Origin of the sequence: Pedobacter ginsengisoli, assembly GCF_002736205.1 — a bacterium.
Classification (GTDB): Bacteria; Bacteroidota; Bacteroidia; order Sphingobacteriales; family Sphingobacteriaceae; genus Pedobacter; species Pedobacter ginsengisoli_A.
In genome coordinates this window covers 4,152,345-4,267,687 of record NZ_CP024091.1, presented here as the reverse complement: position 1 = coordinate 4,267,687, position 115,343 = coordinate 4,152,345, and the positions used below count along the sequence as shown (strand labels likewise).

Genomic DNA, 115,343 nt, shown 5'->3' with positions numbered 1-115,343 from the left:
TTTCAATAGGGATTTTTGCACTGCTATTCTTCTGCCTGGCCTTAATATCTTCCGTTAAATATTTGAGATTTATTGATGAGAAAGAACATGTAAATAGATTTGCAATGGCACAGAGGCTGATAGCTTCTGATGATTTTACTGTTGTAAGCACTATTGAAAATCTGGAACGAACTATCCTGGCAAATAAAGTTGTATTAAGCTATTTTAAAGATCCTGGTGTTAACAGCCCTTTAGAACTTAAGAAAAGTATTGAAAGTGATTATATTGAACGTTACCTGCCAAGATTTGAATATAACCTATATGTCTATAATCATTTAGATTCCTCAGCTGCCGGTATACAGACCATACCGCTTAGCTATTTTAAAAATCTGGTAAAAGCAGGGTCCGTGAAAGTTCCGGAATCAAATTATTTTTATCGTTTAAATGATACGTTTGGATATCAGAATTATTTTGGAATTATCCCGATTTATGAAGAGAACCAGATATTGGGAACATTAGTGATAGAGCTAAAATCCCAGTTGTATAATTATAAAGGCCAGCTTCCCGATATATTAATGGACCGTTCTATTAAGAACGAAGATAATTATAGCAAATATTCCATTGCACTTTATAAAGATGGTAGGTTAGAAGGCCAGTCAGGCAACTATACCTACAGGCTTTCAAGTGATGGGTTTGCTACACGCAATAATAGTGTGAGCTTTTTTAAAGATAGCCTTAATTATTCGCACCTCATTTATTATCCTACGCCTTCAAAGCTCATTGTGATTAGTAAAGAAGATGTGTCATTTATAATACAGCTAGCAACATTGTCTTTTTTCTTTCTGGTTTTCATCTTGTTCTCAATAACATTGTACACACTGATCTGGTTGCTCAAGAATATTGATGAGAGCTGGAGTGGTTGGTTTAACATTAACCGTTCATTGATGATTAATGCCAACAAGATTCTTTACAAAACCAGGATACAGTTTTCTATTGTGCTATCAGTTGTAGCTACTTTGCTCATTGTAGGCTGGATTACTTATTTCTATATCCGTAATGAGTATAGAAGACAGCAACAAGATTTCATTAAGGAGAAGGTTAGGAAAGTACAACAATCTTATGAGAAACTAATTTTAACGACTGGTTTGCCTGCTCCAACAGATAAAGCCATAAATGACTTTAATCAGTTTGCTGATATCAATGCAGCTTATTTAAATCTTTTTGATACAGATGGAGTGCTCTTATTTACTTCTACTCCAAAAATGTATGATCTGGGTATTATAAGCAGACGAATGGCTTCAAAGGCATTTCTTTACTTAAATAAATTACAAGGATCAGATTATATTGACCCCTCAGAACGAATAAATAATTTTACCTACTCTTCGGCATACGCACCTATTAGAAATGCCCAGAATCAAACTATAGCCTACATTGGTATGCCTTATTATTCGAATGAGGCAGATTATCAAAGCAGAATAGGTGTGTTTATCAATACTCTGATTAATATATATGCCTTGGTTTTTGTGGCTATTGGAATACTGGCGGTATTTCTGGCCAACCAGATTACCAGTCCGCTAACATTTATTCAGGATAGCATCAAAAAAACAAAATGGGGGCAAAAGAACCAGCCTATTGTATGGTCACGGCATGATGAAATCGGGTCACTTATAAAGGAGTATAACAAGATGATCGCTGCACTGGAAGAAAGTGCAGTTAAACTAGCCCGTTCTGAAAGAGAAAGTGCCTGGCGTGAAATGGCCAAACAGGTTGCTCATGAAATTAAGAACCCGCTAACGCCCTTAAAGCTTGGGGTACAGCTACTCGAAAAATCCTGGAAAGAAAATGATCCTAATTTTCAAAAGAAATTCGAAAGGTTCAGTAAATCATTTATTGAGCAGATCGATAGCTTATCAACTATCGCGTCTGAGTTCTCTAATTTTGCTAAAATGCCTGATACAAAATTGGAGAAACTCCAGTTATTACCTATAATTGGACAGGCGAGAGATGTTTTTAGAAATACTGAAGATGCAGAAATTTATATCCTAAACAACACGGACACAGATGTTGTTGTACTTGGCGATAAGGATCAGGTGCTGCGCACCTTTAATAATCTTTTTAAAAATGCAATCGAAGCGGCACATGTTGATACGATGTGTATTATAAAAGTAAGCATTTCGAATAATCTGGAACGCGTATTTATTGAAGTGGAAGATAATGGAAAAGGGATTGACGCTTCTTTGCAGGATAAAATCTTTGTACCTAATTTCACAACAAAATCATCAGGAACAGGCTTAGGCTTAGCTTTTGTTAAACAGGCAGTAGAGAATGCGGGAGGGACTGTAGAGTTTAAATCGCTTGGCGAGGTAGGGACTACTTTTTATTTGAGTTTCCCTTTATCTTAAAACAATTTCGGCCCTGCCCATAGTATAGCCGTCGGCGTATAGAATGATTGAATATTCTCCTTTTATAAATTCTTTAGGATTAATCCAGTCCATATTAAAGCTCGTGTTGTCGTCATTATAGGAAATAGATGTGGATGAACTGAACTGCATTTCCTGTCCGTCCGCTTCAAACATATTGTTCTCATTGGCTATGAGGTTACCTGCCGGATCAAATACTCTTAGATAGATTTTGTGATAATCTTTTTGAGCCAGCTGATTAGGCACAATATCAAATTTTACGCTTAATTTTTTTGCAGAACTGGCACGTGTTACTTCAATATTTTTGCCACTATTTTTTACTCTGTATGCAATAATGTGCACGTTTGATGCTTTTAGGGCCGCACCGGTTTTTACTTTTGCATTTAACTCCTCGTTCCTTTTTTCAAGTTCACTTGCCCTCTCGCTTGCAGAGTTGGCAGAAGCCTTCAAGCTATCTCTCTCATTTTTAAGTAAGGAATTTTCTTTCTTTAGACGAAGGATGTCCTCATTATAAACTTTTACAAATTCCCGAAGTTCACGTACTTCTTTTTGTGCAGTCTCTAGCTGTTCCTGGGTAAGGGCACCATTTTGAAGGGCTGCTTTTAGTTCTGCAATTTTACCACGTGCAAGTTCCTGTTCCTTGATCAATTTATCACTTAAGGTAAGGTTCAGGGCATTTACCTTGTCAAGCTCAACTTCAATTTTTTCAACCTCCAGTTTTAAACGATCTTTCTCTGTGCTAATCGTAACAAATCGCTCATTCTCCTTTTTATCTTTAATAAAAAGATAGGCATTGGTACCTAGTAGTGCAACAATAACGACAACTAAAAAATAGATTTTATTGCGGTCGCCTTTATTTACTGGATCACTCTTATCTGACATTACTTCGATTCTTAACTAAATTAGGTTGAGGCGCGAACATAAATAAAAATATAACAAATGGTAAAAAAAACATTCTATTTGTATGAGACTTTGAAAAAAATCGTTTACTTGCTAAGATTAGGGGACTGAACTGTATTCTGAACACAACAAATGAAACTAAATTTTATATTACCACAAATTAGAAAGGATGTTTAAACTCACTTTTTATGCACTATTATTAACCATAGTACAATCATTATCTCTTTTTGCGCAAGACACATCAAAAATTGCTCCAAAAAGAGAGTTTAGAGGGGTTTGGGTGGCAACCGTTGCCAATATAGACTGGCCGTCTAAGCCTGGACTCAGTGTAGACCAACAAAAACAGGAGCTTATTGGTATCCTGGAGAAACATAAAGAGAACGGTATTAATGCCATAATGCTACAGGTTAGACCTGCCGCTGATGCTTTTTATGCACATTCACGGGAACCCTGGAGCCAATGGTTAATGGGAAAGCAAGGGATTGCTCCCAGTCCGGGGTATGATCCATTAGCTTTTGCTATTAAAGAAGCTCATTCAAGAGGAATAGAGCTTCATGCATGGTTTAATCCTTACAGAGCAACCATGAGTCCAAATACGGTGGTACACGAAAGCCATATGACCAGAAAGCGCCCAGACTTGTTTTTTACCTATGCCGGTAAAAAACAATTTGATCCAGGAATACCTGAGGTTAGAGAGTATATCGTTCAGGTTATTCTGGATGTTGTAAAAGGATATGATGTTGATGGAATTCATTTTGATGATTATTTTTATCCATATAAAGTTGAAGGTCAACGAATAAATGATGCTGCAACTTTCAGTAAATATGCCAATGGATTTACAGACATAAACGATTGGAGAAGAAACAATGTTGATGTACTTATAAAGCAGTTAAATGATAGCATTCATTATTATAAAAAGTATGTTAAGTTTGGAGTTAGCCCTTTTGGGATTTGGAGGAACAAATATGAAGACTCATTAGGTTCCGCAACCAGTGGGTTGTCTAATTATGCAGAACTTTTTGCTGATTCCAGAAAGTGGGTTAAAGAAGGTTGGGTGGACTACATTAACCCCCAGATATACTTTAGCTTTACACGAAGGGTGGCGCCATTTGCTACATTAGTGGATTGGTGGAGCAACAACGCTTTTGGCAGACATCTTTATATTGGGCAAGCCGCTTATCTGGTGAACCAAAGGATGGAAGCTGCCTGGCGATTACCAAAGCAGATGCCAGATCAGATCAGGTATATCAGGAAAAATAATAGGGTACAAGGTAGTGTGTACTTTAGTTCCAAATCTTTTTCAACCGTAGCCCGTGCATTCGGCGATTCCTTAAAAAATGATTTTTATAAATACCCGGCACTTCCACCCCAAATGCCATGGCTTGATGATGTAATGCCGAATCAGCCACAACAGCTTGTTGCAGATGCACTGAATGATGGAGTGCATTTAAAATGGGAAAAACCTCATCCGGCAGAGGATGGAGAAACAGCCTCAGGATATGTAATTTATCGTTTTGAAGAAGGAGAGAAAATTGGGATACTAAATGCCAGGAATATTTTAAAGATAAGTTTTGAGGAATTTACATCTTATATAGATACTGACGTAGATAGCGGCAAAAGATACAATTACCTGGTTACGGCACTGGATAGACTAAAGAATGAAAGTGAACCTAGTGGACCAGTAGGAATACAAGCGAAAGAAACGCTGGCACCAAATTAAGGAAATCTTCAAAATAGAAAAAGGGTGTTTTAAAATATGATCATATTTTAAAACACCCTTTTTTTGTTAATGAGCAAATCTATTTTTGCTGAGGCAACAAAACTAATCTGATGTAGTTTTCGTCATTTAAGTATTTCTGAGCAGAAGCTTTAGTGCTTTCAATAGTAACGTTGTTTAACCTCTGTTTTTCACTCAGGACCTGATCTAAATCTTCTCCATTTTTTAAACGGCTGCTAAGGTAGCCTAACCAATAATTGTTGTTTCGCAAATTGAGTTCTAACTGACGTTGCTCTTCAGATTTGAATTTCGTGATGTCATCTGAAGAAGCACCATTTGTTTTAATCTTGCTTACTTCGTCCAATGCTGCGGCAATAAGCTTTTCTACATTTGCAGGTGCGCAACTAAATGAAATGTTGAAGTAGTAATGTCCGGCAGGGTATTTTTCCAGGCTAAGGCCAACCTGTGGACTATAAACACCACTTTCTTTTTCACGTAAGCGTTCCAGAATTTTTATTTCTAAGGCCCCTTTTAGTGCGTCTAGCTGTATGTTGTTGTCGGCATTAAAGGTGTAGTCGCCATGGAGGTATAATTCCACAGCAGCTTTATCTTCCAGGCCTTTATAAACAGTTTTACTGATCTTTCCTTTAGGCGCTCTGATTCCGCGATCTATAAAATCTTGTTTTTTATTTAGTGCAGGTAAGCTGGCAATGTACGTTTCAATAAAAGGCTTAATGGTATTAATGTCAAATGCGCCCACAATTACGAAAGTCTGCTCACTGGCATCCGCAAAACGGTCCTTGTAAAAGTTAAAAGCTTTTTCAAGAGAAACTTTGTCCAGGTCTTCAAGGTTAGTAGGCATAGCACGCTTGTTGTACGAAGATAATACTGCCTGAACGGTGTCGCTAAATACACTGTTTGGATTAGCATTTTTATTTCCAAGCACAACCTTATAGTCAGAGATGTTTTTGTTAAATATCTCAGCATCCTTTCTAGGGTTGGTCGCATAGGCATAAATCATTTGAAAAGCGGTCTCCACATCTTTTGGAGAGGAGCTTCCGCTAAAACCCTGATAAAGATCATCTATGTATGCACCTGCTCTGCCTGTATTACCTGCTAGTAATTTTGATAGTTGTGTTGGATTAAATTCGCCAACACCACTTTGTGCAATCAGACTTGCCATTTGTGCTGATTCAAGATCTTCATCATTAGCTGTAGAAATTCCTCCTTTAGAAAATGAGCTAAAGATAATCTGATCATTTTTGAAATCTGTTGGCTTGAGAAGTACTTTAATTCCATTGCTAAGGGTTAATTCAGTAACGCCTACAGCATCAATCTTTCTTTCAGTAATAACTTTGCCTGCCGTAGGTTTTTTCTCTAACAGGGGCTTATTTAATGAATTATCTACATAGGCGGTAATTCCTGTACCCGCATTTTTTACAGCTGCAATTAGTTGTGTTTCTGTAGGAAGGCTTGCTTTATCTTTTTCAGGAGCTTGCACAATGATTATCTGGTTCTCCTTTGGAGTAAGTGTTTTTACCAGAGAATTTATCTCACTAAGTGTAATGTCCGCAACAGCTTTTTGGGTTTCTGTATAGGTATAGTCAATAGATGGAATAACGCTTCCCTTTAGGAAGTTATTCAGGTATTGCTGCACAAAATTTGAAGAAGCAGTTTTATCTTTTTCTTTATATTGTTTTTCATTGCCGGCAAGAATGTTTTTCTTGGCGACATCCAGTTCTGATTGAACAAAACCAAATCTACTCATCCTTTCATTTTCTGCAATAGCACCTGCAAACGCCTTCTCCAACTGATCGCCGGATTTTGCTGCCACTACAGTTTGAAAAGCATTCATCCCAGAAACCAAGCCTCCCTGATATGCCCCAAATGAACTTTGTGCGAATATAAAAGGAGCATTTTCTTTCTGCAAAATCTCAGTAAATCTAGCGCCTAGCATACTGTTTATCATACCATACATGAGTCTCTTTTTAAAACCTGCTGTGGTTTTTGTTACTTGTCCACGTAATTTATACATGATCATAGCTACATCATATGGTTGTTCAGGATCAGTAATTACCTTAACAAGTGGTTCTTTGTTATCGGGTAAGTCGTAATTTAAACGAGGTCTTGGATTTGCGGGATTGGTAAGACCAGAGAAATTCGTTTTAATTAACTGTTCAACTTCATTTACATCAAAATCGCCCACTGCTATTACAGCTTGTAAATTAGGTCTGTACCAATCCGAATAAAAGCTTCTGATTCTGTCGTGAGTGAATGATTTTAAGATGTCTATTTTTCCAATAGGAAGTCGGTTCTCATATCGTGAGCCTTTTAATAATAGTGGAAGTAGTTGTTTGCTCATGCGTTCCTGAGCATTTTTTCCGCGCTGACGATCTTCCTCTATAATAACGCCGCGTTCCTTGTCAATTTCTTCGCCTTCCATAACTACTTTTCCTGCCCAGTTGGCTAATATTTTAAATCCGGTTTTAAATACCTGAGCGCTATCAGTTGGGATGGGTAATTGATATACTGTTTGTTCAAATCCTGTATAAGCATTTAGATCGGCACCAAAACGTACACCCGCTTTCTGAAGGTAATTAATGATATCATTTTTAGGAAAATCTTTAGTGCCATTAAAAGCCATATGCTCAGTAAAATGTGCAAGGCCTTGCTGGTCATCCTCTTCCATTAAGGAACCTATTCTGGTTGCTAAATATAATTCAGCCCTGTTTTTAGGTTCTCCATTTTTTCTGATGTAGTAAGTTAAACCATTCGCCAGCTTTCCAATTTTCACATTTGGATCATTGGGAATCAAAGCATCATTGTTTTTTTTTACTGTAGTTGCTGCAGTTTTTTTAACAGCAGAGTTTTTTTTCTGTGCAAGTGCGGGAACATTACATACCGTAAACACGGCTAGTCCACAAATGAGAGTGTTGAGTATTCTTTTCATGAAAAATAGTTAATGGGCTAATTTAAACTTTTATTATAATTTTCTTACTATGCATTACCCAAAGAATTATTAGCCAGAATAATACGAAGGTAACTGCCCAGGCCAGTGATGCATTAATTGGCGAGAAGTAGGACCAAAAAGGTAAGTAAAGCCACGATTGTAAGGTTATCTCAGATCCTGTACTATTTTTTACATGAATCATAGCAAATATACGAGGGATTAATCCCGAAAGGAAAAATACAGTAATTGCATTTACCCCGTATACAACAAAGGGCTTGGTAAAACGATTATACTGGTTTACATCAATTATCCAATAACACAACGAAAGTATTATGGTTGCCAGGCCGCCTGTATACAAAACAAAAGAACTGGTCCATAACGACTTATTGATTGGAAATTGTAAGTCCCATAACAGGCCTAAAACTACAGCTCCACAACCTGCGCTAAATAGCCATGCTATTTTGGTAGCAGCATCAATATCCTTGCGCTTCAGGTAAACTCCTACAAGAACTCCAAATAAGCCGGTTGCAATTGCGGGAATAGTACTGAAAATGCCTTCAGGATCCCATGTTTTTGCTGATTTCCATAGATGAGCTTCAGTAAGTACACCCCTGTCTATCCATGCGCCAAGATTGGTCTCCTTTTCAAGATTAGCATACCCTACACCCGGTACCGGTACAAACGTCATTAAGGCCCAATAAACAGCCAAAAGAATAATCAAAATTCTGAAAATATTTCTTTCAGAATTTTTAAGAAATAGGATAGAAGATATAAAAAATACGACCGCAATACGTTGTAATACCCCTGGAATGCGCACATGCTGAAATGCACCTGCAGGATCAGTAAATACTTTAGGGAACAGTGATAAAAACAGACCCAGGCTAAACAGAATGAGGGCTCTTTTAAGTGCTTTTAAGATGGTTTGATTATGTGCTGAGGGGTCTGTTTTTTTACTCCCCATTGCATAAGCAATTGAAACGCCAACAATAAATAAAAAGAATGGGAAGATTAAATCGGTAGGAGTGCAGCCGTTCCATTCGGCATGTTCAAGAGGAGCGTAAATATTGCCCCAGTCTCCAGGGTTATTTACAAGTATCATGGCGGCCACAGTAGCACCTCTAAAAAAATCAAGAGATAGTAATCTTGTTGATGTGTTATCGGGAGATGAAATAGGGACCATGAATTGGGAGTTAATTATATTTATAATCGCTATTGCGTAAACACAATAGCGATTATAAATATAATTAAAATTTGTAGCGTACAAAGGCTTCCATAGCCTCGTAGTCTGCTAATCCCAGATTGTCGTAAGCCTGAGCAGTTTCTCTGTTTCTGTCTTCAGCTCTTTTCCAGAATTCTCTGGCATCATCACCAGGGAAAACCGCCCTGTCTTTTTGCGACTGATGTTTGAAAATAGCAAATTTCTTTCTTTCCACCTCTTGTGGACTAAGTGGAACAGCCATTTCAATTTCATGGGTTTCAAATTCCTGCCATGCACCACGGTACATCCATAACCAGCAATCTTTAACCCAGCTTTCAGTTTTTGCCAAACGCTTTAATGCTTCTAAAATAATATTGAAACAAACAATGTGTGTTCCGTGCGGGTCTTCAAAATCTCCGGCAGCAAATACTTGTTCTGGCTTAACCTTCTGTAAAAGTTCCATCGTTAATTGAATATCAAGATCAGTTACAGGGTTTTTATTGCTTTTTCCACTTTCATAAAATGGAAGAGCCATGAAGTGGATATGATCATCCTCAAGTCCGCAATAACGTGCACCTGCAATAGCTTCTCCTTTTCTGATTAGGCCTTTTACAGTTTGAATTTCTGGAGTATCAACCTGATTTGGTTGTTTTTTCTCCATAAATGCACGCATATCATTGTAAAGGTTTTTTAGTTCTCCTTTACCAAGACCCATTTTCTCAGAAAAATCGATGCTAAATTCTACAAAACGAAGTGCATCGTCATCCCATACTGCCGTATTACCAGAAGTTTGGTAAGCTACGTGTACATCGTGTTTTTGATCAACTAAACGAATAAAGGTACCACCCATTGAAATTACGTCATCATCAGGGTGTGGCGAGAAAATGATAGAACGCTTTTTAGCAGGTTCTGCTCTTTCTGGTCTTTCCGAATCATCAGCATTAGGTTTACCACCTGGCCATCCGGTAATTGTATGTTGTAATTTATTAAAGATGTCGATGTTTATATTATAAACAGGACCCCTATCAATAGCCAGCTGAGCCATGCCATTGTTATTGTAGTCATCTTCAGTAAGTTTAAGAACAGGCTTACCTAAGTGATTTGCCAGCCAGATTACTGCTTTTCTGGTAATTTTTTCATCCCAAACGCAGTCCTTTACTAGCCATGGAGTGTCAAAACGTGTTAGTAAAGATGCAGCATCCTGATCCAAAATGAATTCTACATGTTCTGATAGCTGCAGGTAAGTAGCAGGAACATCACCTGAAATTTCACCTTCAACGGCTTTTTTAATGATAGAGGCTTTTTTCTTGTTCCATGCCATCAAAATAATTTCACGTGCTTTGAAAATTGTTCCAATACCCATGGTAATTGCTTTTGTAGGCACAAAAGATTTACCACCAAAATCTCTTGCAGCATCACGTCTTGTCAGGTCATCAAGTGTAACCAAACGTGTACCTGAGTTTGGAGCAGAACCAGGCTCATTGAAACCGATGTGGCCGGTACGACCGATACCTAATATCTGGATATCTAATCCCCCTACATCTCCAATCTTTTTTTCATAGGCAAGGCAAAAAGCAGGAATCTCTTCTAAACTCAAGGTTCCATCAGGGATGTTAACATTATTTTTGTCGATGTCGATGTGATCAAACAAATGCTCGTTCATGAACGAAACGTAGCTTTGAGCAGCATCCGGCTGCATTGGATAATATTCATCCAGGTTAAACGTGATTACGTTTTTAAAGCTTAAACCCTCTTCTTTATGCATTCTTACTAATTCTGCATACACTGCAATAGGTGTAGCTCCTGTAGCTAAACCTAAAACAGCCTGAGTGTTATTCTTTTGTTTTTCTTTAATCAGATCCCCGATACGTTTGGCCACACTAAGTGATGCGGCTTTTGGGTTTTCAAAGACAGAAACGGGTAATTTTTCAAAACGCGTTTCCTCCAGAAGATTTAATCTTGCCATTTATTTTTGTTCTTAAAGTTTGTACGGAGCAGTAAATATAGCGACTCTATTGAGTATAACAAGAATTTTAATTGGGTAAAAGAGGTAAATAAAGTTAGCTAACTAATTGTTTTTATGTATTGTATTTTACTCAATCGATTGATCTATTAAGCAAACGGGGTTTTTGAAAAACGGCCTGCATGGAATATTTTTTTAATTATATTACCTTGCATGGATAAAATTTTAATTATGAATGCTAACTGGGGTAAATTTTTCCATACAATTGAAAAAAAAGAGCGGTTAATAATTGGATTAATGTCCGGAACTTCGCTTGACGGATTGGATATTGCTCTTTGCAGTGTTAGTGGAAGCAGCTCAGCTACTAAAGTTAGGGTTAAGAATTTCAAAACAGTTCCATATTCCAATGTCTTTAAAGCAGAAGTTAAAGCTATATTTTCCAGAAAAGATGCAAATCTGGAGAAGGTTTGCCTTATGAATGAAAAAATTGGGTCAATCCATGCAGAAATGATTTTGGAGGCTATTAAATTATGGGGAATAAAACCAGAGGACGTGGATGTGATTGCAAGCCATGGGCAAACTATTTTCCACGCTCCGGCCACTTTGCATCAACTGCCTGATTATCCTAATGGCACCCTGCAAATAGGAGATGGAGATCATATTGCAGTAAAAACAGGTATTGTTACTATTTGTGATTTCAGACAAAAACATATTGCGGCCGGAGGCGAAGGTGCTCCACTTGCTGTGTATGGCGATTTTCTGCTATTCTCAGAAAAAGGAGAAGACAGGGTAATGTTAAATATAGGAGGGATAGCTAATTTTACTTATTTGCCGGCAGACAATGATGCCCAAAAGGTATTCTCTACCGATGTTGGTCCCGGAAATACATTGATGGATCAATTTGTTCAGAGTCGCTATCAAGGGATATATTTTGATGAAAATGCTGCAATAGCAAAGGAAGGTGTGGTCAGTATGGAATTATTAAATGAGTTAATGCATTCAGAATTCTTAGATGCTGAACTCCCTAAAACAACCGGACCGGAATTGTTTAATTTAAATTATTTAATAGCAGCTCAGGATCGGTCAAAAACTAATAACCTCAGCAATGAGGATGTAATGGCAACTTTATGCAGCTTTACATCTAAGGTTATTGTTAATGCAATTAGTAAATGTTTTTCTGATGATCAGAAACTATCAATTTATATGAGTGGAGGCGGAATGCATAATCCATTGCTGGTAAAACTACTTAAAAATGGACTGCCTGATGCCAGCTTTTATACCACAAACGATTTACATATAAACCCTGATGCCAAAGAGGCGGTTCTTTTTGCAGTTCTGGCCAATGAAACATTAAATGGCTCAACCGTTAATTTTGGTAACAGGGGCGCAGTTCCATCCATATGCATGGGTAAAATCTGCCTGCCTTTTTAAAGAATTTGAAGGTTTTTACGCTGGTAAGCGTTTAATGTGCTGTCATTAGCTGGAAGCTCCGTAATTAAATAATCAATAGTTTCAAGCGGGGCTACTTTTAATCTTAAAGAGATATCTAATTTTTCGGAGATGCAAAGTACCGCTGTTCTTTTTGAAAAATTAAGCATTGTTTTTTTTAGCTGATTAATTTCCCAGTCCGTATCTGTTAATCCATCTGTTGGATGAAGCGCACTGGTTCCTAGTAAACAAAGATCTGCACTTATCTCCGATAGTTGATTTATCACATGCCCGCCGTAGGTTACCTGAGAGTTCTTGGAAAACAAGCCTCCAATTAAAATAACTTCAATTTTTGAATACTTAGCCAGCTCAATAGCTACAAAAGGACTGATGGTAAAAAATGTAGCATGTAAATTCTCTGGCAAAAGCTTGGCTACCTCAATTATAGTAGTTCCTCCGCCGGTTAAAACAACCATGCCATCCTTTATAAGCGAAATGGCTTTTTTAGCAATGCTAATCTTAGCATCCTTGGCATATACAGCGCTATCATCAAAAGAAGATTGATAAGATTTTGATAGCGCACCACCGTGAACCTTGAAAAGCTTATTGTTGTCAGACAATTCCTGAAGATCGCGCCTTATGGTGTCTTCCGAAACATTAAGCAATTGAACAAGGTCAGAGGTAAGAACCCGATTGTGCAAGTTTATTTGCCTCATCACAAAATCATGTCTTTCTTTTTTAAGCATTCAATTTAAATTTTAGCTAAAGTAAATAAAAATCAAGTAATAATTTAATGCGGGTTTATGCGGGTTTGTGCAATATTGGTTTGTGTAACAAGAATGAAATACTCGTTTATTTTGTAAATAAGTGAAAAACATTTATGATATTTACTATAGGTTTGATTTTTTGCGTGTAATTGCGTGTTTTGAAAACCCGTACTTTCCCGCGATTAGCAAACGAGAACTTAAATTTATTAACCAAACTATCGTTCATGAAAAAAAAAACTACTTCTGTTTATTACAGTTGGTTTTTTGCTAATTTCCCAAACATTTGCCCAGCAAAAAACGATTACAGGTAAAGTCACCTCAACTGAAGATGGATCTCCCATCCCTGGTGTTTCCGTAAAAATTAAAGGAACGTCCAGTGTTGTTCAAACTGCTACAAATGGGATGTACAGTATTAAAGCCAATGAAAATGACGTGTTAATTTTCTCTTATGTTAGTATGCTCACCCAAGAGAAAACGGTAGGTAGCACAACAACGTTGGATGTTGCAATGGCACCAGACTCAAAGGTGCTAACCGAAGTTGTTGTTACCGCCCTGGGTATTAAACAACAAAAGAGGTCATTAGGCTATGCAACTCAAGATATTAAGGCTGCAGATATTACCAATACCAATCAATCGAATGTGTTAAATGCTTTAAAGGGTAAAGCTTCTGGGGTTCAAATTACAAGTGCCGGTGGCGCTGCAGGTTCAGGTTCAAGAATCCAGATCAGAGGAATTAACTCTTTAAACCCTTCGGCCGACAACCAGCCATTGTTTGTTGTCGATGGAATTCCCATCTCTAACAGTACCGATTTAATAGGTATAAACAGTGACAACTTTCAGAATCCAAACCGTGCTGCCGATATAAATCCGGAGGACATTGAAACAATGACTATTCTTAAAGGACCGGCAGCTTCTGTATTGTATGGTTTAAGGGCTGCTAACGGAGCTATTATTATTACCACTAAATCGGGTAAGGCGGGTAAGCCTAACTTTAATTTTAAAAGTTCAGTTAGTTTTGACGATGTAACTAAAACACCTCCAATACAAACAACCTATGGTAATGGTAATGGTGGTGCATATGTGCCTAGTGTAAATAGCTGGGGGCCTAAAATTGAAAGCGGTATACCAGTATATAATCCTTACGATGTGTTCTTTAAAACGGGACACCAAACTCAGAACTCATTTACTTTTAGCGGGGGAAATGACAATGCTACTTATTTTACTTCGATATCAAATTCAGAGCAAAATGGTGTTGTTCCTAATTCTGATTATGGCAAAACCTCTATAAGATTGTCAGGAACCTTAAAAGCATCAGAGAAGTTCAAGTTTGAGGGCTCTGCCAATTACATTAATTCAGGCGGAAAAAACCCTCGTACCGGCATCACCTCTGGTACAATATTTTATTTAATGCGCCATACAAATACGGTTAATCCTGCCGATTATCTGAATCCGGATGGAACTGAAAAAACATATAATGGATCAATTCAAAACCCATTTTATTTTACTGAAAACGCCTTTTTAAAAGATAATGTAAACAGGGTAATTGGAAACTTAGGCGTAGAGTTTAAGGCCAATGACTGGTTAACTTTTAACTATAAAGCAGGTGTTGATAACTATACCGATTTTAGACAGATTTATAATGAAAAAGGATTGCTGATTAGCACATTAGGGTCTATGACTGAGCAAAGGATTAGTTATGGCGAGGTCAACTCAAACTTCTATGCCAGGGCTAGCAAGCAATTTGGCCAGAAATGGTTTGTTAACTTCTTGCTGGGGCATTCGTTCACCCATATCAACAGAACTAACCTATCCCTTAATGGAACGCAGGCCGTTGTTGCTAATGTAGAGAGTATAAATAATTACAACGTATATACTACTTTAACTTATCCGGGTAAAAAGAACATAATAGGTGTTTTTGGTGATTTAAATGTAAGTTACGACAATACAGTTTTCTTAGGGGTAACCGGAAGAAATGACTGGTCATCAACCTTGCCTCAAAGTAACCGATCTTTCTTCTACCCATCTACCAGCTTATCATATGTGTTTACTGAAACCTTAGGTTTGCAGCAAAATGACATATTTAATTTTGGTAAATTAAGACTTTCCTACGCAGAGGTTGGTAAAGATGCCGATCCTTATCAAATAGGAGAGTATTACTCAACACTGGCCGCATTTGATGGTGTAAGCGGGGTAAGAAGAGATATTAGAATTGGCTCTGAGTCTTTGCGCCCTGAAAGGACAAAAGGACTGGAGTTTGGAGGTGAATTTCATTTCTTTAAAAGCAGGTTAACCCTGGATGCAAACTATGCTATTTTGAATAGTATTGACCAAATTGTGCCAGTGCCAATTAGTTATGCTTCGGGCTATGATATTTTTGTAACCAATGCCGGAAAGATTAGAAATAAATCGCTGGAATTTCTGTTAAGCGCAACAATTGTTAGCAACGATAACCTTAAGTGGGATATAAATGCGAATTGGTCGCGCACGAAAGGAAGGGTGCTTTCTATGCCTCCCGGAGTAAACGAGATTCAGTTTAATCCTGAGAGTCCGTGGGTAAAACAAATTATAAAAACCGGTGGCAGGCCGGGCGATTGGTACGGTTGGCCTTACACACGTGTTACAGACCAGAACAGTGAGTATAACGGACAGCTGGTTATTGGTGCTGATGGATATCCGGTAATTCCTCAGCCACTTTCTAATAATTACTTAATAGGAAATGCTTATCCTGACTGGACCGGAGGATTAGGAAGTACTTTGGCTTATAAAGGTATAACCTTCTCATTTATGTTTAACTTTAGAAGGGGTGGAGATGTTTTTGATATTCCTAAAACACAAAGGTTTTCAACTGGTATAGGTGCCGAAACACAAATACGAGATACACAGGTAATATTTAAAGGTGTAAAAAACATAGGAACCGCCGAAGCGCCTATTTATGCTCCAAATGATAAGCAAGTACTTGTTGATCAGGCTTTTTATGCAAATAGTTTCCCTTATAAACTGGCTCCGGAAAATAACGGATTTCAGGATGCTTCATGGATAAGGTTACAAAATGTATCCTTATCGTACGAATTGCCAAAAAAATGGCTGAACAAGAGCTTTATTAAAGCAGCATCAATTTCGGCAACGGCAAATAACCTTTGGTTAAGCACCCCTTTTATCGGGTTTGATCCTGAGGCAAGTGCTTATGGCGCAGGTTCAAATTCTGTGGGATATGTAGGTACTGGTGTTCCGACCACCAGAAGCATATTTCTTGGTTTAAATGTTAATTTCTAAGATTCAGTTATGAAAAATATAAATTTTAAAGTTTTTCTCGCACTAATTGCTACTTCAGTAATTTTTGGGGCGTGCAAGAAACAGTTGAACATAAATGATGATCCATCAAGGTTGACGCCTGATCAGGCAACCATTTCGGGGTTATTGGCTTCAACAATCCAATTTACTGCGACCTCATTTTTTAATGCAGGGCAATATGGCAATTCGTACCCTCAGTATCTGGCTGGCTTTAATTCATACGAGGCAAATATAGATTCCTATAATCCGTATGGTTTTGATAATATATGGGAATCTGCCTATCGGGATGCAATGCCCAATCTAAAAGATATGATCAAAAGGTCAGAAGCATTAGGCGCACCCCAGTATTCGGGTATAGGTAAGTTATTACTTGCTTTAAATTTAATGCAGAGTACGGATTTATGGGGCGATTTGCCTTACAAAGAGGCCTTCCAGGGCCCTTCAGTCCCTAGTCCTAAGTACGATAGTCAGCAGGATATTTACACCGTATCATTAAAAGAGCTGTTAGATGGCGCAATAACCGATTTGAATAAGCCAGTTCCAACAAATACGGCATTACAAGTAGGGGCCACTGATTTAGCTTTTAAAGGTGTAATTGCCAGCTGGAAAAAGGCAGCATATGGCGCAAGAGCCAGATATTATATCAACTTATCGACTAAGGATCCTGCTAACGCTCTTAAAGCTGCAGAGGATGCTGCACTAGCTATTGATGATATTACAGGAGCTGCAGATTTGCAGGTAAAGTACACACAGGATAAACCAAGTCCATGGTATACTAACCTTGGTCAGCCTGCACTTACTTCAAAGCAACACCGTCCTTCTTATTTTATGGTCAATTTAATGAATGGGACAGGTTATTTCAATGCACTTATAGATCCAAGAATGCCAAAATTGTTCGACAATGCCGGTGCAGCCACCTACATAGGTCGGCCTGTTGGTGCGTTAAGTACACAGCAAGGAGCTAATCTGGCCAATAGTGATATCACTGACAAAACCTTTTATGGAGCAAGAACATCTCCTGTTCCTATACTTACCTATGCCGAGGTTCAGTTTATAAAGGCCGAAGGACTATTTGCTACAGATAAAGAAGGAGCTTATACCGCCTATTTAAATGGGATTAAGGGAAATATGCAAAAGTTAGGGGTAGCGATAGGTGATATCAATAACTATGTTAATAGCCCTCTGATTAGTAAAGGATCTGCTAACTTAACGCTTACTGATGTAATGCTTCAAAAGTACATCGCATTGTTCCTGCAAATGGAAACCTGGACCGATATGAGAAGATATCAATATAACAATACCATATATCCGGGCTTAGTTCCACCGTTTAAAAATTTATTAGGAACAGGATATGTTCAGCGCGCAAAATATGCAGATAATGAGCCGGGAAGAAATCCGAACGTTCCTCAGGTGGCCAATCAGGCTGTGAAATTATGGTTGTTTAATTAACATTAAAGGATATGAAAAATAAAATATCAAAACTCTTTATAGCTGTTTTTGCCACTGTGGTTCTGTTTTCGTCATGTAAAAAGAATGATCCGGATCATTGGTTAAAAGATAATATTACAATTGTTGGAAAGGTACCTGTTGTTGCCGGGTTTACAGTTAAGCCTCCGCAAACCACTAATGTGGCAGCAGGAGCAAGTGTACAGCTAGACCTCAGATATTGGTCTGACGAGCAAATTGATAAGATCAATTTAAGATCAACAGTAGGAGCCAATGCCCAGGCATTGGTATCCACAACTCCTTATCAAAAGGCCTACTCTACTGTTAGTCGCACAGACTCCTTATTACTTGGTTATCAGGTTCCTGGTGATTTAGCAAAAGGAACTTCTATTGTTATGGAAGTAGAGGTGGTTAATAAGAATACGCTTACTAAAAAGCAAACACTAACGTTAAAAATTCAATAATGTAATGTCTCGTTAATCCCCGGTTATACAGCCGGGGATTTTTTATTGTATAGATATCCCTTATTTTCATACTTTTGCGCTAAAGTATTTATTTATGGCAAGTTTTACTCTTACTCCTGAGACCTGGCAAAAGGTTAAAATTAAATTTTTAAGAAAATATCGTGAATTGGCTCAGGTAAATCTTTCTTTTACTCCCGGACAAGAAGATCAACTTGTGCAACAACTTATGGATTTGGTAAAAAGAGACAGGGATTATGTTGAGTTTACTATTAAAAAGGCTCTCGCCGATCCTGACGGGAACAGACTTTAGGTTTCTTTGTATTTAAAAGCTGCTGTTCATTTTTTTGAAGTGTTTTTATTTGTAAGTTTACCTTTAAACAGATTGGTGAACGATGAAACAATATAAACTAGCCGCAGTTTTTGCCCTTATAGCTTTCGCTTCTTTAACCTGGTCTTTTAAGGAAGACTTGTTTCAGGTATCTAAAAATCTGGACATTTTTGCCTCTTTATATAAAGAGATTAACATTAACTATGTTGAAGAAACAGATCCATCTCATTTGATGCGAAACAGCATCGATGCTATGCTGGATAATCTTGATCCTTACACAGAGTATATCCCGGAATCTGAAATTGAAGATTATAAATTAAAGTACGTTAGTACACAATACGGTGGTATTGGTGCCAGTACAATCTCAATTGAGGGGAAATTGTTTGTAAACGAGCTGGTAGAAGGGTATCCGGCAGATAAGCAGGATGTAAAACCGGGCGACCAATTGGTGAAGATAAATGGCAATGAGGTAAAGGGGAAAGACCGAAATCAGATAAGCCAACTATTACGCGGTCCAAAAGGATCAGCCGTTGATCTATTAATTATACGTGATGGTTCAGTAATTACCAAGAAACTGGTACGCGATGAGATAAAACAACCAAATGTGCCTTATTCCGGAATGACTGATGACAACATTGCTTATATCCGGCTGGATAAGTTTTTGGAGAACTCTGCACAGGAGGTAAAGGATGCTGCAGTTGCACTGAATAAACACCAGCCTAAAGGGATGATCCTTGATTTAAGGTATAATGGCGGTGGCATTTTGCAGGAAGCCGTTAAAATAGTTAACCTATTTGTGAACAGAGATGTATTGATAGTAACACAAAAGGGAAGGAACCCGCAAAAAACTATTGCATATAAAACATTAAGTGAACCTTTGTTGCCACAAATGCCATTAGTAATTCTTGTAGGGGGCTCTTCTGCATCTGCTTCAGAAATTGTTGCAGGATCATTGCAAGACCTAGACAGAGCAATTATTGTTGGTCAGCGAAGCTTTGGTAAAGGCTTGGTACAACAAACATTTAATTTGCCTTATAATAGTCTGGTTAAGGTTACTGTTGCCAAGTATTACACCCCATCGGGCAGGTGTATCCAGGCACTTGATTATGCTCATAAAGATGCAAACGGGAAAACACTAAAGTTTGCAGATTCTTTAGCTCATAAGTTTAGCACCCCAGCCGGTAGAAGTGTTTATGATGGGAACGGAGTTTATCCTGATGTGGTGGTTAGCTCAAGTAAGCCAAGCCCTATCACTGTGTCTATTGTGAGCAAAAATTTGTTTTTTGATTACGCCAATGATTATAAGAAGAAAAATAAAACTATTGTTCCAGCAGCCGATTTTCGTTTAACAGATAACGATTATAACCAATTTGTAGCTTCATTAGATGGTAAAGATTATTCGTATACCTCTCGTACTGAACGTTTATTGTCTGATTTGCGGGGAGAAGCAGAAAAAGAGAACAAGCTTGCGGTGGTTAAAGTTGATCTGGACGACCTAAAAGCTAAGATGCTAGGAGCCAAGAAGACCGATCTGCAAACCTATAAGGCCGAAATAAAACGTGTTTTAGAAACGCAGATAGTTAGCCGCTATTATTATGAAAAAGGCAAAGTTATCCAGTCGTTTCAGTACGATAAGGAATTTCAGGAAGCTAAATTATTATTAAACAATTCTGGTAAAATGCTTGCCGTTTTAAAAGGTGAGGGTGAATATAAAACTATAGGCAGCCCCACCAAAACAATTGCAGCACTAACAACAACAGAAAACTAAGTTTTTTTATTCTGCATGGTGCAGCTTAACCACTAAACCATCCATAGCGGGGTTTAGCTGAAGCTGGCAAGCAAGTCTGGAGTTTGGAAGCACATCAGGTAAAGTATCAAGCATTGCATACTCATCGTCTGTCATTTCATTCAGCTTATCTTCGCCCTCAAGTACATCTACACAGCAGGTGGCACATAATGCCATACCACCACAGGTTGCGAGAATGTCATATTCGCAGGCTTTAAGGTATTCCATTAAACTTAATCCCATATCTACGGGAGCTTCAAGGGTAGTTAAGCTCCCATCAGGGTTTTGTACGTGTAGGGTAATGTTATTGTCTTCCATGTTTAAAATTCTGATACGCCGTTTACAGTGGTGTATTTCATGGTGTATTTAACACCTGGGTTCATGTATTGGTATGCACTGTGGCTCATTAAAGCTGCCTCGTGAAAACCACAAAGAATTAGCTTTAATTTGTTAGTGTAGGTATTGATATCACCAATAGCATAAATGCCGGGTATGTTTGTAGAATAATCGTCGGTATTAACCTCTATTGCGCTTTTATTGATGTTTAAGTTCCATTGCTCAATAGGACCTAATTTAGGACTTAAACCAAACAGCGGGATCAAGTGATCGGCAGCTACCGAGGTAGTTTCTAAACTCTTATTGTGAATTAGTTCAACGCTTTCAAGTTTTCCGTTTCCAGATACTGAATTAAGGTTGCTGTTTAAAACAAGGTTTATACGTCCGCTTTCGGCTAAGGCCATCACTTTGTTTACCGAATCTGGTGCACCACGGAAGCTTTCGCTGCGGTGTACTAATGTTAATTCATCAACAACATCAGCCAGGAATATAGTCCAGTCAAGGGCTGAATCTCCACCACCAGCAATAACCATTTTCTGACCACGGTATTGCTCAGGATCAAGGATCATATAATTAACACCTCTTCCGTTTTCGAACTGCTCTAAACCTGATACAGCTGGCTTACGTGGCTCAAAACAACCCAAACCACCTGCAATAACTACAACTTTAGCTTCTATAATAGTCCCCATGTTGGTAGTCAGTACAAAGTCAGCTTCTCCACGTTTTTCTAAGCCTTCAATACGTTCACCTAAAGTAAAACCAGGGTGGAAAGGTTTTCCTTGCTCCATTAGGTTATCTATAAGTTCCTGAGCTAGTACTGTTGGATAGCCCGGGATGTCGTATATAGGTTTTTTTGGATATATTTCAGATAACTGACCACCCACCTGAGGCAAATAATCAATTAAATGGCAGCGCATTTTTAATAGCCCTGCTTCAAAAATTGCAAATAAACCTACGGGGCCGGCGCCAATTATAGCTATATCAGTAGAAATCATGTGTTTAAAATTTGTGCGAATTTACAAACTTTTGTTATAATATCGATGCTATTTATAAATAATCTATATACTCCCTAGAACTTATGACAACAAACTGAGCTAATATTTTACTTATCTTTGTTTTATTGATGAATAAGAACATATATTTTGCCTCTGATTTTCATTTAGGTTCTCCGGATTTTTTTGAAAGCCGTAAGCGAGAAGACCGTATTCTTCGTTGGTTAAATGCCATCGAACCCACATGCAGTGAACTTTTCCTGATGGGCGATGTTTTTGATTTCTGGTTTGAATATCGCTTTGTTATACCTAAAGGGTATATTCGATTGCAAGGAAAGCTTGCTGCTATGACAGATGCCGGAATCAAGGTGTATTTTTTTAAAGGTAACCATGATATGTGGGTTGACAACTATTTTACGAAGGAAATGGGGATCGAAATTATAAGCGATGAACTTATAATTGATAGGAATGGGAGGCGGTTCTTTTTACATCATGGTGACGGATTAGGTCCGGGCGATAGAAAGTATAAAATGCTTAGGCGAATTTTCAGAAATCCTGTATGTCGCTGGCTGTTTTCAGTGCTTCCACCCAGAATTGGTATGGGCATAGCAAACGGCTGGTCAAGAAGTAGTAGGGCTGCCAGTAGTAAGGAAGAAGTTTTTGAGGGAATTGAAAACGAATGGCTGGCCATTTATGCTAAAGAGTTGTTAATGAAACAACATTATGATTTTTTCGTTTTTGGTCACAGGCATTTGCCTCTGGATTTGGATTTGGGTAAAGGAGCCAGATATGTGAACCTGGGCGAATGGTTTAACTATAATTCATACGCCGTTTTTGATGGAGAGGTTCTGAGCCTTAAATATTTTGAAAAAGAATAAAGCATTTTTCTGTAACGCGCTGATCCTAATAAATTTTATAGTGGCATTAACTGAAAAAGCCGTATTTTTGCTGCCCGAATAAAAAAACCTTTATTACAATAAATTGTACTGTTAACAAACAGATTGTGTTATTGTTGCGAAGGTATAAGTATAGAGTTCCTGAAATAAAAGAATATGTTAGAGAAATTAGAAGCAATTAAACTGCGTTGGGAAGATGTTGAGGAGCAGTTGAGTAATCCTGATACCGTTCAGGATATGAAGCGTTTTGCAGCTTTAAATAAAGAGTATAAAGATCTGGGTAAAATTGTAGAAGAATATAAAGTCTACAAAAATGTAATGAGCAATATTGAGGCGAACAAGGAGATTTTAAGTACAGAGAAAGATCCAGAAATGCGTGATATGGCTAAAGAAGAATTGGATTTGTTACTGGTACAACAGGAAGAACTTGAAGAAAAAGTTCGCCTGATGCTTATTCCCGTTGACCCTGAGGATGCAAAGAATGCAGTGTTTGAGATTAGAGGTGGTACAGGTGGAGATGAGGCAGCCTTATTTGCGGGAGACTTATATAGAATGTATAGCCGTTTCTTTGAGCAAAAAGGATGGAAAGTAGAAACAGTAGATGTTACCGAAGGTACCGCAGGTGGTTACAAAGAGGTTATCCTGAAGGTAAGTGGAGAAGATGTTTATGGCCAATTAAAATATGAGTCGGGAGTACACAGGGTTCAGCGAGTACCTGATACAGAAACCCAGGGTCGTGTTCATACTTCTGCCGCATCAATAGCTGTTTTACCGGAAGCAGAAGAAATTGATCTTTATATTAATCCTGCGGACATTGAATTGCAAACCTCCAGATCTGGTGGTGCAGGTGGACAGAACGTAAATAAAGTAGAAACAAAGGTTCAGTTAACACATAAACCTTCGGGCATCGTTGTGGTTTGTCAGCAGGAGCGTTCTCAATTGGGGAATAGAATTATTGCAATGGAGATGCTTCGTAGTAAGTTATATGATATTGAACTCCAGAAAAAAAATGGTGACATAGCTGCTAAACGTAAAACGATGGTTTCGACTGGTGACCGTTCAGCCAAGATCAGAACTTACAATTATCCTCAGGGAAGAGTTACAGATCACCGTATAGGTTTAACGCTTTATAACCTAAGCGGAGTGATGGATGGGGGTGTTCAGGAGCTAATTGATGCCCTACAGTTTGCAGAGAATGCAGAGAAAATGAAAGAGGGATCAGTTATCTAAAAAATAATTCTCAGATAATTAGCGAGTTATAATTATTTTAAAATAAATGTTGCAAAGTTAAATAAAGGCGCTATATTTGCAATCCCGAAACGAAACAACGAAACGAAAATAGGGAAAACGGACCGGTAGTTCAGCTGGTTAGAATGCCGCCCTGTCACGGCGGAGGTCGCGGGTTCGAGTCCCGTCCGGTCCGCTAAAGGTAGTAAAGCCTAACAAAAGCCTTCAAATTACACATTTGAAGGCTTTTGTGTTTTTCTATATTTTTAGATTTGGCGTATCTTTGATTGAAAGTCATCTGTTGAATTCTTAATCAAACAATAAATGGAGAGCTTGCTTAAAAAATATGATGCGCTTGTTGCAGAATACAGCAAAGTTATTATTGATAGCTTTAGTCTTGAGGATTTTAAGGAATATAACGAGATATTGTTTTCTGCGCACAGTTGTGCGGTAGAGGGGAATACCTTTACTGTGGATGAAACACGCGAGCTTAAAGAAAAGGGGCTTAATTTAAAGTTAAACAACAGGTCTTTATATGAGGCATATGAAATCCTTGATCATTTTAAAGCCTATGAATTCGTATTTAATGACCTAGAACAGCCTTTAACCGAAAGTTTGATTAAACAGGTGCAAAAAATACTAACAGAAAATACCCTTAAATTTGCGAAGGGACTTGAGCCAGGAGAATATACCAATACGCAAATGGCCGCAGGAGATACGGTTTTTGGAGATTTCAGGGCAAGTATTGCACGTATGCCATCATTGATCAGTTCCACAGAGTCAGCTATAGAAAAGGCCGAATTGCATCCGCTGGACATTAGCGCTAGGTTTCACCAGTTTTTTATTTATCTACATCCCTTCCCGGACGGAAACGGGAGAACTGGCCGTCTGATTTCAAACTTTATACTTGCAAAGTTCAATCTGCCGCATGTAATAATTGGAGCCGAAGAAAAGGCTGCTTATATTGAAGCTTTGAAACAATCTGCTAAACATAATGATACAGGTATTTTAACTGTTTTTTTTGCTGAAACTTCTATGCAAAGAATGAAGAAGGAACTTGATCAAAAGAAAAATCTTACTCAAAACTTTGTCATGAACTTTAATCCGCCTAAAAAAGGGAAGAAGATGAGATAAAATGAGCTTTATTAGTAACCATGGTATAGAGTTCTCCATGAGAGAGGCTAATTTTGAAAGCCCGGTTGATTTCGATATAGTTAATAAAATGGGAGATGTGGAGATTGTATTTCATAAACTTGATAACACCTTTCATTCATTTGGGCTAATGTCCAATTTCCAAACAGATTACGTAGATTTTCGCGGTAATAATCTTCTGCAATTCCTGGAAGGTCTTTATCGCAAAGAGTAAACCTCTTTGATGAAATTATGAGAGGGGGATACTTTAAATTCATGAAATCAAGGCAAAAGCACACATACTTCCTTCTATTTCAACAACCGATCGAGTTCGTGTTTTAACCCTTCCTTTTGCTCTGGCCCTGGCGCATTTCCGTTTGCAATTTTACCCTCTTTATTAATAATTACATAGTGTGGTATTCCGTTGATGTCAAACTTTGAGGAAAGCACATTAAATTGATCATTAGTGAGTTTGTAATGCGTGCCGGTGAGGGCCTGGTTAGCTATAGTCGATTTCCAGGATTCATCACTACATTGGCTGGCAAAAAATACAAATGCAATATCCTTACTTTTATAATAATGCTGGAGTTCTTTTGATTTAGGCATTGCAGCCATACAGGGACTGCACCAAGGCGCCCAGAAATCTATATAAATGACTTTTTCAGGGAACTTCATTATAATAGAGTCTAAAACAGATCCGCCTCCGGCTTGGTTAATTTGCACAAGCGTACTCTCGTCTTTAATTTTCTGGTTCTTTAAGGATGCCTCAAGTTCAGCGCTTTTTGCCAGTATCTTACTCTTCAAATAAGTGTTCAAGACAGGATACTTATTCCACAGTGCTTTAAATTCCGTCAACTGTTGGCCATTTAGAGCATCCATAAATAGCATGGTCAGTAGCAGCTCCCTGGTTAAACCTGTTGTGCTGCTTTTTATGCCCTCTGCAAAAATGCCTCCAATCCCCAAAAAATTTCTTTCTTTAGCATATTCGGCAAACAACGCCGACTTAACTTGGGGCGCACTATGGGTAAAATATCTGTAAAGACCAGATATGAAATGAGTATATGGACCAGATATTACTGGCAAATGATTCATGTTGTAATTTTTTAGAAAATAAGAAACACTATCTTCCAAAAGTGGCTCTTCATTGTAATGCTCTATCAGTTTGCTCCATGCCTCATATCTGGTATAGTCTGTTGCCCATTTATCAAATAAAGATGATACCCCTTTAGGATTTTTATAGTGGTCGGTTGTTCTTTTGTCCTTAAACTCCTGAATCATCCGGTTCTCTACAGCTAATGTACCATCAATAATATTGATAAAAGGAAGCACGCCCAACTCAATTTTAAGACTATCTCCTGGCCGCAGAAATAGCTCAGCAGTATTGTTTTCATATTGAATCGAAATATCCTGAGGGCTTGCAATAAAAGTTTCTAGCATAAAACGGCCAGTTGAATCAATTATTTCAGCTTTTTTCGTTATTTCTCCAAACGCAGAACTAACCATAAATACAACCGATTTCAGATGCTTTTCCTTATCAAATTTTTTTATAGAACCTGATATAAAGACTTTACTTTCTTTAAAGCCTTGTGCCGACGATTTTAATGTGAAAAAAATAGAACAAGATGCAAAAGCCAGTGCACTGTACTTAAACATGAACTTGAGAACATTCATACTGCAAAAAATAAATAGATACAACGTTTTTATCATTAGATGCGTAGCAGTATCTATTGTTTCATAATCATTTATAAAAAATGCGCTTTGATTTTACAACCATTTTTCAGGATTCACTATAGTAGTGTATATCTGTTATATTTAATTGGGTTTTTGATTACTTTATTCGTGATCTTTCTTCAAAAATGCAATGTTTGTCACTTTATAATTTAGTGCGCTTGTAGTTCCTGCGGTCACATCAATGGTAATGCCTGTTATTTTGCCGGCCATACCTGAAGCAAGAAATACTGCTGTATTGGCTATATCTTCCATAAGAGGCAATTGTTTTAGCATGGTGTCATTTTCCATTTTTGAAATGAATTCTTTCACTTGCTCACCACCCGCTTCTATTGCTTCTTTAAAAATCCTTGAATCTGGAGAGCCTCCAGAGCGGATGTTTACTACGCGAACTCCATAAGGGCCCAATTCTGCAGCCAGGTTACGGGAAAACCCTTCTACTGCATTGCAGGCTGGGCCAAACCCACCTACATTAGCATAGCCGATACCTCCGGGCGTTGCGGTTAGGGAAAGTATCACACCCGAATTATGTTTTTTCATAACCCTTCCGGCGGCAGTTGCTGTTATAAACTGTGTTTGCATGGCAATGTTTATGGGTCTGAGAAAATCTTCAAGTGTCATTTCTGTTAACGGAACATCTTGTGTGTCCTGCCAACCTATAGCATTGAATGATATATCTACAGATCCTGCTGTTTGAATTACCGTTTGTATATGGTCATTTACAGATTTCTCATCTCTGGCATCTACCTGATGAATTGAGACTTTACCTCCAGCAGATTCAATTTCTATTGCAGTTGTGTTTAAGCCATCTGCATGATGACCTGTAAGGAATACTTGAGCACCGGCTGCTGCAAGTGCTCTGGCAACTGCGCCTCCAAGAGAACCGCCTGCTCCATATATAATTGCATTTTTACCTTCTAATAGCATAGTGTAGTTATTTGATAGTCAAATTTATAGCTAAATATTTTTTTTGCATCCGGTGTTGTTATGACAAAATATAGGGGCATTTGCGAACACTCTTCTTAATAAAATACTTTTGGTAGCAAACTAGTATCAGGTCTTAGGATTTCCAACCCGCCGTACTAAGGCTATCTGTTACATACGTATTATATAGGTATATTGTTGGTGTGTACACTTATAACACTAAGATTTAGTTTATATGTCATCCAGCAGTAATGTTTAGGCCTGGCAAAGCCTACCCAAAGCCTGCATAAGTTTACTTAAAGCCTCTTGTGCTTTAAGCTTTACTTCGCCTTTATTAAAACTGATCAGGTTAATATTTAACCCCGCTAAGATTTTAATTTATACCTAAGCATTCTACCAGCCCTACTTTGGCTTTGGGGAACAAACTCCTGTTTTTGGGGAAATTGGAGTAATTTAGGTGAGATCTAATAATGAGTTTATAATATTTTGGTTAAAAGTTGCCTTTTGTTTAGATCCTTGTCTAAATGGTCTGCAAAACAGGATGTAAAAGTATAAGAAAATCCTCTGTTGTCTTTATTCATGTTTTCTTAGGCAGGTCGGCACGAAATCTGAGAGTAGTGTAAATGTTTCGCGCACTAAATAATAATGTAAAAACAATTAAATGAAGAAAAAATTAATCCTCACTCTAATTGCACTCTGTTCTGTGTTAATCTTCTCATGCACAAAGAAGATTCAGCAAAAGCTACCAAAAGAAGAAACTAAAGAAAAAGAAGAACCAGCGATACCCGAAGGCCCTGTATTGCCTCCATTTACAGGAAAGTTAGAAATTAAGGTTGTTTTTAATGGGAATCCTACATCTGCGGATGCATTAATACCAAGTTTGAAATATAATAAGAGCAAAGCGATTCTGATGGAGTTTGATGATGCTGCATTAACTGTAGTGACAGCTTATGAAAAACTATCGAAAACATTCTATACAGACGGATGTGGGAACAATAAGAATTATAGTTTGGGGTTGGCGGTTAATGGTAAAAATCAATATAACGGCAAAGAAATGGGTCTGTATACGGGATATGCGGCTACCTATGGACAAAGATTGCCATTAATTCTTAAAGGAATGGATATAATGAACCATTCGTATTACCATGAAGAAACAGGAAACTTTAATAATGGAAAGGATAGAGAAAAGAACATAAAAGATTTAGATGCACTGATATTGGAAAAGCAAGGGTATAAAATAAATACACTTATTGTTCCAAGTAATTACACGGGTTTCCAGACGGCAGCGGCAGACTTTGGGTATATAGGTGGTGGATCTCAGGGGACATTTGATAAATTTACTCAAATTGGTAAATATAGCCCAAAAGCTAAATTAAATGATATAAAGCCATTTAACTACCTGGCAATTAGAAGGGCATTTACAGATGACTGGTCAAGTGGCGGAGCTCAATGGGAGCTTTCAAATGATTTGCTTTCTGGCAATTCCTTCGATTTTTTTGAAATTGGAACACATGGAATTAAAGATGAGGAGGCTGTTCGCGGTTTCAATGACTGGATTGATAATATTGCGCTTAAATCTAAAGATAACTTAATATTTTGTAGTCTGAGAGAGTTTTTAGAATATGCCTATATTAAAGATCACGTAACTAAAACTCAACTTGTAAGTGCTAATACATTAGTTATTACTTTAGACTATTCTACAGTTCTCAATAAAAACATATCATGGTACGACTTGTCGTTGATAGTAAAATCCGATAAATCTATAGCCTCAGTGAGTATAAATAATCCTGATTTTTCTTTAGCATACAACAAGGATACTAAGTTGATAAATGTAAATAGAAGGAAGATTAAATGGTAATATGTTAGGATAGCTTTTTTTAGAGGGGCAGATTTTTTACATTAGTGTTAACCAAATAAACCTTAATGAAACAAATCTACATCATCGCGCTTACAACATTTTTAAGTTCAGCGGCTCTCGCGCAAAATATTAGTAGTGAGGAAGCCAAAAAACTCAAAGAAGTTAACATCAATAGCATAAGTAAACAGCGTGATATTAAGCGACTGGATTCTATAGCTGGCACCTATATTTTCTTGGGAAAGAAAAGTGAGGTGATTGAGCTTACCAATAAGGATTTGGGCCTGGCAGAGAAATACGGTCGCCAGGTCTTTTCTAAAATACCAGGCATCTTTGTTTATGATATGGATGGAACCGGGAACCAAACCAATATCTCTACCCGGGGCCTTGACCCTCATCGTGGATGGGAGTTTAATATTCGCAAAGATGGGGTGCTCACCAATTCAGATATGTATGGCTATCCGGCCGTCATTATAATATCCCATTAGAAGCGGTAGAGCGGATTGAGCTGGTAAGAGGCACCGCCTCCCTGCAATATGGCGGGCAATTTGGCGGATTGCTTAACTATGTGAGTAAGAAACCCGATTCTTCTGCTTTAGCTTTTCAAAGCATCAATACTGCGGGGTCATATGGTTTACTCAGTTCCTTTAACTCCATCAGCGGTACAAAGGGCAAGTTTAAGTATTATGCCTGGTTCAATAAAAAAGCAGATGCTGGGTATCGTAAGAACAGTGACTCAAAATATGATGCGCAAAACATTTCCTTATTTTATGAATTCACGCCCAATATTGAACTTAAGGCAGAATGGACACGCTCTAATTATGTGATTCACCTTGCAGGGCAATTGACCGATGAGATGTTTAAGGCGGATCCGCGTTCTTCTACGCGTTCGCGTAATTATTACAACCCTGAGATCAATATTCCCTCTCTTACTTTAGACTGGAAGATGGGTGAATCTACACGGTTGAAATTCACTTCTTCTGCAGTAATTGGAGTTAGAAATAGTGTGATGTTTGATAAGTTGGCCAATATAATAGATGCAATTGACCCTACTACGCTTCAATATGCTAACAGGCAGGTTGATGTTGATCATTTCAAGAGTTTTACCAATGAGCTGCGTTTATTACAATCGTACTCACTTTTGGGCTTGACCAGCAACCTTGCTGCGGGGGTGCAATATATGAACAATGACCTGCATCGCCAGCAACAGGGTAAGGGAACCACGGGGACAGATTTTGACCTTTCGCTGGTTACCCCAGACTTTGGCAGAGATATGCATCTAAAAACTAATAATGTTGCTTTTTTTGCCGAGAATCGGTGGGTGTTGTTGCCCCGTCTTTCTGTAAATACCGGAGTAAGGTTTGAGCTGGGCAAGACAGATATGACCGGGGTGATTAATAATTATCCTACCGGTGATATTCCTAATAACATTAAACATGAGTATCCTTTGTTTGGGGTTAGTGGGCAGTATGAATTGACTAAAGCCATGAACCTATATGCAGGCTGGTCGCAGGCTTACCGTCCGGTGATTTTTAAGGACATTATCCCTGGATCTACCTTTGAGCTTACCGACAAGAATTTAAAGGATGCCAGAGGATATAATCTGGAAGCTGGTTTTAGGGGTAACTGGCAGTTTTTGAACTGGGATGTGAGCTATTTCCAACTGCAATACAATAACCGCATGGGTACTGTTTCGCAGATGAATTCTAATAATCAGGAGATCATTTATCGTACAAATATTGGGGATTCAAGAACTAAAGGAGTTGAACTTTTTACTCAGGCAGATTTTCCGCTGAGTAAAACAGCTAGCTTCTCTTTATATACAGCAACTGCTTATATGAATGCCCGCTACCAAAATGCCAGTATTAGGGATGCTAATGCCAAAACAACTGTTTCTATTGATGGGGATAAAGTAGAAAGTGTGCCGGAATGGACTTCCAGGAATGGGGCTACTTTAAAAGTTAAGCGCTATAGTCTGAGCATTCTGCATAGTTATACCGCCAGCTCATTTGCTGATGCCCTAAATGCTGTGGCACCAAATGCGACCGGAACTGTTGGTATTGCACCTTCCTATAACTTATTTGATGCCAGTGCCACTATTGGACTTACCAATTACTTGCGTATTGGGCTTAATGTGAGCAATGCGTTTGATAAACATTATTTTACCAAACGCCCGCAGTTTTATCCGGGACCAGGCATCTGGCCGTCTGACGGTAGAACGTTTTCCGCTACTGTATCATTGAACTTGTAAAGCTTTATCTCAGTTTATAAGCTTTCATACTTTCCTGGTTAATGCCAAATATTAAAGTGTTGCTTGTTTGCACTACGCTTCTAACATCTCCTTTTAAACTAAAACCTGATTGTTGTTGAGGGATGTATGTAAAGCTACCTTTGCCATTGCCTTTAAGTAGGGTTCCATAATTAGCGTCGTATTTTCCAAATCTGAGGCGTGAATGACTAATGTTGCCACACAGTAACAAGTCTTTATTGCCATCCTTATCATAATCAAAGGCGGTAATTGTGAATACTGGCGAGAATTGAACCTCTTGCGGTAAGCTTAACTCTTTAAATTTACCTTTTCCGGTATTGATAAAAGCCGATGTTTTTAAATCGGTTGCCTGGAGCTTTGAAACGCCCATTAGTTCCTCTTTGGTAAATATCTCTTTCATTGATGCATCTGCATAGCTTTTATAATCCGGAAAGCGTGTGCGCATAATGCTCATCTGATCTAGCATCTCATCTCTGGTTACATAAGGATAGCTTTTTCCCTGGATGTAAAAACATAATATAGGGTCAACCGATCCATTATCATCAAAATCTTTGTAGAACATTTCAGCAGGTTCCTTTTCGGTTGCTTTGCATTGAGTGTTTAATCCGGTGTTTCCAATTACTATATCCGGAACACCGTCATTGTTTAAGTCCTCTACTAGTAGTTTGTTCCACCAGCCAGCCAAAGGTTTCTCAAAATAATCTTTAGTTTTATCTGTCAGCTTGCCATTTGTATTAATGAGGACGGTAATTGGCATCCATTCTCCAACAACAATCAGATCCTCTTTTTTGTCGCCGTTTAAATCTACCCATGCGGCATCGGTAATCATTCCTGCTTTTTGCAAATTTGGGGCAACAGCTTTAATCTGATCTTTAAAGTTTCCTTTTCCATCGTTAATTAGTAGATAACTTGATGGTGTTTCCGGATAGCGGCCAGGAATTACTCTTCCGCCTATAAATAGGTCGGGGTGGCCATCCTGGTTAAAGTCTGTAACCCGAACGCAGCTTTTACTGCTTAGCATTTTAGGTAAAGCATTAACTGATGGTCTGAAATTTCCCTTTCCATCATTTAAGTACAATCGATCTTGCAATGATGAATCGTCAGGGATATAACTGTCATAACCGCCAGCACATACATAAAGATCTGCAAAACCATCGCCATTGGCATCAAAAAAGACAGCATCTGTGTCTTCGCTTTTTAGGCTATTGGTAAAGGCTCTCTGGATTTTTTTTACAAAAGTGCCGTTCTTTTTTTGAATAAAAAGTGTGCCAGACTGGCCTTGGGTCCCGCCAACATAAATGTCCTCTAAACCATCTCCATCTACATCTGCTTTGGCAATGCATGGACCTGAAAATGACATGGGGTTTATTAACAGTGGTTGCCGCTTAAAATCGTTGGTTGATTTTTTTTGCTGTTGAAATGTAATCGGCGATTTAATTTCTTTAAATATAGACAAAGGAGGCTGTGGGTCTTTGTAAGTTGTTTTTGCATTTGTTTCTAATAGCGGTATTTGTTGATTTGCCTTTACGCCTGTTATTAGTTCCTGTTTTCCACTTGGCCAAACTACACGAAGAGAGTCTATAGAAGTAGATTCTCCTAAACCGAAATGTAAAATTGGCGAAACGCTTGATTGATAGCCTCGAGATGGCATTTGTTCAAGATACTGCTGTTTGTTATTCTGGTAGATCCAAATTTTTGCACCAATACCTTGTGTGTTTTGCCCAGATCCCTGCAGCTTTACTTTTAGGAACTGATTTTTTATTTGCTTGTCGGTTCTGTTTTCATAAATGAATGCCGGAAGATTGATATTGTTAACCACAAGGTCAAGGTCGCCATCGTTATCTAAATCGGCATAAGCGGCCCCATTACTATTAGATGGTGTGTTTAATCCCCATTCAACCATTTTGTTGGTAAACGTAAGGTTGCCGTTGTTCTTGTAGATGTAATTGTTAACATTGGATGCAGGCATTGCATGGATTAAATTTAACAGATTCTCCCTCATTTGAGCCGGATCGGTAGTACGCAGGAAATCTCCTTTGAACTTTAGAAAATCCATATTGGTATAATCTCTCATATAACCATTTGATACAAAAAGATCTTTCCAGCCGTCATTATCATAATCTGCAAATAGAGGAGCCCAGCTCCAATCTGTATTGGAAATGCCTGATAATTGTGCGGTTTCACTAAATGTGCCATTTCCATTATTTATTTGAAGCATGTTGCGCATATCCTGGTAATGGAAGCCAAGACGTAGGCGGAGGTCATAATATTCGTAATTGTCGGGAGAAAAGAGCAACTTCTGTCTTCGATTATCCTCTGGCAGCATATCTAAAGTGAAAAGATCTGATAGGCCATCGTTGTTAATGTCAGCAATATCATTGCCCATTGAATACAAGGACGTATGGCCAATTTGGGATTGAATTTGATTTGTAAAAGTGCCGTTTCCATTATTTATATATAAATAATCTGGTGCAGAATAATCGTTTGAGATGTAAATATCCGGATAACCATCATTATTCAAATCGCTTACTCCTGCACCTAAACCATATGTAAATGATGAATTATAGATGCCTGCCTGATCTGAAACATCTTTAAATTTTCCATTTTCATTTTTATATAGCTTAATCCGGATGGTTGGTGCGGGTTCTTTTAATATTATTGGAGCAGAAGTTTCATCGAGTGTGGTAAATACTTTAGGGTTGTGGTTTAACAGGAGCATATCAAGGTCATTATCTTTGTCGTAATCAAAAAAAACAGCCTGTGTGCTATATGCGGTATCGGCAAGCCCATATTCTGCAGCTTGCTCTTTAAATACGGGAATTCCCTGATCGTTGTTCCCTTGGTTTATATATAATTTATTTGTTCTATTCTTTGCAGGTAATGCACCGGAATAACATTGATAGATGTCTGGTTTCCCATCTCCATTAACATCGGCCATAGTAACGCCTGTTTTCCAGGTTGTTCCCTCTTCGGTTATGTCGGCTTTATCTGTAACATCTTCAAACTGCATGTTTCCTTTATTAAGATATAGTTTGGCCTTTGTCATGTTTCCTGAAAAATATACATCCTCCAGGCCGTCATTATTTACATCTGCAATTGCTACACCCCCTCCATTATAGAAGTACTGATAGGATATAATGTTTGCCCTTTCGTTTTCAATGATGGTATTATTGAAATCGATGTGAGTCTGATTTGAAGAAAGTATGGAAAATAGTGTGTTTTTACTGCCCTCAGTGTCTGTATTTTTATCATTATTTACACAGGAAGTAAATGAAAAGAGACCAAGCAACATGATGCTCTGGTGCAATTTAGAGGTTAAAGAAGACATTTGGTTAAGAAGTTTGGTTTAATTCTTCTTGAAGATAATGACTTTATTTTAATGTATCATAATTTTTACTAAAAACGTTTAGGCATATTAACAATGGCTTCTTAAATAAAAAAGCATTAGAGATAATGCTTTTTTATTGGTGTTATATTCTTTTCTGTTAGGCAGCAAATGCAATTCGGCTAGCCGAAAAGCTCTTGCATATCTCTGTCTGCGGTAGGTATTTTCTTTAAAAAGTCGTCAAAACCGGTATTTTCCTGAGAGCTATACATTCCATAAGCGTCAAGAATATAGCCAATCTGTTTGTCTTTGTCTTCTAGTAAATAGAGCACAGAATTATCGGCAGGGTCGGAGTCGCCTTCAAATCGATAAGTTTTAATTATTGTTAGGTCTTCAGGATTATAAATTTTGTTAATTCCAATGCCTTGCATCTTGCCATGGTCTGTCATTTTTATTTCGTTATCCAAACCTTTAAGTCTTAATTTTTCTAAAACCTGGCTAAGGGTATTCATTTCTATTGGATGTTCCATAATAAGTAGTGTTTTTGTATAAATACAACAATACCCTTTACAAATGGTTTTCCTTTTTGCATTTAGGCATGCTATTGCAAGGCTTGTAAAATGCAAAAAGGGTGATCATTGTTATGATACACCCTTTTTATGAATTTTAATTATTTCTTAAGCTTACAATGAAAAAGCTGCTTTTACTTTATCTACAAAGTCTAATTTCTCCCATGTAAACAATTCAACAGTAACAGTTTTTTCTTCACCTCCAGGACTTTTAAAAGTTTTGGTAACTGTTTCAGGCGTACGACCCATATGGCCATAAGCTGCAGTTTCACTATAAATTGGATTTCTTAATTTTAAGCGTTGCTCTATAAAGTAAGGACGCATATCGAATATACCTTCAACTATTCTGGCAATTTCTCCGTCAGTTTTGTTTACTTTACCTGTTCCATAAGTATTGATGTAAATACCCATAGGTTTTGCAACTCCAATGGCGTAGCTTACCTGAACTAAAATTTCTTCGGCAACACCTGCAGCAACAAGATTCTTAGCGATGTGACGGGTTGCATAGGCAGCACTTCTATCTACTTTACTGGGGTCTTTTCCAGAGAAAGCACCGCCTCCATGAGCTCCTTTACCTCCGTAAGTATCTACAATAATTTTACGGCCTGTTAAGCCTGTATCGCCATGCGGGCCACCAATAACAAATTTCCCGGTTGGATTAATATGATACTCTATTTTATCATTAAATAGGTGCGCATATTGTGGGTATTTGGCAATAATGCGTGGGACAAGAATATCAACAAGGTCTTTTTTGATTTTAGCAAGCATTTTGGCTTCTTCATCAAAATCATCATGCTGAGTTGAAATCACTATAGCATCAATACGAACAGGCTTGTTGTTGTCGGCATATTCTAAAGTCACTTGTGATTTAGCATCAGGACGCAGATAGGTAATTTCATTATTTTCTCTTCTTAACAGAGCTAATTCCTGTAAAAGAGTATGTGAAAGATCTAGTGCCAAAGGCATATAGTTTTCTGTTTCGTTGGTTGCATAGCCAAACATCATACCCTGATCGCCAGCACCTTGTTCTTCTTTGTTGCTTCTGTCAACACCTTGATTTATATCCTGCGACTGTTCGTGAATTGCGGAAAGAATACCGCATGAGTTAGCCTCAAACATGTATTCGCTTTTTGTGTAGCCAATTTTTTTGATTACATCTCTGGCAATTTGTTGTACATCAAGATAGGTTTGTGATTTCACCTCGCCAGCTAAAATAACCTGACCTGTGGTAACCAAAGTTTCGCAGGCCACTTTTGACTCTGAATCGAACGCTAAAAAGTTGTCAATAAGTGCGTCTGAGATTTGATCTGCAACTTTATCCGGATGGCCTTCAGAAACTGATTCAGATGTAAATAAATACGACATTTTAAATAATTAAAATTTAATTTTAAACAATTATATAAAAGGGAGTCAGATCCTGCAGAACAGGCTGTAAAATGAAGTGTATAATATGGTTAGCACTTTTTTTTACGTGGTTGCAATCCAGCTATTCTTTAAATAGCATCGCAAATCAGTCCACTTTAACGCTGCAAAATTACTATATATATTTCAATAGTCAAAAAATATCAATTATTTTGTACTATCATTAATCAAAAGGTTTTGTCGAAATCAAACATTCTATTTATCATCAATCCAATATCTGGAGGTAAGAATAAATTAAAGATTCCAGCATTGATAGATGCGCATCTTGACCGTTCTAAGTACAATCCAAATTTTAGTTTTACTGAATATGTTGGCCATGCTTCTGAGATTGCGGAGGAAGCTGCAAGCAAAAATTTTGACATTATTGTAGCAGTTGGAGGTGATGGTACAATAAATGAGATTGCAACTAAAGTGATGCAGCAAAATAAAATATTGGGTATTATCCCTTTTGGCTCTGGAAATGGGCTGGCAAGGTTCTTAAAAATACCGATGAAAACTGTTGCTGCAATAAAGGTTATTAATAATTGTAATGTAGAGGTTATTGATACTGCCAGATTTAATGATAAGTGTTTTTTTAACATGGCAGGTATGGGTTTTGATGCACATATCAGTTCTGTGTTTGCCGGAAATAAATCAAGAGGTTTAACGGGCTATCTGAAATTGGGATTAACCGAAGTGTTAAACTACAAACCTCAGGTTTATCAGCTTAGTATTGATGGTGTAGAGTACGAACGCAAGGCATTTGTTGTCAGCATTGCAAATTCATCTCAATATGGTAATAATGCACATATTGCACCACAGGCATCGGTAGTTGATGGCTTGCTTGATGTGTGCGTGGTAAAAGAATTTCCTATGTATAAACTGCCGGTATTGGCATATGAAATGTTAAGCGCCAGAACTGACCGGTCGAAAATTGTTGAAATTATTAAAGGTAAAAATATAAAGATTAAACGGAGCCAGGATGATGCAATACATATTGATGGAGAACCGTTTTTTATGGGTAAAGAGTTAGATATATCTATTAAACCTTTATCGCTAAACATCATTGCCCCGAATTATGAAAGCTAAAAAGAAAACGCTAAGCGACCTTGGAGGAATTATGTATTCTACAGATCCTTCTTTTGTTTATGAAGAGGAAAATAATGACGCTAATGAACCAATACCTGCAAATCAGCAGGATTTAAGGGTGATGCTGGATCGTAAAAATAGGGGTGGAAAGGCAGTTACATTGGTTACTGGATTTAGGGGAGGTGATGATGAGCTGGCAACATTGACTAAAATGTTGAAGACAAAATGCGGCGTAGGAGGTGCTTCTAAAGACGGTGAGATCATTATACAGGGAGATTTTAGGGATAAGGTGCTTTTACTTTTACAAAAAGAAGGCTATAAAGTAAAAAAATCCGGCGGATAATTTGTTATTTAAGTGGCTGATCTATAGGTGTTTAATTATAAGTGTATAAGCGACAATAAGTTAAATTTTTCTTTAAAAAAGCTCCATTTTACCTTTTTATCTGTATAACTTTGCCTCACTAACTTATTATTCTTATGAGCAAAGCATTTATGCTTAAGCCTGATTTGAGCTACCTGAATCTCTATTCGGATGGGGCGTTATATCAGCTTAACGTAGCACAATTGGTTGAGGAGGCCTTGAAAAATGGAGAAGGTTCACTGACCGATACAGGTGCATTGGCAGTAGATACGGGGAAATTTACTGGCCGTTCTCCAAAAGACAGATTTATAGTGTGTGATCAATTAACCCAGGATTCGGTATGGTGGGGAGATATAAATTTCAAATTTGATCCAGAAAAATTTGACGCTTTATTTAAAAAAGTGACAGCCCATCTAAGCAAAAACAAATATTATGTAAGAGATTCATTTGCTTGTGCAGATGAGACTTACAAAACATCGATAAGGGTAGTGACTGAAACGGCATATCAGAATTTGTTTTCTAATAACCTGTTTTTGAGACCTGAAGATGGTGCTATTGAAGAAAGGCCTGAGTGGACCATTGTTGCCAGTCCTTCTTTTCTGGCCGACCCTGAAGTGGATGGAACCAGACAGTCTAACTTTTCTATCCTTAATTTTTCGAGGAAAATAATATTAATAGGAGGTTCAGGATATACCGGCGAAATTAAAAAAGGTATATTTTCTGTTTTGAATTTCATATTGCCTGAACAGAAGCATACTTTATCCATGCATTGTTCTGCAAATGTTGGGAAAAAAGGGGATACAGCTATCTTTTTTGGATTATCAGGAACAGGAAAAACCACGCTCTCGGCAGATCCGGAACGTGCATTAATTGGAGATGATGAGCATGGCTGGGGAAAGGAATCGGTATTTAATTTTGAAGGAGGGTGCTATGCAAAATGTGTTGACCTGACTGTTGAAAGAGAACCGCAGATATTTAATGCGATAAAATTCGGGGCCTTATTAGAGAACACCAATTACTTTGAGGGAAGCAGAACTGTCGATTTTTCTAATATCGATAAAACAGAGAATACCAGAGTTGCCTATCCAATAAATTACATTGACAATGCAAGGGTGCCATCAATTGCTGCTGAACCTAAAAATATTTTCTTTTTAACAGCAGATGCATTTGGTGTTTTACCTCCAATTGCCAAGTTAAATAATGGGCAGGCTATGTTCCATTTTATATCCGGATATACGGCTAAAATTGCTGGTACAGAGGCTGATGTGTTTGAGCCTCAGTTGACTTTTTCAGCTTGCTTTGGTAAAGCATTTTTGCCACTTCACCCTACAAGGTACGCCGAGCTTTTGGGCGAAAAGATGAAAAAGAACAATGTGCATGTATGGTTGATCAATACCGGTTGGAGTGGGGGAGCGTATGGTGAAGGCAGCAGGATGAAGCTGTCTTATACCCGTGCAATGATTTCTGCGACTTTAAACGGAGATCTGGACCATGTTGAATTTAGTACTGATTCGGTTTTTGGGCTGAGCATTCCGTTGACTTGTCCAAATGTTCCTTCAGAAATTTTGAATCCCAGAAACACCTGGGCGGATAAGCAGAAATATGATCTTAAAGCCAATGAACTCTCTTTGGCATTCGTAAATAATTTTAAGCAATTCGAAGCCTTCGCAAACGAAGAAATGATCGCTTCGCTACCAAAAATAACCGAAAAGACGGTTTAAAGCTTTTTTTTTACCTAAAAATTTGCATTTCAGTTTTTTTTTAGTTTTAATTGCGAAAGATTGTCTCCGCAACGAGACAATCTTTTTTAATTATACAGTAATACGTTAGGAGTAACAGTAGTGCAAACGGGTAAAATTGATGGGACAAACGAATTAGCTAGCTAACGATTATTTAATTTGGAATTAAAATCAAAGTTATAAATTTGTTACTGCAACAATTGTTTGTAATACTCGTTGTGTGTATTACGGAATATTTAATCTAATTTTAAAAAACAAAGTACTAAAAACTAAAAAACTAAAAAAAAATGGCAAACGCACCAAAACCAACAACAGTTAAAAAAGAAAGCTCTTCTTCAGCTTCAAATTTATTCGCAACTCTTACTATTCCAATTTGTATCATTATCGGAATATGTGTTTACAAATTTATTTTCGGAGACAGAGGCAATTTCATCGATGGGGCTGATCCAGATCTTCACGATACACTTCCAAAAGTAGGTAACTACATGGGTATGGCTTACAAAGGTGGAGTTATCGTACCTGTTCTATTGGGTATGTTCCTTATGGTAATTGTATTCTCTATTGAGCGTCTTATTGTAATTGGTAAAGCAACTGGAAAATCTAGCTTAGATTCATTCGTTAAAAAAATCCAAGGATTTTTGAATTCAAACAACATCGAAGCAGCCTTAAGTGAGTGTGATAAACAACAAGGTTCGGTTGCTAACGTAATCAAATCAGGATTGAAAAAATATCGTGAGATGGAAGTTGAAGCAAACATGGATACAGATCAAAAATGTTTAGCTATCCAGAAAGATATTGAAGAAGCTACTACTTTGGAAATGCCAATGTTAGAGCAAAACTTAACTGTAATTGCTACTTTAGTATCAGTTGGTACATTAACAGGACTATTGGGAACAGTAACAGGTATGATCAAGGCCTTCGGTGGTTTGGCTAACTCTGGTGCTCCGGATCAGGCTGCATTAGCAACTGGTATTTCTGAGGCCCTAATCAACACAGCTACTGGTATTGGTACTTCTACTTTCGCAATTATCATGTACAACATCCTTACTTCGAAAATTGACAAATTAACTTATGCAATTGATGAAGCAGGTTTCAGCATCATTCAAACTTACGCCAGTACACATAAATAAAAAATAATGTATTTTTTTTTACCGGCTTTATGGAAAACCGGAAGAATTAACATCATTAGTAAAAAGTAAGTTTATTTATAAATATTATGGCAAGAGCAAAGGTTCAGAGAAAGAGTACTTCGATAGATATGACCGCCATGTGCGACGTATCCTTCCTGCTACTTACTTTCTTTATATTAACAGCAACAGCACGCCAGCCGGATCCTTTGGAAGTTAAAATTCCAAGTTCTACCTATAAGATTAAAGTTCCTGATTTAGATATGGGAATTTTATCTATCGGTCAAGGAAAGGTTTTCTATGAGATCGTAGGTAAGGACGTGAAAATGGCAACATTAGATAAAATTGGAGAGCAATACAAAATTCAGTTTACCCCTGAGGAGAGAGAACGTTTCGGTGTTCTTGGTTCATTTGGAGTTCCTGTAAGCAGCTTGAAAAAATTCATCATGATGAATGGTGATGAAAGAACAAAGTTTGCTAAGGCTAACATGGGTATTCCGGCAGATTCAACCAATAATGAATTGTCTGAATGGTTACTACAATCTCGTAAAGCGGTGGCAGAGTTACATCAGACTGCAATGAGGATCAGTATCAAGGGAGATGCTGAAGAAAAATATCCGAACATTAAAAAAATCGTTGATATTCTTCAGAAGCAAAAAATTAACAAATTTAGTTTAATTACATCGGCCGAGGGCGATGCTAAATAAAATCATACTATGGCAGAATTAGATACCTCCGGCGGGGGTGGGAAAAAAGGTGGCAAAGTAAGAACCAAGAAGGCAAATACCAAAGTAGATTTAACTGCCATGGTAGACTTAGCATTCTTGCTGATCACCTTCTTCATGTTAACCACCTCGTTGTCGAAACCAATTGCAATGGATATTGCAAAGCCGGATCAAGAGGATAATGACGTAAAAAATGAACTTCGGGCATCTCAAACCATGACAATTCTATTGGGTAAAAACAATAAAGTTGCCTGGTATATGGGAGAAGCTAAAAATGCCACACCTAATGTGGAATCTTTTGCTGAAGTCAGAAAGTCAATATTGAAGAATAAAGACGAGGTAAGTAAAACTACTGGCCGACAAATAGTAATAGTAGTGAAACCGACAGAAGGTGCTACTTATAAGAACTTTGTTGATATAATGGACGAGTTAAACATCGCTAAAATCAAGACTGCTCCGGCAATCGATGATGTGAATATTCTTGATAACGAGAAAGCGTTTATGAAACAAGCTGGGATATTATAAATAATTATAAACATAAAAATATTAGGCTATGTTTGGTTCTAAAATAGATTTATTAAAAAGGGATTGGCTTGATGTTGTATTTGCCAACAAGAACAAAAGCTACGGGGCTTACGAGCTTCGTCAGAGAAGTTCTGCGAATACAACCAAATCATTGCTAATTGCATCAACAGCATTTGTGTTGTTGTTCTTATCCCCTAAAATTATGGAGTTGTTCAAAGGAAAAGCTCCTGAAGAGGAAATAGTTAAACAAACGGAAGTTGTGGTACAGCCACCTCCTCCTGTAAACCCGGAAACACCTCCGCCGCCACCGGTTGAGCCACCTCCACCAAAACAGGATCAGGTTAAGTTCCCTCCTCCAATTGTAAAACCAGATGAGTTGGTTCGTGATGAAGAGCCAGTTCAAATTGAGGACTTGAAAAAGGCTGACCCAGGTCAGAAAACCATTGCTGGTGACCCTGATGCGGATATCGTTATCGCAGGTCCTGCCGGAGATGGTCCTAAGCAAGCTGCAGTGGTAGAGGATACCAAAGTTTATGACTTTGTTAGTCTTGAAACTCAGCCTTCTTTCCCAGGTGGTATGGAGAAATTTTATGCCTACCTAAAAAAGGCGGTAAGATATCCTCCTATGGCTCAGGAAAACAATATCCAGGGTAAAGTATTCTTATCATTCGTTGTTGAAAAGGATGGTAGCTTAACCGACATTAAAGTTGATAGAAAACTTGGTGGTGGTACAGATGAGGAAGCTGTTAGGGTACTAAAAGCAAGTCCAAGATGGATACCTGGAGTTCAAAATGGTAAAAAGGTTCGTGTGAAATATAACATTCCAATTAGTTTCACCTTATCACAATAAAATAATGTTTAATTTAAAAACATTTATGCAGAAATCGCCTCAACAGCGATTTCTGTTTATTTTAGGGCTAGTTATGTTTGCGTTTTATCTGGTCCTTGGGCTTACTTTGATCGTTTGGAAAGATATGCCAGTAACAATAGAACGTACATATAGAGTTCTGCTGGGAGTACTGCTGATCGTTTACGCAGCAATAAGATTTACAAGGGTAATTAATCAAAAAGATAATTAGGGAATGAGGAATCTAAGTTTTGTATTCATTTTTTTTGTGCTGTTATCTTGTAAGAATAAAAAACAACCTGATGTTGTTGAACAGACACGGACATCAGGATCGGTAAAAATTCTAGTTGATGAATCTTTTTCTTCAATTATTGCTGATCAGATTATGGTATTTAAATCTGATTATAAACATGCAGAGTTTACTACCATAGCAGGCAATGAAAATAAAATATTACCGGCCTTTTTAAATGACAGTGTTAGAGTAATCATATTGTCGAGGATGTTAACTCCTCAGGAGGATAAGATATACCGAAATAGGAGTATTGTCCCAAAAACCTCGAGGTTTGCCATAGATGGGATTTCATTACTTACGCAGAAGGATGATCTGGATTCGAATATTACTGTTGAGGAAGTGGTAAATATATTGAAAGGAACCTCGGCAAGCGGAAAGCAACTTGTTTTTGATAATGCATATTCAAGCACGCTTAGGTACTTTAAAGAGCTGGCACAAATAACTGAACTTCCAAAAAAAGGAGTTTATACTTTACAAAGCAATAATGACGTTATAAAATACGTTTCTGAGCATAAAAATTTTATAGGAGTTGTTGGCGTAAATTGGTTACTAGCTAATAATTCCAATATGACTTCTTATATTGCAAAGGTGAAAATGATGGGGGTGAGGAATATTAAGGGCAAAAAGGGTGATAATGCATACTATCGTCCGGATCAGGCAAATTTAATTAATGGCATTTATCCTTTTTTGAGGAACATTTACATCATAAATTGTGAAGGTCGTGATGGTTTAGGCACAGGTTTTGCAAATTGGTTACTGAGCCCGCGTGGTCAGTTGATCGTATTGAAATCTGGACTGGGTCCACATAAAATGATGTCACGGGATTTTAACTTGAAGAATACAAACTAAATTTTATATTTGGAAAACGAAACTAGCAGGTATACAGAATGAACCATAATTTTAGAGATGCCTGTTAAATATTTAAAACTAAAAACAAAATAGTGAACCATGAGGCTAAGCAAGCTTCATAACAATTAATTGAAAATAGAGGAACTATGAAAATGACAAAGAAAGCAATAACCTTAGGTTTAGGTTTAGTAGTGATGGGTTCTGCCTCTTTTGCTCAGAGCATTACCGATGCAAAGAAGGCGATAGATGCCGAACAATATGAAAAGGCGACCTCAATGCTTAAAACATTGGTGTCATCGCAAAAAGGCAAAGGGGAGAATTACTTTAGCTTAGGTGATGTTTACTTAAGAAGGGACTATATCGATTCAGCAAGGGCAGCATTTACTCAAGGCGTAACCGCTGATCCGAAAAATCCTTTAAATTATATCGGTCTAGGACAAGCGGATCTGGCCTCAAACAATGCAACTTCAGCGAAAACTAATTTTGATAAAGCAATTGATGTGGCTTCAAAAAAGGATTTTACGCCATATTTGTATATAGGAAAAGCTTATTTATCGACTGAGAAACCAGATTATGCAGCAGCATTGCCTAACTTACAAAAAGCAGAGGAGCTGGATGATAAGGATAAGGAAGCAGAAACATTCGTTGCTTTGGGTGATTATTATGCGTTACAAAGAAAGAATTCTGAGGCGCTTCAAAATTACATGAGGGCTTTAAGCATTGATCCTACACTTTACAGATCCACCGTTCAGATTGGTCGAATGTATAAAGAGTCAAGGGCATTTAGCGACGCAGAAGGGGAATTAAAAAATGTGATCACAGCAGATCCGAATTATGGCCCTGCTTATCGTGAGTTGGCTGAGCTATATATGCAATGGGCAAATCAGGAGCCAGCAAACTTCGATGCTAAAGCAGCAGAAGCGTTAACTAACTATAAAAAGTATCTTGATTTAACTGATAAGTCATATGACTCAAGATTACGTTATGCTACTTTCTTGTTTTATGCAAAAGATTTCAAAACTCTTGAGCAGGAAACTTCAGAATTAGCATCCTTAAACCAGAATGACCCTAAAAGTTTGATCGTTTCAAGGTTGAGAGGATATTCTGCTTATGAAAACAAAAACTACCCTCAGAGTTTACAATACATGAAAGATTTCTTTGCGAAAGTAAAAGATACTTCACGTATCATCTCTGATGATTACATGTATCTTGGTAAAGCTTTAATGAAAGACTCTACTGATAAAAACAATGATAGTTTAGGTTTAGTAAATGTGATTAAAGCAGTGACCATGGATTCTACTAAAGTTGAGGCTTTAGCTGAGGTCGCTAAATCATACTATGATAATAAAAACTATGCTAAAGCTATTACAACATATAACGTAGTTAACCGTTTGAACCCGGATGGTAAAGGATCATTGTACAATTATTTTTACCATGCTATAGCATCTTACGTATCATACTATAAAGCTTATGTTGCTAAGACCAATCCATCGAAAGATATTTTGGTGAAAGGTGATTCGTCGTTAGCAAAATTATTAAAGCTAGCTCCGTCAACACTAGATGCAATTTTATACAGAGCTAGAATTAATGATTTTATAGATGATGAGACTGATCCAAAAGGATTGAAAATACCTTTTTACCAACAATATTTAGATTCAGTTGAAACTCATGTTGATAAACAAACACCGGCAGTTAAAAAGAATATGGTGGAAGCATATAATCAAATTGCAGGTTTTGCCTCATATAAGGAAGATAAAGAAAAAGCAAAATTATTCTGGGACAAAAGTTTAGCTATTGATCCATCAAATGCTACTGCATTAGAAGGTATCAAATCGCTAACTGCACCAGCGCCAAAAACTGCGGCTAAGCCAAAGAAAAAATAGGAATTTTATAATAAAAGAAAAAGGCGGGGTTGTTATCCCGCCTTTTTCTTTTATTTTTGCTTCATAATTTATATTTATATGGAAACTCAAAGTGTACCTGTAGATTTTTTGCCAATTATATTTCAAGTAATTGTAGCTTTAGGATTTGTTGTTGTTACTTTAATTGCGACACATTTTTTAGGCCCCAAAAGGAAAACATCAGATAAGCTATCAACCTTCGAAGCGGGTATAAAAGTGGTGGGTAACGCTCGTCAGCCATTTTCAATAAAGTATTTTCTTGTAGCCATTCTCTTCGTCCTGTTCGATGTGGAGGTAATATTTATGTATCCTTGGGCAGTTAATTTCAGATCATTGGGAATGTCTGGAATGATAGAAATGTTCATCTTTATGGGAACGCTATTATTAGGCTTTATTTATGTGATAAAGAAGAAAGCATTGGATTGGAATTAATTTATTTAGATTGTTTCTAAATGCCCTCAACTTAATTCATTTGCTTTTAAAAAATTGTAGATTTGTGGTTCATTCTTTAAAGGAATGAACCTTTTTCGTTTTATATCATGAGTGACATCAATATAGTAGACGCGCCTCCAGGCATAGAAGGATCTGGATTTTTTGCTACTTCCTTAGACAAGGTTATCGGCCTGGCTCGTTCCCATTCATTATGGCCTTTGCCATTTGCAACTTCTTGCTGCGGTATTGAGTTTATGGCTACCATGGGGTCTCATTATGACTTTGGTCGTTTTGGATCTGAGCGTCTAAGCTTTTCGCCTCGTCAGGCTGATTTATTAATGGTGATGGGTACAATAGCAAAGAAAATGAGTCCTGTTCTTAAACAAGTGTATTTACAAATGGCTGAGCCTCGTTGGGTGATCGCTGTGGGAGCTTGTGCATCAAGCGGAGGTATATTTGATACTTATTCTGTTTTGCAGGGAATTGATGAAATTATTCCTGTTGATGTGTATGTGCCAGGATGTCCGCCAAGACCAGAGGCTATTTTAGATGGCTTTAATAAAATCCAAGAGTTGGTTAAGAATGAATCTTTAAGAAGAAGAAATTCAGATCAATATAAACAAATGTTGGCTTCATACGGAATTGAATAATGGCAGAAGTTACTAATCAAGACTTAATACAACAGCTGACTGAAAAGTTTGGTGAAAAAATAGTTGGAATTAATGAGCCTTACGGCTTACTTACTTTTGAAACGACTAAAGATGTCATTATTGATGTTTTAGCCTTTTTAAAGCAAAATACACTGGCTAAGTTCAATTTTCTTACTGATATTACTGCCGTACATTATCCAGAGAAAAAACATGGTATTGCGGTGGTTTACCATCTGCATAGCATGGTTAATAAAATCAGGATCAGAGTTAAGGTCTTTATTGACACTAACCATCCTGAAATCCCTACGGCTACTGACCTATGGAATGCAGCCAACTGGATGGAAAGAGAAACTTACGATTTGTTTGGCGTAAAATTCGAAGGCCATCCGGATCTTAGAAGAATATTGAATATGGATGAACTTGGTGTTCACCCAATGTTAAAGCAATATCCTTTAGAGGATCCAAACAGAGTAGATAAAAAAGACGAATACTTTGGTAGATAAGAAAAAATGAATCAACCGGTATATACAGATAACGACCCGCAGAATGAATTGGTTACCTTAAATCTAGGTCCAACCCACCCTGCCACACACGGAGTTTTTCAGAATGTCATTCAATTAGATGGTGAGCGCATCGTTAGTGGTGTATCTACTATTGGGTACATCCACCGTGCATTTGAAAAGATTGCAGAACATCGACCATTTTACCAAATTACTCCTTTAACAGATCGCCTGAACTATTGTTCTTCTCCTATCAATAATATGGGGTGGCACATGACTGTTGAGAAGTTATTGGATATTAAAATGCCAAAACGTGTTGATTACTTAAGGGTAATTATTATGGAATTGGCCCGTATTTCAGATCATATTATCTGTAATACGATTATAGCTCAGGATACAGGTGCAACCACTACATTTTTGTACTTGTTTCAATTCAGAGAGCATATTTATGAAATCTACGAAGAGATTTGTGGAGCAAGGCTAACGACTAACGTTGGACGTATAGGTGGCTTTGAGAGGGATTTCAATGAAATTGCCTTTGCTAAGATCAATAAGTTCTTAAAAGAGTTCCCTGTTGCGCTAAGAGAGTTTGAAAGCTTGCTTAACCGTAACCGTATTTTTATAGATCGTACAGCCAAAGTAGCTGCAGTATCTGCAGAGCAGGCGCTTGATTATGGATGGACCGGACCGTTATTACGTTCGGCAGGGGTTGATTATGATGTGCGTGTAAGTGATCCATATTCTTCATATCAGGATTTTGATTTTGAAGTTCCGGTAGGTACAAGTGGTGATATTTATGATCGTTACCTTGTTCGCAACGAAGAAATGTGGCAAAGTGTAAGGTTAATTGAACAGGCTTTGGAAAAAATTAAACATGAGCCTGCAGGGATTTTCCATGCAGACGTGCCGGAGTTCTATTTGCCTGCTAAAGAAGAAGTTTATAATAATATGGAAGCTTTAATCTATCACTTTAAAATTGTGATGGGTGAAATTGATGCACCTAAAGCTGAGGTTTATCATTCAGTGGAGGGTGGCAACGGTGAATTAGGTTTCTATTTGATTAATGATGGAGGAAGAACACCATATCGTTTGCACTTCAGAAGACCTAGTTTTATTAATTATCAAATGTTTGCACCAATGAGTAAAGGCATGCTGTTATCAGACGCCATTATAAACATGAGTAGTATGAACATTATTGCAGGAGAATTAGATGCTTAAAGTAGAACAACAACAACCTGTAGAGTTTTCATCAGCTTTAAAAGAAAAGTTTGATGAGATAATTAGCAGATACCCTAAAGGTAAACATAAATCTGCTTTATTGCCGATACTTCATGAGGTTCAGGCCGAATTAGGCTGGTTAAGCTCAGATGCAATGGATAAAGTTGCTGCTTACCTGGATATACAGAATATTGAGGTGTATGAGGTAGCGTCATTTTATACCATGTATTTTTTAAAGCCACAGGGAAAATATGTTTTGGAAGTATGCAGAACAGGCCCTTGTTGTTTAGTAGGTGCTGAAAAGCTAATGAAGCACATAGAGAAAAACCTGGGTGTTAAAGAAGGCGAAATTACCCCTGATGGCTTGTTTAGTTGGAGAGGTGTAGAGTGTTTGGCAGCCTGTGGTTATGGCCCGGTATTACAGATTGGTCCTGAATATACATTTTACGAAAACCTTAATGAACAAAAGGTTGACGAGTTGATACAAGATTTACGCAAGAAATAATGGCCCGTAAACTATTATTAGAACACATAAACGTACCAGGCATCAATACATTTGATGTTTATCGCCAAAAAGGCGGGTACCGCGCTGTAGAAAAGGCTTTAAAAACCTTAACTCCTGATGAAGTGGTTGAAGAGGTTAAGAAGTCGGGGCTACGCGGACGTGGTGGTGCAGGATTCCCTACGGGAATGAAATGGAGTTTTTTGGCGAAACCTGAAGGTGTAGCAAGATATTTAGTTTGTAATGCTGACGAGTCTGAGCCAGGAACTTTTAAGGATCGTTACCTGATGACTTATATTCCTCATGCACTTATTGAGGGAATGATTGTTTCTAGCTTTGCGCTGGGTGCTAATACGTCTTACATATACGTTAGGGGCGAAATGATGCCTCAGATCCGTATACTGGAAAAAGCAATTGCCGAGGCTAAGAATGCTGGCTTTCTAGGCAAAAACATTCTTGGAACAGGTTACGATTTAGAATTGTATGTTCAGCCAGGCGGTGGCGCATATATATGTGGTGAGGAAACCGCATTATTGGAATCTTTAGAAGGTAAAAGAGGAAATCCTAGGATTAAACCACCTTTCCCTGCTATAGCAGGACTTTACGGATGTCCAACGGTAGTAAATAATGTTGAATCTATTGCTGCAACAGTGCCGATCATTAATGATGGCGGAGATGAGTATGCGAAAATAGGAATTGGCAGAAGTACAGGTACTAAACTTATTTCAGCTTCGGGTAACTTAGTAAGACCTGGAGTGTATGAGATAGAACTGGGATTACCAGTAGAGGAGTTTATTTACTCTGATGAATATTGTGGAGGTATAGCGAATGGTAAAAGATTAAAAGCTACCGTAGCCGGAGGATCATCTGTTCCTATTTTGCCAGCAAATCTTACCCTGAAATTAGCAAACGGTGACCCAAGGTTAATGAGCTATGAATCTTTATCTGAAGGTGGCTTTGCTACCGGCTCAATGATGGGATCTGGAGGTTTTATTGCCTTCGATGAGGATCAGTGTATAGTTAGAAATACATGGAATTTTTCTCGTTTTTATCATCACGAAAGCTGTGGTCAATGTTCTCCTTGCAGAGAGGGAACCGGCTGGATGGAGAAAGTGTTGCATAGAATAGAATATGGCCATGGTAAAATGAGCGATATAGATTTACTGGTGGATGTTTCTAAAAAGATCGAAGGAAACACGATTTGTCCATTAGGTGATGCAGCTGCATGGCCGGTTGCAAGTGCAATCAGACATTTCAGAGATGAGTTTGAATGGCATGTAAAAGAGCCAATCAAATGTTTAGATACTAATTATGGCTTAGCAAATTATGCACAGCCGATTGCGAAAGCAGAAGTTACGACAGGAAATTAACAATCATGAGTGATAAAGTTAAGGTAACCATAGACGGGATAACAGTAGAAGTAGCACCCGGCACAACCATTCTGAATGCTGCAAGGCAAATAGGAGGTGATATTGTGCCACCAGCTATGTGCTATTATTCCAAATTAGAAGGTAGCGGAGGAAAGTGCCGTACTTGTATTGTTAAAGTAAGTAAAGGATCTGAAAAAGATCCACGACCAATGCCAAAATTGGTTGCATCATGCCGTACAACAGTTATGGATGGTATGGAGGTTCAGAACATCACCTCTCCGGAAGTTATTGAAGCACGAAGTGGGGTAGTAGAAATGCTATTGATTAACCATCCTTTGGATTGTCCGGTTTGTGATCAGGCTGGAGAATGTGATCTTCAAAATCTTGGTTATGAGCATGGTTTGCAAAAAACAAGATACGAGTTTGAACGCAGAACTTTTGAACGTATTGATATTGGAGATAAGATCCAATTGCATATGAACAGATGTATATTATGCTACCGCTGTGTGTTTACTGCCGATCAGATTACAAATAAACGTGTACACGGAATTTTAAATAGAGGGGATCATTCAGAAATCTCTACTTATATACAAACAGCTGTAGACAATGATTTTTCTGGAAATGTGATTGATGTATGCCCTGTTGGTGCATTAACAGATAAAACATTCAGATTCAAGAATCGTGTTTGGTTTACAAAACCAATTGATGCACACAGAGATTGTCCTACTTGCAGTGGTAAAGTAACCCTTTGGTATAAAGGAGAAAATGTACTAAGAGTTACAGCGCGTAAAGATATTTATGGGGAGGTTGAGGAGTTTATCTGTAATACATGTCGTTTTGATAAAAAGAAAACGGCTGACTGGGTAATTGAACATCCTACTGTTATTAGTGATACCTCGGTTATTGCTTCTAACCATTATGAAACCCTTAAGCCTTTACCTGTTATTCAAAACAACCCTCAATTACAGCAGGCAAATAAAGTAGAACTAGAAAAAACAACCAAATTCTAATGGATATAGCTTTTGTAATAGAAAAATTTGTGCTGGTTGCCATCATTTTTGGTATCAGTTTATTGATTGCTATGTACTCTACTTATGCTGAACGGAAAGTTGCAGCCTTTTTACAGGACAGACTTGGACCAGACAGGGCAGGTCCTTTTGGAATACTACAGCCACTGGCTGATGGGGTTAAGATGTTCATGAAAGAAGAAATAATCCCTTCAAATGCGAGTAAGTGGTTATTTATGGTAGGACCTGGTTTGGCAATGCTAACTGCTTGTATAGGAACTGCTGTTATTCCCTGGGGGAGCAATATCACTGTTGGTGATCGTGTGATTTCATTACAGGTAACTGATATCAATGTTGGTATTTTATACATCTTTGGCGTTGTTTCACTGGGTGTTTACGGGGTAATGATTGGTGGTTGGGCATCAAATAATAAGTACTCCTTATTAAGTGCTATTCGTGCTGCATCGCAAAACATCAGTTATGAGATTGCGATGGGCTTGTCTATAATTGCGTTGTTGCTGGTTACAGGAACAATGAGCCTCAGGGAGATTGTAGAACAGCAGCATGGCTGGCATTGGAATGTCCTTTATCAGCCGCTAGGATTTCTAATTTTTATGGTTTGTTCTTTTGCTGAGACCAACAGGGCACCTTTTGACTTACCTGAGTGTGAAACTGAGCTAATTGGTGGTTATCATACAGAGTATTCTTCAATGAAGTTAGGTTTTTATCTGTTTGCAGAATACATCAACATGTTTGTTTCGTCAGCAGTTATGGCTACCCTTTATTTCGGAGGATATAATTATCCTGGCATGGACTGGGTATTGTTACATACCGGGCCGGTAATTGGCCCTCTGATTGGAACGTTTGTATTCTTTATAAAAATATTTGCATTCATATTTTTCTTTATGTGGGTACGTTGGACAATCCCTCGTTTCCGGTACGATCAACTGATGCATCTAGGCTGGAAGGGCTTAATTCCTTTGGCTATAGCTAACATCATTATCACAGGTATTGTGATTGCAATAATTGAAAAGTTTTAACAACACGCATTAGCGGATAAATAATAAGGAGGTTTAATGGAACCATTAACCAGTAAAAAGAAAGTATTAGAACAAAAACCGTTGACGTTTGCAGAACGCATGTATTTACCTGCAATAGTTAAAGGTCTGTCTGTTACAATTAGCCACTTATTTAAAAAAGAGGCTACAATAAGATATCCTGAGGTAGAGAGAGAGTTCTCAACAAACTTCAGGGGGATGCATTCTTTGAAAAGAGATGAAGAAGGAAGAGAACGCTGTACTGCCTGTGGCTTATGTGCTTTATCTTGTCCTGCTGAAGCGATAACAATGATTGCTGCTGAACGTAAACCTGAAGAAAAGGAATTGTATAGAGAAGAGAAATATGCTTCTGTATATGAGATAAATATGCTGCGTTGTATTTTCTGTGGTTTGTGTGAAGAGGCTTGTCCGAAAGAGGCAATTTACCTTGACGGTCCAATTGTACCTGCTGATTATCTTCGTAAAGATTTTATTTACGGGAAAGATAAATTGGTAGAGCAACCATTGAATAAATAGTAATTTAGTATGCAATGCCTGTTAAGGGCCTTTTAATATAAACAGTTTAAACATAGATAATGGGTACTTCAGTATTCTATTTCGTAGCAACATTAAGCGTATTCTTTTCACTGATGGTTATTTTTTCAAAGAACCCGGTGCATAGTGTGCTTTATCTGATTGTTACTTTCTTCACATTTACGGTTCACTACATCCTGTTAAATGCACAGTTTTTGGCGGTGGTAAATTTCATTGTTTACATGGGAGCAATTATGGTTCTATTCCTTTTTGTTCTGATGTTACTGAACCTCAATAAAGATAATGAACCACTAAAGTCGGGAGCAGTAAAAGTAGTTGGTGTTATAGCCGGATGCTGTCTTGTGGTAACCTTAGTTGGGTCATTAAAAGCTACAGCCGTGTCTGATCCTGTGATTTTAAGAAATCCTAATTTAGGGTTATTGAAAAATCTGGGTAAGGAATTGTTCGGACCTTTTATGCTGCCGTTTGAACTTTCATCAATTTTATTGCTTTCAGCAATGGTTGGTGCAGTATTATTAACTAAAAAAGAAAAAGTATAGTGGAAAACATGACTCAACAATTGCAGGGAGTACCACTTAACCACTACATCTGGCTAAGTGCTATTATTTTCACCATTGGCGTTATTGGGGTATTAACCCGCAGAAACGCAATCGTTATATTTATGTCGGTTGAATTGATGCTGAATGCGGTTAACTTATTGCTAACAGCTTTTTCGGTACACAACAACGATCCATCCGGACAGGTTTTTGTGTTTTTCATAATGGCTTTGGCTGCTGCTGAGGTTGCAGTTGGGCTAAGTATTATTGTGATGGTGTATAGAAATACACAATCGGTAGATATAAATGTGTTGAATCGCCTTAAGTGGTAATATTAAGTATAGATAGAAAATGATAATAGATTTAGTTTGGCTGGTTCCGTTAATTCCTCTGATTGGTTTTATAATCAATGGTTTAGGAAGAAACACATTATCTAAAAGCCTAATTGGTTTTATAGGAAGCAGTGTTATTTTTATTTCTTTTGCAATCAGTGTTGGTATATTTCTGGCTTTGGGTGCAGATGCAAATAAATCTCATGAAGTTTTTCTTTTTGATTGGATAAATGCAGGAACTTTACATATCCCATTATCTTTCCTTGTTGATCCATTAAGCGCTATAATGTTACTTATTGTAACAGGGGTGGGCTTTCTTATCCATATTTATTCAATTGGATATATGCACAGCGACGAAGGCTTTGGTAAGTTTTTTAGCTACCTGAACCTGTTTATATTTTTTATGTTACTTTTAGTATTGGGTTCAAACTATATAGTAATGTTTATTGGATGGGAAGGAGTTGGTTTGTGTTCTTACCTTCTGATCGGTTTCTGGTACACAAACAGTAGCTATGCTTCTGCAGCCAAAAAAGCCTTTGTAATGAACCGTATAGGTGATTTGGGCTTCCTGCTGGGTGTATTTTTTATCTTTACCACTTTTGGAAGTATCGAATTTTCTAAAATATTCCCTCAGGCAGCAAATATGCTTCCCGGAAACACTACTATCGCACTTATCGCATTATTATTGTTTATAGGTGCATGCGGTAAATCAGCTCAGCTACCTCTTTTTACATGGTTGCCTGATGCAATGGCCGGACCAACACCAGTTTCAGCATTAATACATGCCGCAACAATGGTTACAGCTGGTATTTATATGATTGCCAGATCTAATCTGATATTTGATTTGGCGCCAGTAATTCAGCACGTAATTGCTATAGTTGGTCTTGCAACTGCAATTGTAGCAGCAATTATTGCCCTTACGCAAACAGATATCAAAAAGGTACTTGCTTATTCAACAGTATCGCAATTGGGATATATGTTTTTAGGCTTGGGCGTTGGCGCATATAATGGAGCATTCTTTCACGTTATCACACACGCGTTCTTTAAAGCATTATTATTCTTATGTGCAGGATCTGTAATACATGCCTTGCATCATGAACAGGATATGAGGCATATGGGTGGTTTACGAAAAAAACTACCAGTAACTTTTATTACAATGCTTATCGGTACTATTGCTATAGCCGGGCTTCCTCCTTTTTCAGGTTTTTTCTCTAAAGATGAGATTTTGGCGCATGTGTATCTGCATGATAAAGTAATGTGGGGTATTGCAGTATTTGGTGCTTTCCTAACCGCATTTTATATGTTTAGGATGTTATTCCTTACTTTTTATGGTAAATATCGTGGAACTCACCATGCTGAAGAAAAAATTCATGAATCACCTAAATCGATGACTGTTCCTCTAATCGTACTTGCTGTATTATCAGCTGTGGGCGGTATTATTGGTGTGCCAGAGGCTTTGGGTGGAAATCATTGGTTATCACATTGGCTTTCTCCGGTAATTAAGCATACCGGTGAATCTCCTGATCATGCTACTGAATATATCCTTATGGCAGTTTCAGTTGTAGGTGTACTTATCTCTATCGCGGTTGCATACGGTAAATACATCAAACAAAACCATGTACCTGCCCCTGATGAGGCTAAGCGTTCAGTACTTGCAAACTTATCTTACAATAAATTTTATTTTGATGAGCTATATGATGCCTTAATCAGAAAGCCTTTGGATGCAATTTCAGTGTTCTTCTACAAAATTGTAGATAGTAAAATTGTTGATGGAATTGTTAATGGTTTTGGTTGGGGAACTGCCGAAGCGAGTAAAGGCTTACGCTTAATACAATCCGGCAATGTTGGGTTTTATATTTTTATGATGGTGGTAGGCATCATCTCATTGTTATTGTATACTTATTTATCTCTATAAAAGATCGTTCAGGAAAACATAATGGAACAACTTTTACTACTTCTTATATTTTTACCATTGCTAGGTGCCTTGGTTACCGCTCTTTCCGGAAATGCAGCAAAGCATGTAGCATTGGTTTCAGCAATTGTCTCTTTAGCATTAGCATTGGCAATGGTATGCAATTTCACCCCGGATGCTACTACTCAGTTTGTAGTAAACTACTCATGGATTCGTGATCTTGGAATAAACTTTCATGCTGGTGTAGATGGTATAAGTATGATCACCATATTATTAACCAATGTGTTAATACCATTAATCATATTGGCAAGCTATCAGCATAACTACAAGAGCCAAAATGCATTTTTTGCTTTAATTCTTTTTATGCAAAGCGGATTGCTTATTGTGTTTACATCTCTTGATGCTTTCTTATTCTATATTGGTTGGGAGGCTGCGCTAATACCGATTTACTTTATCTGTGCAGTTTGGGGAGGTAAAGACCGCATTAAGGTAAACATGAAGTTCTTTGTTTATACGATTGCAGGTTCGTTGTTTATGCTTTTGGGTTTAATTTATTTGTACTTACAAAACCCTGCGCATAATTTTGACATCCAGGCTTTCTATAATCTTAATTTAGATGCTACACAGCAGTGTTGGATATTTTGGGCATTTTTTATTGCTTTCGCTATTAAAATGCCGGTATTTCCTTTCCATACCTGGCAGCCAAATACTTATACTGAGGCTCCTGCAGCAGGTACAATGCTGTTGGCGGGTATCATGTTAAAAATGGGTATTTATGGCGTTATCAGGTGGTTGTTGCCAATTGTGCCTTCTGGAGTTCAAGACTGGGGACATGTGGCCATTATATTGTCAGTTGTAGGAATTGTATACGCCTCAATTATAGCATTTACACAAAAAGATGCAAAGCGATTGGTTGCCTATTCTTCCATTGCTCACGTTGGCTTAATCAGTGCAGGCATTTTTGCCCTGAACACACAAGGTATGCAGGGAGCAATGATTCAAATGCTTAGTCATGGTATTAACGTGGTAGGCTTGTTTTTTGTTCTAGATATTATTTCAAGCCGCTTAAAAACTAATAAAATAAGTGAACTAGGTGGAATTGCTAAACAAGCACCGGTATTGGCAATTACCGCTTTGATTATAGTTCTTGGAACTGTTGCCTTACCGGGTACGAATGGTTTTATCGGAGAATTTTTGTTATTAATCGGAGTTTATCAGTACAATATCTGGGTGGCTGTTTTTGCAGGATTAACAATTATTTTCGGAGCTGTTTATATGTTCAGAATGTACCAGAACGTTATGCTTGGAAAAACGAACGATTTAACAATTACCTTTACAGACGTAAAAGGTTCTGAAAGAATAGTATTATACATTATCTGTGCACTAATTATTGTACTAGGTGTTTATCCAAAACCAATATTACAACTTTCCGAAGCATCAGTGCAGCATTTAATAGAACAAGTAACACAAAAATTAACATCGGTAAACTAAGCAAATGAATATCATCATAACAATTACTGTTACAGCTTTAGTAGTGCTTTATGCAGGTTTGTTTAAGGCTAAAAAAGCATTATTACCCATAACTCTTATTGGACTGCTTATTTCACTGGCTTTTGTAGCTACTTCATGGAACACTAATCAAACCTACTTCGGCATGATGCAGATGGATAATTTTGCATTAGCTTTTTCAGGCATAACAATCCTGGGGACATTATTTATATTTCTGCTCACACAAAACTATTTTGCCTCTGATAGTGAAAATATTGCTGAATATTTCACCTTAATATTATTTGCACTGGCAGGGATCATAATTATGGTATCCTACAAGAACATGTCAATGTTGTTTATTGGCATCGAGATTATGTCTGTTTGTTTATATATCCTGGCAGGTATTCGTAAAAGTAATTTTGCATCAAATGAGGCTTCTTTGAAGTACTTTTTAATGGGTGCATTTTCAACGGGTTTCCTGTTGTTTGGAATTACCCTGATTTATGGAGCCACAGGCTCTTTTGATTTGGAAACAATTAACCAGTATTTAGTTGGTAACTATAAATCGATCTCGCCGATGTTTTATCCTGGCGTTATTCTGATGTTGATTGGATTAAGCTTTAAAGTTGGGGCAGCACCTTTTCACTTCTGGACTCCTGATGTTTATGAAGGAGCGCCAACCTTGATTACAACTTTTATGTCAACAGTTGTAAAAACAGCTGGTTTCGCTGCCTTTTTACGTTTGTTTGCTGATGCATTTGCTCCGTTACACGATTTCTGGTTGCCGCCATTAATTGCAATTGTTTGTATAACACTATTTATTGGAAACGTTACAGCTTTATTTCAGAAAAACTTTAAAAGAATGCTTGCTTACTCAAGTATATCTCATGCAGGTTATCTGTTGTTTTCCCTAATTACCTTGTCGTCAACCTCTGCAAATAATGTATTGGTTTATGCAGCTGCTTATACTTTTGCAAGTATTATTGCATTCGCTGTTCTGATTATGGTTAAACAGAAAACAGGAAATGATCACTTCGATAGTTTTAATGGCCTGGCCAAACGAAATCCATTAACTGCTCTGGTACTTACTGTAGCTATGTTGTCATTAGCGGGTATACCATTAACAGCAGGTTTTATCGGGAAATATTTAATGTTCCTGAATGTGATGGGCGAATATCAGATTCTTCTTGTTGCTTTTGCTATTTTAAATGCGCTGGTTGGCTTTTATTATTATTTTAAAGTGATAATAGCAATGTACTTTAAAGAGGGCAATGAGATTGAACTGGAAGTGCCGGTTCAATACAAGGCAGTCCTGGTTTTTTCTGTTATTATTACGCTATTTTTAGGGGTATATCCTTCAGTAATTTTAAATTTGATATAACCATTTCTCTAGATAATTATTTGTAGTTTTACGAGTAATTGAACTATGCAAGATTTCTGGACTTCATTACAGCATTTTATCGACCCTGAGAAATTACTTAAAGAAGGTGGTTTTTATGTTGTAATGTTCGTTATTTTTGCAGAAACCGGGTTGTTTTTTGGTTTCTTTCTGCCGGGCGATTACCTTTTATTTCTTGCAGGTATGTTTGTAGCAACCGGAAAGCTGGATGTAAACATATATGTACTTATACTAGGTTTATGCATTTCAGCCATTTCAGGTAATTTTACGGGATATTGGTTTGGTCGAAAGACGGGACCGGTTCTGTACCACAGAAAGGATACTTTCTTCTTTAAAAAACGTTATTTAAAAGCTGCCGAGGAATATTACAATAAACAGGGAGCTTTTGCTTTAATTATGGGCAGGTTTGTTCCCATAGTCAGAACTTTTGCTCCGATTTTTGCCGGCGTGGTTAAGCTTGATTTTAAAAGATTTGCATTATATAACATTGCAGGTGCAATATTATGGATAGCTTCCTTAACTTTGCTGGGTTATTTCCTGGGTAAAAGATTTGAAAAAGAAATAACAGATTATTTATTATATATAATTATAGGCTTTATTATTGTTACAACCATTCCTCTTATCATTACGTTTGTGAAAAAGAAAGTGGTAAGTAACACAGATAAAGAAACAACAAATACAGAACAATAAAATAAAAAATGAGTAATTACGATCATCATCCATGGCACAGCGTTTCTCCAGGCGAAAATTTACCTGAAACTGTTAATGCCATTATAGAAATTCCAAAAGGTTCGAAAGCAAAATATGAAATAGATAAAGAGTCTAATTTGATTAAATTAGATAGAGTGCTTTTCTCTTCGGTTATGTACCCCGCTAATTATGGCTTTATTCCGCAAACTTATTGCGATGATAATGACCCGCTGGATATTTTGGTATTGTGCTCAGTGGATGTTTATCCATTATCAATAATTGAAGCAAAAGTTATTGGTGTGATGCATATGGTAGATAACGGCGAACAAGATGATAAAATCATTGCAGTAGCGAAAAACGACATGTCGGTTAATTATATTAATGATTTAGCTGATTTGCCTCCGCATACAATGAAAGAAATAGTTAAATTTTTCCAGGACTATAAGGCATTGGAAGAAAAAAAGGTGACTATTGAACACCTGTTAGGTGTTAGATATGCACATAAAGTCATTCAGGAAAGTATAGCCCTTTATGACGAAAAGTTTAGAAATAAAAACTCTTAATGGAAGGTCTCAAGATATTTTTAACATTCTTCTTAGTTGCGCTGAACGGATTTTTCGTTGCCGCAGAATTTGCAATTGTAAAGGTTAGGGCCTCGCAAATTGAAATTAAAGCTAAATCCGGAAGTAGAGTTGCTAATATCGCAAAATATATTACCCAGCATCTTGATGGTTATTTAGCCGCAACACAGCTGGGTATTACTCTTGCCTCTCTTGGATTGGGTTGGGTCGGTGAATCTGTAATGCATAACATTGTTCACGATGCGCTGATTAACTTTAATTTATCTGAGGTTTACATTACCTCAATATCTACGTTTATTGCATTCTTGTTTATTACAGTTATGCATATTGTATTTGGCGAGCTTGCCCCAAAATCTGTAGCAATACAAAGGCCGGTAGCAACCACATTATTCATTGCTGTGCCTCTTCAGGCGTTTTATTGGTTATTCAGGCCATTTATATGGGTTCTGAATGGTTTAGCTAATGTAATTCTTAAGTTGTTTGGCATATCCAATGTTGGTGGGCATGAATCAGTACATAGTACCGAAGAGTTGTATTACCTGTTGGATCAGGGTAAAGAAAGTGGTGCGCTTGATACCAATGAACATGAACTTATTAAGAATGTTTTCGATTTTAATGAGCGTGTTGTTAAAAATATTATGGTTCCAAGAACTAAAATTTCTGGAATCGAGTTGTCTACACCTAAGCAGGAAGTAGTAGAAACAATAATTGGTGAGGGATATTCAAGAATGCCGGTTTATGATGATATAATTGATAAAATTATAGGAATTGTACACGCAAAGGACATCCTGCCTTTATTGGCGGATAATAAAGAGTGGTCTTTAAATGATATCATCAGAAAACCATACTTTGTTCCCGAAACAAAAAAGATAAATGATCTGCTAAGTGAACTTCAGCAAAAACGTATTCAAATTGCTATTGTAATTGATGAATTTGGTGGTACCGCCGGAATGGTAACTCTTGAAGATATAGTTGAGGAGATCGTTGGTGAGATACAGGATGAGTATGATGAGGAAAAGCCAACAGTTGAAAAAATATCAGATACAGAATTTATCATTAATGCTTATGCAACGGTTTATGATGTAAATGAACATTTGCCTCATGATTTACCGGAGGACGAGGATTTTGATACTGTAGGAGGGCTTGTTTCTCACGCATTCGGCAGGATACCCGAGGTGGGTGATAGCGAAGAATGTTATGGCTATTTATTTACCATCTTAAAGAAAACGGAACAAAATATAGAAACCATAAAACTCGAGCTGGTAATTAGTAAAAGTGATATGGTCGACAATCATTAATCTACCTTGTCATGCATGTTTTTTATACACCAGACATCACTGCTGATGAATATGTCTTAAATGAGGATGAAAGCAAACATTGCATAAGGGTTTTAAGGTTAAATATTGGATCAGAAGTTTATCTTATCGATGGCGTTGGAGGGCTTTACAAAGCAGCAATTGTAAGCCAGACAAAGAAAAATGTTACGCTTAAGGTACTCGAAGCAACCCATAACTACAATAAGCGGAATCATCGTTTGCACATTGCTGTTGCTCCCACTAAAAACATCGACAGGTTAGAATGGTTTTTGGAAAAAGCAACCGAAATAGGCATTGAGGAGATTACGCCAATAATCTGCGACAGATCAGAGCGCCGGGTAGTTAAAGAAGATCGCCTGGTTAAAGTAGTTACCTCTGCTGTTAAGCAGTCACTACAGGCTTATCATCCAAAGATTAACCCTCAAATAAATCTCTCTGATTTCCTGAAAATAGCAAACGCAGACCATAAGATGATTGCTCATTGTATAGATGAGTCGTCCAGGCAATACATCAGCCAGATTGCCAAGCCTCGTCAGAATTATACTATTCTCATTGGACCGGAAGGCGATTTTACACCTCAGGAAATTGAATTGGCTTTGCAAAATGGCTACAAACCATTAACTTTAGGTAATACACGACTAAGAACAGAAACCGCTGCTTTAGCTGCCTGTTTTGAAGTGAATTATTTAAATAGATGAAGTTCAGAACCCTTTTTTTTATTGGAATAATCTTTTTGTTATCAGGCTTCCATTCGCCAACGTATAAATTAGCCAAACTGAAATATAACGGCGGAGGGGATTGGTATGCCAACAGAACCGCACTTCCTAATCTTATTGATTTTTGTAATAAAAACCTGCAAACCAACTTTGCCCCCCAGGAGGCAATTGTTGAAGTTGGTAGTGCTGAAATATTTAACTATCCATTTGTATACCTAACAGGGCATGGCAATGTGGTGTTTAGCACAGCTGAAGCAAATAATCTTCGTAAATATTTAATAGGCGGAGGCTTCCTGCATATCGATGACAACTACGGACTGGATAAATTTATCAGAAAGGAAATGAAGAAGGTATTTCCCGAATTAACATTTACGGAGTTACCCGCCAATCATCCAATATATAGCCAAAAGTTTAAGTTCCCAAATGGCTTGCCCAAAATTCATGAACATGATAATAAAAGGCCTCAGGGCTTTGCATTAATATGGGAGGGGCGCATTGTTTGTTACTACACTTATGAATGCGATTTAGGTAATGGCTGGGAGGATTATGGTACTTATCCTGGCGACACTCAGGAAAAGCGATCTAGCGCGCTTAAAATGGGCGCAAATTTAATTCAATATGCATTAACACAATAGATATGAAGGTAAGCGTAAACGGACATTACAATTTTGATGTCGAAATCAATAATGATTTAATGAGCGTTAATGGAGTAGAAGTAGTTGTAGATGCTAAACCACTAAGCGATACTCATACCCATGTTATATACAATAACAAATCGTACAACATTGAGCTGGTTCATGAAAATAAGGCCGATAAAACAAGTATCATTAAGGTAAACGGAACTACCTATACCATAGATATGGAAGATCAGTACGATCAATTGCTTAAGCAAATGGGTATGGATAGTGGTCAGGTCAGCAAGGTTAGTGAAATTAAGGCACCCATGCCAGGTTTGGTTTTGAGTGTGCTGGTTACCGAAGGGCAGGAAGTAAGCAAGGGGGAAAGCCTGATTGTTCTGGAGGCCATGAAAATGGAAAATGTGATTAAGTCTCCAACCTCCGGAATTATTAAAAGGATTCTCATTAGCAAGGCAGATAAGGTAGAGAAAAATGAGCTATTGATTCAATTTCAATAAACAAGAAAGGGAGCACTTAAAAATGCTCCCTTTCTTGTTTTATATGCTATTAGGCTACCTACCTCTAAATGCCTTTTGTGGTCTACTCTTAAATTGAGGTTTCCCCATTGACCTGATTTCTGAGGCTCCAAGCATGGTCATCGCACATCTGAATCCAATGTCAGCAGTTGATTCATCCTGTTGAAGGAATCTCCTGGTTGCAGGATTTAACCACATGGCCTGATCGTCCCATGACCCACCTTTATAAACCCTTGATTTATCTGTGATCAATGTAATTTCACCGTACAGGTCGTTTGCTTTATCTCTGTATCCCCTTTGATCAGCATAAGTGTTTACCGAATCTGCAGGTTTACTTGCTGCAGCTTGTTTCTCTGCCCATGTTTGCTTTCTTGCAGTTACAGCTGCAATCATAACAGGACGGTTATGTTTATCTTTTTCTATTCTTCCTGTATTAGGGTCTGCTACTTTTTTATCTTCATAAAAATTTCCCCTGTAAGGATTAAATGCATCAGCAGCTTCAAAAGTTTTAGAACGGTATACATCTGCAACCCATTCATTTACATTCCCGGCCATATTATATAAGCCAAAATCATTAGGCAGATAAGATCTTACAGGAACCGTTAAGCCTCCTTTATCATTTAAAGAACCGCCAACGCCCATATAATCACCTTTTGTTCTTTTAAAATTGGCCAATATTAAGCCGCGGGTTTTTTTCTTTGCCGAGCTTAGCCCTAAGCCATTCCATGGATAAATCTTATTCTCATGGATATTTTCATATTCTGTATTGCCAATTAAACCCAGAGCAGCATACTCCCATTCGGCTTCTGTCGGCAAACGATAAGGTTGTTTTAAAATACCATCTTCCAGTCTTACATTTCTGGTTGCACCCTTATTGCCATTAGCACCTGCATCAGCAGTTTTGGCGTTTGTAGGGCTTAAATCTTTCATTGCCTTTTTACCCTTATCATCATACTGTCCATTTAAGTAAATTTCAGTATTGAAAGGTTCAGTAGGTCTGGAGCTTGCAGCAGCAACACCATTTCTGGTATCACCATTTATATCTTTAAAGCTAGTCATATAACCCTGATCACGAAGCAGCAGCTCGTTCACTCTATCAGTTCTCCATGCGCAATAACGCTCAGCCTGTTCCCAGGTAACACCAACAACAGGGTAATCCTGATAGGCAGGATGCCTCAGGTAATTATCTACATAGGGTTCATTGTACGACAATGGTCTTCGCCAAACCAAAGTATCTGGTATTTCGTTGTAGTAATATTCGTAATCAGTTGGATAGTTGGTTCTTATCCAGTTTAAGTATTCCAGCCAGTTCGTGTTCGACACTTCAGTCTCATCCATATAAAAAGAAGAAACTGTTGTTTCCCTTTTATGATTATAAGAGCTTAATTCTTGTCCGGCAACATTGATTGCGCTACCACTCATTACAAAAACACCGCCTTCAATTTCAACTAAACCAGGGCCGGGTCCTCTTTTGAATTTATTGTTAACCTGAAATCCTCCATATTCCTTTTTATTATAGGCTAGTCCTGTCTTGTCCGAAGTTCCTGATTTGGTTTTACAGGACATAAAGGAGGCTACAAGTGCAAGAGATGCAAGCGAGTATAGGTATGATTTTTTCATTAGATTGCGCAAATAGTTACTCTAGATGTTAAAACTACACAAAAAAAGGTGTTCTATCCAAAAAAATCTTTCTTTATAAGATCTAATAAATTATCTATGTATAGAAAAGGTTGTAAACCTATGGAATACTTTGAAATTAGTAAACACTATGTTAACTTGCATCCGACAGTAATAATTATACGGGACGAATGAATTTAAGGTACTCAGTAAAAACTGCGTTAGGCATTTTTTCTCTAGTTGCAGTTTCTATAGGCGTGTTTGCTCAGGAGGTACAACCCGGTACCCAAACAAATGGCAGTGCTCCTAATAACATAGTTACTGCGGTCCCTTTCCTGTTAATTACTCCCGATGCCAGAATTGGAAGCATGGGCGATGCCGGAGTTGCGATTAGCCCTGATGCAAATTCAACAAGTATCAACCCTTCTAAATTAGCTTTTCTAGATAAACCATATGGCTTTTCGGCATCTTACAGTCCATGGCTAAAAAGCCTGGTTCCTGATATTAATCTGGCTTATTTAAGCGGTTTTTATAAACTTAATGACGAAAGTACACTTGGAAGCTCCCTTAGATACTTTTCTTTAGGTGAAATACAATTTGTAGATATCAATCAGCAGGACCTTGGTGTTTATAGCCCAAATGAACTTGCCTGGGATGTAACTTATGCCCGAAGATTTGGGAGCTCGTTTTCGTTAGGAACATCTTTAAGATATATTTATTCTAATCTGTTGTCAGGCCAGTTTGCCGCTGGGCAGCAAACTCAGGCCGGCTCAGCAATTGCAGTTGATGTTTCTGCATACTACAAAAAGCCAACTGTTTTTCTGGGGTCAGATGCTATTATCTCAGCTGGAGTAAACATTTCAAATATCGGGACAAAGATCAGCTATGTTCAAGGTGGTGAAAAAAACTTTCTGCCAACAAACTTTAAAATAGGAGCAGCCTCTACCTTTTTGGTTGACGATTACAATCAATTTACTTTCGCGCTCGACTTTAATAAGCTTCTTGTACCAACGCAGCCCAGATATGATGAAGATGGCAAAATAATAGCAGGTAAAGATCCTAACCGTTCGGTACCATCTGGTATATTTGGGTCATTTAGTGATGCTCCCGGAGGTTTTTCTGAAGAATTAAGAGAAATTAACATCGCGGCCGGGGTTGAGTATTGGTACAATCAGCAGTTTGCATTAAGAGCAGGTTATTTTTACGAAAACCCTCAAAAGGGAGATAGAAGATATTTCACACTCGGGGCCGGATTAAAATACAATGTATTTAATATAGATTTCGCTTATCTGGCAGCCAATGCACAAAAGAGTCCATTGGCAAATACATTACGTTTTACATTACTATTCAATTTTGGCGATGCCAAATAACAATATATATCAACACAATTAAACAAATGAAAATTAAAGTAGGGTTCGGGTTCGACGTGCATCAGTTAAAAGATAATCACCCATTTGTAATAGGCGGAGTAAATCTGGAACATCATAAGGGAGCCTTTGGCCACTCTGATGCAGATGTTTTGCTTCATGCCATTTGTGATGCCCTGTTAGGTGCAGCAAATTTAAGAGATATTGGCTTTCATTTTAAGAATACAGATCCACAGTGGAAAGGAATAAGCAGCATCATTTTGCTTAAGGAAAGTGTAAGGCTTCTTAAAGAAAAGGGATGGCAGGTAGGAAATATTGATGCTATGCTTTGTCTGGAAGCACCAAAAATTAATCCTCATATTCCTCAAATGCAAAAAAATATAGCAGAAGCAATCGGAATATCTGTTGAAGATATTTCTATAAAGGCTACTACAAATGAGCAGATGGGCTTTATTGGTAGAGAAGAAGGCGTAGTTGCCTACGCCGTATGCCTTATCGAAAAATAAATATTATTCATCAAGGTATCCAAACTTACCCTGGTTGTAATCGTTTATAGCTTCTTGTATTTCCTCCGGCTTATTCATTAAAAATGGGCCGTATTGAGCTATCGGCTCATTTATAGGTTCACCACTTAATATCAGGACTATGCTGTTTTCTAAAGCTTCTGCTTCAATTGCAGTACCCTCATTTTTAAAATGAACAAACTGATCGGTTTTGGCAATTTCAGTTCCATTAATTTTTACACTGCCCTCTATAATCATAAAACCAGTATTATACTCGGCAGGAAAATCAAAATATGCCTTGCCTCCTTTATTTAGGCGGGCATTAAGTAGGTTTAAAGGAGTAAAGGTGCTTGCAGATCCTTTGGTCTCATTATATTCACCGGCAATCACCTCAATCATCCCGGCTTCATCATCAAGCTTGTATCTTGCGATATCACTATGCTTTACCTCCTGATACTTTGGTGTGGTCATTTTATTCTTTGCAGGTAAATTCACCCATAACTGTACCATTTGAAAAGCTCCGCCTTTTTTAGAGAAGGCTTCTTCATGATATTCTTTATGTAAAATTCCACTTCCTGCAGTCATCCACTGAACATCACCCGGATAAATTACACCACTGTTGCCGGCACTGTCGTGATGTGCAACTGCGCCGTGATAGGCAATAGTTACGGTTTCAAAGCCACGATGCGGATGAACTCCTACACCTCTGGGCGCATTACGTGCAGAGAATTCTATCCTGGAATTGTAATCCAGCATAAAAAACGGACTCATTTTAATTTTATATCCTTTGGGAAAAAAATTATGTACCCTAAATCCATCACCTACCATATGAGGTGCCGGCGCATTTAAAATGGCCGACACCGTTTTAATTTTTGCTTCCATTTGTCTTTTTAATATTTTATGGATGCTGGTTTTGTTTTTTAGGCTTGTTTTACAAATTGTAACTCACCTGCTATTTTTACAGCTTCACTTACCATAACACCACCAGTTTCTAATGCTGCATTCCATGTTAAACCGAAATCAGTTCTGTTTATTTTGCCACTTATAGTAAAACCAGCTTTTGTATTACCCCATGGATCTGTAGCAATACCACCAAATTCAGCATTTAATTCTACCGGATTTGTAATGCCTTTAACAGTTAAATTTCCATTTATAATGTAATCATCACCGTCTTTGGTTAACGAGGTAGATTCGAAAGTGATTTTAGGGAATTTTTCAGCATCAAAGAAATCGGCACTTTTTAAGTGATTGTCTCTATCTGTGTTTCCGGTATTAATAGATGAAGTTTCACCCTCAAAAGTAACCTTAGCATTTTCAAAGTTATCACCTTCTGAATTTAATGTTGCACTAATTAAATGCAAACTACCGGTTACAGTAGTAATCATTAAATGTTTTACTTTAAATTGTAATTCACTGTGGGTTGGGTCTAATGACCATTGTGTAGTTGCCATAATATTGTTTTTTTAAGTTGTTCTTTTAATTACAACACAAAATTAGGGCTATAGGTTTAGCCACACATTGACCTATGATAAGAAAGTGCTAGGGTTTAAAATGCTTATGTGCCAGGTCCTTACGTACCCTGCTTAAAGATTCTGGTGTAATGCCTAAATAAGAAGCGATCATCCACTGTGGTACCCTTAATGTCAAATTTGGATATAGCTGTATAAAATTCAAGTAACGTTCCTCAGCAGTAGCGCTCAAAAGCATATTAATTCTCTTTTGCATGAATCTGATAGAGTTATTAAGCATAGTACTATTCAGATCACTCATGCAGGGCACATGCTTTGCAGCATCGTTCATAAAATCTTTGTTTACTGCAATGGCAGTAGTAGGTTCAATGGCATCAATAAAAAACTCCGAAGCTTCATTGAACATCCCATTCCTTTCAGATAACCACCACTGTTCAGGTGCGAATTGAATAATATGTGTTTTTCCTTTATTGTCAATTGAATAGCTACGTAATAAACCACTTAAAACAAAAAAGCCATAGGACAAAATCTCGCCCTTCATCAAAATCATTTCATTCTTGTCGAAGGTTTTTATTTTAAGTTTATCCGAAATGAGGTCAAACTGCTCATCCGTTATGGCTACTTTGTTTTTTAAATAGACTTTAAAAGGTTCCAGTACAGCTGTCATAGATGAAATCTATTTCTTGTCTATTTTAACATTCGAAAAATCTACACCACACTTACAGTTTGAGCCACAGCTACCTGTTTTAGGGGCTATAGAACGGTAAACAATGCGACCAACATAAAATAGCGCTCCCGCAAACAGTATAATTACCAGAATAGTCTGAATATCCATAATCACAAATTTAGTTAATGCCTGTTTTCCCTGGGTCTGTTAATTGTAAATTTACCCTTCCATTAGTCCAACTGTACCACCAACCCAATCAAAATCTTTATTATATCTAACACCAATCATCTTACCTCTACTTAAACGGGCCAGATTAATGCATAATTGTGGTTCGTCACCATCGGCCCATAAATACATCAATCTGATTTCGGCTTTCACACCTCCGTTAGGTGATTCTATAACAGGTTCATAAACAACTTTTCGTTGAAGTATCCAATTCTTAGGATCTTTAATTTCGGCTATATCTTCTTTTGTTACATCTATAATCACACCCATGCCCGCGAAAGAAAATAGCGGCTTTAATACATAGTTTTCAAGATCCGAAGGTATTTCAGATAGCGTATTCAGGAAATGAGTTTCTGGTACAAACTCACTCTTCAAAAAAGGCATAGTATACTTACTAATCCTGTAAAACCAGTTAGGGTGTGTAATCCATTCAATGTCAATTTCCGATCTGGGGTCAAAGCATTGCTCAAAAAGAGCTGTTTTATCACCAATTTCATCAAAAATAAGCCGGTTGTAGATTCTTTTTAACTGGATTTTCTTTCCATCTTCCATATAGAAAAGAGCGTTCCCTTCTTTAAAGATGTCGGTTAGGCTCAAAATCTTAATGCCTAAATACTTTTGGGTAACCAAAAAGTCAATGGCAGTTTTTTGATTCGGTGCATCTATATCCATTAATGCAACCTCCTGGGGTGCATATTTCCCTAGAACCACCTTTTTAAACAAGCTTATATACGATTCCTCGTTAAGACCATTAAAAAATGGAGTTAATATTGGGGGTAATGCATACGACTCTTTATAAACCCTTGCCATTTCAGACTGAAATCCATATAAGGATGGGAATCCTTGCATTTCAATAAGCTTAGGTACCAGAGCACCATTAGCATCTTTGCATATTCCAAAATCGAAAGTTAAAAAATGCGGGTGGTCATTTTCATTTGGAACATTCCAGTTCAAAGGTACTGCACCTTTTGTCAGCTCCTTAAAATTAGGCTGTTTTATGAGTTTTATAATTTCTTCACCAGCCTCAATTAGTTTTTTCTGTAATTCTGAAGGAATGAAAACCGGAGTTTCAGCAACTCTAAAGGGAATATTAGTAAACCCAGATTCCAGCATCTTTATAAAGCTGTTGTACTTCTTCTCGGAGAAAGAACCATTAAACTGTGCTCTGTATTTACTAATCATAGCTATGCTTCCTGTAAAGCATTTAATGCCTCAGTTAAAAAATTAGGCAGGATAATGCTTTGCGTAAGTTTAATTTTATCTGGATTGTCGAGACTCAATAACATATCCTCATATTTTTCCTTGCCGTGATGCTCAGTAATGGTCTTCATCTTATCCTCTTGTAACAGATACATTTTCATGCCAACAGGGTCTGCCTCCGGATGAAACTGTGTTCCAACAATTTCCTTGGTGAAGCGAACTGCCATAACACAGCGCTCCAGGTCAACATGTGGTCTTTCCTTTTCTAACGCTAAAACTTTGGCCTCTTCGTTCGAAAACAAAACATCGTCAGGATTTACAACCTGCCAGTCTCTGCTGTCAACAGCATATAGTGGATTCGGCAGACCATTAAAAATTAAATCATTTTCACCTTCTTCGGTTAAAAAAACAGGGAAAATGCCAAAAGCGGTTGATTTTCTTCTGATAACTTCACCTACATGATATTTCCTGCAAGCCATTTGAAACGAATGGCAAATTAAAAAGGCATGTTTTTTCTGTTGACTGATTTTATTATGGTTCTCTATTTTATTTAGCAGGTTAAAAAAGTCATTTTCCCATTTTTCGCCCACACCATCAAACGGATTCCCCGGACCACCGCTTGAGATGTAGATGTCATAGTATTCATCCGGAATCTCTCCCTTTTGCCTTAAATCAAATATATCATACCATAAATCAATATCATTCTCTGTTCGATAACGCAACAAGATTTCCTGTATCCCACGCATCCCCTGGTTGGTAACCCCATTATTCATGTCAATTACGGCAACCCTAATCTTATTTCTATCTATTATGCTCACTGTTTAGCCCCAATTAATGTTTGTGTAGTAATGTAATCTACTACGGCCTCAAAGTTACCATTTTGTTCGTAAACAGCCAATTGCCTGTCTGCCCCTGTTCCATTTTCAAGAATTTTAAGCACATAATTGATCTCATTTCTGCATCCCAGGTCATCTACCACATCATCAATAAAATCCAATAACTCCAAAATCAGGTTTCTGCAGTTTACTTCCATTTCCTTTCCAAAATCAATCAGATTTCCATCTATCCCATAGCGTGCCGCCCTCCATTTATTCTCATTTATAAGGGCTCTTGAATAGCTTATAAATTTCATATTCTGTAAACGTAACTTATATAATTTGGCACAAAGTGCCTGAAAAAGAGCTACAAAAGCCATAGTTTCGTCAATCAGCATTGGGCAATCACATATCCTGAACTCTATCGTTTCAAAGAAAGGATGAACCCTAATGTCCCACCAGATCTTTTTTGCATTGTCAATACTATTGGTTTTAATTAGCAGCTTAACATAATTGTCGTAATCCTCAATACTATTAAAAATGTCAGGTATTCCTGTTCTTGGGAATTTGTCAAACACCTTAGTCCTGAATGATTTGTATCCCGTATTTCTGCTTTCCCAGAAAGGCGAGTTGGTGGATAAAGCAAAAACATGAGGTAGAAAATAGCGGACCTGGTTTGCAATATGAATTGCCAGCTCGCGTGATTGAAAACCCACATGTACATGTAACCCGAAAATCAGATTTGACCTTGCAGCTTCCTGAAGTTCGTTAACTATTTCACTGTAACGCGGATGCTCAGTAATTAACTGTTTCTCCCAATGGGAAAAAGGATGCGTACCTGCCGCACCAATTCGTAATCCCTGCTCACCTGCAAGTTGCGAAACAGTGTATCTCAACTGCGATATTTCAGCGCGTGCTTGTTCTGTGTTTTTGCAAATTCCTGTTCCAACCTCTACAACTGCCTGGTGCATTTCGGCTTTAACCTGATCCTTATGTATTTTTTGGGCTGCTTCAACAATTTTTTGATCATGCGAGGTAAGTTCACGGGTTACCGGATCAATCACCATGTATTCTTCTTCTACCCCCAGCGTAAATTCATTCATCATATCTAATTCCCTCCTGTTTATCCCTGATTATTTTTTTGCAGCAGTTGCCTTTTTAGGTTTGGTTTTACCTGCTAATGGCTGCCCGCTAGCAGAAGCTTTAATATATTCTCCCCAGGTTAAATTGTCCTGTCCATCAATGTGGGCTTGTGCTCTTTCAATGGCATACCGGGCTGAAGTTTCAACAACCCATTCAAAATTCTCCAGTCCAACGCTGGTCACCTCAGCATCAGGTGCCGGATTGCAGAAATCTATTGCATAAGGTATTCCATTGCGTACAGCAAATTCTACTGTATTAAAATCATAACCCAAATACTGGTTGAGTTTAATCACATAATCATGAATGGTTTTTAACAGCTTCTCGCTTGAAGGGGGTGTGTTTACCTGGTAGCGTAGATGAAAAGGATTACGAGGTTCATACTGCATAATGCGCACATATTTGCCTCCAATGCAATAGCATCTAAAATATTCATCAAAAATAATTTCCTCCTGAAGCATCATGACCGTCTTTTTTGTCTGGCTATGTTTATCAAAAAAATCTTCAACATCATGTAGCTTATAAACTTCTTTCCATCCACCTCCATCAAAGGGCTTCATGTATGCAGGGAAACCCGTGTATTCAAAAATGGCCTCCCAATCAAGTGGAAACGCCAGGTTGCTGAATGATTCGTCAGAAGTATCATCAGGCTGCTCATATGATGGTATCAAAGCCGTTTTGGGTACCGGGATCCCAACTTTAACCGCCAGTGCATTATTAAAAAACTTCTCGTCTGCACTCCACCAAAAGGGGTTGTTAATTACTGCAGTTCCGGTAATTGCGGCGTTCTTTAATGCAGAACGGTAAAAAGGAACATCCTGAGAAATTCTATCTATTATTACTGCATAATCCAGTGGTTCTGCTTGAAATATTTTATCAATAGTTACAAACTCGGCTTTGATGTCTTTTCCTGCAATCTCATTTACGCGCTTCACAAAAGCCTCTGGAAAAGATCTTTCTTTGCCGAACAGTATTCCGATTTTTTTCATGGTATATATTTTAGATGTTTCTAGTTAAATTATAATTGTGATAAGTACTCAGGTAGCATCTTTCGCCATATTGGCCAATCATGATCTGCATTTTCTCTTACATCCAGCCAATGATTAACACCTTTATTAGTTAATAGTTCAGCCATTCGTTCATTATCCGGCTTACAGATATCCCTGTCTGTCGTACCCAGTATTATTTTCATGTTCCGCAATTCCGGATTATTGTCATTTGGTAGAAAGTCTGCAGGGTTATTAAAGTAAACATCATCATTGTAGAATCCGTCAAGTTGCCCTTTAATATCAAATATTCCGCTCATACTAAACATATGGCTAACCAGCCAGGGATGCCTGAAAGCAAAATTTGCTGCATGATATCCGCCAAAACTGCAGCCGGCGGTTATAATTTTATGATATCCGGTCTCATCCCGGGCCATTGCCGAAACCTCCTCCAATAAAAGCTTATCGTATAAAATATGATTTTTTACCCTCTCGGCCGGATGAATGCTTCTGTTGTACCAGCTCAAACCATCAATGCTGTCAACACAATACACCTTAACTTTTCCCTCATCTATAAACCACTGGATAGATTCAATCATTTTGAAGTCCTTAGCTTCAAAATATCGCCCCATACTGGTTGGAAAAAGAAGGACCGGAAAGCCGCTGTGCCCAAAAGCGAGCAATTCAAAATCGGCACTCAGGTTATTGCTGTGCCACTTTTTATATTCCTCTTTCATCCCGTAAAATTTAGATGCTTTAAGATAAGAAATAAAGAATGTTAAAAACAAGGAACAAGCTTATTTCTTATGGTAAATATCTGTTTTGTATAAAATTACATGCCGATTATTATAATTTTTGCAGAGAGTACTACCTTTGTAGGGCATTTGAGAGAAAGGGAATAGCTGAATTATGTACACTACAATATCACTTCCAGGGGTTATTAAAACAGAAAAAACGATACAATCAAAATATCTTAAAAGAGGAGTAGAGGTCGAAATCTTTGCTCCGGATAATCTTTTGGGCAATGAACAATTAAACCTGCTGTTATTAAATGATGGCCAGGATGCAGCAGAATTGCAGCTGCAAAACACACTCGACACACTATATGGGCAAAATAAGATAGAACCATTGGTAGTTGTGGCCGTAAAAACTTCAGGCAATCGTTTACAGGAATACGGTGTTGCAGGCATGCCTGATTTTCAGAACAGGGGGAGCAAGGCACAAGCTTATACAGACTTTATTATAAAAGAACTAATACCTTTCGTTCAAGCCACCGTTGAATTCCCGATTAATGGAAAACGTGCTTTTGCCGGTTTCTCGTTAGGTGGGTTAACTGCTTTTGATGTGGCCTGGAACAATGACAATTATTTTGATGCAGTTGGTGTTTTTTCAGGATCATTCTGGTGGCGCAAAAAGGATCTAAAGGATGGTTATACCGATAACGATCGTATTTTGCACCAGCGTATTAAAGATACAAAGACAAAACCAGACTTGAAGTTCTGGCTAATGACAGGTACTGAAGACGAATTGGCGGATAGAAACAAAAACTATATTATAGATTCTATTGACGACACAATTGACGTAATTAAAGAACTTTTAAAAAAGGGCTATAAAAGACCTGATGATATCGCTTATTATGAAATGGTAGGGGGTAAGCACGAGTTGGCAACCTGGGCAAAAGCCATGATACCATTTCTGCTATGGGCCTTTGGTAAAAAGAATCTTTTTTAACCGCTATCCCAGCGCTTCAATCTGATCTGAAGCGTAAATAAATATGCCTTTTTTGTCGGTTAACGATTCTTTAAGCATTGCCGAAGCAACGGTTTCAATCTTAATACTCCGGTATTTTTTTAAGCTTCCCATTAGAAGTGGATTTAAGAAACGCATCAGGCCTATCATGATTTTTTCTGCCACGCGTTTTTCTTCACGATTGCCATCTAATAACGAAGGGCGATAGATGTAGATGCTTTTAAAAGGGATAGCCTTTAGGTCCCGCTCAACCTCGCCCTTGGTTTTTGAATAGAAAATAGATGAGTTAACATCTGCACCCATAGCAGAAACCAGGTGGTAGGCAGTAGCACCATTATTTTGGGCAATAGCACCAATATCTAGAGGGTATTGGTAATCAATCTTTCTATATTGTGCTTTGTCTGGTGTTTTGTTATTTGTTGTGCCTAAGCAACAAAACACGATATCGCCAACAATTTCAGCTGAATATTGATCTATGTGGTCAAAGTCAACAATCAGTTCTTTTAATTTGTCATGCTCAATATTTAATGTTTTTCGCACAATAACAAGCACCTCACTATAATAGGTGTTGTTCAGTAACCGTGTTAACAAGTTGTTGCCTATAAGGCCACTAGCCCCTACTATTATCGCCTTTTTTAACATCTTGGGGATCTTACTTTTGGATATCTATGGTTTCGTCCGATTGGTCTCCGCTTCCTGCCCTATAAGAGTAGTCCCTTGCTTTTTCGTCGGCAAGCTCATTTCCTTCATGTTCGTTTTCAAAATTCTGGTCCAAACGGTCGTTCCACTCATCAAGTCCAGTTTTGTGTGGCGGTTCTGTTTTTGGTTCGTTTTTTTTATCGGTTTTTTTTGTTTTGCTCATGGCCGTAATAATCTGATATATGTGAAACAGCTTAATATACACATTGTTTAGATAAACCGTATAAATATAATGCGCTGAAATTTCGATAATTAATCTTATCTTTGCGCCAAAAATTAGCAGCATTTTATGCAAAAATTAAGAAATATAGCTATCATAGCCCACGTTGACCACGGTAAGACTACACTGGTTGATAAGATCTTACACTCTTGTTCAATCTTCCGTGATAACGAACAAACGGGAGATTTAATACTTGATAACAATGATTTGGAGCGTGAGCGCGGTATTACCATCGTGTCAAAAAACGTTTCTGTTCAGTATAAAGACGTTAAAATCAACATTATCGATACCCCTGGTCACGCCGATTTCGGTGGTGAGGTAGAGCGTGTATTGAAAATGGCTGATGGTGTATTGTTATTGTGTGATGCTTTTGAAGGTGCCATGCCTCAAACCCGTTTCGTAACTCAAAAAGCTTTGGCTTTAGGCTTAAAACCTATCGTTGTTGTAAATAAAGTTGATAAAGAAAACTGTCGTCCTGAAGAAGTATATGAGCAGATCTTCGAATTGTTCTTCAACCTTGAAGCAACTGAAGATCAACTTGATTTCCCTGTAATCTACGGTTCATCTAAACAAGGCTGGATGAGTACTGACTGGAAAGTGCCTACTACAGACATCTTTGCGCTTTTAGATGCTGTTGTCGCTAACATTCCTGCAGCACCAACTAACGATGGTACTTTACAAATGCAAATCACTTCTTTAGATTATTCATCTTTCGTAGGTCGTATCGCAATTGGTCGTGTACACCGCGGTTCTATTAAAGAAAACCAACCGGTAACTTTAATCAAACGCGATGGTAAAATCGTAAAATCAAGAGTAAAAGAATTATATACTTTTGAGGGTCTAGGTAAAATCCGTACTCAGGAAGTGAAATCTGGCGACATCTGCGCAGTTGTAGGTATCGATGGTTTTGAGATTGGCGATACTATTGCTGATTTTGAGGCACCAGAACAACTACCTGTAATCAAAATTGATGAGCCAACAATGAATATGTTGTTCACCATCAATAACTCGCCATTCTTTGGTAAAGAAGGTAAATTTGTAACCTCACAAAGAATCAGAGAGCGTTTATACAAAGAGATGGAGAAAAACTTAGCACTTAAAGTTGTTGAGACTGAATCTCCTGATTCTTACTTAGTATATGGAAGGGGTATCCTGCATTTATCAGTATTGATCGAGACCATGCGTCGCGAAGGTTATGAAATTCAGGTTGGTCAGCCACAGGTTATCGTTAAAGAAATTGATGGTAAAAAATGTGAACCTATCGAAACCCTTATTGTTGATGTACCTGGTGAGGTTGCTGGTAAAGTAATTGAATTGGTAACTCAGCGTAAAGGTGAATTATTGATTATGGAGCCTAAAGGTGATTTACAGCATTTAGAATTTGAGATTCCTTCGCGTGGTATCATCGGCTTAAGAAACAACGTATTAACTGCAACAGCTGGAGAGGCAATTATGGCTCACCGTTTCAAAGCTTATGAGCCTTGGAAAGGTAATATCCCTGGAAGGTTAAATGGTGTATTGGTATCAATGGATAAAGGCAACACTACCGCTTATTCAATTGATAAATTACAGGATCGTGGCCGTTTCTTTGTTGATCCGGGAGTTGATATTTACGAAGGTCAGATCCTTGGTGAGCACATCCGTGACAATGACTTAGTAATCAACATTGTTAAAGGAAAAGCTTTAACAAACATGCGCGCTTCTGGTACTGATGATAATACCCGTATTGCACCAGCTATTAAATTCTCTCTGGAAGAAGCAATGGAGTATATCCAGGCCGACGAATACATTGAGATTACACCAGCAAGCATGCGTTTACGTAAAATCTACCTAACAGAGAATGAGCGTAAAATCAATGCTAAGAAGTTTCAATAATTAAAATACCATTATCGCTCCGTCAGGAGGGTAATGTAACCATACCTAAAGCGGGTGTATCACATAAACATGATGCACCCGCTTTTCTTTTTTGTAAGTCATAAGTTTTACAATCGGATATCAACCCTTGTCTTTTTCTTAATTTTGCTCCCTAATTCAATAAAAATGGAATCATTAAAAGGTAAAAACGCAATAATTACAGGAGCAGGTAAGGGAATAGGAAAAGCAATGGCCATTGCTTTGGCACAAGAAGGTGTTAATATAGGTTTATTGGCCAGAACAGCATCCGACTTAAAAACTCTTGCCGGGGAGTTAAAGGGGTATGGTGTTAAAACTGCAATCGCTACTGTTGATGTATCTGATATCGATAATGTCAATGCTGCTGTTGCTCAGGTAAAATCTGAATTGGGTGTAATTGATATTTTAATTAACAATGCCGGAACTGCATCTTTTGGGCCTTTTCTTGAATTGGAACCGTCAAGATGGGAAGAAATAGTTAAAGTGAACTTATTTGGTGCTTATTACACTACAAGAGCGGTATTGCCTGAAATGATAGCACGAAAAACGGGTGATATCATTAATATATCATCTACAGCGGGCAAAAATGGTGCAGCAGTAACCAGTGCTTACAGTGCTTCAAAATTTGGGCTAATTGGGATGTCTGAGTCATTAATGCAAGAGGTACGCAAGCACAATATCCGCGTAAGCACATTGCTGCCAAGTACCGTTGCAACTGATATGGCTAAAGATCTTAAACTTACTGATGGAAATCCTGAAAGGGTGATGCAGCCAGAAGATTTTGCTGAACTGGTGGTATCCCAGTTAAAATTAAACAGAAGGGTTTTCGTAAAAGAAGCCGGTCTTTGGTCAACAAACCCTTAGCTACAGAACTAATCGTTTGTTCTGCGGTGACGAATAAAATATTGAGCCAGATTAATCGCAATAAAAATGTGATTAATCAGGTTCGGAATCAGGCCATAATATTTTGTAAAGATGTGGAATCGTTCTTTAAGACTGGCCATATGTTTTTTCTTTGAAATGCCGCCTACAAGATATTTAGCTACATAAATGTGGGTGTTTACAATGCTCGAGGCATGTTTGGCCGCTTTAATGATCCAGTCAATGTCAGCACTATACTTATATCTTAAGTCGTAAGGCTCAGCTAAACTTCTCCTTACATAAATGGCCTGGTGGCTTATACTCATTCCATATCTAAAGCTTTGCCAGTCAAAATTTTCAGGTGCATGATGCCTTCTCTGCCCAAGGCTTATCCAGTCTTCGTCAAACATTTCAGTTTCGCCATAATAAATATCTGCCCCTGCGGCACTCAAAAATACTTCACTCACAGTCTCAGATGCATAAATCTCATCTCCTGAATTCATGAAAAGAACATAGTCTCCTGTGGCAAGCGCAAGTCCTTTATTCATGGCATCATATATACCTTTGTCAGGCTCAGAAATAAACTGCGCTAATCTCGATTTATAATTATAGATCTTGTCTACCGTCCCGTCTTTTGAAGCGCCATCAATAACAATATATTCGATGTTTTTATAAGTTTGATTCAGCACAGAAAGCATGGTGCGCTCAATATCCTTTACATTATTATAAACGATAGTAATAACACTTAACTTTGGCTGCATGCTGTTCTGAATCTAAAATTTATCGGGGTTGTAAATCAATCAGTGATTGATACAATAATAAGTGTTTTTCTGCAATTACTTGTTCAGAGAACTGATTTAAAATTGTTCTTCTTGCCTCTTTCTGAATTTCTGGTGCATTTTCATCGTGATATAGCCACTCAATGCCTGTTGCCAGGTCTTCAGATGACTGGTATTCTGCCAGATACCCATTTTCAAGATGCTTTACCATATCTGGTATACCACCTGTTTTAAAGGCCACTACAGGTGTTGCGCAGGAAAGGCTTTCCATTACCGTGTTGGGTAAATTGTCTTCAAGAGAAGGCGTTATAAATACATCTGCTGCCGAATAACATTTAGCCAGATGATCATCATTACTAATCGTACCCAGAAATGTTGTTTTAAAAGGGAATTCCGGCATTTCAGCATTATCCTTATTACCAAAAATGATCAGTTCAATATTCTCCTTAACAATCCCCGGTCTTGTGGCCAGATCATTTAAAGCATCTATTAAATAGGAAGTACCTTTATGCTTGTCATTTTTAGAGGGCATAAAACCACTCATCAGCACAAATTTTTTCGGATCTATTTTAAGGATTTTTTTGGCTTCCGATTTTACATAAGGCTTAAATACAGCTGTTTCTATTGTGTTGGGGATAACCGTTGCCTCTCTAAACCCCATTAAACTGCTTAGTTTTACAGAATCTGCCATCCATCTGCTCGGGGCAACAATATGACAGTTTAATTCTGAATAGGCCTTTTTCTTACGCAACCATGTTTTGTGCGAGAAATCATTCTTACCACTAGAGCGCAGTAATGGGCAATTACCACATTCTTTAAAATAATTTTCACATGAATAGCGCACATGGCAGCCACCGGTAAAAGCATTGCTGTCGTGAAATGTCCAAACAACGGGCTTCTCCAATTCATCAATCTCTGCCAAAAATTTCGGAGATAAAAATCCATGATTAATCCAGTGCAGGTGTATAATGTCGGCCTCCTTTACTGTCGGATGGTCAACTATTGAAGTTCCAAACCATTGCAGCGAGAAAGGTGTTTTTACAGCTTTAGATACCGCCTTAGATAAATAACGTTCAGAAAGAATATTAAATACGGCCCTGGCTCTTGCAAAAATACCTTTACTAAAAGTTCCCGTTTTTGAACTCTCCTTGAACTGAAAGTAAACCATAACCTTAGAGTCGGCACCACTGGCATTTAGCGCATTGCTTAGCCTGAGGCAGGCCCTTCCGGCGCCTCCATTACCTTCGTATGTATTTAGGTGTACTACTTTCAATTAATCAAACTTAGATAAATGTCCCTTGTTAAAACGGATATGCAGCCTAAAATAATATATATTTTCAATCTTTATTAAATTCTTGTGTATTTTCGTCAGACTTTGATTTTTTACAGACTTTAAGTAATTAAATCCAGTAATAGTCGTCCATTTAGAAGAACTAAAAATATAATATGGGTAACCTGTTAACCGACAGACAGTTTTGGGTGAAATATTGGGAAAGCAAAACCGGGTTGTCGGTGAATATTCCCGAAAACTATCTTTTTCATAAGGAACTGGCAAACATCATTACCGGCCAAAAAATTAAAACGGCTATTGAATTGGGTGGGTTTCCCGGGTATTATGCAGTTTTTCTGAAAAAGTACTTTAAGCTTGATGTTACCCTGCTCGATTATTTTGTGCATCCTCCGGTTACCAATGATTTATTACAAGCCAATCAACTAAGCGAAAAAGATATTCATATTATCGAAACTGATTTATTTAACTATACTTCAGCGCAACAATACGATCTGGTTTTATCTTGTGGGCTTATAGAGCATTTTAACGATACGGCCGACATCATTAACAGGCATATCAATTTTGTAAAACCGGGAGGTACCCTGTTCATTACACTTCCGAACTTTAGAGCCTTAAATGGCTGGTTTCAAAAAAACTTTGACAGGGAGAATTACGACAAACACAATATTGATTGCATGGATCCAAAACTGCTCGAAAGCATATGTAAGCAGGCAGGTTTAAATATAGTGCAATCCAGATACTATGGCCATTTTAGTTTGTGGCTTGAAAACGAACAGCAAAAATCGGCAGGAGTAAGGTTGCTAAAAAAATCGATGTGGCTGGCAGGTAAAGTATTTACCAAAATATTTCCTTTCAACTCCAAACAGCTTTCGCCTTACATTATTTTAGAGGCCAGAAAGCCGTAGTTTTTATTTCAATCGTTGTATTACGTAACGTTTAAATCGGTCCCATAAGTTTCCTTTTCTATTTTGAAGGAAACCCTTAATGGCCATATATGCCGCAGGGTTTTCTGCTATTGAAGAGGGGAAATAGCTAATAGGTTTCGGGTTGATGATCACATTGTAAATGTCGTTAATACCCGAATGTATGCCTGAGCCGTCATGGCCTATATTGTTCACTAATGATTGTGAGGGGTTAAGTGTTAGCCCTCCTTTTAAAAATATAGAAGCATACCATCTTATTGCCCATGAATTGTTCTTCCCGCTTTTAAAATCCTCCATCTGTTTCCAGAAATTCATAGTATGCTCAATAGAAAAGGCGCTTTTTGCAGATTTGTCAAACTTAGCCATCAATGTATCTATGTTTGGCTCAAAATGTTGCCAGGCCCTTTCCCATGTTGCCCATCCCCAGCTTGTCGCAGCGCGATAAAAGAATGTTTCCGGCAAATCAGCGCCCTTTAAATTATACATGTAAGCGCCAATATGCATTACCTTGCTTTCATCCCTGTAGCGGTTTAAAGCTTCATTAAAATAGGTTAAGGTATAAGGAGAGGTGATCAGGTCATCTTCAAAAACAATTACTTGCTTGTAGTCTTTTATAAGTTTACTTACCCCAATAATAATTGATTTGGCAAGTCCCATATTTTCCTTGCACTCTACAATTTCAACAGATTTAAACCCCTCAATGTTTTTAAGCAGATCCCTTACTTCAAGCACATTTTTTTCGTCCGCATCGGATTTAAATCCATCAGAAAATACAAACAACCGGCTTTCGGCAGCCAGTTCATTCTGTTGTAAAAACTTAATGGTTCGCGCAGTATGTTCAGGACGATTGTAAACAAATAATGCTATTGGAGCAAAGGTTTGCATAAATCTAATCTTTTATACCTTCAACAATTAACGATGAATAACCCAAAGGTTCATTAAAACGTTTATCATACCTTTTAGATCTGATCACGTGCCCGTCTTTACTGTCCCACTCATTAAAATGGAACTGACCATTCTCGTCATAATATTCTAAAAGATTTACACGATAACCAGATTCTTCAAACGCTTTAGAGAGCGTTTTATAATCATACAATAGTTTATGATCATGAGCGCCCTCACCGTGTCCACCCGGTTTCACCATGTTTATATAATCAGGATTGGGATGAAAACCATCCGGAACAGCAATTCTAACTACCCCGCCTTTTTTAAGGTATTTGTTGCAGTTTTTTAAAGCAATTATTGCATCGTCATAGCTAATGTGCTCAAAAACATGTTCAGCCAAAAAGCGGTCAGCTTTTTTATCTCCAAACAAATTATCGAACGAATCAATCTCTAACAAATTAAGGTTCTCAATATTTGTCGGTAGCCAATCTTTATAGTCAGTTGTATGTGCCCCAATAATAATCTGGAGTTTTCCGGTGCTGTTTTTTATTTTAGCTTTAAGCTGAATGAGCTCCAGTATGTTTTTGGGCTTATATACAATTGATCTTATTACCTTTCTTAAGGACATTTTTAATATGTTATGATTTTGTGGTAAAGTTAAAACGTTAATTGCAAAGCGCTAATATATTAATATTAAAATTTATGTAGCGCCTATCCTGGTTAGTCTGTTGAGCCTTTTAATTTCTGATATAATGTAATTAAGAATAGCGACTTAAGCATCATTACACCTTGCTGCCTTGTTTTAGGAATAAGTAAAATCCAAAATGTGGAACAGGCATAAGCAACCAGCGTGGCAAAAGCTGCTCCTGCAATCCCATATTTAGGGATCCAAAAAATGTTTAATACAATATTAATCAGGGCTCCCATTGCAGTACGTAGCATAGAGAGTTTTGTGTAACCCTCAGCAATTAAAAACTGGGCGCTTGCGGTACCCAGGAATACAAAAATCCCTGCCCAGATATTTATAGATAATACATGCGCACCATCATAAAACTCTTCAGTAAATAAAATCCTGAAAATAAGCGGGGCGCTAATGGTAATAACTATTGCCAGGGCCATACTAATCCAAACCATTAAATCGTACATGTTTTGCATCCTCCTCTGATACCGCTCAGGATCATCTCGTCGGGCATTCATAATGGCCGGAAATACCGATGCAGTAATGGCAACGGGAATAAAGTACCATGCCTCAGCCAGCTGAACGGCATTGGCGTATACCCCCAGATCTCCCGCCCCCTTATAATACTCAATCATCAGCTTATCAATGTTCAGATAAATAGAAACAAGGATAGCTGAGAACGCTAAAGGCCATGAGTTTTTTAAAAGAAATTTGGCAATGTCAGTTTTAAATGTCCATTTAAGGATTGACTCTCCATTGTTTTGATAAATAAATAAATAACCGGTTGCCAATAATACAGCATCTAATAAAAGTGCAAAAACGAACCATTCCAAACTTGCGCCAATAATGATCAATGCCAGCTTGATTGCTGCAGAAAGCAGGTTGCCTGCAATTTGCACACGCATAATATATTTACCCTGCGTTTTGGATTGAAAGTGACTATCTATGATGTTGAATGATTGGATTAATCCGGTAAAACCGACTGTCATAACAAAAATCAATGGAGTTTCTATAACTTTATAGTTATTAACTATAGTGTAGGTTGCGTAGATAATTGGAAGAATAATTAACCCCCCGGTAACCTTTAAAATGAATGCCGTGCCAAGTAATTGGTCCTTCTTTTCCGGGTAGCGCAATAACTCTCTGGTTACAAATCCATCAACCCCTAAGGCAGCGGCAGCTGTAAAAAAAGTAACAAAAGCTACGGGATAGTTAAGTATTCCAATATCACTTTTGCTTAAGTAATGGGTTAAAGCAATTGCCACCAGAATTTTAATAGCCATGCTACCTACTCGTGCCAGCATTAACCATCCGGTATTTTTCACATACTTTTCAAGGGTTTGCTGATCAAAACCTTTAATGCTTGGAATCTTCACGCTTAGTCTCTGGTTATTATATTAGGATAAAGGTGCGCCAACCGACACTTTGCAGTCGTGTCCGGGTTGTCCATGTGGTGGATTTAGTTTTACTTCTTTATTGCCTGCAGGTACTTGCTGTGGTGCAGGTGCAGCAACCGGAGCCTGGCTGGCAGGCGCAGTCGTATTTTTTGCATTAAGTGGAGCACCTACCGGAATTGAACAATCATGAAAAGGTTGTCCGTGTGCAGGATTATTTGCTGGCCGCTCACCAGCAGTTGCATTTTGTTGAGCAGGGCCAGATGGGGCGGCAGATTGTGCTGACGGAACACCATTTGGCGTAGGTGTTACAATATTCTGAGTTTCTTTAGGGCTGGTCTGACAAGCCGAAAAACCTAATGCTAATAGGCAGATGTAAAGGAGTTTTTTCATTGAATATTTTTTGGAGTTTACTTATTTAGATATTAAAAATGCAATAGCAATTCTTCAAGATGTGTAATTTGCCATTCCACATCTTCTGGTTTTTCTTTATTTAAAGGATTAAAATAAATGGCTTTAATTCCATATCCCTGAGCTCCGCGAATGTCCGCTTCAACACTATCACCAATCATAACAGATTCATGTTTTTCTGCTCCGGCTTTACCAAGTGCATATTCAAAAATAGCTTTATCCGGTTTATTAACACCCACGTCTTCAGAAATGATCACATTCTTAAAGTACGGATTTAAGCCCGAGCGATCCATTTTAGTCAGGGTACTTTCTTTAAAGCCATTAGAAATGATATGCAGTGCATATTTTTTTTGCAGATAAGCCAATACCTTTTCCGATCCTTCAAATAAATTGGTTCGGGTAGGGGTTAAGCTCACATAATCTTCTTCAAATTGCTGCGGCACAAGTTCAGGCGATATCCCAAGCTGGATAAAGGTTTTTTTAAAACGTTCAGATCTTAGTGTCTCTTTAGTAATGCTGCCAACATGATACTGGGCCCAAAGCAGATGGTTGTTTTCGGTATAGGTAGTTATGAAATCTTCAGCAGAAGTCAATCCAAGTTTCTGAAGCTCATAATGGGTATAAAGTTCATGCAAAGTTTCTTCAGCATTTCTGTCAAAGTCCCAAATGGTGTGGTCTAAATCGAAAAAGATATGTTTAATCATGGTAAAAACGCCTTACTGCTTAAGTCCGTATGCCAAATCTCCGGCATCGCCTAATCCGGGCACAATATACGCTTTACTGGTCATTTCTTCGTCAATAGCCCCCAGCCATAACCTCGCTTTAGGTAAATTTGCTCTTACATGTCTAACACCTTCAGTACTTGCAATTACCGAAACAATATGTAGTTCTTTGATTTGATACCTTCGTATTAATTCCTTGCAGCAAAGTACCATTGTTAAACCTGTTGCCAGCATCGGATCAGCTACGATCACTGTTTTGTCTGTTAAATCAGGAGATGAAATATGTTCCATCTGTATCTCAAAACTTCCGCTTTTATGGGTTCTTCGGTATGCAGCAATAAAGGCAGCATCAGCCTGATCAAAAACATTCAATAAGCCCTGATGCAACGGAAGCCCTGCACGTAAAATAGTTGCCAGAACCGGCTGCTGCAGCAATTGCACACTTGGGGCAATGCCTAATGGGGTTTGAGTTTGAGTTTTTTCATACTCAAGCGTTTTGCTGATTTCATAAGCAAAAAACTCACCTATACGTTCCATATTTCTGCGGAAACGCATGGCATCTTTTTGAATACGCTCATTTCGAAGCTCCGAAATGAAAACATTGGCATGTGAATTTATTTTGCTGAGTTCGAATATCATACATAAATTTAAACAAAATTGCCCTTTAAAACAATTGCTTGTTCCTTTTAACGCTTTAAGCAAATGTTGTTGCCTCATGTATGCCTGGCGTGTGGCTTCCGCATATTTTCTGCGGAGAAAAGTACCTTTTGCCGCATTTGGTGTACAGAAGCTCCGGACAAAGTGCGCAGAAGCAGATATGGGGGCGTGTCTGCTATAGCCTTGATACCCCCATAAACTTTTCGTAAATTTGAAATTCATACCATGCTACCGCTGACTATTTAAATCATAAACACCCCGGATGAAATTTCAACTTGTTTCAGATTATAAACCTACTGGAGATCAACCTAATGCCATTCAGCAGCTTGTTCAAGGTGTTGATGCAAATGAACATTACCAAACCCTTTTGGGGGTTACCGGATCAGGAAAAACATTTACCGTTGCCAATGTAATCCAGCAAACGCAAAAACCTACTTTAATCTTAAGCCACAATAAAACACTGGCAGCACAGCTGTATGGAGAGTTTAAGCAATTCTTTCCCGAAAACGCAGTGAATTATTTTGTGTCTTACTATGATTATTACCAGCCAGAGGCTTTTATGCCCAGCACCAATACTTATATAGAAAAAGACCTTAGTATAAATGAAGAGATAGAGAAGTTAAGGCTGCGTACTACATCAGCATTGATGTCTGGCCGTCGTGACGTAATTGTTGTTTCGTCCATTTCCTGCATTTATGGTATGGGTAATCCTGAGGATTTTTCAAGATCAGTATTCCGCTTCTCTGTTGGAACAAGGATATCCCGTAACTCTTTTTTACATAGCCTGGTCGAGATTTTATATGCCCGTACCACAAATGATTTTAAAAGGGGAACTTTTAGGGTAAAAGGTGATACAGTGGATATTTTTCCAGCCTATCTGGATACTGCATATCGCGTATCATTCTTTGGTGATGACATTGAAGAACTTAGCGTAATAGATCCCGTAACCGGCAAAACGCTGGAGAAACTTGAAGATATGGCAATTTATCCGGCCAATTTGTTTGTGACGCCAAAGGACAGATTTAACTCTTCAATATGGGGTATTCAGGAAGAACTGGAAATCAGGAAAAATCAGTTAATCGACGACAGGCAGTTACTGGAAGCAAAACGACTGGAAGAAAGGGTAAACTTTGACATAGAAATGATGAAAGAACTGGGCTATTGCTCAGGGATTGAAAATTATTCACGTTTTTTTGATGGCCGCGCGCCGGGCATGAGACCCTTCTGCTTATTGGACTATTTTCCAGATGATTATTTGATGGTGATTGATGAAAGCCATGTTACTGTTCCTCAGATTAGAGCCATGTATGGTGGAGACAGATCCCGCAAAATGTCGCTGGTAGAATATGGTTTTCGTTTACCTTCTGCACTGGATAACCGCCCTCTTAATTTTGATGAATTTGAACGTCTGGCACCGCAAACAATTTATGTAAGTGCTACTCCTGCCGATTATGAATTGCAAAAATCTGACGGGGTTTATGTAGAACAGGTAATTCGCCCTACAGGATTGCTGGATCCATTGATTGAGGTTCGCCCGGCAATTAACCAGGTAGATGATTTGCTCGACGAAATCGATAAAACCATTAAAATGGGCGATAGGGTTTTGGTAACTACCCTAACAAAAAGAATGGCCGAGGAACTGACCAAGTATATGGACAGGCTAAATATAAAGTGCCGTTATATACATTCAGAAGTAAAAACCCTGGAACGTGTAGAGATTTTAAGGGGACTGAGGTTGGGTGAATTTGATGTGCTGATAGGTATTAACTTATTAAGGGAAGGTTTGGATTTGCCCGAAGTTTCTTTTGTTGCCATATTGGATGCTGATAAAGAAGGTTTTCTTCGTTCTGACAGGGCTTTAATTCAAACCATCGGTAGGGCAGCCCGTAATGATAGGGGTAGGGTAATCATGTATGCCGATAAAATTACCGAATCTATGGAAAGAACTATAGAGGAAACCAACAGACGAAGAGAGAAACAAGTGGCCTATAATCTGGAAAATGGTATAGTCCCTAAAACAGTAGGTAAAAGTAAGGAAGCAATACTTGAGCAAACATCAGTATTGGATTTTTCTGAAAATGCATCGCGAAGTAAGGCATATGTGGAGGTTGATCAGGTTAGCATAGCTGCTGATCCTATTGTACAATATATGACCAAACCGGAAATGCAAAAATCAATAGATAAAACCAGAAAGGATATGGCTAAAGCGGCAAAAGATATGGACTTTCTGCTGGCAGCCAGATTGAGAGATGAGATGTTTGCAATGGAAAAAATGTTTGAAGAAAGATTTGGTAGATAATGGACGGAAAAAATAGAAAGGATATATATCCGGGTTTAGAAGTGGATATTATATTGAAAAAGGATCAGCGTAGCGGAACATTAACAAGGGGTATTGTAAGCAATTTATTAACTTCGGCACCCTATCATTCCAGAGGAATAAAGGTTAGGCTTGAAGACGGACAGGTGGGCCGAGTGGCCGCTATTGTTGATGAAGAATAAAAAAGGTATATTGTAATTGCTTTGCAATAATCTGGTTGCGCTTGTAATATTGGTATGGCAAGCGCGTCTATATTTTAAATTTGTAAATTAAACTAAAGAAATGGGACTTATAAAATTCATATTAATATCTATGCTGGTAATATATATTATCCGGATCATCTTCCGGTTAATTTTTCCGGTGGTACTAAAAAGTATGTTTAGTAAGGTTCAGCAGCAAGCTGCAAACCAATCAGGCCAGTATAATAATCAGCGTTATTCAAGACCCGAAGGTGATATCTCAATCGAGTACATGCCGCCTCGTGAAAAGAAAGGGAATTCAGATAAACTGGGCGATTTCGTTGATTATGAGGAGGTAAAATAACGGCGCTTTTACCAGTTTTTTATTTTTTTTAAAAAGGATTTTTTATCTAAGTTTGGGGTTAGTTTAAATCATAAACAAACCTTAATGAATAATTGGTTAAAAGCAAATGGCATACACCTGGCCATTATTGGATTTTTTATAATCATCTGTTTTGTCTATTTCAGTCCTGTCCTGCAAGGTAAGGCACCCGCTCAGGGAGATGTATTAGGAGCGAAAGCAACCGCTACCGAAATCATGCACTACAAAGAAAAAGATGGTAAAGGTCCGTTGTGGACTAACCAGATTTTTGGCGGTATGCCTGCATACCAGATTTGGGTACAGCATCCCTATAATGGAGCAACTTATGTAATCTCTCTTGTTAAAACTATTTTTCCTGACCCGGTAGATTCGGTTTTATTGTACCTTGTTGGTGCTTATTTCCTGTTTATTGTGTTGCGGATCAATCCCTGGCTGGCCGCTGCAGGAGCAATTGCTTTTGCCTTTACATCATATAATTTTATCATTATTGCGGCGGGGCATAGCAATAAAGCACTTGCAATTGCATTTTGCGCACCAATAATTGCCAGTGTAATTTTAACCCTCAGGGGTAAATACTGGATAGGGGCAAGCTTAACAGCTTTATTTCTTGCGCTCGAAATCAGGTCAAACCACATTCAAATGACCTATTACCTGATGATCGCTTTACTGATATTTATTGGGATAGAGGTTTATCATGCATTTAAGGCAAAAAAACTTGCCGAATTTGGTAAAGCCTTAGGCTTTTTAGCAGTTGGTATGCTGGTTGCATTTATGGTTAATACAGGTAAACTGTGGACAACCTACGAGTATGGTAAAGAATCTAACAGAGGCAAATCTAACTTAACTACCGATGCGGCAGAAGAGAAAAATGGCTTGTCAAAAGAATACGCTTACGGCTGGAGCCAGGGTATTGGAGAAAGTTTTACTTTCCTTATCCCGGATCTTTATGGTGGGGCAACAAGTATAGATGCTTTGGTAAAGCCCGAGAGCCATACTTATAAAGCTTTGCAAAGTATCACCGGAGGCGATCCTACACAGGCAATAGGCCAGTTGGCAGGACAAATTGGTTTGCAACAATACTGGGGCGAAAAACCGGGAACATCAGGGCCCTATTATTTCGGCGCCATCGTATGTTTCCTGTTTGTATTTGGTTTATTGATTGTAAGAAGCAGGTTAAAATGGTGGATCCTTGGTACTACCATTCTTTTCATGTTCCTGTCATTTGGAAAGAATTTTCCAATGATCTCTGATCTTTTCTTTGAGTACTTCCCACTATATAATAAGTTTAGGGCAGTTGAATCTATTTTAGCACTTGTTGGTTTAATGGTTCCTGTTTTGGCATTTCTTGCCATTAAAGAAGCTCAGGAAGGTACCTACGATCAAAAAACGCTTGTTAAGAAACTAACAATTGCAGGCGGAATTACAGGTGGTTTTGCACTAATTGTAGCCATTATGCCTACAGCCCTGTTTAGTTTTACTACAGCTAACCATCAGTTAATGGTGCAGGCGCTTACACAAATGCTTCAAAATAATGCCGGGGTTGCACAAAATATAGCTAGCGCGCTGATCTCTGATAGAGCCGATATCGCACGTGCTGATGCAATCCGTTCATTCTTGTTTATCGCTGTCGGCTACGCTTTGGTATGGGCACTTATTACCAAAAAGATCAATATGCAGCTTGCATTTATCCTGTTGGGATTCGCAATTATGATTGATATGTGGCAGGTTGATCGCCGTTATTTGAATAACAATAATTTCGCAAGCAAAACTGATTTAGATAATCATTTCCAGCAACGTGAAGTGGATACCTTCATCTCTTCAGATAAAGATCCTGATTTTAGGGTAATGGATTTAACCATTAACACCTTCTCTGATGCAAGCACTTCTGCTTTTCATAAAACCATCGGGGGGTATCATGCTGCAAAATTGAAAAGGTATCAGGAACTGATAGACAACCAGCTTACCAAAAGCATCAATCAGGATGTATTGGATATGCTGAACACCAAATATATCATCACCCAAGATCCTAAAACAGGTTCTTATCAGATGAAAAACAATGCTACTGCTGCAGGAAATGCTTGGATTGTTCAGAACGTTCAGTTTGTTAAAGATGCTGATGAGGAAATGAAAGCAATCAGTAGCTTCGACCCTAAAAAAGAAGCCATTGTTGATATCAGGTATAAAGACCAGCTCAATTCTAAAAATGTTGGTGCAGATCCATCAGCATCAATTAAGCTAGATAGCTATAGTCCTGATCATATGATTTACTCTTATAGCGCTCCGCGTGACATCATCGCTGTATTCTCTGAAATTTATTACGACAAAGGATGGAATATGTATGTAGATGGGGTAAAGAAACCATATTTCAGAGCAGATTATGTGCTTCGTGCCGCACAGCTCGAAGCCGGTAACCACAAAGTTGAGTTTAAGTTTGAGCCAACTTCATATTATCTGGGCGAAAAAATCTCTTTAGCCGGTTCCATTCTTCTGGTAGCGGGTCTTGGCTTCGCATTCTACGACGATAGAAAAAAGAAAAAGGCGACTAAATAATAGTTGTTTGTAAAATTTACACAGGCCGTTACCTTAAAAAGTGGCGGCCTTTTTTATTAGCCCTCCCATTAATCATAATATTCTCTTAACAGCTTGTTAATCTATGTGTTGTAAATTTGTGCAATAAACTAATATCCCATGCTGGAATTGTTTTTAATTGTATGTGTAATTGCTATTGTTGCTTTCTTTTTTAGCCCATACGAATTAACAATGGAGGAAGATGATATCTAAAAGAGAAGTTGAAATAGCAGTAATTTCCGACGTTCATCTTGGAACGTATGGCTGTCATGCTAAGGAATTGTTAAAATACCTTAAAAGCATTAAACCTAAAATGCTGGTCCTGAACGGCGATATTATTGACATATGGCAGTTTAGTAAAAGGTACTGGCCTGAAACCCACATGAAGGTTGTTCGCAAATTAATGAAATTTGTTGCTGAAGGTGTTCCCGTTTATTATTTAACCGGAAACCACGATGAGCTTTTAAGAAAATTTGCTGACATACATTTAGGGGCATTTCACCTTCAAAATAAACTGATTCTTGAGGTTGACGGAAAAAAGGCATGGTTCTTTCATGGTGATGTTTTCGACGTAACCATGCAGCACTCTAAATGGCTGGCCAAACTGGGGGCGGTGGGCTATGATACACTGATCCTGATAAACAGTTTAGTGAATTGGTGTCTGGCATCTGTTGGAAGAGAGAAAATGAGTTTCTCCAAAAAGATAAAGGCCAAGTTTAAAGATGCCGTTAAATTCATTAATAAATTTGAATATACCGCTGCGGAACTGGCAGTAGAGAAGGGATACGAATATGTTGTTTGCGGACACATTCATCAGCCTGAAATGCGAACCATTACGACAGAGGAAGGGGAAGTAACTTATCTGAATAGTGGCGACTGGGTTGAAAACTTAACTGCGCTGGAATACTACGATAAAAGCTGGAAGATTTTTAAGTACGATCAAAAGGACTTTGAAAAGGATGAGGCAGAAGAAGGTGTTTTATCCGATAGTGAAGATCTTCACAGCAAATTGGATATTAATACTTTATTACAAAAGATTAAATTAGAAATTGCCTAGCGCGTAAAATTTACAGATATTCGGTGCGGATGAAGATACTTTACGCCATTCAGGGAACGGGCAATGGACACATTAGCCGGGCAAGAGAAATTGTGCCATTGCTGCAGCAATATGGAGATGTTGATCTTTTAATTAGCGGTACACAGGCCGATGTTAAACTAACACAGGAGGTGAAATATCAGCTTCATGGCTTTAGCTTTATCTTTGGCAAAAAAGGTGGTGTAAATCATTACGAAACCTGGAAGGAGATGAATCTTCCGCGCTTTGTTAAAGATATGCGCCGTATACCCCTTAAAGATTATAACCTGATACTTAATGATTTTGAGCCTGTTACGGCCTGGGCTTGTAAAAGTCAGCGCATAGAAAGTGTTGGTCTTAGCCATCAGGCTTCCTTTCAGTCAAAAAAAGTTCCTAAACCTAGAAGTATTGATTGGGCACAACTGGTGATGAAGTATTATGCCCCGGCATCTCATTATGTTGGCTTTCATTTCGACAGGTACGACGATTTTATTTATACACCGGTAATTCGTGCCGAAATCAGGAACATGATCGTCTCCAACCTTGGTCATTATGCGGTTTACCTGCCTGCAATAGATGATAAATTTCTGGTTCCCATTCTAAAACAAATCCCTGATACCAGGTGGGAAGTGTTCTCTAAACATACCAAAGTAGCCTATACAGACGGAAATGTAGCCGTTCGGCCAGTAAATAATGAGTTGTTCAATAAAAGCTTAGCTTCTTGCGAGGGATTATTTACAGGTGGCGGGTTTGAAGGACCGGCCGAAGCATTATATATGGGTAAGAAATTGCTTGTTGCTCCCATGAAATTTCAGTACGAACAACAATGTAACGCATTTGCATTAAAGCAATTTGGACTACCCGTAATATGGGGAAGTAATAAAAACTGGTTGCCAATTATTAAGAACTGGGTAAACAATCCTCAGGAGCATCAATTTTATTTTCCAGACGAAACGGCTGCGGTAATTGATAAAGTTGTGAAGCAGTTTGCCAGATAATTTGCTTTACTTTGCCTTAGTATACAGGCATGATCAATCAATTTAGAAATTTAAACCCCATAAACCTGCTCATATTATTCGCATATACTTTTTTTATGCGCATGGCAATATTTGCAGACCTACCCTCATCGCTTCAGTTCGAATTTTTAGAGCCTTATACAAAATTCTTTATCCAGATACCTCTTCAAAATACCTTCTCGCCCGCAGGGAATGTTTTTTTTGCAGGAATAATCATTTTTGGGCAGGCTATTTTGTTTAATAGGGTGGTTAACAATCATGGCCTGTTAAGTAAGCCGGGCTATTTGCCGGCATTATTATATGTTACGGCATCAAGCTTGTTCATGCCCTTCCTTATTTTGAGTCCCACTTTAATCTGTAATTTCCTCATGATATGGATAATGGATAAGTTCCTTAAAATGGGGAAAGCTTCAAATGCCATTATGACCATGTTTGATGTAGGGATGATTATTGCCATCGGAACCCTTATATATTTCCCTTTTATTGTAATGCTGGCCATGCTTTGGTTTACATTACTGCTTTACAGGTCATTTAGCTGGCGAGAGTGGATTTCGGGACTGGTAGGCTTTTTAACTATATTTTTCTTTGTAGGCGTCTATTATTATTGGAATGATAACTTGTCCATGTTCTACAAAATCTGGCTGCCGCTTACCAATAAATTTCCTTCGGTATTTAAAATCAATTATAATGATTATCTGGTGCTGGTTCCTGTAGCGGTAATGATTGTTCTGGCTACATTGCAGTTGCGTGAAAACTTTTTTAGAAGTTTCATCAGTACCAGAAAAGCATTCCAAATGCTGTTTTTTATGTTCCTGATCAGTATTGTCAGTTTTTACACCAAACCCGATTTCAGGCTATATCATTTCCTGTTATGTGTGCCCCCGGGAGCAGTTTTGCTGGCTTACTATTTCTCAAATGCAAAAAAGAGATGGTTTTATGAAAGTCTGTTTCTGGTCCTTGTTTTTGCCATTCAGTACTTTTTGTTTGTTTAACTTTTTTTAACAATTTGAAACGTTGAAACTTGCTAAAGATTAATAGCTTTGTGCAATGAAGTTTGGAGTAGCTGTTCTGAATGCATAATCTTGTCATAGATATTGGTAATACAAATAGTAAGCTGGCTGTTTTTAATAACCGGGAGCTTGTTGAGTATCAATCGCTGAAAGAAGTTACAGCTGAAGCCCTTATAAGTTTAATTAAGCAATATAAGGTTAGTAATTCAACAATTTCAAGTGTAGCCATTGAATTTGAAAATGTAATAGGGGTTTTAAAAGAACACACAAATTATATTGAGTTTTCTACAAGGATAAACACAGGAATAAAGAATCACTATAAAACGCTTGCTACATTGGGTTTGGATAGATGGGCAAAGATTATTGCATCCCATTATTATTATCCTAAAAGAAATTGTTTTATAATTGATGCAGGAACCTGCATAACATATGATCTGCTGGATAGCAGTGATGCCTATTTTGGAGGAAGTATAAGCTTGGGCTTACACATGCGCTTTGAGGCATTACATCATTTTACCCGCAGATTGCCACTTGTAGAATGGGATAGAACGGAAACTGAAATACCTGAAGGTGAAGACACACCAACAGCCATTAAAAGCGGAGTTTTACAAGGTGTAACTAATGAAGTTGAGGGATTTATTTCTCATAAAAATAATGAATATAAGGATCTGACAGTACTAATAACAGGTGGAGATGCAGCTTTTTTGCTGAAACAATTAAAAAACAGCATCTTTGCGCCTCAAATTATACACGATCCATACCTGGTTTTAAAAGGATTAAATGAAGTCATTGCTTTTGAATATGTACAAAAAGATTAATTATATAGCTGCAGTATTGTTGCTGCTTGCCAGTATTTCTGTGAATGCTCAGGTTACTACACAGTCTCCATACTCCAGATTTGGACTAGGAAACGTAAAAGGAGCATTACTTCCTCAGTTTAAAGCAATGGGTGGTATTTCCACCGGTGTTTATAAACCCGGCGGATTTAGCAACATCAACATGCAAAATCCGGCATCTTATTCCGGAATTACACTTACAACCCTTGATATGGGCTTAACCGGTGCTGTTACAACACTAAAAGACGGTTCTAAATCAGAAAGCAGTTTCAATGGTACACTTAGTCACCTAGCAGTTGCATTTCCGGTAGTAGCAGGAAAATCAGCAATAAGTTTTGGCTTGCTTCCATTTACAGAGCTCGGTTACGAATATACCGTGAGCGATAAGCTGGATACAAACAGCGTAAATTATCTTTACTCTGGAGAAGGAAACTTAACAAAAGCATATTTTGGATTTGGACAACAATTCGGAGAACACTTCAGAGTTGGGGGTAATGTTGAGTATATTTTTGGAAATTTACAGGAGCAGGCTTCTTTAGAGCCTGTTAATCAGGTGGCTTATAACAGTCGCAATACTAAAAAGAATAGTGTTGGCGGAATAGGCTTCTCTTATGGTGCGCAGTATGAAATCCCATTAGGAACAAGAAAACGCATTACTTTAGGTTATTCCGGATCTTCATCTTCTTCTATTAATTACAAGAAGACGTTTTTAACAACAATCTATCAAAGAGACAATGAGGGGAATGAGATATCGCCTGTTGTTGATACCGTTAAAATAGTTGAGAACAATTCAGCTAAAATGAAACTTCCTTTAATGCACAATTTTGGGATCTCTATTCAAAGAGATAACAAATGGATGATTGGTGCAGATTACAGGATGGGAAAGTGGTCTAAGTTGAGTATGGATGGTGTTAATCAGGGATTACAGGATAGCTGGGGTTTCTCGGCAGGTGGACAAATTACGCCTGATGCAACTGCAATTTCAGGTTACTTTAAACATGTGGATTACCGTGTTGGATTTCAATATGATAAAACCTACATTCAGCTGAATAACCAGGACGTAAAGCAAATGGCCGTAACCTTTGGTTTAGGACTTCCTTTAGCCCTGAGCAGAAGCTCTTACTACAAACTGAATTTTACTACTGAGATAGGAAAAAGAGGCTCTCTTACGAATGGGTTAATCCAGGAAAACTATATTAACTTCCATCTGGGCTTTACACTTAACGATACCTGGTTCAGAAGATATAAATTCGACTAATGAAACCTCTGGGTATAATATATGGAATTGTTATACTTTGTTTGCTGCAAATTTGTTTAAGCTCCTGCGGAGACGACGACCTGAAGAAAGCTGCAAAGCTGTCTGAAAAAGTAGCTTTAAACCGTGACCGTACTACAGGTGTTGACATTATTTATAGTGACTCTGCTAAGGTTAAGGCGCAGGGTTTTGCACCAATTCTTGATAAAGTGACGCCTGCAAATGGTGCCATCTATCAGGAAATGCCAAAAGGGGTAAAAATCAATTTCATCGACGAAATCACAACAAAGATCAAAGGGTCTATTACATCAGACTATGCAATAATGAAGGATACTGAAAAGTTAACCATCTTCAGAAGAAACGTTGTTGTAGTAAACGAAAACATGACTTTTAATACCGAAGAACTGGTATGGGATCAAAATAAGAAACTGTTTTTATCTCCTAAGGGAGTTGTTACAAAACCAGATGGAACGGTGCTTAATGCGGTAGACTTTACTGCTACCGAAGATTTCAATTTTATCAACTGGAAAAACGGATCGGGAGAGACCTACGTGCCGGATAATTTCGGAGAATAAGCGGAATTATTTAAGGGTCTTATTTCCCTAATTTTTAAATACTTATTCAAAAACAATTTAATATTTTCTTTTTTTAGCAAAAGTTGTATCTTGCGCCCTCTTAAAAAAAATTATAAATAAGAATATTATGGGTTTAATGACATTTTTGCGGAATCGCGCAGGCTATATTCTGATAGGAGCCATCGGTTTTGCAATTGTTGCATTTTTGGTTGGTGATGCAATTAACGTAGGTAAGCCTTTCTGGGCTGCTTCTCAAAAAGTTGTAGGGTCTGTTGACGGTGAAGAAATTAATATAGATGAGTTCGGTGCTAAAGTTGATCAGAGTTTAGCTCAGTTCAAACAACAATATGGTGGTTCAGGTAACGCCCAGATGCAGGCTATGGCTGTTGATAATGTGTGGCAGGGTGAAGTAGCCAAAGTTCTTTTGGGAAAAGAATATAACCGTTTAGGTATAACTGTTTCTTCTGATGAATTGGCTGACTTGATTAAAGGAGACAATCCAAGCCCACTGATTGTACAGTATTTTGGAAATCCACAAACTGGTCAGGTGGACAGAGCTCAGGTGATCAGAACCTTTAAAGAAGGTTATAAAGATCCTAATATGGCAAAACAGCTGCAAGCTGTTGAAGCTGAAATAGAAAGACAAGCGTTACAACAAAAATATGTTAAATTGATCAGCAATGCTGTTTATGTAACTTCATTAGAAGCTAATGATGAATATGTGAACCGTAATAAGCTGGCTAACTTTAAATTTGTTGGTCTTGAATATGCATCTATCCCTGATGCAAGCGTAAAGATTGCTGAGTCTGATTATTCAGATTATTATAACGATAATAAACAACGTTTCGAAAACCCTACAGAAACACGTGCATTCGAGTATGTGTCTTTCAGTGTTAGCCCAACTAAAGAGGATTCTGCAGCGGTTAAAACTCAGGTTGAGAAACTTGCAGCAGATTTTAGAACAGCTGCAAACGATTCTCTTTTTGCTGCGGTTAATTCAGACGTTAAAGTTCCTTACACTTACATCACTAAAGGTAAGTTAGACCCTGCAGTAGATTCAGTAGTATTTAACCTGCCTGCGGGAAGTTTCTACGGACCTAAATTCTCAGGTAATTCTTATAAACTGGTTAAAGTTATTGATACCCGTTTTTCTCCTGATTCAGTTAAGGCAAGTCATATTTTACTTGATGCCAGCAAACTTGGCGGTGTGGATAAGGCTGTAAAACTTGCTGATTCATTAAAGGGACTTATTCAAAAAGGTGCAAGCTTTGCTACGTTGGCGGCTCAGTACAGTGAAGATGGTTCTAAAGATAAAGGTGGTGATCTAGGTACTTTTGTTCGTGGCCAAATGGTACCTGAATTTGAGAACGCTGCATTTAACGGAAACGTTGGTGATCTTAAAATAGTAACCTCTCAGTTCGGTGTTCACTTAATTAAAATCGAAAAGCAAATTGGTTCTTCGAAAGTGGCTAAACTTGCTTATATCGAGAAAAGCTTAATGGCAAGTAATAAAACTAAAGATGCTGCTTATAAAAAAGCAAGCAACTTCTTAAGTGAAGTTAAAGGTGGTAGTTTCTCTGAGCTTGCTCAGAAAAAAGGTTACACTGTTGGTGTAGCTGATAAAGTGACCCCTACACAAGGTTTTGCTCCGGGATTAGATAATCCTCGCCAGTTAATCCGTGATGCATATGATGCTAAAAAAGGTGATGTATTGGATCAGGTATATCAAATGGACAATTCATTTGTTGTAGCTCGTGTAACTGACATCAGACCAAAAGGAACATTGCCATTAGATGCTGTTAAAAAAGACATCGAACCAATAGTTCGTAACATTGTTAAGGCTAAGATGCTTAAAGAAAAAGTTGACAAAGCATTGCAAGGTACAGCCAACATAGACCAGGTAGCTCAAAAGCTAGCTAAGCCAGTAACACCTGTTCAGAACATTGTATTTGCTAACCCTATTATTCCGGGCGGTGGCCAGGAAAATAAAGTGGTTGGAAGTGTTTTCGGATCTCAGCCGGGTAAACTTTCTAAAGCTATTGATGGCGAACGTGGAGTATACGCATTTTCAGTTGACGGATTTACAAATCCTGCTCCTTTAGCTAATACCTACAAACAAAAAGAAATGATGATGCAGGCAACAGCTCAGCGCTCATTGGGTGCAGCATTCCAGGCATTACAGGATAAAAGCGATATAAAAGACAATAGGGTGAAATTCTATTAATCTTATTTTACGTAATTTTGTAACCGGAAGTAGTTTCTACTTCCGGTTTTTTATTTTAGAGCGATGGAAATTCAAGAAAATTTTGTCAATAAAGTAGCTGCCAGTGGTTTAATAACACTTAACCTTGAAGAGTATCTTAATCAGGGAGAAAGAGTTGTTTATGATATAAAGGATAATCTTTTTCACGGACTAATGTTAAGAGAGAAGGATTTCAGAGAATTTATAAAAACGCACGACTGGACTGTTTATAACGGAAAAAATGTAGCAATTACCTGTAGTGCCGATGCAATTGTGCCTACCTGGGCTTATATGTTGTTGGCCAATAAAATGAAGCCATATGCCAATGAGGTTGTGTTTGGTAGCTTGGAAACACTTGATGCCATTTTGTTTACTAAAGCCCTAGCAAAAATAGATCTTAACTCTTTTGCAGGGGAGCGTGTAGTGGTAAAAGGCTGTGCTGATATTTATCTTCCTGTTTCTGCTTATGTAGAAATTACGAACCTGTTAACACCTGTTGTTAAAAGCATTATGTATGGAGAACCGTGTTCTACTGTGCCCATATATAAGCGAAAGGATTAATTTTGGATTGTTTTTTGTTTTAGCTTAGGCATGAGAAAATCGTTATTGTTTATTGTTGTTGCATTCCTAAGCGCTAAAGCGATGGCACAGGAGTTGCCTTTTGTAAAAGAGCCGGTGTTTCAGCCGGGAGAAGTTTTGTCTTACAAGTTAAAATATGGATTCATCACTGCAGCAGAAGGAACATTAAAAGTTCTTAACTCTGATCTTAAATTTGATGGTAATCCTACATATAGATTGAGCGTTGACGGCGTAACATCCGGGACCTTCGATATATTTTATAAAATCAGGGATCATTATGATTCTTATATAGATAAAACTAACTTAAAACCTTATTTCTTTCAGGAGAACATCAGGGAAGGAAGCTACAGGCGACAAGATAAAGCCAGATTCAGTCAGGACGAAAAGAAAGTAGTGGCTACTAAAGGTACTTTTCCAACTCCTAACAGCCAAACATTTGATTTGGTTTCATCATACTATTTTGCCAGAAGCCTTGATATCTCCAAAATGAAATCAGGTGATTATGTGAAACTAAACTACTTTCTTAGCGATGAAATCAACCAGCTCGAAATTCAATACCTGGGTAAAGAGGTTATAAAAACAAAGCTTGGAAAAATAAGCTGTTTAAAATTCAGCCCCTCAATAAAGCCAGGAAGGATCTTCCGTAAAGACAGTAAATTGTATCTCTGGATTACTGACGATGGCAACAGGGTTCCTGTAAAGGCTGAGGTGGAGATTCTGGTAGGATCAGTAGTAATGGAAATTAAATCAGCCGAAGGATTAAAGTATCCTTTGCAAATAATAAAATAGAAGAAGATGATAGAAGTGCAAAATACCCTGGTACACGAAGACCTGATTAGTGAAAACTTTGTGTGCAACCTCAACAAATGTAAGGGTATTTGTTGTGTGGAGGGCGATGCCGGAGCACCTTTGGAGGTGGCAGAAACAGCAATCCTTAAAGAAATTTATCCAAAGATCCAGCATTTGCTTGAGCCTAAAGGAATAGCTGCCATTGAAGAGCAAGGCACATCGGTGGTGGATGTAGATGGTGATTTAACCACGCCATGTGTAGATGGCCATAAAGAATGTGCTTATGTTACCTTCGAGAATGGAATAACAAAGTGTGGAATTGAGAAGGGATATGAGCAGGGCTTAATTGATTGGCAAAAACCAATCTCTTGTCATTTATATCCTATCAGGGTAACCCAGTACCCTGAATTTGAAGTGTTAAATTACGACAGGTGGCATATTTGCCATGATGCTTGTACTTTTGGAAGAGAGTTAAAAGTGCCGGTTTATCAGTTTCTAAAAGGCCCGCTCATTAGAAAATATGGCGCCGAATGGTTTAAAGAGTTAGAAGATAATGTATCTTCGAATAATAACACTGAATAATTAATACCCGGATAGATTTTTAAACAAACAAAACGCTATAACTTGAAAGGAATAATTTTAGCAGGGGAAGTGGCACAAGGTTGCATCCTTTAACCCTGGTAATGAGTAAACAAATGATGCCGGTTTATGATAAGCCGATGATTTATTATCCGCTGTCGATATTAATGCTGGCCGGAATCAAAGAAATACTTATCATTTCAACCCCTCACGATCTGCCTAATTTTGAAAAGCTTCTTGGCGATGGAAGTTCCCTCGGCTGTAAGTTCTCTTACGCAGTTCAGGAAAAGCCAAATGGCCTTGCGCAGGCATTTGTTATCGGAGCAGACTTTATTGGCAATGATAAAGTAGCCTTGGTGTTGGGAGACAACATCTTTTATGGTGATGGAATGGCTAAATTATTACAGTCAAGCGCTAAGGTAGATGGTGGTGTTGTATTTGCTTACCGCGTTTCAGATCCTGAAAGATATGGTGTTGTTGAGTTTGATGATAAAAATAAGGCGATTTCAATAGAAGAAAAGCCAGTTCAACCGAAATCTGATTATGCGGTTCCGGGCTTATATTTTTATGATAACTCAGTTGTAGAAATTGCTAAGAATATCAAGCCTTCGCCAAGAGGGGAATACGAAATCACAGATGTAAATAAGGTTTACCTTGAACAAGGAAAGCTAAAGGTTGGCGTATTGAGCAGAGGAACCGCCTGGTTAGATACAGGTACTTTTGTATCATTAATGCAAGCCGGACAATTTGTACAGGTAATTGAAGAACGTCAGGGATTAAAAATCGGATGTATTGAAGAAGTAGCCTTCAGAATGGGTTTTATTGATAAAGAACAATTAAGAAAAGTAGCAGAGCCATTGGTTAAAAGCGGCTACGGGTCTTATTTGTTAAAGATTTTAAAATAGCCATTATTTATAAGCAGTAATTTTACCGAGCAGTCATTAAATTATACCTGGTGACACCGCCTGAACCTGTTATCGGCGGGGTTTTAACCCCGCATGTCTTGATTAATTTAGTACGTGCGGGGGAATGTAAGGAACATTTATTTTAGCGCGGATTAAACTGGCCAGTAACAAGTTGCCCCAAATGTTGTACGATTTATACCTGTTTTAGCTGGTACATTTTGTTGTCTCAGTCTATGGCTGTGGAAGCAGCCTCCAATATTATAATTTTGCTTTCAAAAACTGGATTCTTCAAAAGGAATTACAATAGAGCATTGTATATTGCTTTCAAAATGAAATGAAAAACAATTCAGTGAGTGCAGTATTGCCCCACCCCGCGGCTGTACAAGCAGCCTCTAATATTAAATCTTATCAAAGAACGATCCTGTCTAAATATCTCTTATTCCACTACCAGTTGAATCCCTGCCCTGTCCGCTTTATACGCAATTTTTTCTTTGAGGCTATAATAACTCCAGTTCTGCAGCAAAAATGGATCATCCTTGGCGATTTCTTCTTTTAGTTCCTGATTAACCAGGATAAGTGTTGCTGCCTCATGCTTGACACACAGGTCTATCAGCATGCGGCTATACACATGGAGCTTATAATCAATATACTTTCTTTCCTGATGCTGATAATCTTCGAGACTTTTCTTTTTTCGCTTTTTGCCATGACCACCCCGGTTAAAGGTAACGGCTTTCTTTACCCGGTAGATCGCTGCTTGTATGGCCAGTCTGCGATGCAGGAACTCTTCCTTGTTGCCAATGGTGTGTTCATGGCTGCCGATTTTAACGGTAACGGGATGCTCAATAGATAAGGAAGCTTCGGCAATGACAGAGCTATCCAAATGATGCTGTTCCTTTTCGGTCTCAATGGCAGCCAGCAGGTAGATTTTACCCTGATCCAGCTGAAGATGACTGGACCGGAGTTTTAGGGTGCCATTTAGTACCCTGTTCAGCATGATCTTTTTATCTGATCTGTCTTTACCCAGATAGGTTTTGAAGGGAATCTGAAAGAGCCTAAAGCAAAAGTTCCGTCCATCTGGCGCATGACTAAGCTTTGAAATCACTTCAGCCCCGAAAGGTAAAGGAATATTCTTTTTATAATTCCTCAGTGACTTTTCACCCTTCCAATAGGCCAGCTTTTCTTTGTTGAAAGTGGAAATCAGCGTGTTGTTCAGGTAACTTAGCATGTTTGTTGGAATCTGTCCCTTAAAGTGGTTAGATAACAGCCGGTAGGTGGTGTTTTGCCGGGAGGATTTTAAAATTCCGTTCTCTTCTTTCTTCTGGTCAGCAATTTTAAGTTTGATTTCCTCGGTTAAATAAAAGAAATCTTTAACCTGTTCCTGCACGAAATGATGGCTCATGATCATATTGGCTGCACGGAAACATATCCGCTGCCAGCTATAGAGCTGATCTTTTGCTGCTTTGATGACTTCCCTGTCCCGGGAGTCAATCAGCAGCTGAATCTTACGGGTTAGGATCATGGTCTGTTTTTCCATTAGTTTTTTAGCCTTTTGATTTTGGTACAGGCCTGTGCAAAGCTTCGCTGAATGTGCTGCTGACTTAAATTCAATTGCCTGGCGATCTCTTCAAAGCTGTACTGGAGTTCATAGCGCATGTGCAGGATCCTGGACTGCTCTTCGCAGAGGTCACCTTCGAATTTGAACTTGCTGGTTTTTCCCGTGACCTGCAGCTTTTCTGAACTGGTCAGAATGGACTTTAAGGTTTCCAGCGTTTTTTCTACCGTTCTGGCTACCTGATAATCAGAGATGCCACCAATATGCCAGGCGATGCGCTCATAGTTGAAAGCGTATTTCAGGCAGAGTTTGATAAACAATTGCTGATTTTCGGTGAGGTTGGGAATGACTGCTTCAACTTGCTGCCATTGCAGCCTCAGGCGCTCATCAAGTTCTTCCTGATAGATGACGGCATCAGGATCCAATTCCTCTTCGGGATCATAACCTCCTATGAATTCCTGGTAGTTTTCGATTTCATCAAGCCGGAGCATGTTCCGCTGGAAATTGTGACTGGATGTTTTGTAGTAGGCTTTGCAGGCTTGGATGGTAGTTTCAGTCAAGAAGGTTTCGATGTGGGTTGGGTTGACGATGCTGTTCCTAACTAGCCAAAGACGAAGGAAGGCTTCGCTAACGATGCAGTCTGCGTTGACCTCATCCTTAATGTACCGCTGTCTTTTGTGAAATAATGATGGATAGAGGCGATTATAAAAGTACTCCAACCCTTTTTCATCACCCTGACTGAATTTATTGAAGTAAGATTGTCTTTCAGTTAATTTTTTGTATTTCATAGCTCGTATTTTATACGAGTCTTGAATTGGAAGATAGTAGATTTGGGATCTGCCAACCGTGGCGACTTAAAGTTTCTGAGGCCCTACGTTTACACGGAATTACAGCAGACCCCAAATCTATTTAGATACGCAAAGATAGCATAACTACACATAGATTTTGGGACTTTCTGCTGTCTTGCGTAAACGGCCTCAGATAATCGCCGCAAGACTCTTTTCAAATTTTTTTATAAATTATATCATGTCATAGATTGCTTAATTGTAAAACTCTAAGACTAAGATACATAATTATTTATTAATCTCCTAATTAAGAGTAGCTTGATTAGGAGTAACATTTACCTTCTATTTTAGCCAGTTTAGAGGTATAAACACGTAAGAATGGCTGAGAGTAAGAAGAAAGGTGATTTGCCGCTGGATGTGAAGAAAATTGGTCTGAGACTGAAGCAAATTAGAAAAGAACTAGGATTTAATAATTCAGATGCGTTTGCCTATGAGTTTCAATTGAACCGGTCTCAATATGGAAAATATGAGGCTGGGTCGGAAGACTTAAGAATTAGCTCATTAATTAAAATTCTTGATAAACTTAAGATTAGCCTTAATGATTTTTTTAATCAGGATTATGAGAATATTCAAATATAATTCACCGAGCTTCAATAGAACAGGAAGAATTGCCAACTGCCAACTGTATTAGAAAGAATTTAAGGAGTTTTTGGCCAATTGAAGGATATTAATGTGTTTGCTGGTTATTTAAAGGAAGTGATCAAGTGATGTTCTCTTTTAAATTTTAGTTACCTTGAACTTATTTCAGACCGAGGACATACATGTCTTTTGGACGGTGCCTTTTAATGCTATTAAATATATCCAGCCTCAGTAAGTCTTGGCTGGGTTTATTAAAATTACTTTGTTTTTAGTATATAAATGTAGTTTTATGCCAAAATCACTTAATATTTAGATAATTTCCGAGAACTTTGTAAATTGTAATTCGCTTTCTTTGAGAAACCAAATGAACCCAATAAGAAAGCTAATGAAATCTTTATTTTCAATTCTATTTGCCTTATCGCTGATTATTAATCAGGCCTCTGGCAAGGATATTTATGTTTCCCCGAAAGGAAATGATAAGAATCCAGGAACCCTAGAAAAGCCATTTGCAAGTATAAAAAAGGCGCAGCTCATCGCAAGAAATACATCCGGAAAGGTTGTAATATACCTGCGGGGAGGAACATATTATCTTTCAGAAACCGTTGTGTTTACTCCTGAAGATTCAAGAAAAAAAAACGCCGGTTTAACCATAAAGCCATATGCAAATGAAAAAGTTATTGTAAGTGGCGGTACCCGCTTAAACCTAAAATGGGAGTCTTATAAAGGAAAGATAATGAAAGCCAGGGTTAATGGAGATCAGATGTTCGATCAGCTTTTCATTAATCAGCGTCAGCAGCGCATGGCCAGGTATCCTAATTATAACCCTTCAGTAAGGTTTTTTGCCGGCTCTTCTGCTGATGCCTTAAGCCCGGAGCGCATTGCAAGCTGGAAAAACCCAACAGGAGGGTTTATCCATGCCCTGCATAAAGCAGAATGGGGCGGATATCAATATCAGATCACCGGAAAAGATACGGAGGGTAAATTGAAAATGGAAGGTGGCTATCAGAATAACCGGCAAATGGGGATGCACGATAAGTATCGCTTTGTAGAAAACATCTTTGAAGAACTGGATACCATAGGCGAATGGTTCTATAACAAAGATGAAAAGCTGCTTTATTACTATCCCGAAAAATCAGTTACTAATCTTGCTGCCGCAAAGGTGGAAATCCCACGCCTAAAACATCTTTTTGAATTTAAAGGTTCCGAGAAGAATCCGGTTAGGAATATAAATATCGAAGGGCTGGAACTTACGCATACCCTTAGAACCTTTATGCAAACTAAAGAGCCGCTATTGCGTAGCGACTGGACAATATACAGAGGTGGGGCAGTTTTAATGGAAGGAGCTGAGTCTTGCCAGGTAAATGCCTGTTATTTCAACCACGTTGGGGGTAATGCAGTATTTTTAAGTAACTACAATAGAAATAACAAAATATCAGGTTGCCATATTGCCTATGCCGGTGCCAGTGGGGTATGTTTTGTGGGAGATCCAAAAGCAGTGCGGTCACCAAGTTTTGAATACGGTCAGTTTGTTCCAGTAAATGATATTGATACTGCCCGCGGACCTAAAACAAATAACTACCCTGCAAATTGTACTGTCGAGAATACGCTGATGTATGGATTAGGACAGATTGAAAAACAGGTTGCGGGGGTACAAATTTCAATGTCTATGAGCATTACCGCTACCCACAATACAATTTACGATGTTCCCAGAGCCGGAATAAATATTAGCGAAGGTACCTGGGGCGGCCATGAGATTTCTTTTAACGATGTTTTTAATACTGTTCTGGAATCGGGCGACCATGGTGCTTTTAATTCATGGGGCCGCGATAGATATTGGAATCCAGATGTTCCGGCAATGAATAAGATTGCTAAAGATCACCCAGCCTTAATCACTGCTGATGTAATTAAAACCATAACAATGCATGATAATCGATTCCATTGTGAACATGGATGGGATATTGATTTAGACGACGGGTCGAGCAACTACCACATATACAATAACGTTTGCCTGAACGGCGGCTTAAAACTTCGCGAAGGCTTTTATAGAACTGTAGAGAATAACGTTATTTTAAACAATTCCTTTCATCCACATGTATGGTTTGAAAACAGTGGCGACATATTCAGGCACAATATCGTTACCAGAAACTATTATCCCATCGGCATTAAATTCTGGGGTAAAGAGATAGATTATAATTTCTTTGCAGATCAGGCCTCATTAGAGAAATCGCAAAAGGAAGGTACAGATAAACATTCTGCATTTGGAAACCCTGAATTTATAAATCCCTCAATTGGCGATTATAGGGTTAAAAGTACTTCTAAAGCGCTTGCTGTAGGCTTTAAAAGTTTTGCAACTGATAAATTTGGAGTAACCTCACCTGCTTTACGTAAAATTGCTAAAAAAGCTCCCATACCGGTTCTTAAAGGAATAGAGGGAGTAAGCCAAAGCCAGTCTATTGAATGGTTTGGATTACAGATTAAAAACCTGGAAACACTCGGAGAACGCTCTGCTACAGGGATGCCTGAAGAAATAGGAATCCTGGTACTAAAAGTAGATGCCGGTAGTCCATTTGAAGGAGTAGTAAAAGCTAATGACGTTATCCTTTCCTTTAAAAAGAAAACAACAAATAAAGTAGCTGAGCTGGTAGCCGAACAGCAGAAAAATAAGTCAGATAAAACTGTCGAAATAACTATTTTTAGAAATCAGAGTACACAAAATATAACGCTGGATAAACCACTTAAATAAACATGAAACAAACAACCATTTTATTCACTTTACTACTTTTCTGTAAAAGCCTTGCTTTTGGTCAGCATGATCCAAAAGTATTAAAGGAATGGCAGGACCAAAAATATTCAATGTTCATTCACTATGGAATTTATTCTGTATTGGGAGGGGTTTGGGAAGGCAAACCGGTAACCAAAGGATTGAGTGAACAGATTCAGGCCCACGCGGGTATCTATAGCGATACTTATGCAGAAGTAGCTAAAAGGTTTAATCCCCAGTATTGGAACGCCGATTCTATCGTTGCACTCGCCAAAAAAGCCGGCATGCGTTCCCTGGTAATCACGTCTAAGCATCATGATGGATTCTGTATGTTTAAGACAAATACAACAGATTTTAATGTGGTAGATGCTACACCTTACAAAAAGGATATTGTAAAAGAGCTTTCCGATGCATGTAAGCGTGGCGGACTAAGGTTTGGGTTATACTTCTCCTTAATCGATTGGCATTTCCCTCAGGCATCTCCAATCTCAAGCAGTAATTCAGATTACATTACCCCTGAACATGTTGAATATAATAAGAAACAAATTACAGAATTACTAAGTAATTATGGCCCCGTTTCGGAGCTATGGTTTGATATGGGCTCTCAAAATGCCAACGAAAGCAGAGAATTAAGGGATTTGGTTCATAAACTTCAGCCAAATTGTATGATCGGTAGCAGAATAGGGAATGATATGGGCGACTTTAACGTAATGGGAGATAATCAGGAGCCTGACTATGCTATTGGAGTGCCATGGCAGTCGCCTGCTTCTTTTTTCGATGAAACATGGAGCTATCGCTCATGGCAAAAGAGGGGGAGTGAAGAAGAAAAAATACGTGAAAAACTGACCAGTTTAATCAGGGTGGCCAGTCGCGGTGGGAACTTCCTTTTAAATATTGGACCTAAGGGAGATGGCTCTGTAGTTGATTTCGAAAAAGATGTATTACTAAGTATCGGTAAATGGCTGGATAAAAATAAAGAGGCCATTTACGGAACAGATCCTGATCCATTTCACATTTCATTCAAATGGGGAAGCTTAACCAGCAGACCTAATAAGATTTACCTGCATTTGCTTTCAGCTCCTGAAAATGGGGCGATCACACTTCCGGGCCTTACCGGAAAAATTAACGATGTATACGTTCTTGGGGAAAATAAAAAGGGAAAATTTAGTCAGAATGCCGCTGGTGTTACCATTAATGTTCCCGAAGGTTTAAATGTCGATAAAGAGTTTAAAGTAATCGTAGTAGAATTTGCAAACGGTTACGCTGTGCCTCCGGCAAACATCATTGCTTTTACCAAAGCTCCATTAATTCTTGACTCGCACAATGCTTTTAAGTATTACAGCAATTCAGGAATTGACTATAATAACCGTTATCAGAGTACAGTAAAAGAACTATGGACATTAAAACCTTCAAAAACCGGAACTATTGTGCCGGTAATTTATTATACTAATGAAGAGAAGGGAAAGGTAATAGATGTTCAGGTGAATGGTAAAACTACCGCAGTAACATTGAACGGGTCAAATGCCGAAAAGTTAAAAAATGATCCTTCGGCGATTACCTGGGGAGATATTTATCAGTCGCCCCCCTTTACTCAGGAGTAGGCGGTGTCCATGGCAACCTAACTAACGTTGATGTAAGTAAGCCATGGCCTGATGCAAACGGTAAGGTTTGGGAGAAAAAAGCAGACATAAAGAATAATGTTACTTATGAGATCGCGGCCGACAAAAATTCGGCAACTTATCTTTTACAGGAAATAACCGCTAAAAAAGATCAGCTGTATCTTGTGGGCATAACCAGCGGAGATGGTGTAACTGTAACGTTGAATGGCAAAGTACTGGCAGAGCATAACAACCCTTTTAAGGAAAAACAATTAAAGGATGTGATCCTTCTGCCGCTTAAAAAAGGGATCAATCAGCTTATTGTTAAGTATTACAATGGATTTAAGAAAGTCAATGTAATGAGCATTGATACCAATTCAGATCAAACTGTTTACAGTCAGAAACTGGGCCCCTTGAATGTAGAAAAAGGCAGGTATTATCCATTTAGCTGGCAATTGCATAACCCGCTTTCGCCACATACCACTATGGGATTGTTTAATGCACACATCAATATTGCGAATTAAGCACTGTAAGGGATATAAATGACACTTTATTTGCCAAAATAGTTTAATAATTAGATAAAATGGTAAAATAAATCATTACAAAAAACGCGTTCTTTGACTAACCAAAAAATTAAACCAGATGACTAAAAACAAGTACCTTTTTCCGTTTATCATGATTACCTCCCTGTTTTTTATGTGGGGTTTTGTACATAATCTTGATCCGATATTAATTCCCCATTTAAAAAGATCTTTTAGTCTAAGTACTTTAGAAGCATCCCTGGTTGACTCTGCTGTATTCATCGCTTATTTTGTTATGGCCCTTCCGGCCGGATTCATTATGAAAAAGTATGGCTATAAAACAGGCATTATTCTGGGTCTGGCATTGTTTGCCATAGGGTCATTTTTATTTATACCGGCTGCAAATACACAAGCTTACGTATTCTTTTTGGGTGCGCTATTCATCATAGCCTGCGGACTAACCATTCTGGAAACAGCTGCCAACCCTTATGCATCATTGCTGGGACCTCCTGAAACGGCAACTTTTCGTTTGAATTTTGCGCAGTCATTTAACGGTCTTGCCGCAATGACTGCTCCGATAATTGGTGCTAAAATTATTTTAATAGAAGGTATTTCTGATGCAGATTTAAATAAAATGACTGCTTCGGCCCGGGAATTTGCTTTAGCTTCAGAGGCTTCATCAGTAAAAACACCATATTTGGTTTTAGGAAGTATTATTCTGGTAATCGCTATCATTTTTGTTTTTCTGAAATTGCCTGAGATTGTGGAGACAGAAGAAGCCGGCGATAAAGCAACTGATCATACACTGGTGGATGCCCTTAAACACAAGCACCTGAGATGGGCTGCTCTGGCTCAGTTCTTTTATGTTGGTGCCCAGGTTTGCGTATTTAGCTTTTTTATTTTGTACGCTACTAAAGTAGCCGAAATAAGTCAGCAAGAGGCAGCAGGATATGCAGGTATTGGTATGGGCCTTGCATTTCTGATTGGACGTGTACTTGGTACCTTCCTGATGAAATTTATAAAAGCAGAACGGTTATTGGCTATTTATTCAGTAGCAAGTATGGTGCTGTGCATTGCCGCAATAGTATCTCATGGAACAGTTGCACTATTTGCAGTTATCGGTATTGCATTTTTTATGTCCATCATGTTCCCCACAATATTCTCTCTGGGTATAAAGGATCTTGGAAAAGATACAAAATTTGGAAGTAGTCTGATCATCATGTCCATCGTTGGCGGGGCAGTATTGCCACCTGTAATGGGTTATATTACTGATCTATCCGACATTCAGGTAGGTTACATCGTGCCATTCCTGTGCTTCGCTGTTGTATTCCTATTTGGTATAACAGGGCATAAGGTGGTTAAAAGAGCATAGTATAGAAATCTTATAAAATATATAAAATGAAAAGATATTGTTTAGCGCTTGATCTGGTAAATGATCCCGATCTGATTAAAGAATATGAAATAATGCATCAGCAGGTATGGCCTGAAATTCAGGAGAGCATTACCTCGGCCGGAATTGATGCAATGGAAATTTACAGATATGGCAATAGGCTGTTCATGATTATGGAAGTAAATGGTAAATTTAGCTTTGAAAATAAAGGAGCCATGGACGCTTCAAATGAAAAGGTACAGGAATGGGAAAAATTGATGTGGAAATATCAGCAGGCAATCCCGGGTTCTAAGCCAGGCGAGAAATGGGTGTTAATGGATAAAATATTTGATTTAAAAGCATAATGTCAATAATAACTAATAAAAGTTTCCTGCAAATACATCCGGACGATAATGTTCTGGTAGCCTTGCAGGATTTACCAAAAGGACAAAAAGTTGAATGGGAAAACCTTACCTTCAATTTACAGGAAGATGTGCACGCCAAACATAAGTTTTTCATAACTGAAAGGGCAATTGGTCAGGACGTGATAATGTATGGGGTATTGGTTGGGAAAGCAACCGCTTTTATTCCTCAGGGTGGATTAATGACTACCGAAAATGTTCATCATGCCTCTCAGGATTATGCCTACAGAGATGTAAATTACCAATGGCAGGTGCCTGATGTGTCAAAATTTCAAAATAGAACATTCAACGGATATCACCGCGAGGATGGTAAAGTAGGAACTGCGAACTATTGGTTGTTTATACCAACGGTTTTCTGCGAAAACAGAAACCTTGATGTAATAAAAGAGTCGCTGTACAATACTTTGGGTTATAATGTAACTGATAAATACAAGCAGTTTACTGATCAGTTGCTAACTGCATATCAGGAAGGCGAATCAATAGATGCCTTCAATGTTGATACCCTTTCATCTGTTCAAACAGGCAAAAACAGGGTATTCAAAAATGTAGATGGCATTAAATTCCTGAATCATCAGGGCGGTTGTGGCGGTACACGTCAGGATGCAGATGTGTTAAGCAACTTATTGGCAGCATATGCTGATCATCCGAACGTTGCCGGTATAACTGTACTTAGCCTTGGCTGTCAGCACCTGCAAACGCAAAGTTTGCTTGATGATATTAAAGCACGTAACCCTTCATTTCATAAGAAGGTCTTAATATTTGAACAGCAGCAAAGCCAAAGTGAAGAGCAGTTGATAAAAGATGCAATTCTTAAAACTTTTGCCGGCTTAACTGAGATCAATAAAATAGAAAGAAGCCCGGCTCCGCTAAGTAAGCTGTGTGTGGGTGTTAAATGCGGTGGAAGTGATGGCTTTAGTGGCATCTCTGCAAATCCTTCTGTAGGTTATACCTCTGATCTTCTGGTTGCACTTGGAGCCAAAGTTCTGCTGGCAGAATTTCCGGAACTATGTGGTGCAGAACAAAACATAATAGACAGATGCGTTGATAAGCCAACTGCCGAAAAATTTATCAGGTTAATGCAGGAGTATGATGCCCAGGCTCATGCCGTGGGTTCAGGATTTCATATGAACCCATCACCAGGAAACATAAAGGACGGTTTAATTACCGACGCTATTAAAAGTACAGGAGCAGCTAAAAAAGCAGGAACATCGCCGGTAGTAGATGTTCTGGATTATACTGAACCTGCAACCAAACCAGGGTTAAGTTTAGTATGTACACCAGGAAATGATGTGGAGGCAACCACCGGAAAAGCGGCTAGTGGCGCTACATTAATCTTGTTTACCACTGGTCTGGGTACCCCAACAGGAAACCCTGTTTGTCCGGTAATTAAAATAGCAACAAATTCAGCGCTTACCAACAGAATGGGCGACATTATTGATATAGACACAGGTGCAATTATTCGAGGCGAAAAAACCATTGAAGAAATGGGAGCAGAGATCCTTGAATATTGTATTAAAGCTGCAAGTGGCGAAGTAACCCCTAAAGCAGTATTGTTAAATCAGGATGATTTCATCCCATGGAAAAGAGGCGTTTCATTATAATAAGGTAACTATGTTCAGTTTAAAAGGAAAATCAGCAATTATTACAGGTGGAGGAAGCGGAATAGGCAGAGCGATATCTGTTCTTTTTGCAAAACAAGGTGCTTTGGTTCATATTATTGAGCTAAATGTTGAAGCTGCTGCACAAACAATTGACGAGATTACAAAAGCAGGCGGAAATGCAATTGGCTACAGTTGCGATGTGAGTAATCAGGCTCAGGTAATCGATGTTTTTAACAAAGTAGGTAACATAGATATTCTGGTAAACAATGCGGGTATTGCTCATGTTGGAAAGCTGGAGACCACCTCTGAAGAGGATTTTACCAGAATCTTTAACGTAAATGTTAAAGGAGCTTACAATTGCTTATACGCTGCAATTCCGGCATTGAAAAAAAGCAGTTCAGCAGTAATCCTTAATATGGCTTCTATTGCGGCTTTGGTTGGTATTACCGACAGGTTCGCCTATTCTATGAGTAAAGGCGCCATTTATGCCATGACAC

The 115,343-nt window shown here is 38.1% G+C and carries 106 protein-coding genes, 1 tRNA gene and 1 pseudogene (2 of these 108 cut by a window edge); 74 read left to right on the top strand and 34 right to left on the bottom strand.

Annotated elements, in window-relative coordinates:
- Window positions 1–2,381, top strand: the 3' portion of a protein-coding gene (locus tag CPT03_RS17610; RefSeq protein ID WP_172954196.1) for a sensor histidine kinase. Its footprint begins 1,339 nt before the window's first position; the window shows 2,381 of its 3,720 coding nt (coding positions 1,340–3,720); its start codon lies beyond the left edge, outside the window; it ends in the stop codon at window positions 2,379–2,381.
- On the opposite strand, the gene CPT03_RS17605 is transcribed toward CPT03_RS17610, so the two are convergent.
- Window positions 2,373–3,281, bottom strand: coding sequence for a hypothetical protein (locus CPT03_RS17605; RefSeq protein WP_099440059.1), 909 nt, complete (start codon window positions 3,279–3,281; stop codon window positions 2,373–2,375). The genes CPT03_RS17610 and CPT03_RS17605 overlap by 9 nt on opposite strands.
- 187 nt (window positions 3,282–3,468) lie before the next feature.
- Here CPT03_RS17605 and CPT03_RS17600 point away from each other — a divergent pair, with 187 nt between their 5' ends.
- Complete coding sequence (locus CPT03_RS17600) at window positions 3,469–5,019, top strand: glycoside hydrolase family 10 protein (protein WP_099440058.1); 1,551 nt, start codon at window positions 3,469–3,471, stop codon at window positions 5,017–5,019.
- 79 nt (window positions 5,020–5,098) lie between these two features.
- On the opposite strand, the gene CPT03_RS17595 is transcribed toward CPT03_RS17600, so the two are convergent.
- From CPT03_RS17595 to nagB, 3 genes are all read right to left on the bottom strand, one after another.
- A complete protein-coding gene (locus CPT03_RS17595) occupies window positions 5,099–7,966 on the bottom strand; it encodes a M16 family metallopeptidase (RefSeq protein ID WP_099440057.1) in 2,868 nt (955 codons plus the stop codon).
- A 22-nt stretch (window positions 7,967–7,988) separates the two neighbouring features.
- Window positions 7,989–9,146 carry an acyltransferase family protein gene (locus CPT03_RS17590; protein ID WP_099440056.1) on the bottom strand — a complete coding sequence of 386 codons (1,158 nt, stop codon included), beginning with the start codon at window positions 9,144–9,146 and terminating at the stop codon, window positions 7,989–7,991.
- 64 nt (window positions 9,147–9,210) lie between these two features.
- On the bottom strand, window positions 9,211–11,130 hold the full coding sequence (nagB, locus tag CPT03_RS17585) for a glucosamine-6-phosphate deaminase (protein ID WP_099440055.1): 1,920 nt from the start codon (window positions 11,128–11,130) through the stop codon (window positions 9,211–9,213).
- A gap of 228 nt (window positions 11,131–11,358) precedes the next feature.
- Here nagB and CPT03_RS17580 point away from each other — a divergent pair, with 228 nt between their 5' ends.
- Window positions 11,359–12,558, top strand: coding sequence for an anhydro-N-acetylmuramic acid kinase (locus CPT03_RS17580; protein ID WP_099441164.1), 1,200 nt, complete (start codon window positions 11,359–11,361; stop codon window positions 12,556–12,558).
- Here the strand turns inward: CPT03_RS17580 and CPT03_RS17575 are convergent.
- A complete protein-coding gene (locus CPT03_RS17575) occupies window positions 12,555–13,301 on the bottom strand; it encodes a DeoR/GlpR family DNA-binding transcription regulator (RefSeq protein ID WP_099440054.1) in 747 nt (248 codons plus the stop codon). The two genes, CPT03_RS17580 and CPT03_RS17575, sit on opposite strands and share 4 nt — an antisense overlap.
- Window positions 13,302–13,586: 285 nt before the next feature.
- Between CPT03_RS17575 and CPT03_RS17570 the strand changes: the two genes are divergently transcribed.
- From CPT03_RS17570 to CPT03_RS17550, 5 genes are all read left to right on the top strand, one after another.
- A complete protein-coding gene (locus CPT03_RS17570) occupies window positions 13,587–16,595 on the top strand; it encodes a SusC/RagA family TonB-linked outer membrane protein (RefSeq protein ID WP_245869875.1) in 3,009 nt (1,002 codons plus the stop codon).
- 9 nt (window positions 16,596–16,604) lie between these two features.
- On the top strand, window positions 16,605–18,062 hold the full coding sequence (locus tag CPT03_RS17565; RefSeq protein WP_099440052.1) for a SusD/RagB family nutrient-binding outer membrane lipoprotein: 1,458 nt from the start codon (window positions 16,605–16,607) through the stop codon (window positions 18,060–18,062).
- 11 nt (window positions 18,063–18,073) lie between these two features.
- Window positions 18,074–18,523, top strand: coding sequence for a hypothetical protein (locus CPT03_RS17560; RefSeq protein WP_099440051.1), 450 nt, complete (start codon window positions 18,074–18,076; stop codon window positions 18,521–18,523).
- 94 nt (window positions 18,524–18,617) lie between these two features.
- Window positions 18,618–18,833 (top strand): hypothetical protein, encoded by a 216-nt coding sequence (locus CPT03_RS17555; protein WP_099440050.1) that lies wholly within the window; start codon window positions 18,618–18,620, stop codon window positions 18,831–18,833.
- A gap of 82 nt (window positions 18,834–18,915) precedes the next feature.
- Window positions 18,916–20,619, top strand: coding sequence for a S41 family peptidase (locus CPT03_RS17550; protein ID WP_099440049.1), 1,704 nt, complete (start codon window positions 18,916–18,918; stop codon window positions 20,617–20,619).
- Window positions 20,620–20,625: 6 nt separating this feature from the next.
- Here CPT03_RS17550 and CPT03_RS17545 read toward each other — a convergent pair whose 3' ends face one another.
- Together CPT03_RS17545 and CPT03_RS17540 are read right to left on the bottom strand one after the other, a co-directional pair.
- Window positions 20,626–20,955: a 2Fe-2S iron-sulfur cluster-binding protein gene (locus tag CPT03_RS17545; RefSeq protein ID WP_048908304.1), complete on the bottom strand. Its 330-nt coding sequence runs from the start codon at window positions 20,953–20,955 to the stop codon at window positions 20,626–20,628.
- A 2-nt stretch (window positions 20,956–20,957) separates the two neighbouring features.
- Window positions 20,958–21,968 carry an NAD(P)/FAD-dependent oxidoreductase gene (locus tag CPT03_RS17540; RefSeq protein WP_099440048.1) on the bottom strand — a complete coding sequence of 337 codons (1,011 nt, stop codon included), beginning with the start codon at window positions 21,966–21,968 and terminating at the stop codon, window positions 20,958–20,960.
- A 128-nt stretch (window positions 21,969–22,096) separates the two neighbouring features.
- On the opposite strand from CPT03_RS17540, the gene CPT03_RS17535 reads away from it, so the two are divergent.
- From CPT03_RS17535 to CPT03_RS17515, 5 genes are all read left to right on the top strand, one after another.
- Window positions 22,097–22,843 carry a UDP-2,3-diacylglucosamine diphosphatase gene (locus CPT03_RS17535; RefSeq protein ID WP_099440047.1) on the top strand — a complete coding sequence of 249 codons (747 nt, stop codon included), beginning with the start codon at window positions 22,097–22,099 and terminating at the stop codon, window positions 22,841–22,843.
- 174 nt (window positions 22,844–23,017) lie between these two features.
- Complete coding sequence (gene prfA / locus CPT03_RS17530) at window positions 23,018–24,091, top strand: peptide chain release factor 1 (RefSeq protein WP_099440046.1); 1,074 nt, start codon at window positions 23,018–23,020, stop codon at window positions 24,089–24,091.
- 119 nt (window positions 24,092–24,210) lie between these two features.
- Window positions 24,211–24,284, top strand: a tRNA-Asp gene (locus tag CPT03_RS17525).
- A gap of 128 nt (window positions 24,285–24,412) precedes the next feature.
- Complete coding sequence (locus CPT03_RS17520) at window positions 24,413–25,222, top strand: Fic family protein (protein WP_099440045.1); 810 nt, start codon at window positions 24,413–24,415, stop codon at window positions 25,220–25,222.
- 1 nt (window position 25,223) lies between these two features.
- Window positions 25,224–25,454 (top strand): hypothetical protein, encoded by a 231-nt coding sequence (locus CPT03_RS17515; protein ID WP_099440044.1) that lies wholly within the window; start codon window positions 25,224–25,226, stop codon window positions 25,452–25,454.
- 74 nt (window positions 25,455–25,528) lie between these two features.
- On the opposite strand, the gene CPT03_RS17510 is transcribed toward CPT03_RS17515, so the two are convergent.
- Both CPT03_RS17510 and CPT03_RS17505 read right to left on the bottom strand, forming a co-directional pair.
- On the bottom strand, window positions 25,529–26,890 hold the full coding sequence (locus CPT03_RS17510) for a TlpA family protein disulfide reductase (RefSeq protein ID WP_157766491.1): 1,362 nt from the start codon (window positions 26,888–26,890) through the stop codon (window positions 25,529–25,531).
- Between the two features lie 162 nt (window positions 26,891–27,052).
- Complete coding sequence (locus CPT03_RS17505; protein ID WP_099440042.1) at window positions 27,053–27,874, bottom strand: SDR family NAD(P)-dependent oxidoreductase; 822 nt, start codon at window positions 27,872–27,874, stop codon at window positions 27,053–27,055.
- A 658-nt stretch (window positions 27,875–28,532) separates the two neighbouring features.
- Between CPT03_RS17505 and CPT03_RS17500 the strand changes: the two genes are divergently transcribed.
- From CPT03_RS17500 to CPT03_RS17495, 3 genes are all read left to right on the top strand, one after another.
- Window positions 28,533–29,729, top strand: coding sequence for a hypothetical protein (locus tag CPT03_RS17500; protein ID WP_157766490.1), 1,197 nt, complete (start codon window positions 28,533–28,535; stop codon window positions 29,727–29,729).
- A gap of 65 nt (window positions 29,730–29,794) precedes the next feature.
- On the top strand, window positions 29,795–30,214 hold the full coding sequence (locus CPT03_RS22995) for a hypothetical protein (RefSeq protein ID WP_216641566.1): 420 nt from the start codon (window positions 29,795–29,797) through the stop codon (window positions 30,212–30,214).
- 80 nt (window positions 30,215–30,294) lie between these two features.
- Window positions 30,295–31,977: a TonB-dependent receptor family protein gene (locus CPT03_RS17495; RefSeq protein WP_216641565.1), complete on the top strand. Its 1,683-nt coding sequence runs from the start codon at window positions 30,295–30,297 to the stop codon at window positions 31,975–31,977.
- Between the two features lie 4 nt (window positions 31,978–31,981).
- Here CPT03_RS17495 and CPT03_RS17490 read toward each other — a convergent pair whose 3' ends face one another.
- The 3 genes from CPT03_RS17490 to metK all read right to left on the bottom strand — a co-directional run bounded on the left by CPT03_RS17490 (window position 31,982) and on the right by metK (window position 37,254).
- Complete coding sequence (locus CPT03_RS17490) at window positions 31,982–35,323, bottom strand: VCBS repeat-containing protein (RefSeq protein ID WP_216641564.1); 3,342 nt, start codon at window positions 35,321–35,323, stop codon at window positions 31,982–31,984.
- A 179-nt stretch (window positions 35,324–35,502) separates the two neighbouring features.
- A complete protein-coding gene (locus CPT03_RS17485; protein ID WP_099440039.1) occupies window positions 35,503–35,850 on the bottom strand; it encodes a hypothetical protein in 348 nt (115 codons plus the stop codon).
- A gap of 153 nt (window positions 35,851–36,003) precedes the next feature.
- The gene (gene metK, locus CPT03_RS17480) at window positions 36,004–37,254 is read right to left on the bottom strand and encodes a methionine adenosyltransferase (protein WP_099440038.1); all 1,251 of its coding nucleotides are present in this window, start codon (window positions 37,252–37,254) and stop codon (window positions 36,004–36,006) included.
- 234 nt (window positions 37,255–37,488) lie between these two features.
- Here metK and CPT03_RS17475 point away from each other — a divergent pair, with 234 nt between their 5' ends.
- From CPT03_RS17475 to CPT03_RS17330, 29 genes are all read left to right on the top strand, one after another.
- The gene (locus CPT03_RS17475) at window positions 37,489–38,379 is read left to right on the top strand and encodes a diacylglycerol/lipid kinase family protein (RefSeq protein ID WP_099440037.1); all 891 of its coding nucleotides are present in this window, start codon (window positions 37,489–37,491) and stop codon (window positions 38,377–38,379) included.
- Entirely contained in the window at window positions 38,369–38,722 is a 354-nt protein-coding gene (locus CPT03_RS17470; RefSeq protein ID WP_099440036.1) for a translation initiation factor, read from the top strand. Before CPT03_RS17475 ends, CPT03_RS17470 begins: the two co-directional genes overlap by 11 nt.
- Window positions 38,723–38,856: 134 nt before the next feature.
- Window positions 38,857–40,461, top strand: a complete 1,605-nt coding sequence (pckA, locus tag CPT03_RS17465) for a phosphoenolpyruvate carboxykinase (ATP) (RefSeq protein WP_099440035.1) — start codon at window positions 38,857–38,859, stop codon at window positions 40,459–40,461.
- A 305-nt stretch (window positions 40,462–40,766) separates the two neighbouring features.
- Window positions 40,767–41,609, top strand: a complete 843-nt coding sequence (locus CPT03_RS17460; RefSeq protein ID WP_099440034.1) for a MotA/TolQ/ExbB proton channel family protein — start codon at window positions 40,767–40,769, stop codon at window positions 41,607–41,609.
- A gap of 86 nt (window positions 41,610–41,695) precedes the next feature.
- Complete coding sequence (locus tag CPT03_RS17455) at window positions 41,696–42,313, top strand: biopolymer transporter ExbD (protein ID WP_099440033.1); 618 nt, start codon at window positions 41,696–41,698, stop codon at window positions 42,311–42,313.
- A gap of 9 nt (window positions 42,314–42,322) precedes the next feature.
- A complete protein-coding gene (locus CPT03_RS17450; protein ID WP_099440032.1) occupies window positions 42,323–42,856 on the top strand; it encodes an ExbD/TolR family protein in 534 nt (177 codons plus the stop codon).
- Between the two features lie 28 nt (window positions 42,857–42,884).
- On the top strand, window positions 42,885–43,706 hold the full coding sequence (locus tag CPT03_RS17445) for an energy transducer TonB (protein WP_099440031.1): 822 nt from the start codon (window positions 42,885–42,887) through the stop codon (window positions 43,704–43,706).
- A gap of 232 nt (window positions 43,707–43,938) precedes the next feature.
- Window positions 43,939–44,844, top strand: a complete 906-nt coding sequence (locus CPT03_RS17435) for a substrate-binding domain-containing protein (RefSeq protein WP_099440030.1) — start codon at window positions 43,939–43,941, stop codon at window positions 44,842–44,844.
- Window positions 44,845–44,990: 146 nt separating this feature from the next.
- The gene (locus CPT03_RS17430; RefSeq protein WP_099440029.1) at window positions 44,991–46,727 is read left to right on the top strand and encodes a tetratricopeptide repeat protein; all 1,737 of its coding nucleotides are present in this window, start codon (window positions 44,991–44,993) and stop codon (window positions 46,725–46,727) included.
- A 78-nt stretch (window positions 46,728–46,805) separates the two neighbouring features.
- Window positions 46,806–47,177 carry an NADH-quinone oxidoreductase subunit A gene (locus CPT03_RS17425; RefSeq protein WP_099440028.1) on the top strand — a complete coding sequence of 124 codons (372 nt, stop codon included), beginning with the start codon at window positions 46,806–46,808 and terminating at the stop codon, window positions 47,175–47,177.
- A gap of 107 nt (window positions 47,178–47,284) precedes the next feature.
- The gene (locus CPT03_RS17420) at window positions 47,285–47,827 is read left to right on the top strand and encodes an NADH-quinone oxidoreductase subunit B (RefSeq protein ID WP_099440027.1); all 543 of its coding nucleotides are present in this window, start codon (window positions 47,285–47,287) and stop codon (window positions 47,825–47,827) included.
- A complete protein-coding gene (locus CPT03_RS17415; RefSeq protein WP_099440026.1) occupies window positions 47,827–48,330 on the top strand; it encodes an NADH-quinone oxidoreductase subunit C in 504 nt (167 codons plus the stop codon). Before CPT03_RS17420 ends, CPT03_RS17415 begins: the two co-directional genes overlap by 1 nt.
- Window positions 48,331–48,336: 6 nt before the next feature.
- Window positions 48,337–49,545, top strand: a complete 1,209-nt coding sequence (locus tag CPT03_RS17410; protein WP_099440025.1) for an NADH-quinone oxidoreductase subunit D — start codon at window positions 48,337–48,339, stop codon at window positions 49,543–49,545.
- Window positions 49,538–50,050, top strand: a complete 513-nt coding sequence (gene nuoE / locus CPT03_RS17405) for a complex I 24 kDa subunit family protein (protein ID WP_099440024.1) — start codon at window positions 49,538–49,540, stop codon at window positions 50,048–50,050. The genes CPT03_RS17410 and nuoE overlap by 8 nt, the downstream gene beginning before the upstream one ends.
- A complete protein-coding gene (nuoF, locus tag CPT03_RS17400; RefSeq protein ID WP_099440023.1) occupies window positions 50,050–51,417 on the top strand; it encodes an NADH-quinone oxidoreductase subunit NuoF in 1,368 nt (455 codons plus the stop codon). Before nuoE ends, nuoF begins: the two co-directional genes overlap by 1 nt.
- Before the next feature lie 5 nt (window positions 51,418–51,422).
- Window positions 51,423–52,427 carry a 2Fe-2S iron-sulfur cluster-binding protein gene (locus CPT03_RS17395; protein ID WP_099440022.1) on the top strand — a complete coding sequence of 335 codons (1,005 nt, stop codon included), beginning with the start codon at window positions 51,423–51,425 and terminating at the stop codon, window positions 52,425–52,427.
- Entirely contained in the window at window positions 52,427–53,464 is a 1,038-nt protein-coding gene (gene nuoH, locus CPT03_RS17390) for an NADH-quinone oxidoreductase subunit NuoH (RefSeq protein WP_099440021.1), read from the top strand. Before CPT03_RS17395 ends, nuoH begins: the two co-directional genes overlap by 1 nt.
- A gap of 36 nt (window positions 53,465–53,500) precedes the next feature.
- Complete coding sequence (locus CPT03_RS17385; protein ID WP_099440020.1) at window positions 53,501–53,998, top strand: NuoI/complex I 23 kDa subunit family protein; 498 nt, start codon at window positions 53,501–53,503, stop codon at window positions 53,996–53,998.
- 59 nt (window positions 53,999–54,057) lie between these two features.
- On the top strand, window positions 54,058–54,555 hold the full coding sequence (locus CPT03_RS17380) for an NADH-quinone oxidoreductase subunit J (protein WP_099440019.1): 498 nt from the start codon (window positions 54,058–54,060) through the stop codon (window positions 54,553–54,555).
- Between the two features lie 8 nt (window positions 54,556–54,563).
- Window positions 54,564–54,884 carry an NADH-quinone oxidoreductase subunit NuoK gene (gene nuoK / locus CPT03_RS17375; protein ID WP_216854440.1) on the top strand — a complete coding sequence of 107 codons (321 nt, stop codon included), beginning with the start codon at window positions 54,564–54,566 and terminating at the stop codon, window positions 54,882–54,884.
- 22 nt (window positions 54,885–54,906) lie between these two features.
- Complete coding sequence (gene nuoL / locus CPT03_RS17370; protein ID WP_099441163.1) at window positions 54,907–56,799, top strand: NADH-quinone oxidoreductase subunit L; 1,893 nt, start codon at window positions 54,907–54,909, stop codon at window positions 56,797–56,799.
- Between the two features lie 21 nt (window positions 56,800–56,820).
- Window positions 56,821–58,287, top strand: a complete 1,467-nt coding sequence (locus CPT03_RS17365) for a NuoM family protein (RefSeq protein WP_099440018.1) — start codon at window positions 56,821–56,823, stop codon at window positions 58,285–58,287.
- A 4-nt stretch (window positions 58,288–58,291) separates the two neighbouring features.
- Entirely contained in the window at window positions 58,292–59,665 is a 1,374-nt protein-coding gene (locus tag CPT03_RS17360) for an NADH-quinone oxidoreductase subunit N (protein WP_099440017.1), read from the top strand.
- A 45-nt stretch (window positions 59,666–59,710) separates the two neighbouring features.
- Complete coding sequence (locus CPT03_RS17355) at window positions 59,711–60,373, top strand: DedA family protein (RefSeq protein WP_099440016.1); 663 nt, start codon at window positions 59,711–59,713, stop codon at window positions 60,371–60,373.
- A gap of 8 nt (window positions 60,374–60,381) precedes the next feature.
- Window positions 60,382–60,936: an inorganic diphosphatase gene (locus tag CPT03_RS17350; protein WP_099440015.1), complete on the top strand. Its 555-nt coding sequence runs from the start codon at window positions 60,382–60,384 to the stop codon at window positions 60,934–60,936.
- On the top strand, window positions 60,936–62,252 hold the full coding sequence (locus tag CPT03_RS17345; protein ID WP_099440014.1) for a hemolysin family protein: 1,317 nt from the start codon (window positions 60,936–60,938) through the stop codon (window positions 62,250–62,252). Before CPT03_RS17350 ends, CPT03_RS17345 begins: the two co-directional genes overlap by 1 nt.
- A gap of 11 nt (window positions 62,253–62,263) precedes the next feature.
- Window positions 62,264–62,968: a 16S rRNA (uracil(1498)-N(3))-methyltransferase gene (locus CPT03_RS17340; protein WP_099440013.1), complete on the top strand. Its 705-nt coding sequence runs from the start codon at window positions 62,264–62,266 to the stop codon at window positions 62,966–62,968.
- Window positions 62,965–63,621 (top strand): DUF4159 domain-containing protein, encoded by a 657-nt coding sequence (locus CPT03_RS17335; RefSeq protein ID WP_099440012.1) that lies wholly within the window; start codon window positions 62,965–62,967, stop codon window positions 63,619–63,621. Before CPT03_RS17340 ends, CPT03_RS17335 begins: the two co-directional genes overlap by 4 nt.
- Window positions 63,622–63,623: 2 nt before the next feature.
- On the top strand, window positions 63,624–64,121 hold the full coding sequence (locus tag CPT03_RS17330) for an acetyl-CoA carboxylase biotin carboxyl carrier protein subunit (RefSeq protein ID WP_099440011.1): 498 nt from the start codon (window positions 63,624–63,626) through the stop codon (window positions 64,119–64,121).
- Between the two features lie 54 nt (window positions 64,122–64,175).
- Here the strand turns inward: CPT03_RS17330 and CPT03_RS17325 are convergent, their stop codons facing one another.
- The gene (locus CPT03_RS17325; protein WP_099440010.1) at window positions 64,176–65,759 is read right to left on the bottom strand and encodes an SUMF1/EgtB/PvdO family nonheme iron enzyme; all 1,584 of its coding nucleotides are present in this window, start codon (window positions 65,757–65,759) and stop codon (window positions 64,176–64,178) included.
- Between the two features lie 188 nt (window positions 65,760–65,947).
- Between CPT03_RS17325 and porV the strand changes: the two genes are divergently transcribed.
- Both porV and ispF read left to right on the top strand, forming a co-directional pair.
- Window positions 65,948–67,126, top strand: coding sequence for a type IX secretion system outer membrane channel protein PorV (gene porV / locus CPT03_RS17320; protein WP_099440009.1), 1,179 nt, complete (start codon window positions 65,948–65,950; stop codon window positions 67,124–67,126).
- A gap of 26 nt (window positions 67,127–67,152) precedes the next feature.
- Window positions 67,153–67,629: a 2-C-methyl-D-erythritol 2,4-cyclodiphosphate synthase gene (gene ispF / locus CPT03_RS17315; RefSeq protein ID WP_099440008.1), complete on the top strand. Its 477-nt coding sequence runs from the start codon at window positions 67,153–67,155 to the stop codon at window positions 67,627–67,629.
- A 3-nt stretch (window positions 67,630–67,632) separates the two neighbouring features.
- Here the strand turns inward: ispF and CPT03_RS17310 are convergent, their stop codons facing one another.
- From CPT03_RS17310 to CPT03_RS17270, 9 genes are all read right to left on the bottom strand, one after another.
- Window positions 67,633–68,508, bottom strand: coding sequence for a pirin family protein (locus CPT03_RS17310; protein WP_099440007.1), 876 nt, complete (start codon window positions 68,506–68,508; stop codon window positions 67,633–67,635).
- A gap of 38 nt (window positions 68,509–68,546) precedes the next feature.
- Entirely contained in the window at window positions 68,547–69,077 is a 531-nt protein-coding gene (locus CPT03_RS17305) for a YceI family protein (RefSeq protein ID WP_099440006.1), read from the bottom strand.
- 88 nt (window positions 69,078–69,165) lie between these two features.
- A complete protein-coding gene (locus tag CPT03_RS17300) occupies window positions 69,166–69,762 on the bottom strand; it encodes a Crp/Fnr family transcriptional regulator (protein WP_099440005.1) in 597 nt (198 codons plus the stop codon).
- Between the two features lie 9 nt (window positions 69,763–69,771).
- On the bottom strand, window positions 69,772–69,930 hold the full coding sequence (locus CPT03_RS17295) for a FeoB-associated Cys-rich membrane protein (protein WP_099440004.1): 159 nt from the start codon (window positions 69,928–69,930) through the stop codon (window positions 69,772–69,774).
- A 51-nt stretch (window positions 69,931–69,981) separates the two neighbouring features.
- Window positions 69,982–71,169, bottom strand: coding sequence for a hypothetical protein (locus CPT03_RS17290; protein ID WP_099440003.1), 1,188 nt, complete (start codon window positions 71,167–71,169; stop codon window positions 69,982–69,984).
- 2 nt (window positions 71,170–71,171) lie between these two features.
- On the bottom strand, window positions 71,172–72,005 hold the full coding sequence (locus CPT03_RS17285) for a type 1 glutamine amidotransferase (protein ID WP_245869874.1): 834 nt from the start codon (window positions 72,003–72,005) through the stop codon (window positions 71,172–71,174).
- A complete protein-coding gene (locus CPT03_RS17280) occupies window positions 72,002–73,108 on the bottom strand; it encodes a carboxylate-amine ligase (RefSeq protein ID WP_099440002.1) in 1,107 nt (368 codons plus the stop codon). Before CPT03_RS17280 ends, CPT03_RS17285 begins: the two co-directional genes overlap by 4 nt.
- A gap of 27 nt (window positions 73,109–73,135) precedes the next feature.
- Window positions 73,136–74,131: a RimK family alpha-L-glutamate ligase gene (locus CPT03_RS17275; protein ID WP_099440001.1), complete on the bottom strand. Its 996-nt coding sequence runs from the start codon at window positions 74,129–74,131 to the stop codon at window positions 73,136–73,138.
- A gap of 29 nt (window positions 74,132–74,160) precedes the next feature.
- Complete coding sequence (locus CPT03_RS17270; protein WP_099441161.1) at window positions 74,161–74,865, bottom strand: esterase family protein; 705 nt, start codon at window positions 74,863–74,865, stop codon at window positions 74,161–74,163.
- Window positions 74,866–75,037: 172 nt separating this feature from the next.
- Between CPT03_RS17270 and CPT03_RS17265 the strand changes: the two genes are divergently transcribed.
- A complete protein-coding gene (locus CPT03_RS17265; RefSeq protein ID WP_099440000.1) occupies window positions 75,038–75,859 on the top strand; it encodes an alpha/beta hydrolase in 822 nt (273 codons plus the stop codon).
- A 3-nt stretch (window positions 75,860–75,862) separates the two neighbouring features.
- Here CPT03_RS17265 and CPT03_RS17260 read toward each other — a convergent pair whose 3' ends face one another.
- Both CPT03_RS17260 and CPT03_RS17255 read right to left on the bottom strand, forming a co-directional pair.
- Window positions 75,863–76,519: an NAD-dependent epimerase/dehydratase family protein gene (locus tag CPT03_RS17260; RefSeq protein ID WP_099439999.1), complete on the bottom strand. Its 657-nt coding sequence runs from the start codon at window positions 76,517–76,519 to the stop codon at window positions 75,863–75,865.
- 10 nt (window positions 76,520–76,529) lie between these two features.
- Complete coding sequence (locus CPT03_RS17255) at window positions 76,530–76,739, bottom strand: hypothetical protein (RefSeq protein WP_099441160.1); 210 nt, start codon at window positions 76,737–76,739, stop codon at window positions 76,530–76,532.
- A gap of 126 nt (window positions 76,740–76,865) precedes the next feature.
- Here CPT03_RS17255 and typA point away from each other — a divergent pair, with 126 nt between their 5' ends.
- Both typA and CPT03_RS17245 read left to right on the top strand, forming a co-directional pair.
- Window positions 76,866–78,671, top strand: a complete 1,806-nt coding sequence (typA, locus tag CPT03_RS17250; protein WP_099439998.1) for a translational GTPase TypA — start codon at window positions 76,866–76,868, stop codon at window positions 78,669–78,671.
- Window positions 78,672–78,836: 165 nt separating this feature from the next.
- A complete protein-coding gene (locus CPT03_RS17245) occupies window positions 78,837–79,553 on the top strand; it encodes a 3-ketoacyl-ACP reductase (protein WP_099439997.1) in 717 nt (238 codons plus the stop codon).
- A gap of 8 nt (window positions 79,554–79,561) precedes the next feature.
- Here CPT03_RS17245 and CPT03_RS17240 read toward each other — a convergent pair whose 3' ends face one another.
- Window positions 79,562–80,311 carry a glycosyltransferase family 2 protein gene (locus CPT03_RS17240; protein WP_099439996.1) on the bottom strand — a complete coding sequence of 250 codons (750 nt, stop codon included), beginning with the start codon at window positions 80,309–80,311 and terminating at the stop codon, window positions 79,562–79,564.
- A gap of 19 nt (window positions 80,312–80,330) precedes the next feature.
- On the bottom strand, window positions 80,331–81,602 hold the full coding sequence (locus CPT03_RS17235) for a glycosyltransferase family 4 protein (protein WP_099439995.1): 1,272 nt from the start codon (window positions 81,600–81,602) through the stop codon (window positions 80,331–80,333).
- A 173-nt stretch (window positions 81,603–81,775) separates the two neighbouring features.
- Here CPT03_RS17235 and CPT03_RS17230 point away from each other — a divergent pair, with 173 nt between their 5' ends.
- On the top strand, window positions 81,776–82,525 hold the full coding sequence (locus CPT03_RS17230; protein WP_099439994.1) for a class I SAM-dependent methyltransferase: 750 nt from the start codon (window positions 81,776–81,778) through the stop codon (window positions 82,523–82,525).
- 3 nt (window positions 82,526–82,528) lie between these two features.
- On the opposite strand, the gene CPT03_RS17225 is transcribed toward CPT03_RS17230, so the two are convergent.
- The 6 genes from CPT03_RS17225 to upp all read right to left on the bottom strand — a co-directional run bounded on the left by CPT03_RS17225 (window position 82,529) and on the right by upp (window position 87,273).
- Window positions 82,529–83,428: a glycosyltransferase gene (locus CPT03_RS17225; protein ID WP_099439993.1), complete on the bottom strand. Its 900-nt coding sequence runs from the start codon at window positions 83,426–83,428 to the stop codon at window positions 82,529–82,531.
- A gap of 4 nt (window positions 83,429–83,432) precedes the next feature.
- Window positions 83,433–84,056: a class I SAM-dependent methyltransferase gene (locus tag CPT03_RS17220; RefSeq protein ID WP_099439992.1), complete on the bottom strand. Its 624-nt coding sequence runs from the start codon at window positions 84,054–84,056 to the stop codon at window positions 83,433–83,435.
- Between the two features lie 92 nt (window positions 84,057–84,148).
- A complete protein-coding gene (locus tag CPT03_RS17215) occupies window positions 84,149–85,483 on the bottom strand; it encodes a flippase (protein WP_099439991.1) in 1,335 nt (444 codons plus the stop codon).
- A gap of 21 nt (window positions 85,484–85,504) precedes the next feature.
- Window positions 85,505–85,894, bottom strand: coding sequence for a hypothetical protein (locus CPT03_RS17210; protein WP_099439990.1), 390 nt, complete (start codon window positions 85,892–85,894; stop codon window positions 85,505–85,507).
- Window positions 85,895–85,926: 32 nt separating this feature from the next.
- Window positions 85,927–86,616, bottom strand: coding sequence for a YjjG family noncanonical pyrimidine nucleotidase (locus CPT03_RS17205; RefSeq protein WP_099439989.1), 690 nt, complete (start codon window positions 86,614–86,616; stop codon window positions 85,927–85,929).
- 12 nt (window positions 86,617–86,628) lie between these two features.
- Window positions 86,629–87,273 (bottom strand): uracil phosphoribosyltransferase, encoded by a 645-nt coding sequence (gene upp, locus CPT03_RS17200; protein ID WP_099441159.1) that lies wholly within the window; start codon window positions 87,271–87,273, stop codon window positions 86,629–86,631.
- Between the two features lie 280 nt (window positions 87,274–87,553).
- On the opposite strand from upp, the gene uvrB reads away from it, so the two are divergent.
- The 15 genes and pseudogenes from uvrB (at window position 87,554) to rfbA (ending at window position 103,598) form a co-directional block, all read left to right on the top strand.
- A complete protein-coding gene (uvrB, locus tag CPT03_RS17195) occupies window positions 87,554–89,590 on the top strand; it encodes an excinuclease ABC subunit UvrB (protein WP_099439988.1) in 2,037 nt (678 codons plus the stop codon).
- Window positions 89,590–89,790, top strand: coding sequence for a YwbE family protein (locus CPT03_RS17190; RefSeq protein WP_099439987.1), 201 nt, complete (start codon window positions 89,590–89,592; stop codon window positions 89,788–89,790). The genes uvrB and CPT03_RS17190 overlap by 1 nt, the downstream gene beginning before the upstream one ends.
- A gap of 100 nt (window positions 89,791–89,890) precedes the next feature.
- The gene (locus CPT03_RS17185) at window positions 89,891–90,151 is read left to right on the top strand and encodes a DUF4834 family protein (RefSeq protein WP_099439986.1); all 261 of its coding nucleotides are present in this window, start codon (window positions 89,891–89,893) and stop codon (window positions 90,149–90,151) included.
- Window positions 90,152–90,235: 84 nt separating this feature from the next.
- Window positions 90,236–92,719 (top strand): YfhO family protein, encoded by a 2,484-nt coding sequence (locus tag CPT03_RS17180; RefSeq protein ID WP_099439985.1) that lies wholly within the window; start codon window positions 90,236–90,238, stop codon window positions 92,717–92,719.
- Between the two features lie 223 nt (window positions 92,720–92,942).
- Window positions 92,943–93,794: a UDP-2,3-diacylglucosamine diphosphatase gene (locus CPT03_RS17175; RefSeq protein WP_099441158.1), complete on the top strand. Its 852-nt coding sequence runs from the start codon at window positions 92,943–92,945 to the stop codon at window positions 93,792–93,794.
- A 29-nt stretch (window positions 93,795–93,823) separates the two neighbouring features.
- A complete protein-coding gene (locus CPT03_RS17170) occupies window positions 93,824–94,810 on the top strand; it encodes a glycosyltransferase family protein (protein WP_099439984.1) in 987 nt (328 codons plus the stop codon).
- A gap of 29 nt (window positions 94,811–94,839) precedes the next feature.
- Window positions 94,840–95,820, top strand: a complete 981-nt coding sequence (locus tag CPT03_RS17165) for a DUF6427 family protein (protein ID WP_099439983.1) — start codon at window positions 94,840–94,842, stop codon at window positions 95,818–95,820.
- A gap of 80 nt (window positions 95,821–95,900) precedes the next feature.
- Window positions 95,901–96,656, top strand: a complete 756-nt coding sequence (locus tag CPT03_RS17160; protein WP_099439982.1) for a type III pantothenate kinase — start codon at window positions 95,901–95,903, stop codon at window positions 96,654–96,656.
- Entirely contained in the window at window positions 96,619–97,932 is a 1,314-nt protein-coding gene (locus CPT03_RS17155) for a hypothetical protein (RefSeq protein WP_245869873.1), read from the top strand. The genes CPT03_RS17160 and CPT03_RS17155 overlap by 38 nt, the downstream gene beginning before the upstream one ends.
- Entirely contained in the window at window positions 97,932–98,504 is a 573-nt protein-coding gene (locus CPT03_RS17150; RefSeq protein ID WP_245869872.1) for a hypothetical protein, read from the top strand. Before CPT03_RS17155 ends, CPT03_RS17150 begins: the two co-directional genes overlap by 1 nt.
- A 127-nt stretch (window positions 98,505–98,631) precedes the next feature.
- The gene (locus CPT03_RS17145) at window positions 98,632–100,728 is read left to right on the top strand and encodes a SurA N-terminal domain-containing protein (protein ID WP_099439980.1); all 2,097 of its coding nucleotides are present in this window, start codon (window positions 98,632–98,634) and stop codon (window positions 100,726–100,728) included.
- 63 nt (window positions 100,729–100,791) lie between these two features.
- Window positions 100,792–101,307 carry a DUF2480 family protein gene (locus CPT03_RS17140; protein ID WP_099439979.1) on the top strand — a complete coding sequence of 172 codons (516 nt, stop codon included), beginning with the start codon at window positions 100,792–100,794 and terminating at the stop codon, window positions 101,305–101,307.
- A gap of 30 nt (window positions 101,308–101,337) precedes the next feature.
- Window positions 101,338–102,114 carry a DUF3108 domain-containing protein gene (locus CPT03_RS17135; protein ID WP_099439978.1) on the top strand — a complete coding sequence of 259 codons (777 nt, stop codon included), beginning with the start codon at window positions 101,338–101,340 and terminating at the stop codon, window positions 102,112–102,114.
- 6 nt (window positions 102,115–102,120) lie between these two features.
- Window positions 102,121–102,696, top strand: a complete 576-nt coding sequence (locus CPT03_RS17130) for a DUF3109 family protein (protein ID WP_099439977.1) — start codon at window positions 102,121–102,123, stop codon at window positions 102,694–102,696.
- Window positions 102,697–102,738: 42 nt separating this feature from the next.
- Window positions 102,739–103,598, top strand: a pseudogene (rfbA, locus tag CPT03_RS17125) (glucose-1-phosphate thymidylyltransferase RfbA).
- A 436-nt stretch (window positions 103,599–104,034) separates the two neighbouring features.
- Here rfbA and CPT03_RS17120 read toward each other — a convergent pair.
- The gene (locus tag CPT03_RS17120; RefSeq protein WP_099439976.1) at window positions 104,035–105,132 is read right to left on the bottom strand and encodes a hypothetical protein; all 1,098 of its coding nucleotides are present in this window, start codon (window positions 105,130–105,132) and stop codon (window positions 104,035–104,037) included.
- The gene (locus CPT03_RS17115) at window positions 105,132–105,938 is read right to left on the bottom strand and encodes a sigma factor-like helix-turn-helix DNA-binding protein (RefSeq protein ID WP_099439975.1); all 807 of its coding nucleotides are present in this window, start codon (window positions 105,936–105,938) and stop codon (window positions 105,132–105,134) included. Before CPT03_RS17115 ends, CPT03_RS17120 begins: the two co-directional genes overlap by 1 nt.
- A gap of 375 nt (window positions 105,939–106,313) precedes the next feature.
- On the opposite strand from CPT03_RS17115, the gene CPT03_RS17110 reads away from it, so the two are divergent.
- The 8 genes from CPT03_RS17110 to CPT03_RS17075 form a co-directional block, all read left to right on the top strand.
- The gene (locus CPT03_RS17110; RefSeq protein WP_099439974.1) at window positions 106,314–106,574 is read left to right on the top strand and encodes a helix-turn-helix domain-containing protein; all 261 of its coding nucleotides are present in this window, start codon (window positions 106,314–106,316) and stop codon (window positions 106,572–106,574) included.
- Between the two features lie 385 nt (window positions 106,575–106,959).
- On the top strand, window positions 106,960–109,317 hold the full coding sequence (locus CPT03_RS17105; RefSeq protein ID WP_099441156.1) for a PDZ domain-containing protein: 2,358 nt from the start codon (window positions 106,960–106,962) through the stop codon (window positions 109,315–109,317).
- A gap of 2 nt (window positions 109,318–109,319) precedes the next feature.
- Window positions 109,320–110,936, top strand: coding sequence for an alpha-L-fucosidase (locus CPT03_RS17100; protein ID WP_099439973.1), 1,617 nt, complete (start codon window positions 109,320–109,322; stop codon window positions 110,934–110,936).
- A gap of 182 nt (window positions 110,937–111,118) precedes the next feature.
- Window positions 111,119–111,457 carry a hypothetical protein gene (locus CPT03_RS17095; protein ID WP_099439972.1) on the top strand — a complete coding sequence of 113 codons (339 nt, stop codon included), beginning with the start codon at window positions 111,119–111,121 and terminating at the stop codon, window positions 111,455–111,457.
- Between the two features lie 118 nt (window positions 111,458–111,575).
- Window positions 111,576–112,826 carry an L-fucose:H+ symporter permease gene (fucP, locus tag CPT03_RS17090; RefSeq protein ID WP_099439971.1) on the top strand — a complete coding sequence of 417 codons (1,251 nt, stop codon included), beginning with the start codon at window positions 111,576–111,578 and terminating at the stop codon, window positions 112,824–112,826.
- Between the two features lie 26 nt (window positions 112,827–112,852).
- The gene (locus CPT03_RS17085; protein ID WP_099439970.1) at window positions 112,853–113,188 is read left to right on the top strand and encodes an L-rhamnose mutarotase; all 336 of its coding nucleotides are present in this window, start codon (window positions 112,853–112,855) and stop codon (window positions 113,186–113,188) included.
- Complete coding sequence (locus CPT03_RS17080; protein ID WP_099439969.1) at window positions 113,188–114,846, top strand: UxaA family hydrolase; 1,659 nt, start codon at window positions 113,188–113,190, stop codon at window positions 114,844–114,846. Before CPT03_RS17085 ends, CPT03_RS17080 begins: the two co-directional genes overlap by 1 nt.
- Before the next feature lie 10 nt (window positions 114,847–114,856).
- On the top strand, window positions 114,857–115,343 hold the 5' portion of the coding sequence (locus CPT03_RS17075; RefSeq protein WP_099441155.1) for an SDR family NAD(P)-dependent oxidoreductase. 278 nt of this gene lie beyond the right edge of the window; the window shows 487 of its 765 coding nt (coding positions 1–487); the start codon lies at window positions 114,857–114,859; the stop codon falls past the right edge of the window.

Excerpts from the sequence above, each read along its gene's own strand:
- CPT03_RS17605 (WP_099440059.1), bottom strand. The coding sequence starts at position 3,281 with ATGTCAGATAAGAGTGATCCAGTAAATAAAGGCGACCGCAATAAAATC.
- CPT03_RS17600 (WP_099440058.1), top strand. The coding sequence starts at position 3,469 with ATGTTTAAACTCACTTTTTATGCACTATTATTAACCATAGTACAATCA.
- CPT03_RS17595 (WP_099440057.1), bottom strand. The coding sequence starts at position 7,966 with ATGAAAAGAATACTCAACACTCTCATTTGTGGACTAGCCGTGTTTACG.
- CPT03_RS17590 (WP_099440056.1), bottom strand. The coding sequence starts at position 9,146 with ATGGTCCCTATTTCATCTCCCGATAACACATCAACAAGATTACTATCT.
- nagB (WP_099440055.1), bottom strand. The coding sequence starts at position 11,130 with ATGGCAAGATTAAATCTTCTGGAGGAAACGCGTTTTGAAAAATTACCC.
- CPT03_RS17580 (WP_099441164.1), top strand. The coding sequence starts at position 11,359 with ATGAATGCTAACTGGGGTAAATTTTTCCATACAATTGAAAAAAAAGAG.
- CPT03_RS17575 (WP_099440054.1), bottom strand. The coding sequence starts at position 13,301 with ATGCTTAAAAAAGAAAGACATGATTTTGTGATGAGGCAAATAAACTTG.
- CPT03_RS17565 (WP_099440052.1), top strand. The coding sequence starts at position 16,605 with ATGAAAAATATAAATTTTAAAGTTTTTCTCGCACTAATTGCTACTTCA.
- CPT03_RS17560 (WP_099440051.1), top strand. The coding sequence starts at position 18,074 with ATGAAAAATAAAATATCAAAACTCTTTATAGCTGTTTTTGCCACTGTG.
- CPT03_RS17555 (WP_099440050.1), top strand. The coding sequence starts at position 18,618 with ATGGCAAGTTTTACTCTTACTCCTGAGACCTGGCAAAAGGTTAAAATT.
- CPT03_RS17550 (WP_099440049.1), top strand. The coding sequence starts at position 18,916 with ATGAAACAATATAAACTAGCCGCAGTTTTTGCCCTTATAGCTTTCGCT.
- CPT03_RS17545 (WP_048908304.1), bottom strand. The coding sequence starts at position 20,955 with ATGGAAGACAATAACATTACCCTACACGTACAAAACCCTGATGGGAGC.
- CPT03_RS17540 (WP_099440048.1), bottom strand. The coding sequence starts at position 21,968 with ATGATTTCTACTGATATAGCTATAATTGGCGCCGGCCCCGTAGGTTTA.
- CPT03_RS17535 (WP_099440047.1), top strand. The coding sequence starts at position 22,097 with ATGAATAAGAACATATATTTTGCCTCTGATTTTCATTTAGGTTCTCCG.
- prfA (WP_099440046.1), top strand. The coding sequence starts at position 23,018 with ATGTTAGAGAAATTAGAAGCAATTAAACTGCGTTGGGAAGATGTTGAG.
- CPT03_RS17520 (WP_099440045.1), top strand. The coding sequence starts at position 24,413 with ATGGAGAGCTTGCTTAAAAAATATGATGCGCTTGTTGCAGAATACAGC.
- CPT03_RS17515 (WP_099440044.1), top strand. The coding sequence starts at position 25,224 with ATGAGCTTTATTAGTAACCATGGTATAGAGTTCTCCATGAGAGAGGCT.
- CPT03_RS17510 (WP_157766491.1), bottom strand. The coding sequence starts at position 26,890 with ATGAATGTTCTCAAGTTCATGTTTAAGTACAGTGCACTGGCTTTTGCA.
- CPT03_RS17505 (WP_099440042.1), bottom strand. The coding sequence starts at position 27,874 with ATGCTATTAGAAGGTAAAAATGCAATTATATATGGAGCAGGCGGTTCT.
- CPT03_RS17500 (WP_157766490.1), top strand. The coding sequence starts at position 28,533 with ATGAAGAAAAAATTAATCCTCACTCTAATTGCACTCTGTTCTGTGTTA.
- CPT03_RS22995 (WP_216641566.1), top strand. The coding sequence starts at position 29,795 with ATGAAACAAATCTACATCATCGCGCTTACAACATTTTTAAGTTCAGCG.
- CPT03_RS17490 (WP_216641564.1), bottom strand. The coding sequence starts at position 35,323 with ATGTCTTCTTTAACCTCTAAATTGCACCAGAGCATCATGTTGCTTGGT.
- CPT03_RS17485 (WP_099440039.1), bottom strand. The coding sequence starts at position 35,850 with ATGGAACATCCAATAGAAATGAATACCCTTAGCCAGGTTTTAGAAAAA.
- metK (WP_099440038.1), bottom strand. The coding sequence starts at position 37,254 with ATGTCGTATTTATTTACATCTGAATCAGTTTCTGAAGGCCATCCGGAT.
- CPT03_RS17470 (WP_099440036.1), top strand. The coding sequence starts at position 38,369 with ATGAAAGCTAAAAAGAAAACGCTAAGCGACCTTGGAGGAATTATGTAT.
- pckA (WP_099440035.1), top strand. The coding sequence starts at position 38,857 with ATGAGCAAAGCATTTATGCTTAAGCCTGATTTGAGCTACCTGAATCTC.
- CPT03_RS17460 (WP_099440034.1), top strand. The coding sequence starts at position 40,767 with ATGGCAAACGCACCAAAACCAACAACAGTTAAAAAAGAAAGCTCTTCT.
- CPT03_RS17455 (WP_099440033.1), top strand. The coding sequence starts at position 41,696 with ATGGCAAGAGCAAAGGTTCAGAGAAAGAGTACTTCGATAGATATGACC.
- CPT03_RS17450 (WP_099440032.1), top strand. The coding sequence starts at position 42,323 with ATGGCAGAATTAGATACCTCCGGCGGGGGTGGGAAAAAAGGTGGCAAA.
- CPT03_RS17445 (WP_099440031.1), top strand. The coding sequence starts at position 42,885 with ATGTTTGGTTCTAAAATAGATTTATTAAAAAGGGATTGGCTTGATGTT.
- CPT03_RS17435 (WP_099440030.1), top strand. The coding sequence starts at position 43,939 with ATGAGGAATCTAAGTTTTGTATTCATTTTTTTTGTGCTGTTATCTTGT.
- CPT03_RS17430 (WP_099440029.1), top strand. The coding sequence starts at position 44,991 with ATGAAAATGACAAAGAAAGCAATAACCTTAGGTTTAGGTTTAGTAGTG.
- CPT03_RS17425 (WP_099440028.1), top strand. The coding sequence starts at position 46,806 with ATGGAAACTCAAAGTGTACCTGTAGATTTTTTGCCAATTATATTTCAA.
- CPT03_RS17420 (WP_099440027.1), top strand. The coding sequence starts at position 47,285 with ATGAGTGACATCAATATAGTAGACGCGCCTCCAGGCATAGAAGGATCT.
- CPT03_RS17415 (WP_099440026.1), top strand. The coding sequence starts at position 47,827 with ATGGCAGAAGTTACTAATCAAGACTTAATACAACAGCTGACTGAAAAG.
- CPT03_RS17410 (WP_099440025.1), top strand. The coding sequence starts at position 48,337 with ATGAATCAACCGGTATATACAGATAACGACCCGCAGAATGAATTGGTT.
- nuoE (WP_099440024.1), top strand. The coding sequence starts at position 49,538 with ATGCTTAAAGTAGAACAACAACAACCTGTAGAGTTTTCATCAGCTTTA.
- nuoF (WP_099440023.1), top strand. The coding sequence starts at position 50,050 with ATGGCCCGTAAACTATTATTAGAACACATAAACGTACCAGGCATCAAT.
- CPT03_RS17395 (WP_099440022.1), top strand. The coding sequence starts at position 51,423 with ATGAGTGATAAAGTTAAGGTAACCATAGACGGGATAACAGTAGAAGTA.
- nuoH (WP_099440021.1), top strand. The coding sequence starts at position 52,427 with ATGGATATAGCTTTTGTAATAGAAAAATTTGTGCTGGTTGCCATCATT.
- CPT03_RS17385 (WP_099440020.1), top strand. The coding sequence starts at position 53,501 with ATGGAACCATTAACCAGTAAAAAGAAAGTATTAGAACAAAAACCGTTG.
- CPT03_RS17380 (WP_099440019.1), top strand. The coding sequence starts at position 54,058 with ATGGGTACTTCAGTATTCTATTTCGTAGCAACATTAAGCGTATTCTTT.
- nuoK (WP_216854440.1), top strand. The coding sequence starts at position 54,564 with ATGACTCAACAATTGCAGGGAGTACCACTTAACCACTACATCTGGCTA.
- CPT03_RS17365 (WP_099440018.1), top strand. The coding sequence starts at position 56,821 with ATGGAACAACTTTTACTACTTCTTATATTTTTACCATTGCTAGGTGCC.
- CPT03_RS17360 (WP_099440017.1), top strand. The coding sequence starts at position 58,292 with ATGAATATCATCATAACAATTACTGTTACAGCTTTAGTAGTGCTTTAT.
- CPT03_RS17355 (WP_099440016.1), top strand. The coding sequence starts at position 59,711 with ATGCAAGATTTCTGGACTTCATTACAGCATTTTATCGACCCTGAGAAA.
- CPT03_RS17350 (WP_099440015.1), top strand. The coding sequence starts at position 60,382 with ATGAGTAATTACGATCATCATCCATGGCACAGCGTTTCTCCAGGCGAA.
- CPT03_RS17345 (WP_099440014.1), top strand. The coding sequence starts at position 60,936 with ATGGAAGGTCTCAAGATATTTTTAACATTCTTCTTAGTTGCGCTGAAC.
- CPT03_RS17340 (WP_099440013.1), top strand. The coding sequence starts at position 62,264 with ATGCATGTTTTTTATACACCAGACATCACTGCTGATGAATATGTCTTA.
- CPT03_RS17335 (WP_099440012.1), top strand. The coding sequence starts at position 62,965 with ATGAAGTTCAGAACCCTTTTTTTTATTGGAATAATCTTTTTGTTATCA.
- CPT03_RS17330 (WP_099440011.1), top strand. The coding sequence starts at position 63,624 with ATGAAGGTAAGCGTAAACGGACATTACAATTTTGATGTCGAAATCAAT.
- CPT03_RS17325 (WP_099440010.1), bottom strand. The coding sequence starts at position 65,759 with ATGAAAAAATCATACCTATACTCGCTTGCATCTCTTGCACTTGTAGCC.
- porV (WP_099440009.1), top strand. The coding sequence starts at position 65,948 with ATGAATTTAAGGTACTCAGTAAAAACTGCGTTAGGCATTTTTTCTCTA.
- ispF (WP_099440008.1), top strand. The coding sequence starts at position 67,153 with ATGAAAATTAAAGTAGGGTTCGGGTTCGACGTGCATCAGTTAAAAGAT.
- CPT03_RS17310 (WP_099440007.1), bottom strand. The coding sequence starts at position 68,508 with ATGGAAGCAAAAATTAAAACGGTGTCGGCCATTTTAAATGCGCCGGCA.
- CPT03_RS17305 (WP_099440006.1), bottom strand. The coding sequence starts at position 69,077 with ATGGCAACTACACAATGGTCATTAGACCCAACCCACAGTGAATTACAA.
- CPT03_RS17300 (WP_099440005.1), bottom strand. The coding sequence starts at position 69,762 with ATGACAGCTGTACTGGAACCTTTTAAAGTCTATTTAAAAAACAAAGTA.
- CPT03_RS17295 (WP_099440004.1), bottom strand. The coding sequence starts at position 69,930 with ATGGATATTCAGACTATTCTGGTAATTATACTGTTTGCGGGAGCGCTA.
- CPT03_RS17290 (WP_099440003.1), bottom strand. The coding sequence starts at position 71,169 with ATGATTAGTAAATACAGAGCACAGTTTAATGGTTCTTTCTCCGAGAAG.
- CPT03_RS17280 (WP_099440002.1), bottom strand. The coding sequence starts at position 73,108 with ATGATGAATGAATTTACGCTGGGGGTAGAAGAAGAATACATGGTGATT.
- CPT03_RS17275 (WP_099440001.1), bottom strand. The coding sequence starts at position 74,131 with ATGAAAAAAATCGGAATACTGTTCGGCAAAGAAAGATCTTTTCCAGAG.
- CPT03_RS17270 (WP_099441161.1), bottom strand. The coding sequence starts at position 74,865 with ATGAAAGAGGAATATAAAAAGTGGCACAGCAATAACCTGAGTGCCGAT.
- CPT03_RS17265 (WP_099440000.1), top strand. The coding sequence starts at position 75,038 with ATGTACACTACAATATCACTTCCAGGGGTTATTAAAACAGAAAAAACG.
- CPT03_RS17260 (WP_099439999.1), bottom strand. The coding sequence starts at position 76,519 with ATGTTAAAAAAGGCGATAATAGTAGGGGCTAGTGGCCTTATAGGCAAC.
- CPT03_RS17255 (WP_099441160.1), bottom strand. The coding sequence starts at position 76,739 with ATGAGCAAAACAAAAAAAACCGATAAAAAAAACGAACCAAAAACAGAA.
- typA (WP_099439998.1), top strand. The coding sequence starts at position 76,866 with ATGCAAAAATTAAGAAATATAGCTATCATAGCCCACGTTGACCACGGT.
- CPT03_RS17245 (WP_099439997.1), top strand. The coding sequence starts at position 78,837 with ATGGAATCATTAAAAGGTAAAAACGCAATAATTACAGGAGCAGGTAAG.
- CPT03_RS17240 (WP_099439996.1), bottom strand. The coding sequence starts at position 80,311 with ATGCAGCCAAAGTTAAGTGTTATTACTATCGTTTATAATAATGTAAAG.
- CPT03_RS17230 (WP_099439994.1), top strand. The coding sequence starts at position 81,776 with ATGGGTAACCTGTTAACCGACAGACAGTTTTGGGTGAAATATTGGGAA.
- CPT03_RS17225 (WP_099439993.1), bottom strand. The coding sequence starts at position 83,428 with ATGCAAACCTTTGCTCCAATAGCATTATTTGTTTACAATCGTCCTGAA.
- CPT03_RS17220 (WP_099439992.1), bottom strand. The coding sequence starts at position 84,056 with ATGTCCTTAAGAAAGGTAATAAGATCAATTGTATATAAGCCCAAAAAC.
- CPT03_RS17210 (WP_099439990.1), bottom strand. The coding sequence starts at position 85,894 with ATGAAAAAACTCCTTTACATCTGCCTATTAGCATTAGGTTTTTCGGCT.
- CPT03_RS17205 (WP_099439989.1), bottom strand. The coding sequence starts at position 86,616 with ATGATTAAACATATCTTTTTCGATTTAGACCACACCATTTGGGACTTT.
- upp (WP_099441159.1), bottom strand. The coding sequence starts at position 87,273 with ATGATATTCGAACTCAGCAAAATAAATTCACATGCCAATGTTTTCATT.
- uvrB (WP_099439988.1), top strand. The coding sequence starts at position 87,554 with ATGAAATTTCAACTTGTTTCAGATTATAAACCTACTGGAGATCAACCT.
- CPT03_RS17190 (WP_099439987.1), top strand. The coding sequence starts at position 89,590 with ATGGACGGAAAAAATAGAAAGGATATATATCCGGGTTTAGAAGTGGAT.
- CPT03_RS17185 (WP_099439986.1), top strand. The coding sequence starts at position 89,891 with ATGGGACTTATAAAATTCATATTAATATCTATGCTGGTAATATATATT.
- CPT03_RS17180 (WP_099439985.1), top strand. The coding sequence starts at position 90,236 with ATGAATAATTGGTTAAAAGCAAATGGCATACACCTGGCCATTATTGGA.
- CPT03_RS17170 (WP_099439984.1), top strand. The coding sequence starts at position 93,824 with ATGAAGATACTTTACGCCATTCAGGGAACGGGCAATGGACACATTAGC.
- CPT03_RS17165 (WP_099439983.1), top strand. The coding sequence starts at position 94,840 with ATGATCAATCAATTTAGAAATTTAAACCCCATAAACCTGCTCATATTA.
- CPT03_RS17160 (WP_099439982.1), top strand. The coding sequence starts at position 95,901 with ATGCATAATCTTGTCATAGATATTGGTAATACAAATAGTAAGCTGGCT.
- CPT03_RS17155 (WP_245869873.1), top strand. The coding sequence starts at position 96,619 with ATGAAGTCATTGCTTTTGAATATGTACAAAAAGATTAATTATATAGCT.
- CPT03_RS17150 (WP_245869872.1), top strand. The coding sequence starts at position 97,932 with ATGAAACCTCTGGGTATAATATATGGAATTGTTATACTTTGTTTGCTG.
- CPT03_RS17145 (WP_099439980.1), top strand. The coding sequence starts at position 98,632 with ATGGGTTTAATGACATTTTTGCGGAATCGCGCAGGCTATATTCTGATA.
- CPT03_RS17140 (WP_099439979.1), top strand. The coding sequence starts at position 100,792 with ATGGAAATTCAAGAAAATTTTGTCAATAAAGTAGCTGCCAGTGGTTTA.
- CPT03_RS17135 (WP_099439978.1), top strand. The coding sequence starts at position 101,338 with ATGAGAAAATCGTTATTGTTTATTGTTGTTGCATTCCTAAGCGCTAAA.
- CPT03_RS17130 (WP_099439977.1), top strand. The coding sequence starts at position 102,121 with ATGATAGAAGTGCAAAATACCCTGGTACACGAAGACCTGATTAGTGAA.
- CPT03_RS17120 (WP_099439976.1), bottom strand. The coding sequence starts at position 105,132 with ATGGAAAAACAGACCATGATCCTAACCCGTAAGATTCAGCTGCTGATT.
- CPT03_RS17115 (WP_099439975.1), bottom strand. The coding sequence starts at position 105,938 with ATGAAATACAAAAAATTAACTGAAAGACAATCTTACTTCAATAAATTC.
- CPT03_RS17110 (WP_099439974.1), top strand. The coding sequence starts at position 106,314 with ATGGCTGAGAGTAAGAAGAAAGGTGATTTGCCGCTGGATGTGAAGAAA.
- CPT03_RS17105 (WP_099441156.1), top strand. The coding sequence starts at position 106,960 with ATGAAATCTTTATTTTCAATTCTATTTGCCTTATCGCTGATTATTAAT.
- CPT03_RS17100 (WP_099439973.1), top strand. The coding sequence starts at position 109,320 with ATGAAACAAACAACCATTTTATTCACTTTACTACTTTTCTGTAAAAGC.
- fucP (WP_099439971.1), top strand. The coding sequence starts at position 111,576 with ATGACTAAAAACAAGTACCTTTTTCCGTTTATCATGATTACCTCCCTG.
- CPT03_RS17085 (WP_099439970.1), top strand. The coding sequence starts at position 112,853 with ATGAAAAGATATTGTTTAGCGCTTGATCTGGTAAATGATCCCGATCTG.
- CPT03_RS17080 (WP_099439969.1), top strand. The coding sequence starts at position 113,188 with ATGTCAATAATAACTAATAAAAGTTTCCTGCAAATACATCCGGACGAT.